The organism is Halomonas sp. MCCC 1A11062 (assembly GCF_021404355.1).
GTDB classification, from domain to species: Bacteria; Pseudomonadota; Gammaproteobacteria; order Pseudomonadales; family Halomonadaceae; genus Halomonas; species Halomonas aerodenitrificans.
In genome coordinates this window covers 56,636-168,606 of the sequence record NZ_JABFTW010000008.1, presented here as the reverse complement: position 1 = coordinate 168,606, position 111,971 = coordinate 56,636, and the positions used below count along the sequence as shown (strand labels likewise).

105 protein-coding genes and 5 tRNA genes (2 of these 110 running past the window's edge) are annotated in these 111,971 nt (G+C 64.2%); 55 read left to right on the top strand and 55 right to left on the bottom strand.

The genetic code is table 11. From position 1 onward, the window contains the following. Together HOP58_RS11135 and HOP58_RS11130 are read left to right on the top strand one after the other, a co-directional pair. Positions 1-182, top strand: the final stretch of a protein-coding gene (locus HOP58_RS11135; protein WP_010628469.1) for a TerB family tellurite resistance protein. It extends 274 nt beyond the left edge of the window; the window shows 182 of its 456 coding nt (coding positions 275-456); its start codon lies beyond the left edge, outside the window; its stop codon occupies positions 180-182. Between the two features lie 123 nt (positions 183-305). Beyond that, on the top strand, positions 306-1,550 hold the full coding sequence (locus tag HOP58_RS11130; RefSeq protein ID WP_010628470.1) for an FAD-binding oxidoreductase: 1,245 nt from the start codon (positions 306-308) through the stop codon (positions 1,548-1,550). A gap of 18 nt (positions 1,551-1,568) precedes the next feature. Here HOP58_RS11130 and HOP58_RS11125 read toward each other — a convergent pair whose 3' ends face one another. Continuing rightward, entirely contained in the window at positions 1,569-1,997 is a 429-nt protein-coding gene (locus HOP58_RS11125; RefSeq protein WP_010628471.1) for a hypothetical protein, read from the bottom strand. Positions 1,998-2,180: 183 nt separating this feature from the next. On the opposite strand from HOP58_RS11125, the gene pyrC reads away from it, so the two are divergent. From pyrC to HOP58_RS11110, 3 genes are all read left to right on the top strand, one after another. Next, positions 2,181-3,218, top strand: coding sequence for a dihydroorotase (pyrC, locus tag HOP58_RS11120; RefSeq protein WP_010628472.1), 1,038 nt, complete (start codon positions 2,181-2,183; stop codon positions 3,216-3,218). Positions 3,219-3,435: 217 nt separating this feature from the next. Next, a complete protein-coding gene (locus HOP58_RS11115; RefSeq protein WP_010628473.1) occupies positions 3,436-4,302 on the top strand; it encodes a polysaccharide pyruvyl transferase family protein in 867 nt (288 codons plus the stop codon). 5 nt (positions 4,303-4,307) lie between these two features. Continuing rightward, on the top strand, positions 4,308-5,285 hold the full coding sequence (locus tag HOP58_RS11110; protein WP_010628474.1) for a glycosyltransferase family A protein: 978 nt from the start codon (positions 4,308-4,310) through the stop codon (positions 5,283-5,285). A 109-nt stretch (positions 5,286-5,394) separates the two neighbouring features. On the opposite strand, the gene mtnN is transcribed toward HOP58_RS11110, so the two are convergent. Together mtnN and folD are read right to left on the bottom strand one after the other, a co-directional pair. After that, positions 5,395-6,135 carry a 5'-methylthioadenosine/S-adenosylhomocysteine nucleosidase gene (gene mtnN / locus HOP58_RS11105; protein WP_234260297.1) on the bottom strand — a complete coding sequence of 247 codons (741 nt, stop codon included), beginning with the start codon at positions 6,133-6,135 and terminating at the stop codon, positions 5,395-5,397. A gap of 148 nt (positions 6,136-6,283) precedes the next feature. Then, positions 6,284-7,162 carry a bifunctional methylenetetrahydrofolate dehydrogenase/methenyltetrahydrofolate cyclohydrolase FolD gene (gene folD / locus HOP58_RS11100; RefSeq protein ID WP_234260296.1) on the bottom strand — a complete coding sequence of 293 codons (879 nt, stop codon included), beginning with the start codon at positions 7,160-7,162 and terminating at the stop codon, positions 6,284-6,286. Positions 7,163-7,373: 211 nt separating this feature from the next. On the opposite strand from folD, the gene HOP58_RS11095 reads away from it, so the two are divergent. The 11 genes from HOP58_RS11095 to HOP58_RS11045 all read left to right on the top strand — a co-directional run bounded on the left by HOP58_RS11095 (position 7,374) and on the right by HOP58_RS11045 (position 17,903). Next, positions 7,374-7,450 (top strand) — tRNA-Pro (locus HOP58_RS11095). A gap of 67 nt (positions 7,451-7,517) precedes the next feature. After that, positions 7,518-7,594: transfer RNA gene (locus HOP58_RS11090), tRNA-Arg, on the top strand. Between the two features lie 76 nt (positions 7,595-7,670). Further along, a tRNA-His gene (locus tag HOP58_RS11085) sits at positions 7,671-7,745 on the top strand. A gap of 32 nt (positions 7,746-7,777) precedes the next feature. After that, a tRNA-His gene (locus HOP58_RS11080) sits at positions 7,778-7,852 on the top strand. Positions 7,853-8,211: 359 nt separating this feature from the next. Then, entirely contained in the window at positions 8,212-9,570 is a 1,359-nt protein-coding gene (tig, locus tag HOP58_RS11075; protein ID WP_010628477.1) for a trigger factor, read from the top strand. 91 nt (positions 9,571-9,661) lie between these two features. Further along, on the top strand, positions 9,662-10,282 hold the full coding sequence (gene clpP / locus HOP58_RS11070; protein ID WP_010628478.1) for an ATP-dependent Clp endopeptidase proteolytic subunit ClpP: 621 nt from the start codon (positions 9,662-9,664) through the stop codon (positions 10,280-10,282). A gap of 77 nt (positions 10,283-10,359) precedes the next feature. Beyond that, entirely contained in the window at positions 10,360-11,637 is a 1,278-nt protein-coding gene (clpX, locus tag HOP58_RS11065) for an ATP-dependent Clp protease ATP-binding subunit ClpX (protein ID WP_010628479.1), read from the top strand. Between the two features lie 151 nt (positions 11,638-11,788). Continuing rightward, positions 11,789-14,194, top strand: a complete 2,406-nt coding sequence (gene lon, locus HOP58_RS11060) for an endopeptidase La (protein ID WP_010628480.1) — start codon at positions 11,789-11,791, stop codon at positions 14,192-14,194. Positions 14,195-14,370: 176 nt separating this feature from the next. Next, positions 14,371-14,643 (top strand): nucleoid-associated protein HU-beta, encoded by a 273-nt coding sequence (gene hupB, locus HOP58_RS11055; protein ID WP_010628481.1) that lies wholly within the window; start codon positions 14,371-14,373, stop codon positions 14,641-14,643. 240 nt (positions 14,644-14,883) lie between these two features. Then, the gene (locus HOP58_RS11050; RefSeq protein WP_234253970.1) at positions 14,884-16,701 is read left to right on the top strand and encodes a SurA N-terminal domain-containing protein; all 1,818 of its coding nucleotides are present in this window, start codon (positions 14,884-14,886) and stop codon (positions 16,699-16,701) included. Positions 16,702-16,850: 149 nt separating this feature from the next. Next, a complete protein-coding gene (locus tag HOP58_RS11045; RefSeq protein ID WP_234260295.1) occupies positions 16,851-17,903 on the top strand; it encodes a GTP-binding protein in 1,053 nt (350 codons plus the stop codon). Positions 17,904-17,910: 7 nt separating this feature from the next. Here the strand turns inward: HOP58_RS11045 and HOP58_RS11040 are convergent, their stop codons facing one another. Further along, on the bottom strand, positions 17,911-18,672 hold the full coding sequence (locus HOP58_RS11040; RefSeq protein WP_234253972.1) for a UDP-2,3-diacylglucosamine diphosphatase: 762 nt from the start codon (positions 18,670-18,672) through the stop codon (positions 17,911-17,913). Between the two features lie 25 nt (positions 18,673-18,697). Then, positions 18,698-19,207 carry a peptidylprolyl isomerase gene (locus HOP58_RS11035; RefSeq protein ID WP_234253973.1) on the bottom strand — a complete coding sequence of 170 codons (510 nt, stop codon included), beginning with the start codon at positions 19,205-19,207 and terminating at the stop codon, positions 18,698-18,700. Positions 19,208-19,362: 155 nt separating this feature from the next. Here HOP58_RS11035 and HOP58_RS11030 point away from each other — a divergent pair, with 155 nt between their 5' ends. Both HOP58_RS11030 and cysS read left to right on the top strand, forming a co-directional pair. Then, entirely contained in the window at positions 19,363-21,042 is a 1,680-nt protein-coding gene (locus HOP58_RS11030; protein WP_010628486.1) for a glutamine--tRNA ligase/YqeY domain fusion protein, read from the top strand. A gap of 1 nt (position 21,043) precedes the next feature. Then, entirely contained in the window at positions 21,044-22,450 is a 1,407-nt protein-coding gene (gene cysS / locus HOP58_RS11025) for a cysteine--tRNA ligase (protein ID WP_234260294.1), read from the top strand. A gap of 54 nt (positions 22,451-22,504) precedes the next feature. Here cysS and HOP58_RS11020 read toward each other — a convergent pair whose 3' ends face one another. Beyond that, the gene (locus HOP58_RS11020) at positions 22,505-23,497 is read right to left on the bottom strand and encodes a DUF1853 family protein (RefSeq protein ID WP_234260293.1); all 993 of its coding nucleotides are present in this window, start codon (positions 23,495-23,497) and stop codon (positions 22,505-22,507) included. An 80-nt stretch (positions 23,498-23,577) separates the two neighbouring features. On the opposite strand from HOP58_RS11020, the gene HOP58_RS11015 reads away from it, so the two are divergent. The 8 genes from HOP58_RS11015 (at position 23,578) to HOP58_RS10980 (ending at position 33,461) form a co-directional block, all read left to right on the top strand. Beyond that, positions 23,578-24,492 carry an ABC transporter substrate-binding protein gene (locus HOP58_RS11015; RefSeq protein WP_234260292.1) on the top strand — a complete coding sequence of 305 codons (915 nt, stop codon included), beginning with the start codon at positions 23,578-23,580 and terminating at the stop codon, positions 24,490-24,492. Between the two features lie 48 nt (positions 24,493-24,540). Further along, positions 24,541-25,662 (top strand): ABC transporter permease, encoded by a 1,122-nt coding sequence (locus HOP58_RS11010; protein WP_234260291.1) that lies wholly within the window; start codon positions 24,541-24,543, stop codon positions 25,660-25,662. Beyond that, entirely contained in the window at positions 25,659-26,600 is a 942-nt protein-coding gene (locus HOP58_RS11005) for an ABC transporter ATP-binding protein (RefSeq protein WP_234253979.1), read from the top strand. The genes HOP58_RS11010 and HOP58_RS11005 overlap by 4 nt, the downstream gene beginning before the upstream one ends. Positions 26,601-26,614: 14 nt before the next feature. After that, positions 26,615-27,349: an ABC transporter permease gene (locus tag HOP58_RS11000; RefSeq protein ID WP_010628492.1), complete on the top strand. Its 735-nt coding sequence runs from the start codon at positions 26,615-26,617 to the stop codon at positions 27,347-27,349. 289 nt (positions 27,350-27,638) lie between these two features. Further along, positions 27,639-28,862: a thiamine pyrophosphate-dependent dehydrogenase E1 component subunit alpha gene (locus HOP58_RS10995; protein WP_234253980.1), complete on the top strand. Its 1,224-nt coding sequence runs from the start codon at positions 27,639-27,641 to the stop codon at positions 28,860-28,862. 1 nt (position 28,863) lies between these two features. Continuing rightward, positions 28,864-29,841: a transketolase C-terminal domain-containing protein gene (locus tag HOP58_RS10990; protein ID WP_234253981.1), complete on the top strand. Its 978-nt coding sequence runs from the start codon at positions 28,864-28,866 to the stop codon at positions 29,839-29,841. 27 nt (positions 29,842-29,868) lie between these two features. Further along, positions 29,869-31,566 (top strand): dihydrolipoyllysine-residue acetyltransferase, encoded by a 1,698-nt coding sequence (locus HOP58_RS10985; protein WP_234260290.1) that lies wholly within the window; start codon positions 29,869-29,871, stop codon positions 31,564-31,566. A 62-nt stretch (positions 31,567-31,628) separates the two neighbouring features. Next, entirely contained in the window at positions 31,629-33,461 is a 1,833-nt protein-coding gene (locus HOP58_RS10980; protein ID WP_234253983.1) for a protein kinase, read from the top strand. A 36-nt stretch (positions 33,462-33,497) separates the two neighbouring features. Here HOP58_RS10980 and HOP58_RS10975 read toward each other — a convergent pair whose 3' ends face one another. The 5 genes from HOP58_RS10975 to HOP58_RS10955 form a co-directional block, all read right to left on the bottom strand. Then, positions 33,498-34,802 (bottom strand): TRAP transporter large permease subunit, encoded by a 1,305-nt coding sequence (locus HOP58_RS10975; protein WP_234253984.1) that lies wholly within the window; start codon positions 34,800-34,802, stop codon positions 33,498-33,500. A 30-nt stretch (positions 34,803-34,832) separates the two neighbouring features. Next, positions 34,833-35,396: a TRAP transporter small permease gene (locus HOP58_RS10970; RefSeq protein WP_234253985.1), complete on the bottom strand. Its 564-nt coding sequence runs from the start codon at positions 35,394-35,396 to the stop codon at positions 34,833-34,835. Between the two features lie 64 nt (positions 35,397-35,460). Beyond that, positions 35,461-36,444, bottom strand: a complete 984-nt coding sequence (locus tag HOP58_RS10965) for a TRAP transporter substrate-binding protein (protein ID WP_234253986.1) — start codon at positions 36,442-36,444, stop codon at positions 35,461-35,463. Positions 36,445-36,487: 43 nt separating this feature from the next. Then, positions 36,488-37,456: a LysR family transcriptional regulator gene (locus HOP58_RS10960; RefSeq protein WP_234253987.1), complete on the bottom strand. Its 969-nt coding sequence runs from the start codon at positions 37,454-37,456 to the stop codon at positions 36,488-36,490. 13 nt (positions 37,457-37,469) lie between these two features. Continuing rightward, complete coding sequence (locus HOP58_RS10955; RefSeq protein ID WP_234253988.1) at positions 37,470-37,907, bottom strand: VOC family protein; 438 nt, start codon at positions 37,905-37,907, stop codon at positions 37,470-37,472. A gap of 360 nt (positions 37,908-38,267) precedes the next feature. Between HOP58_RS10955 and HOP58_RS10950 the strand changes: the two genes are divergently transcribed. From HOP58_RS10950 to HOP58_RS10940, 3 genes are read left to right on the top strand one after another with little or no spacing between them, the layout of a single operon-like run. After that, on the top strand, positions 38,268-39,020 hold the full coding sequence (locus tag HOP58_RS10950; protein WP_234260289.1) for a 5-oxoprolinase subunit PxpA: 753 nt from the start codon (positions 38,268-38,270) through the stop codon (positions 39,018-39,020). 2 nt (positions 39,021-39,022) lie between these two features. Continuing rightward, positions 39,023-39,727: a 5-oxoprolinase subunit PxpB gene (pxpB, locus tag HOP58_RS10945; RefSeq protein WP_234260288.1), complete on the top strand. Its 705-nt coding sequence runs from the start codon at positions 39,023-39,025 to the stop codon at positions 39,725-39,727. Beyond that, positions 39,724-40,662, top strand: a complete 939-nt coding sequence (locus tag HOP58_RS10940) for a biotin-dependent carboxyltransferase family protein (protein ID WP_234260287.1) — start codon at positions 39,724-39,726, stop codon at positions 40,660-40,662. The genes pxpB and HOP58_RS10940 overlap by 4 nt, the downstream gene beginning before the upstream one ends. A 21-nt stretch (positions 40,663-40,683) precedes the next feature. Here HOP58_RS10940 and HOP58_RS10935 read toward each other — a convergent pair whose 3' ends face one another. The 9 genes from HOP58_RS10935 to HOP58_RS10895 all read right to left on the bottom strand — a co-directional run bounded on the left by HOP58_RS10935 (position 40,684) and on the right by HOP58_RS10895 (position 49,311). Beyond that, complete coding sequence (locus HOP58_RS10935; RefSeq protein ID WP_010628512.1) at positions 40,684-40,905, bottom strand: hypothetical protein; 222 nt, start codon at positions 40,903-40,905, stop codon at positions 40,684-40,686. Positions 40,906-41,045: 140 nt separating this feature from the next. Then, on the bottom strand, positions 41,046-41,738 hold the full coding sequence (csiR, locus tag HOP58_RS10930) for a DNA-binding transcriptional regulator CsiR (RefSeq protein WP_010628513.1): 693 nt from the start codon (positions 41,736-41,738) through the stop codon (positions 41,046-41,048). A 114-nt stretch (positions 41,739-41,852) separates the two neighbouring features. Further along, the gene (locus tag HOP58_RS10925) at positions 41,853-42,473 is read right to left on the bottom strand and encodes an ABC-type transport auxiliary lipoprotein family protein (RefSeq protein WP_234260286.1); all 621 of its coding nucleotides are present in this window, start codon (positions 42,471-42,473) and stop codon (positions 41,853-41,855) included. Next, positions 42,470-43,408 (bottom strand): MlaD family protein, encoded by a 939-nt coding sequence (locus tag HOP58_RS10920; protein WP_010628515.1) that lies wholly within the window; start codon positions 43,406-43,408, stop codon positions 42,470-42,472. Before HOP58_RS10920 ends, HOP58_RS10925 begins: the two co-directional genes overlap by 4 nt. Further along, positions 43,408-44,211: an ATP-binding cassette domain-containing protein gene (locus HOP58_RS10915; protein ID WP_234260285.1), complete on the bottom strand. Its 804-nt coding sequence runs from the start codon at positions 44,209-44,211 to the stop codon at positions 43,408-43,410. The genes HOP58_RS10920 and HOP58_RS10915 overlap by 1 nt, the downstream gene beginning before the upstream one ends. Continuing rightward, on the bottom strand, positions 44,211-45,305 hold the full coding sequence (locus HOP58_RS10910; protein ID WP_234260324.1) for an ABC transporter permease: 1,095 nt from the start codon (positions 45,303-45,305) through the stop codon (positions 44,211-44,213). Before HOP58_RS10910 ends, HOP58_RS10915 begins: the two co-directional genes overlap by 1 nt. Before the next feature lie 361 nt (positions 45,306-45,666). After that, on the bottom strand, positions 45,667-46,476 hold the full coding sequence (locus HOP58_RS10905) for an IclR family transcriptional regulator (RefSeq protein WP_010628518.1): 810 nt from the start codon (positions 46,474-46,476) through the stop codon (positions 45,667-45,669). A 91-nt stretch (positions 46,477-46,567) separates the two neighbouring features. After that, a complete protein-coding gene (locus HOP58_RS10900; RefSeq protein WP_234260284.1) occupies positions 46,568-47,776 on the bottom strand; it encodes a 3-oxoadipyl-CoA thiolase in 1,209 nt (402 codons plus the stop codon). Between the two features lie 17 nt (positions 47,777-47,793). Next, on the bottom strand, positions 47,794-49,311 hold the full coding sequence (locus HOP58_RS10895) for a 3-hydroxyacyl-CoA dehydrogenase (RefSeq protein ID WP_234260283.1): 1,518 nt from the start codon (positions 49,309-49,311) through the stop codon (positions 47,794-47,796). A 213-nt stretch (positions 49,312-49,524) separates the two neighbouring features. On the opposite strand from HOP58_RS10895, the gene HOP58_RS10890 reads away from it, so the two are divergent. Together HOP58_RS10890 and HOP58_RS10885 are read left to right on the top strand one after the other, a co-directional pair. Next, a complete protein-coding gene (locus HOP58_RS10890) occupies positions 49,525-50,676 on the top strand; it encodes an acyl-CoA dehydrogenase family protein (RefSeq protein WP_234260282.1) in 1,152 nt (383 codons plus the stop codon). Continuing rightward, positions 50,676-52,271 carry a class I adenylate-forming enzyme family protein gene (locus HOP58_RS10885; protein ID WP_234260281.1) on the top strand — a complete coding sequence of 532 codons (1,596 nt, stop codon included), beginning with the start codon at positions 50,676-50,678 and terminating at the stop codon, positions 52,269-52,271. Before HOP58_RS10890 ends, HOP58_RS10885 begins: the two co-directional genes overlap by 1 nt. Before the next feature lie 94 nt (positions 52,272-52,365). Here the strand turns inward: HOP58_RS10885 and HOP58_RS10880 are convergent, their stop codons facing one another. The 4 genes from HOP58_RS10880 to sulP all read right to left on the bottom strand — a co-directional run bounded on the left by HOP58_RS10880 (position 52,366) and on the right by sulP (position 59,095). Further along, positions 52,366-53,793, bottom strand: coding sequence for an enoyl-CoA hydratase/isomerase family protein (locus HOP58_RS10880; RefSeq protein WP_234260280.1), 1,428 nt, complete (start codon positions 53,791-53,793; stop codon positions 52,366-52,368). A gap of 73 nt (positions 53,794-53,866) precedes the next feature. Further along, positions 53,867-55,891, bottom strand: a complete 2,025-nt coding sequence (locus tag HOP58_RS10875) for a TRAP transporter fused permease subunit (protein ID WP_234260279.1) — start codon at positions 55,889-55,891, stop codon at positions 53,867-53,869. Positions 55,892-55,955: 64 nt separating this feature from the next. Beyond that, entirely contained in the window at positions 55,956-57,116 is a 1,161-nt protein-coding gene (locus HOP58_RS10870; RefSeq protein ID WP_234260278.1) for a TAXI family TRAP transporter solute-binding subunit, read from the bottom strand. A gap of 266 nt (positions 57,117-57,382) precedes the next feature. Continuing rightward, positions 57,383-59,095, bottom strand: a complete 1,713-nt coding sequence (gene sulP / locus HOP58_RS10865; RefSeq protein ID WP_010628526.1) for a sulfate permease — start codon at positions 59,093-59,095, stop codon at positions 57,383-57,385. Between the two features lie 278 nt (positions 59,096-59,373). On the opposite strand from sulP, the gene HOP58_RS10860 reads away from it, so the two are divergent. Both HOP58_RS10860 and HOP58_RS10855 read left to right on the top strand, forming a co-directional pair. Then, on the top strand, positions 59,374-60,648 hold the full coding sequence (locus HOP58_RS10860) for an aminotransferase class I/II-fold pyridoxal phosphate-dependent enzyme (protein ID WP_234260277.1): 1,275 nt from the start codon (positions 59,374-59,376) through the stop codon (positions 60,646-60,648). 332 nt (positions 60,649-60,980) lie between these two features. Further along, positions 60,981-62,432 (top strand): methyl-accepting chemotaxis protein, encoded by a 1,452-nt coding sequence (locus tag HOP58_RS10855; protein WP_234260276.1) that lies wholly within the window; start codon positions 60,981-60,983, stop codon positions 62,430-62,432. Positions 62,433-62,461: 29 nt separating this feature from the next. On the opposite strand, the gene HOP58_RS10850 is transcribed toward HOP58_RS10855, so the two are convergent. Together HOP58_RS10850 and rarD are read right to left on the bottom strand one after the other, a co-directional pair. Beyond that, positions 62,462-63,607, bottom strand: coding sequence for an FAD-dependent oxidoreductase (locus tag HOP58_RS10850; RefSeq protein ID WP_234260275.1), 1,146 nt, complete (start codon positions 63,605-63,607; stop codon positions 62,462-62,464). A gap of 4 nt (positions 63,608-63,611) precedes the next feature. Beyond that, positions 63,612-64,556, bottom strand: coding sequence for an EamA family transporter RarD (gene rarD, locus HOP58_RS10845; RefSeq protein WP_010628530.1), 945 nt, complete (start codon positions 64,554-64,556; stop codon positions 63,612-63,614). A 203-nt stretch (positions 64,557-64,759) separates the two neighbouring features. Between rarD and HOP58_RS10840 the strand changes: the two genes are divergently transcribed. After that, positions 64,760-65,575 carry an amidohydrolase gene (locus tag HOP58_RS10840; protein ID WP_010628531.1) on the top strand — a complete coding sequence of 272 codons (816 nt, stop codon included), beginning with the start codon at positions 64,760-64,762 and terminating at the stop codon, positions 65,573-65,575. Continuing rightward, positions 65,575-66,276, top strand: a complete 702-nt coding sequence (locus HOP58_RS10835) for a pseudouridine synthase (RefSeq protein WP_010628532.1) — start codon at positions 65,575-65,577, stop codon at positions 66,274-66,276. Before HOP58_RS10840 ends, HOP58_RS10835 begins: the two co-directional genes overlap by 1 nt. On the opposite strand, the gene HOP58_RS10830 is transcribed toward HOP58_RS10835, so the two are convergent. The 7 genes from HOP58_RS10830 to gloB all read right to left on the bottom strand — a co-directional run bounded on the left by HOP58_RS10830 (position 66,277) and on the right by gloB (position 75,927). Beyond that, entirely contained in the window at positions 66,277-68,031 is a 1,755-nt protein-coding gene (locus HOP58_RS10830; protein WP_234254003.1) for a GGDEF domain-containing protein, read from the bottom strand. Positions 68,032-68,163: 132 nt separating this feature from the next. After that, entirely contained in the window at positions 68,164-69,756 is a 1,593-nt protein-coding gene (locus HOP58_RS10825; RefSeq protein WP_010628534.1) for a dipeptide ABC transporter ATP-binding protein, read from the bottom strand. Beyond that, a complete protein-coding gene (locus tag HOP58_RS10820; RefSeq protein ID WP_234260274.1) occupies positions 69,749-70,834 on the bottom strand; it encodes an ABC transporter permease in 1,086 nt (361 codons plus the stop codon). Before HOP58_RS10820 ends, HOP58_RS10825 begins: the two co-directional genes overlap by 8 nt. Before the next feature lie 4 nt (positions 70,835-70,838). Beyond that, the gene (locus HOP58_RS10815; RefSeq protein ID WP_010628536.1) at positions 70,839-71,912 is read right to left on the bottom strand and encodes a microcin C ABC transporter permease YejB; all 1,074 of its coding nucleotides are present in this window, start codon (positions 71,910-71,912) and stop codon (positions 70,839-70,841) included. A 44-nt stretch (positions 71,913-71,956) separates the two neighbouring features. Then, on the bottom strand, positions 71,957-73,789 hold the full coding sequence (locus tag HOP58_RS10810; RefSeq protein WP_010628537.1) for an extracellular solute-binding protein: 1,833 nt from the start codon (positions 73,787-73,789) through the stop codon (positions 71,957-71,959). A gap of 109 nt (positions 73,790-73,898) precedes the next feature. Beyond that, positions 73,899-75,065, bottom strand: coding sequence for a transglycosylase SLT domain-containing protein (locus tag HOP58_RS10805; protein ID WP_010628538.1), 1,167 nt, complete (start codon positions 75,063-75,065; stop codon positions 73,899-73,901). A 94-nt stretch (positions 75,066-75,159) separates the two neighbouring features. Beyond that, positions 75,160-75,927 carry a hydroxyacylglutathione hydrolase gene (gene gloB, locus HOP58_RS10800; RefSeq protein WP_010628539.1) on the bottom strand — a complete coding sequence of 256 codons (768 nt, stop codon included), beginning with the start codon at positions 75,925-75,927 and terminating at the stop codon, positions 75,160-75,162. A gap of 184 nt (positions 75,928-76,111) precedes the next feature. On the opposite strand from gloB, the gene HOP58_RS10795 reads away from it, so the two are divergent. From HOP58_RS10795 to nudC, 4 genes are read left to right on the top strand one after another with little or no spacing between them, the layout of a single operon-like run. Beyond that, complete coding sequence (locus tag HOP58_RS10795) at positions 76,112-76,897, top strand: methyltransferase domain-containing protein (RefSeq protein ID WP_010628540.1); 786 nt, start codon at positions 76,112-76,114, stop codon at positions 76,895-76,897. Then, complete coding sequence (gene rnhA, locus HOP58_RS10790; RefSeq protein ID WP_010628541.1) at positions 76,890-77,387, top strand: ribonuclease HI; 498 nt, start codon at positions 76,890-76,892, stop codon at positions 77,385-77,387. The genes HOP58_RS10795 and rnhA overlap by 8 nt, the downstream gene beginning before the upstream one ends. 2 nt (positions 77,388-77,389) lie before the next feature. After that, positions 77,390-78,154, top strand: a complete 765-nt coding sequence (gene dnaQ, locus HOP58_RS10785; protein ID WP_234254004.1) for a DNA polymerase III subunit epsilon — start codon at positions 77,390-77,392, stop codon at positions 78,152-78,154. Continuing rightward, positions 78,141-78,923: an NAD(+) diphosphatase gene (gene nudC, locus HOP58_RS10780; protein WP_234254005.1), complete on the top strand. Its 783-nt coding sequence runs from the start codon at positions 78,141-78,143 to the stop codon at positions 78,921-78,923. The genes dnaQ and nudC overlap by 14 nt, the downstream gene beginning before the upstream one ends. A gap of 72 nt (positions 78,924-78,995) precedes the next feature. On the opposite strand, the gene HOP58_RS10775 is transcribed toward nudC, so the two are convergent. Continuing rightward, a complete protein-coding gene (locus HOP58_RS10775; RefSeq protein WP_010628544.1) occupies positions 78,996-79,307 on the bottom strand; it encodes an SCP2 sterol-binding domain-containing protein in 312 nt (103 codons plus the stop codon). Positions 79,308-79,449: 142 nt separating this feature from the next. On the opposite strand from HOP58_RS10775, the gene sohB reads away from it, so the two are divergent. Then, positions 79,450-80,487 (top strand): protease SohB, encoded by a 1,038-nt coding sequence (gene sohB / locus HOP58_RS10770; protein WP_234260273.1) that lies wholly within the window; start codon positions 79,450-79,452, stop codon positions 80,485-80,487. 18 nt (positions 80,488-80,505) lie between these two features. Here sohB and HOP58_RS10765 read toward each other — a convergent pair whose 3' ends face one another. Next, the gene (locus tag HOP58_RS10765) at positions 80,506-80,826 is read right to left on the bottom strand and encodes a metalloregulator ArsR/SmtB family transcription factor (RefSeq protein WP_010628546.1); all 321 of its coding nucleotides are present in this window, start codon (positions 80,824-80,826) and stop codon (positions 80,506-80,508) included. A 381-nt stretch (positions 80,827-81,207) separates the two neighbouring features. Here HOP58_RS10765 and HOP58_RS10760 point away from each other — a divergent pair, with 381 nt between their 5' ends. From HOP58_RS10760 to HOP58_RS10750, 3 genes are all read left to right on the top strand, one after another. Then, complete coding sequence (locus HOP58_RS10760; protein WP_234260272.1) at positions 81,208-83,118, top strand: propionyl-CoA synthetase; 1,911 nt, start codon at positions 81,208-81,210, stop codon at positions 83,116-83,118. A gap of 209 nt (positions 83,119-83,327) precedes the next feature. Next, on the top strand, positions 83,328-83,999 hold the full coding sequence (locus HOP58_RS10755; protein ID WP_010628548.1) for a 7-cyano-7-deazaguanine/7-aminomethyl-7-deazaguanine transporter: 672 nt from the start codon (positions 83,328-83,330) through the stop codon (positions 83,997-83,999). Positions 84,000-84,052: 53 nt separating this feature from the next. After that, positions 84,053-84,835 carry an alpha/beta fold hydrolase gene (locus tag HOP58_RS10750; RefSeq protein WP_234254008.1) on the top strand — a complete coding sequence of 261 codons (783 nt, stop codon included), beginning with the start codon at positions 84,053-84,055 and terminating at the stop codon, positions 84,833-84,835. An 18-nt stretch (positions 84,836-84,853) separates the two neighbouring features. Here HOP58_RS10750 and HOP58_RS10745 read toward each other — a convergent pair whose 3' ends face one another. Further along, positions 84,854-86,143, bottom strand: a complete 1,290-nt coding sequence (locus tag HOP58_RS10745; RefSeq protein WP_234260271.1) for an ABC transporter substrate-binding protein — start codon at positions 86,141-86,143, stop codon at positions 84,854-84,856. Between the two features lie 134 nt (positions 86,144-86,277). On the opposite strand from HOP58_RS10745, the gene HOP58_RS10740 reads away from it, so the two are divergent. Both HOP58_RS10740 and HOP58_RS10735 read left to right on the top strand, forming a co-directional pair. Then, complete coding sequence (locus tag HOP58_RS10740) at positions 86,278-87,984, top strand: potassium/proton antiporter (protein WP_010628551.1); 1,707 nt, start codon at positions 86,278-86,280, stop codon at positions 87,982-87,984. 10 nt (positions 87,985-87,994) lie between these two features. Beyond that, entirely contained in the window at positions 87,995-88,177 is a 183-nt protein-coding gene (locus HOP58_RS10735) for a hypothetical protein (protein ID WP_141638609.1), read from the top strand. A gap of 61 nt (positions 88,178-88,238) precedes the next feature. Here the strand turns inward: HOP58_RS10735 and nhaD are convergent, their stop codons facing one another. Together nhaD and HOP58_RS10725 are read right to left on the bottom strand one after the other, a co-directional pair. After that, positions 88,239-89,657: a sodium:proton antiporter NhaD gene (gene nhaD / locus HOP58_RS10730; RefSeq protein ID WP_234260270.1), complete on the bottom strand. Its 1,419-nt coding sequence runs from the start codon at positions 89,655-89,657 to the stop codon at positions 88,239-88,241. Positions 89,658-89,959: 302 nt separating this feature from the next. Then, positions 89,960-90,049 (bottom strand) — tRNA-Ser (locus HOP58_RS10725). A gap of 75 nt (positions 90,050-90,124) precedes the next feature. On the opposite strand from HOP58_RS10725, the gene HOP58_RS10720 reads away from it, so the two are divergent. From HOP58_RS10720 to HOP58_RS10690, 7 genes are all read left to right on the top strand, one after another. Further along, positions 90,125-90,568: an NUDIX hydrolase gene (locus tag HOP58_RS10720; protein WP_234260269.1), complete on the top strand. Its 444-nt coding sequence runs from the start codon at positions 90,125-90,127 to the stop codon at positions 90,566-90,568. A gap of 109 nt (positions 90,569-90,677) precedes the next feature. Next, positions 90,678-91,346 carry a Bax inhibitor-1/YccA family protein gene (locus tag HOP58_RS10715; RefSeq protein ID WP_010628554.1) on the top strand — a complete coding sequence of 223 codons (669 nt, stop codon included), beginning with the start codon at positions 90,678-90,680 and terminating at the stop codon, positions 91,344-91,346. Positions 91,347-91,417: 71 nt separating this feature from the next. Next, positions 91,418-91,810: a sulfurtransferase complex subunit TusD gene (gene tusD / locus HOP58_RS10710; RefSeq protein WP_010628555.1), complete on the top strand. Its 393-nt coding sequence runs from the start codon at positions 91,418-91,420 to the stop codon at positions 91,808-91,810. A gap of 13 nt (positions 91,811-91,823) precedes the next feature. Further along, positions 91,824-92,201, top strand: a complete 378-nt coding sequence (tusC, locus tag HOP58_RS10705) for a sulfurtransferase complex subunit TusC (protein WP_234260268.1) — start codon at positions 91,824-91,826, stop codon at positions 92,199-92,201. A gap of 27 nt (positions 92,202-92,228) precedes the next feature. Continuing rightward, complete coding sequence (tusB, locus tag HOP58_RS10700) at positions 92,229-92,519, top strand: sulfurtransferase complex subunit TusB (RefSeq protein ID WP_010628557.1); 291 nt, start codon at positions 92,229-92,231, stop codon at positions 92,517-92,519. Then, entirely contained in the window at positions 92,519-92,872 is a 354-nt protein-coding gene (locus HOP58_RS10695) for a TusE/DsrC/DsvC family sulfur relay protein (RefSeq protein ID WP_010628558.1), read from the top strand. Before tusB ends, HOP58_RS10695 begins: the two co-directional genes overlap by 1 nt. 8 nt (positions 92,873-92,880) lie before the next feature. Next, on the top strand, positions 92,881-93,450 hold the full coding sequence (locus tag HOP58_RS10690; protein ID WP_234254013.1) for an ACP phosphodiesterase: 570 nt from the start codon (positions 92,881-92,883) through the stop codon (positions 93,448-93,450). Here HOP58_RS10690 and HOP58_RS10685 read toward each other — a convergent pair. The 6 genes from HOP58_RS10685 to HOP58_RS10660 form a co-directional block, all read right to left on the bottom strand. After that, positions 93,419-93,973, bottom strand: a complete 555-nt coding sequence (locus HOP58_RS10685; protein ID WP_234254014.1) for a TRAP transporter small permease subunit — start codon at positions 93,971-93,973, stop codon at positions 93,419-93,421. The two genes, HOP58_RS10690 and HOP58_RS10685, sit on opposite strands and share 32 nt — an antisense overlap. Before the next feature lie 85 nt (positions 93,974-94,058). Then, positions 94,059-95,042 (bottom strand): TRAP transporter substrate-binding protein, encoded by a 984-nt coding sequence (locus tag HOP58_RS10680; protein WP_234260267.1) that lies wholly within the window; start codon positions 95,040-95,042, stop codon positions 94,059-94,061. 28 nt (positions 95,043-95,070) lie between these two features. Next, on the bottom strand, positions 95,071-96,354 hold the full coding sequence (locus HOP58_RS10675) for a TRAP transporter large permease (protein WP_010628562.1): 1,284 nt from the start codon (positions 96,352-96,354) through the stop codon (positions 95,071-95,073). Between the two features lie 9 nt (positions 96,355-96,363). After that, positions 96,364-97,887, bottom strand: coding sequence for an amidase family protein (locus HOP58_RS10670; RefSeq protein ID WP_026038140.1), 1,524 nt, complete (start codon positions 97,885-97,887; stop codon positions 96,364-96,366). 142 nt (positions 97,888-98,029) lie between these two features. Then, the gene (locus HOP58_RS10665) at positions 98,030-98,986 is read right to left on the bottom strand and encodes a LysR family transcriptional regulator (RefSeq protein ID WP_234254018.1); all 957 of its coding nucleotides are present in this window, start codon (positions 98,984-98,986) and stop codon (positions 98,030-98,032) included. 35 nt (positions 98,987-99,021) lie between these two features. Continuing rightward, complete coding sequence (locus tag HOP58_RS10660) at positions 99,022-99,738, bottom strand: FadR/GntR family transcriptional regulator (RefSeq protein ID WP_010628565.1); 717 nt, start codon at positions 99,736-99,738, stop codon at positions 99,022-99,024. Between the two features lie 198 nt (positions 99,739-99,936). On the opposite strand from HOP58_RS10660, the gene HOP58_RS10655 reads away from it, so the two are divergent. Further along, the gene (locus tag HOP58_RS10655) at positions 99,937-101,313 is read left to right on the top strand and encodes an FAD-binding oxidoreductase (RefSeq protein ID WP_234260266.1); all 1,377 of its coding nucleotides are present in this window, start codon (positions 99,937-99,939) and stop codon (positions 101,311-101,313) included. Positions 101,314-101,350: 37 nt separating this feature from the next. Here the strand turns inward: HOP58_RS10655 and glp are convergent, their stop codons facing one another. The 5 genes from glp to HOP58_RS10630 form a co-directional block, all read right to left on the bottom strand. Next, positions 101,351-102,559: a gephyrin-like molybdotransferase Glp gene (gene glp / locus HOP58_RS10650; RefSeq protein ID WP_234254020.1), complete on the bottom strand. Its 1,209-nt coding sequence runs from the start codon at positions 102,557-102,559 to the stop codon at positions 101,351-101,353. Continuing rightward, positions 102,552-103,073 (bottom strand): molybdenum cofactor biosynthesis protein B, encoded by a 522-nt coding sequence (gene moaB, locus HOP58_RS10645; RefSeq protein WP_010628568.1) that lies wholly within the window; start codon positions 103,071-103,073, stop codon positions 102,552-102,554. The genes glp and moaB overlap by 8 nt, the downstream gene beginning before the upstream one ends. Then, positions 103,070-103,390, bottom strand: a complete 321-nt coding sequence (locus HOP58_RS10640; RefSeq protein ID WP_010628569.1) for a DUF1244 domain-containing protein — start codon at positions 103,388-103,390, stop codon at positions 103,070-103,072. The genes moaB and HOP58_RS10640 overlap by 4 nt, the downstream gene beginning before the upstream one ends. A gap of 55 nt (positions 103,391-103,445) precedes the next feature. After that, complete coding sequence (locus HOP58_RS10635) at positions 103,446-104,078, bottom strand: XRE family transcriptional regulator (RefSeq protein WP_010628570.1); 633 nt, start codon at positions 104,076-104,078, stop codon at positions 103,446-103,448. A 100-nt stretch (positions 104,079-104,178) separates the two neighbouring features. Further along, entirely contained in the window at positions 104,179-105,114 is a 936-nt protein-coding gene (locus tag HOP58_RS10630) for a histone deacetylase family protein (protein ID WP_234260265.1), read from the bottom strand. Between the two features lie 109 nt (positions 105,115-105,223). Here HOP58_RS10630 and HOP58_RS10625 point away from each other — a divergent pair, with 109 nt between their 5' ends. Beyond that, the gene (locus HOP58_RS10625) at positions 105,224-107,971 is read left to right on the top strand and encodes a bifunctional acetate--CoA ligase family protein/GNAT family N-acetyltransferase (protein ID WP_010628572.1); all 2,748 of its coding nucleotides are present in this window, start codon (positions 105,224-105,226) and stop codon (positions 107,969-107,971) included. 71 nt (positions 107,972-108,042) lie between these two features. Here the strand turns inward: HOP58_RS10625 and pdxH are convergent, their stop codons facing one another. From pdxH to HOP58_RS10600, 5 genes are all read right to left on the bottom strand, one after another. Next, positions 108,043-108,684, bottom strand: coding sequence for a pyridoxamine 5'-phosphate oxidase (pdxH, locus tag HOP58_RS10620; RefSeq protein WP_234254021.1), 642 nt, complete (start codon positions 108,682-108,684; stop codon positions 108,043-108,045). 116 nt (positions 108,685-108,800) lie between these two features. Next, entirely contained in the window at positions 108,801-109,202 is a 402-nt protein-coding gene (locus HOP58_RS10615; protein ID WP_010628574.1) for a DUF2069 domain-containing protein, read from the bottom strand. After that, the gene (gene wrbA / locus HOP58_RS10610) at positions 109,199-109,819 is read right to left on the bottom strand and encodes an NAD(P)H:quinone oxidoreductase (protein ID WP_010628575.1); all 621 of its coding nucleotides are present in this window, start codon (positions 109,817-109,819) and stop codon (positions 109,199-109,201) included. The genes HOP58_RS10615 and wrbA overlap by 4 nt, the downstream gene beginning before the upstream one ends. 26 nt (positions 109,820-109,845) lie before the next feature. Next, positions 109,846-110,202 carry an arsenate reductase (glutaredoxin) gene (arsC, locus tag HOP58_RS10605; RefSeq protein ID WP_234260264.1) on the bottom strand — a complete coding sequence of 119 codons (357 nt, stop codon included), beginning with the start codon at positions 110,200-110,202 and terminating at the stop codon, positions 109,846-109,848. A 91-nt stretch (positions 110,203-110,293) separates the two neighbouring features. After that, the gene (locus HOP58_RS10600) at positions 110,294-110,755 is read right to left on the bottom strand and encodes a gamma-glutamylcyclotransferase family protein (protein WP_234260263.1); all 462 of its coding nucleotides are present in this window, start codon (positions 110,753-110,755) and stop codon (positions 110,294-110,296) included. Positions 110,756-110,878: 123 nt separating this feature from the next. Between HOP58_RS10600 and smrA the strand changes: the two genes are divergently transcribed. Beyond that, entirely contained in the window at positions 110,879-111,472 is a 594-nt protein-coding gene (smrA, locus tag HOP58_RS10595; RefSeq protein WP_234260262.1) for a DNA endonuclease SmrA, read from the top strand. 109 nt (positions 111,473-111,581) lie between these two features. On the opposite strand, the gene HOP58_RS10590 is transcribed toward smrA, so the two are convergent. Continuing rightward, positions 111,582-111,971 carry the 3' portion of a DUF934 domain-containing protein gene (locus tag HOP58_RS10590; protein ID WP_234260261.1) on the bottom strand. The gene runs 147 nt beyond the window's last position, so 390 of the gene's 537 nt are visible here — the last part of the coding sequence; the start codon falls outside the window, past its right edge; it ends in the stop codon at positions 111,582-111,584.

Here is a 111,971-nt window from a genome sequence, read left to right as displayed (position 1 = left end):
AGCAGCACTACGACTACGACCAGCGTCGCGAGCTGGTGCGCATGATGTGGGTGCTGGCCAATGCCGACGCCAATCACAACGCTCTCGAGGAGCACCGTATCCGGCGTCTGGCCGATCTGCTTCACGTCAGCCATTCCGACTTCATCCGCACCAAATTGCAGGTTCAAGGCAAGGCGCAATAGCGACTTTCTTGATCCAGGCCGACAAGCGAGAGGTTGGCCCGCCATGCTCCGAGACGTACTGGTAGACTGGTGCGCTCGTTCCGGCAGGGGGCCGGTCGCGTCAGCGCATCGTGGAGGAGAGGCATGTCTCGTGAAACCGTCGTCCTGGGAGCCGGCATGGTCGGTGTTTCCATTGCCTGGCACCTGGCCCGTCGTGGGCGTTCGGTGCTGCTGGTGGATCGTCTCCCGCCCGGTCGCGAGACCTCCTATGGCAACGGCGGCCTGATCCAGCGCGAGGCGGTTCGCCCCTACACCTTTCCCCGCGAGCTGAGCAAGCTGCTGAGCTCGCTGCCCAACCGGCGGGTCGACATTCGCTATCGCTGGAGCGGGGTGCTGCAGTTCGCCGGGCCGCTGTTCGACTACTGGCGCTACTCGTCGCCTCGTCACTATGCACGCATCATCCCCGAGTACGCGTCGTTGATCGCGCTGTCGACCCAGGAGCATGCGCCGATGATCGAAGCCGCCGGCGCGAGGGAGCTGATCGGCAAGGAGGGCTGGCTCGAGGTGCACCGCAGCCAGACGGAGCTCGAGCGTCGGGCGCTCGAGGCCGAGGACTCTGCCCGGCGTTTCGGTGTGACTCACGATTTGCTCGATGGCCAGGGTCTGGCGCTGAAGGAGCCGGGCCTCGGCGGCGGGCTGGCCGGGGCGATTCACTGGACCAACTCCTGGAGCGTGGCCGATCCGGGTGAGCTGGTGGCCGCCTATGCCCGCAGCTTCGAGCAGTCGGGAGGAGAGTTTCTGCAGGCGGAAGTGAGGGGTGTGCGTCAGGCGGAGTCCGGCTGGCGCCTCGATACCGACCAGGGCGGTATCGATGCCCGTGATGTCGTGGTAGCCCTGGGCCCCTGGGCAGGCTCCTGGCTGAGAGATCTCGGCTACCACCTGCCGACCTTCGTCAAGCGCGGCTACCACATGCACTACGGTACGGCGGAAGGGCAGCGCATCGATCATTGGCTGGCCGATGCCGACATCGGCTACATCCTGGCGCCCATGCGGGCCGGTATCAGGCTGACCACCGGGGCCGAGCTGGCGCCGCTGGATGCGCCATCTTCCCACGATCAGCTGGCCGCGGCCGAGTGTAAGGCGCGGGAGCTCTTCCCCGGCTTGGGTGAGCGGCTGGAGGCACAGCCGTGGAAGGGTGCGCGCCCTTGTCTGCCGGACATGAAGCCGGTGATCGGGCCGGCACCGCGCCATGCGGGGCTGTGGTTCGCCTTCGGCCACGGGCACCAGGGCTTCACCATGGGACCGGCCACGGGGCGTGTACTGAGCGAAATGATGGAAGGTGAGCCGACGGCGGTGGATATGGCGCCGTTTCGCGCCGAGCGCTTTTGAGTGTCCTGGGCCAGGCGCCTACGGCTTGGCCCGATTGCGGCGACGGCGGAACAGATGGTGCACGAACTTGATCACCAGGGTCATGACGTAGACCACCCAGCCGGCGGTGGCGAGTACGTTGAACAGCAGCATCTTCTGTTCGCCGCTCATGGGCGCGAGCATGTTCTCGATGAAAACGCCGAAAAGCAATGCCAGGGCCATGGGCAAGGCCAGGATGTGCATCCACATCTCGGTGCGGCGCTTGCGCACGTGGTAGCGGCTCAGGTGGATCCGAAACGGTCGATGCACGGAGCTGACCAGAATCATGGCGCCGAGGGCGAGCAGGGCGGCAAGCGTCGGTTCGACACTCCCAATCTGCGCCGAGATACTGATCGACCAGAAGAACACGATCCACATCAGACCGGCCAGAATGGCGACGATATCGGCGTAGTGGCGAACCCGAGGCATTGGCGGCGACTCTCACGGCGAAAAACGGCGTCGATGATACGGCAAAACGGCGTCTGTTGCTGCCGCGAAAGCGATTTTCTCGATAGCTCCAGCGGGCGGGTGGTACGCGAGCGGTACGCCATTTTGGTCGGGCCTTCCGGTATACTCTGGCATCGACACTCATGTTGAACGACAGGACGCCCCGTGACCGCTATTACCCTGACCCGACCCGATGACTGGCATCTCCACCTGCGCGACGGCGAGGCGCTAGCAGCCGTGGTGCCCGCCACTGCGCGTCAGATGGGGCGGGCGATCATCATGCCCAATCTCAAGCCGCCGGTCACCACCACCGAGCAGGCGCAAGGCTATCGCGAGAGAATTCTGGCGGCTCGCCCCACGGGTTCCACCTTCGAGCCGCTAATGACGCTCTACCTCACCGACAATACCCCGGCGGAAGAGATCGAGCGGGCCGTGGCAAGCGGTCTGGTGCATGCAGTGAAGCTCTATCCCGCCGGAGCGACGACCAACTCCGACTCGGGCGTCACCGATCTGGCGCACTGCGATGCCGCCATCGGCGCCATGGCACGCCTCGGCTTGCCGCTGCTGGTGCATGGCGAAGTCACCGATGCCGAGATCGACATCTTCGACCGCGAAGCGGTGTTCATCGAGCGGGTGATGAAGCCGCTGCTCGAGCGTCATCCGGATCTCAATGTGGTATTCGAGCACATCACCACCGCCGATGCCGCCGAGTTCGTCGCTCAGGCTCCGGCCAACGTGGGTGCGACCATCACCGCTCACCACCTGCTGTTCAACCGCAACCACATGCTCGTGGGCGGCATTCGCCCGCACTACTACTGCTTGCCGATCCTCAAGCGCGAGCGCCATCGCGAGGCGTTGCTGGCGGCCGCCACCTCGGGCAGCGGCAAGTTCTTCCTCGGCACCGACAGCGCGCCCCACGCTCAGGGCGACAAGGAGTCGGCCTGCGGATGTGCCGGCGCCTATACCGCACCGGCGGCCATCGAGCTCTACGCAGCTGCCTTCGAGCAGGCCGGTGCTCTGGACCGGCTGGAGGGCTTCGCCAGCCACTTCGGGCCGGACTTCTACGGCCTGCCGCGCAACGCCGACACTATTACCCTGGTACGGGAGGAGTGGACGCTGCCCGACTCGCTGCCCTATGCCAACGGTCAGCGCATCGTGCCGCTCAAGGCGGGGGAAACGCTGATGTGGAAGCTGCGCGACTGACCGCTCGAGCGGAAGCGAGACGGCCGCCTTCGGGCGGCCGTTCTGCATTTGGTGATGGGTATCATGTTCGATGACATTCCTGCGGCGAAGCCGTGACGGCTAGTCTATCGTGTGAGTTGAGTACAGGGAGTACTCTCTCATCGCTACTTACGTTCCATCTGAGTGCCTGAGGCTTGGCCGCAGGGTGCCCGTAGGTATGCGTCGAGAACGATCCAGGATGACAAGGTCGACTCATAAGCAGGTTCGCAAGGGGCTTCGCAGCCTGCTCGAGTTTGCGTTGCTGCTGACCTTCGCCAGGGAGAGGATTCCGGTCGTATATTTCGACAAACGGCTGAACGTCGGAGATGCGATCACGCCTTACCTGGTACGGCGGCTCACCGGTAAGGATGCCTACCGCGTTCACTCGAACGTGGGCGCGCATCTGTTGGGTGTGGGAAGCATCCTTCACCAGGCGAAAAGTCGGAGTCTGGTGTGGGGTAGCGGTGTCATCGACCCGCGGTGGCTACCAGGACGAGAGGCTCTCGAGCATGCCCGCTTCCTGGCGCTCAGGGGTCGGCTTACCCAACAGCTGTTGGCTGCCAATGGCGCGGATGTCTCAAGAGCGATACTGGGCGATCCTGCTCTCCTCATGCCTCTGTTCTACCAGCCTGTGCGTTGCGATCGGCACTACCGTGTCGGGCTGGTGCCTCACTATATCGATCTGGATAACCCCGTGGTCCGCTATATGGCGGGTCTGCCCGACGTCAAGTTGATCGACGTGGGGCAGCAGCCTGAGCCGTTCATTGATGCCCTCGCCGAATGCGATGCGATCGTTTCTTCCTCGCTGCATGGGTTGATTCTTGCCGATTGCTACCGAATTCCCAATCGTTGGGTGCGGTTCTCCGATGCCCTGATCGGTGGCGAGTTCAAGTTTCGCGACTATTACAGTACGACGGACGCTCCCGATACCGTCGTCTTGACGCTAAGGGGGCGGGCTGAGGCCGACGATTGCATGGCGGCGTTGCCTGCACGGGGTGGGGTGGCGAAGTATCTGAATGAACCGGAGCGGTTGGTCGCCAGTTTTCCCTTCGACGAATTCAAGTGACGGTCATGGACATGCGCGAGCCGACCATCAGCATCATCGTCCCGGCCTACAACGTGGCCTCCTATATAGAGGCCGCGCTTGAGAGCCTGGCCAGCCAGACGTTACCGCCCCACGAGGTCATCATCGTTGACGATGGCAGCGAGGATGACACCTGGGAGCGTCTACGTGCATTTCCTCATCCCTATCGCGTCGAGCTGATAGCGACGGTCAACCAGGGGCAGGGTAGGGCCCGAAACCTTGGGATTGCCAGTGCGTCGGGCGATTACGTCTACTTCTTCGATGCCGATGACCTGCTGGAATCCGATTTCATCGAGCAGATGCATGCCCTCATCACATCCACCCACTACCCGGACATCATCTTCTTTTCGGGAGCTGCGTTCTTCGACGAAGGGGCGAAAGGGCTGGGTTTGGTGCGCTCCTACCGCCGCGGGTTCGAAGGCGAGTACACCAGTGCGGCTGACCTCCTGGCGGCGTTCGAACGGCATGGCGGCGGCTCCTGCAGCCCTTGTCTCTATCTGAGCAAGCGCATGCTGTGGGGGGATCGATTGGGCTTCAAGGCTTACTATCACGAGGATGAACAGGTCTTCTATCCCCTGATCTTTTCAGCCAGACGTCATGTGGTGACCGATCGTGTATTGTTCCGGCGCAGAATCCGTCATAACTCCACCATGACGATGGCCAAGTGCATGAAGCACGTGAAGGGCCTGCATGGCCTGCTCGGGTCGCTGTTGGAGCTTTATCGCGACCCCGCCTATCGCAGTTGCCGGCGTCATATCCGCAAGCGTGCTCTGCAGTATACCGGTCAGTACATGGGCGTATGCCGCAAGGTGCGGGCACCCTATGATCTCTCGCTTCTGCTGGCGCTGATGCTAGGATTCAGAAACCGCAGCATGTGCTTGAAAATCGTCTTTCATGCGCTCAGCGATTCGCTGCGTATCGCGATCAAGCGTCTGATGGGCCGGGGCAAGGTGTGTAGCCACTGAGGCAGGACGGCTTTGCTGGGGGCGCTGGGGAGCGGTGCGTTGGCAGGCAGGGAGCGGTCATGGTCTCGGCCATTGCCGCTCCCCTGTTTTTTCAGGCGAAGCCTGATGCCTAGCTGGCGGCGAGTTCGATGTCGGGTTGCGGCTCGGTCTTGCCCAGACGCAGGACCATGCGCTCCACCATGCGTGCCGAGTGCGCGGCAGCTTGCTCCAGGAACTGCTCGAACGAGAGGTGATTGTCGCCGCCGCCGGGGATGTCGGACAGCGCGCGGATGACCACGAACGGACAACTGTAGAGGTGGCAGGTCTGAGCGATGGCGGCGGCTTCCATCTCGGCCGCCAGCATGGTGGGGAAGCGTGTGCGGGTCTTGGTGACCAGCTCCGGGCAGGCCATGAAGACGTCGCCGGTAGCGATCAGGCCTTCCACCACCTTGACCTCGCCCAGCTCCTCGATGCACTCCCGGGCGAGCGTGACCAGACGGGCATCGGGCAGGTAGGCGGCGGGCATCTGCGGCACCTGGCCATGCTCGTAGCCGAACGCCACGGCATCCACATCGTGATGTCGCACCTCGCTGGATACCACGATGTCGCCGATCTCCAGCCCTTCACCGAAGCCGCCGGCCGAACCGGTGTTGATGATCGCTTCGGGCTGGTAGACGTCGAGCAGCAGGGTAGTACCGATGGCGGCATTGACCTTGCCGATGCCCGACTGCAGGATGACCACATCGACACCGTGCAGCTTGCCGTGATGGAAGGTGCAGCCCACATGGGTGCGGGTACGGCGGCCTTCCAGTTGCGAAGCCAGGTAGTCGACCTCCTGGGCCATGGCGCCGATGATACCGATGCGTTTCATCTCGAGTCGCTTGCTCCGCTAAGGCGGCCGGGCCGCCGTGTCGTGAGTAGGTATGTTCTGAGGAGGGGCGTATTCTAGCGGAGCGACGCTAGGTTGTCAGGTTCTGGCTGTCAGATCCTGATTGTCAGGTTCAGGCTGCCAAGTTCTATCAGAGCGTGGCGGATTCCTGTTCCATGGCATCGTGGCGCTCCGCGGCGTAGAGGGTGTTCTCCAGCAGCGAAGCGACGGTCATCGGGCCCACGCCACCCGGTACCGGCGTGATCCAGGCAGCGCGCTCGGCGGCCGAGGTGAATTCCACGTCGCCGACCAGTCTGCCGTCCTCCTCGCGGTTGATGCCCACATCGATGACGATGGCGCCGTCGCGTACCCACTCTCCCTTGACCAGGCCCGGCTTGCCGACCGCCACCACCAGCAGCTCAGCGCGACGCACATGCTCTTCGAGGTTGCGGGTGAAGCGGTGGCACACGGTAGTGGTGCAGCCGGCCAGCATGAGTTCCAGTGCCATGGGGCGGCCGACGATGTTGGAGGCACCGACCACGGTGGCGTCCATGCCGCGCACCTTGAGGCCGCTGGCCTGCAGCAAGGTCATGATGCCCTTGGGGGTGCAGGGGCGGAGTACCGGCAAACGCTGCGCCAGACGTCCCAGGTTGTAGGGGTGGAACCCATCGACGTCCTTGTGCGGCAGGATACGCTCGAGGATCGGGCGCGCGTCGAGGTGGGCCGGCAGAGGCAGCTGCAGCAGGATGCCGTCGATGCGCGGGTCGGCGTTGAGCTCGTCGATCAGCCGCTCGAGGCTCTGCTGGCTGGTATCGCTGGGCAGAGTGTGCCGAAAGGAGAGAATGCCGGCCTGCTCGCAGGCGCGGTGCTTGTTGCTGACGTAGACGTGGGAAGCCGGGTCTTCGCCCACCAGAACCACGGCGAGGCCCGGTATGCGCTTGCCCTCGGTGCGGCGCGTTTCGACCTGGCGTGCAACTTGCTCGCGGACCTGAGCGGCTATGGCCTTGCCGTCGATGAGTTGGGCGGTCATCGTTTCTCCCCTGTGGTGAATGAGTGAGCGGCGCTGCCAATGCCGACCGTAAGTTCTCGAAGGGGGCCGATTTTCGCATGCCGCGCCGTCCAGGCAAAGCGCAAAAGCCTCGCTGCTTCAGATAGCTATTGACCGCGAAGGATTCTCGCGTAGAATACGCAGCGCTCGACGAGGCCTGGTTGTTGGCTGTCGAGGGCCGTGCGAAGGCCGGCGGGGTGTAGCGCAGTCTGGTAGCGCGCCTGCTTTGGGAGCAGGATGTCGGGGGTTCGAATCCCTCCACCCCGACCACAACCTTTTGTTTACGCTGAGGAAATGGCGAATCAGGGTTGCGGTCAGACGCCATGGATCGTAGAATGCGCCCATAGCTCAACCGGATAGAGCAACGGCCTTCTAAGCCGTAGGTTGCAGGTTCGAGTCCTGCTGGGCGTGCCAATGCTGTTGCCCGCGGCGGGTCTCCGGTTCGAGTGGTGTGGTAGCGAGTGATGTAGTAGGTAGTAGTGTCGATATGGTGGATGTAGCTCAGTGGTAGAGCCCCGGATTGTGGCTCCGGTGGTCGTGGGTTCGATCCCCATCATCCACCCCAATCGACTCTTGTGACGCCTCATCTCTGCAATGGTGGATGTAGCTCAGTGGTAGAGCCCCGGATTGTGGCTCCGGTGGTCGTGGGTTCGATCCCCATCATCCACCCCATTGCACCTCTGTTATACTTTTCTGTACCTTTCCTTTCCTCTATCTTTTTTCGTTGCCGCGAGTCTTTCATTGCCGCTGGTGGCGCTGTCATCATGTTCGCTCTCTTGAGTGGATGCTCGTCGGGCACTGGTTGTCGAAGACCTGGTTGTCAAAGACAGGGTGGTCATGGCTTGCCGAGGCCGGGTTACAATGCCCGCATAATGAAGTGCCGGACGAAATGCCTTGCAAAACGCCCTTGTAAAGCGCCCGTCGCGCCCCAACCAATGGGTGTAATGCTTGCCAGCGTAGGGCGGGATTCTTAGAATCTCTCTTTTACATTCATGCTTCCCAAGAACGCCCCTAGTGGTAGAGGACCATTCATGCAAGTTTCCGTCGAAACGACCTCCCAGATCGAGCGCCGTGTCACGTTCCAGGTGCCGGCCGCCGAGGTCGACGAGGCCGTCGAGGCCCGCCTCAAGGACACGGCGAAGAACATTCGTCTCAATGGCTTCCGCAAGGGCCGGGTGCCCATGGCCGTGGTGCGTCAGCGTTACGGTCGCGGCGTGCGCGACGAGGTCGTGGGCGAGCTGATGCGTGAGCGCTATGTGCGTGCGATCACCGAGCAGAACCTCAACCCGGCGGGCTTCCCGAGCATCGAGCCCAAGGTCGACGAGACCGGCAAGGACCTGGAGTTCGTGGCCTCCCTCGAGGTCTACCCCGAAATCGAGCTGGCCTCGATCGAAGGTACCGAGGTCGAGCGTCCGCAGGTCGAAGTCAGCGATGCCGATCTCGAGGAGATGGTCGAGACTCTGCGCAAGCAGAATGCATCCTGGGAAGAGGTCGAGCGTGCCGCCGAGCAGGGCGATCAGGTCAAGATCGACTTCAAGGGCTTCCTGGGCGACGAGCCGTTCGAAGGCGGCAGCGCTGAAGGTCACGACCTGGTGCTGGGCTCCGGCAACTTCATTCCCGGCTTCGAGGACCAGCTCGTCGGCGCCAAGGCAGGTGAAGAGAAGGAGATCAAGGTCACCTTCCCCGAGGACTACCAGGCCGAGCATCTGGCCGGTCAGGAAGCCACCTTCAAGGTCAAGGTGCACGCGGTGAAGGGCCAGGCCCTGCCGGAAGTCGACGAAGAGTTCATCAAGCGCTTCGGCGTCGAGGATGGCAACGTCGAGAAGTTCCGTGAAGAGGTCAAGAAGAACATGGCGCGCGAGGCCAAGCAGGCCGTCGACAATCGCGTCAAGCAGCAGGTGCTCGGGGCGCTGAAGAAGGCCAACGACATTCCGGTGCCGCAGTCCCTGGTCCAGCAGGAAACTGATGCGCTCAAGCGCCAGGCGGCCCAGCAGTTCGGCCTGGGCGAAGACTTCGACGTGTCCCAGCTGCCCAACGAGCTGTTCTCCGAGCAGGCCAAGAGCCGCGTTCAGATCGGCCTGCTGCTGGCCGAGGTGATCAAGGCCAACGAGCTCGACGCCAGCGACGACGAAATTCGCGCCAAGGTCGAGGAGCTCGCTGAGCAGTACCAGGATCCGCAGCAGGTCGTTGACTACTACATGGGCAACGATCAACTCAAGACCCAGGTCAAGTCGGCTATCCTTGAGGAGAAAGCCGTCGACAAGCTGCTGGAGCAAGCGACCGTCAAGGACGTTGAGATGAGCTACCAGCAGGCTCTCGCAGCCGCTCAGCAGGGCGAGCAGGCCGAAGAGGGCGCAGATGAGGAAGGCGAGGAAGAGGCCAAGAGCTGATTCGGCGTCACGCCCCTCGACCTGCCGGCCGCGAGAGTGCGGCCGGCAGGTGCAGTCGCTTCCATTCATCGGATGCAAGGACATCACACTGATGAGCAACGAGTTCGAGACCCGGAACGCCGGCGGCCTGGTGCCGATGGTGGTTGAGCAGAGCGCACGCGGCGAGCGGGCCTACGACATCTACTCCAGGCTGTTGAAGGAGCGGGTGATCTTTCTGGTGGGGCCGGTGGAAGACCACATGGCCAACCTGATCGTGGCGCAGCTGCTGTTCCTCGAGTCCGAGAATCCGGACAAGGACATCCATCTCTACATCAACTCGCCGGGCGGCGCCGTGACGGCCGGGATGGCGATCTACGACACCATGCAGTTCATCAAGCCCGATGTCTCCACGGTCTGCATCGGTCAGGCAGCCAGTATGGGGGCGCTGCTGTTGGCTGGCGGCGCCTCAGGCAAGCGTTATTCACTGCCCCACTCGCGCATGATGATCCACCAGCCGCTGGGCGGTTATCAGGGGCAGGCGGCCGATATCGAGATCCATACCCGCGAGATCCTGGGCATCCGTGACAAGCTCAACCGTATCCTGGCGCATCACACCGGGCAGGATATCGAGACGATTGCCCGCGACACCGATCGTGACAACTTCATGAGCGGCACTCAGGCAACGGAGTACGGTCTCATAGATGCCGTACTGGATAAGCGGCCCACATCCTGATAGCGTGAATTCAGACACGCTTCATATACGTGATTAGCGGCGGCCGGTCGGGCCGCCGAAGTGACAGAGGTACGCGAATGGCCGACGGCAAAGGCAAGGACGAAGGCGGCAAGCTGCTTTACTGCTCGTTCTGTGGCAAGAATCAGAACGAGGTGCGCAAGCTGATTGCAGGCCCGTCCGTCTATATCTGCGACGAGTGTGTCGACCTGTGCAACGACATCATTCGCGAGGAAGTTCTCGATGCCGATGCCGAGAGCGATGAGGAGCGCCTGCCCGTTCCCCGCGAGATTCGTCGCACCCTGGACGAATACGTCATCGGTCAGGACCGCGCCAAGACGGTGCTGTCCGTGGCCGTGTACAACCACTACAAGCGTCTGCGCGCCGGCATCAAGGGCGACGACGTCGAGCTCGGCAAGTCCAATATCCTGCTGATCGGTCCTACCGGCAGCGGCAAGACGCTGCTGGCCGAGACCATGGCACGTCTGCTCAACGTGCCCTTCACCATCGCCGATGCCACCACCCTCACCGAGGCGGGCTATGTCGGCGAGGATGTCGAGAACATCATCCAGAAGCTGCTGCAGAAGTGCGACTACGATGTGGAGAAGGCCCAGCGCGGCATCGTCTACATCGACGAGATCGACAAGATCTCGCGCAAGTCGGACAACCCCTCGATCACCCGCGACGTGTCGGGCGAGGGCGTGCAGCAGGCGCTGCTGAAGCTGATCGAGGGTACCACGGCTTCCGTGCCGCCGCAGGGCGGGCGCAAGCATCCACAGCAGGAGTTCCTGCAGGTGGACACCGGCAACATACTGTTCATCGTGGGGGGCGCCTTTGCCGGCCTCGACAAGGTCATTCGAGACCGCGCCGAGAAGGGCGGCATCGGCTTCAGCGCGGTGGTGAAGAGCAAGGACGAGACCAAGGGCGTGGGCGACCTGCTCGCCGACGTCGAACCGGAGGATCTGGTCAAGTTCGGCCTGATCCCCGAGTTCGTCGGTCGTCTGCCGGTGATCGCCACGCTCACCGAGCTCAACGAAGACGCGCTGATTCAGATCCTGACCGAGCCCAAGAACTCCCTGGTCAAGCAGTACGCCCGCCTGTTCGACATGGAGGGCGTGGAGCTGGAGTTCCGCGAGGACGCGCTGCGTGCGGTGGCGGCCAAGGCCATGGCGCGCAAGACCGGGGCGCGTGGCTTGCGCTCCATCCTCGAGTCGGTTCTGCTCGACACCATGTACGAGATTCCCTCCATGGAGGGGGTGACCAAGGTGGTCATCGATGCTTCGGTCATCGCCGGGGACAGCGAGCCGCTGCTGATCTATTCTCAGCAGGACCAGCGGGTGGACGGCACCGACGGCTGAGGCCGTCCGGAAGTTGCCGTCACGCCCGTGACGAAAAGGGGTCGCTCGGGCGGCCCCTTTTTCATGCAGGTCGCCCGCGCCCCCTTGCAAAGGGGGTGTGCTGCCCCCACACCCCCTGTATTCACCGATTTCTGTTTGAGGAACGTCTGCGATGCAGCAGAACGCCGTTCAGACTCTCAGTCTGCCCCTTTTGCCACTGCGCGACGTGGTCGTCTATCCGCAGATGGTCATCCCTCTGTTCGTCGGCCGAGAGAAGTCGATCCAGGCGCTCGACGCCGCCATGGCTGCCGACAAGCGCGTACTGCTGGTAGCCCAGCGCGAAGCCGGCCAGGACGACCCCGGCACCGACGACCTCTTCACCATCGGCACCATTGCCGAGATCATGCAGCTGCTCAAGCTGCCGGATGGCACCGTCAAGGTATTGATCGAGGGTGTCTCGCGGGCCGACCTGCGCGAAGTCCACCATGCCGACGGCGGACACAGCATGGCGGATGCGGTGTTGCGCGACAGCGAGCCCTTGACGGAGCGTGAGCAGGAGGCGCTGGTGCGCGTGCTGCTCAATCAGTTCGAGCAGTACGTCAAGCTGTCCAAGAAGGTGCCCAACGAGGTTCTCAACTCGCTCTCGGGCATCGAGGACCCGAGCCGTCTGGTCGATACCATCTGCGCTCATCTCTCGCTCAAGATCCACGACAAGCAGCAGCTGCTGGAAATGGATCGCGTGCGTGACCGTATCGAGCATCTGATGGCGCTGATCGAGTCGGAAATCGACCTGCTCCAGGTGGAGAAACGCATCCGCTCGCGGGTCAAGGATCAGATGGAGAAGTCCCAGCGCGAGTACTATCTCAACGAGCAGATGAAGGCCATCCAGAAGGAGATGGGCGAGCTCGAGAACGTGCCCAACGAGGCCGAGAAGTACGAGGCTGCCATCGAAGAGTCAGGCATGCCCAAGGAGGCGCGGGAGAAGGCCCTGCAAGAGCTGGGCAAGCTCAAGATGATGTCGCCGAGCTCCGCGGAAGCCACGGTGGTACGCTCCTACCTCGACTGGATGGTGGGCGTGCCGTGGAAGAAGCGCACCCGGGTCAAGCATGACCTGCCGCACGCCCACAAGGTACTCGACGAGGATCACTACGGCCTCGACGAGGTCAAGGAGCGCATCCTCGAGTACCTGGCAGTGCAGAAGCGCGTCAAGAAGCTCAAGGGGCCCGTGCTGTGCCTGGTGGGGCCGCCCGGGGTGGGCAAGACCTCGCTCGGCCAGTCGATCGCACGAGCCACCAACCGCAAGTACGTGCGGCTGGCGCTCGGCGGCGTGCGTGACGAATCCGAGATTCGCGGCCATCGCCGCACCTACATCGGTTCGCTGCCCGGCAAGCTGATCCAACGCATGAGCAAGGCCGGGGTCAAGAACCCGCTGTTCCTGCTGGACGAGGTCGACAAGCTCGGCATGGATCACCGCGGCGACCCCGCCTCGGCGCTGCTGGAAGTCCTCGATCCGGAGCAGAACGACAAGTTCAACGATCACTACCTGGAGCTCGATTACGATCTCTCGGAAGTGATGTTCATCTGTACCGCCAACTCGATGAACATTCCCGGCCCGCTGCTCGACCGCATGGAAGTGATTCGCCTGCCGGGCTACACCGAGGACGAGAAGCTCGCCATTGCCCGGCGCTACCTAGTGCCGAAGCAGCTCCGGGCCACCGGCTTCAAGGAGGACGAACTCGCCTTCTCCGATGAGTCGCTGCTGGAGCTGATTCGTTACTACACTCGCGAAGCGGGCGTGCGCGAGCTTGAGCGCCAGATCGCCAAGGTGTGCCGCAAGGTGCTTCGCGAACGGCTCGAATACGAAGGCAAGGGGGCCCAGGCGCCGGTGTTACTCGCCGCAGCCGACATAGAGAAATATGCCGGGGTGCGTCGTTACAGCTACGGTCTGGCCGACAAGGAGGATCAGGTGGGTCGCGTGACCGGCTTGGCCTGGACGTCGGTTGGCGGGGAGCTGCTGAACATCGAGTCGGTGGTCACGCCCGGCAAGGGGCGCATCAACAAGACCGGCTCGCTGGGCGACGTGATGAAGGAGTCCGTTAGCGCGGCGCATACCGTGGTGCGTGCTCGCGCCGAGTCGCTGGGCATCGAGCCCGAGCGTTTCGAGAAGGAAGACCTGCACATTCATGTGCCGGAAGGTGCTACACCCAAGGACGGTCCCAGTGCCGGCATCGCCATGGTGACTGCCATGGTCTCTGCCTATACCGGGCGCCCCATTCGCTGCGACCTGGCCATGACCGGCGAGGTGAATCTGCGTGGTGAGGTGATGCCGATCGGCGGGTTGAAGGAGAAATTGCTGGCGGCACGGCGCGGTGGTATAAAGATCGTGCTAATTCCGGAAGAGAACCGCCGTGACCTCAAGGAGGTTCCGGATAACATCAAGGACGCGCTGGATATCCGGCCAGTCCGTTGGATCGATGAGGTGCTGGCGTCGGCGTTGGTTGCAAGTCCCGATACCAACGGGGAAGAATCCCGAACGGATGATTCGGCTTCTTCTTCAACGATGATCAGTACACATTAACGATAATTGCCGTGCCATTTCGGGAAGAAAAGCTCGCAATGGCGCGGTTTGGCGCCGCAGTTGCTTGACACCTCTTTTACAGCATTGCTATAAACTGCCAGCCGTGCTGTGATCGTGTTGCCGGGCGAAAGGCACGCCGATTAGAGCCATTTACTGAAACCGTCAAGGGGTGAAGTGTGAACAAATCCGAGCTGATCGAAGCCATCGCCGCGTCTGCCGATATTCCCAAGGCCGCTGCGTCTCGTGCACTGGATGCCATGGTCGATACCGTTACCGAGAGCCTCAAGAAAGGGGATAGCGTTTCACTCGTCGGGTTTGGTACTTTCTCGGTGAAGGAGCGTGCCGCCCGTACCGGCCGCAACCCGCAGACCGGCCAGCCGATCGAGATCAGTGCAGCCAAGGTGCCGTCCTTCAAGGCTGGCAAGGCACTGAAAGACTCCGTCAACTGAGACAACGGATTGTTTGCTCCGCCAGTCCGGTAGCGGGCTATTCAGCGTCGGAAGCAAACCATCAGGCGCACCGCTTCGGCGGTGCGCCTTATTTTTTGGCGGATACGTCTTATTTGGCGTCGTTGTCGGAAGCGGCTTCCACATCGATGACGAGCCGGGCGGTGCAGCCATGGTCCGCGAGGCCTGGTCGCCGTATAATATGGCCCCACTGCCAGCCAACAATCAGTTACCGAGGCCTGCATGCTGCAAAGTATTCGTGACCGCTCCAGAAGTTGGGGTGCCAAGATCATCGTGGGTGCCGTGGTCGTTACCATGGCGCTGTTCGGTGTCGAGTCCCTGGTGGGGCTGTTCGGTGGTGGCGGCGATGAAGTCGCCAAGGTCAATGGCCAGTCCATTACCCGCCAGGAGCTGGAGCAGGAGGTGCAGCGTGCCATTCGCTCAGGTCAGGTGCCGCCTGAGCAGGAGCGCGCCCTGCGTGGCCAGGTGCTCGACGAGATGATTGGCGAGCGCCTGCTGCTGGCTTTTGCTGAGGAGGGTGGCCTTCATCTCTCCGATGAGCAGCTCGATCAGGTCATCGTGACCTTGCCCGAGTTCCAAGACCAGAACGGCCGCTTCGATACCGACCTGTTCCGCAATCGACTGGCCAGTGCCGGCTTCACGCCGTCCTCCTTTCGTGCCGCATTGCGCGTCGACCTCAAGCGTCAGCAATTGCAGCAGGGTCTGGCGGTAAGCGACTTCGTGCTCGACAGCGAGCGTGAGACTCTGGCGGCGCTGCAGGCTCAGGTGCGCAGCTTTCGCTACCATGCGCTGGGTGCCGAAGCGCTCGACGAGCCGGTGGAGGTCAGCGAGGAGGAGCTGCTCGCCTATTACGAGGAGCATCGCGAGAACTACCAGCGGCCGGAACAGGTGCGTCTGGAGTACGTGATCGTCGATCGTCAGGAGATGGCCGGCGAGGTCGAGGTGGACGAGGAGGCGCTGCGTCAGGAGTGGCAGAATCGCGGTCGCGACGCCGATCGGAGAGTTTCCCACATCATGGCCACGCACGATGGCGAACGCACCCGTGAAGAAGCCGTGGAGCGACTGGAAGCCGTTCGTGAGCGGCTGGCCGAGGGCGATGACTTCGAGGCCCTGGCGCTCGAGTACTCCGACGATCCTGCCTCCGCCGAGCAGGGTGGCGATCTCGGCGTGATCAGTCGCGGCTTCTTCGGCGATGACTTCGACGACGCCGCCTTCTCGCTCGCTCCCGGGCAGGTCTCCGGCATCGTGGAGACCAGCAGCGGCCTGCATCTGATCAAGGTCACGGGGCTGGATCAACCGTCCTTCGAGGAGATGCGCGACGATATTGCCCGTGAAATGGCCCTCGGCCAGGTAACCAGCGACTTCAACCGCCGTGTTCAGTCCTTGATCGATGAGAGCTTCGCCGCCGATGACCTGGCCAGCGTGGCCGATGGGCTGGGGCTCGAACTGCACGAGAGCGACTGGGTGTCGCGTGAAGGCGGCGAGGGCATACTCTCCGAGCCGGGCGTGATGAGCGAAGCGTTCAGCGAGGATGTGCTGGTCGAGGGCTTCAACAGCGAAGTCATCGAGCTCGACAACGATCGCCGCATGGTGCTGCGGGTCGCCGAGCATCGTGAGGCCACCGTGCTGCCCCTCGAGGAGGTGCGCGAGCGCGTGGCGGCATCCGTGACCCGCATCAAGCAGCGTGAGATGCTGCTCGACGTGGCGCGTCAGCAGGTAGAGCGGCTGCGTGCCGGAGAGGAGCTGGATATTGACTGGCAGCAGGTCGAAGGGGCCACACGCCAGCGGGACAATGTGCCGCGCTCCGTGCTCCAGGCTGCCTTCCGGTTGCCGCATCCCGAGGCGGGCGAGGCCGTGTTCGGCCACACCAGCGATGGGGAGAGGGTGGTCCTGATCGCGCTTGACGAGGTGGCCACCGGTGAGCCGGACGAGCAGGTCGATGCCTTCGTGGCGCGAATGGCCGAGCAGCTGCGCGCTCAAGCGGCCGTGCAGGGCCTGCGCAGTCATCTGCGGGAGACATCCGAGATCACTCGTCGCTAAATGCGACAGCCTGCCATGCAGTACCGATAAGGGGGCACCGCCCCCTTATTCTCCATTCAGGTTTATACCGTTATCTTCTCTTTAGTTAAGCTTGCTGCTATGGCCGGCCTTTGTGTTACTCTATAACAATTGGTTTTGCAGGAGCGCTCATGGCTGCGACGCCGCTAAGATCGATACCCGTACATCTCTTCACCGGCTTTCTGGGCAGCGGCAAGAGCACGCTGATACGGCGTCTGATCGAGCAGAAGCCGGCAAACGAGCGCTGGGCGGTACTGATCAACGAGTTCGGCCAGGTCGGCATCGATCAGACGATGTTCGAGTCGCGGGACGATGTGATCGTGAAAGGGCTTCCCGGCGGCTGCATGTGCTGCCAGCTGGCTTTCGTGCTGCAGGCCACGCTGGTCAACCTGCTGCACCGTCATCGACCCGATCGACTGCTCATCGAGCCCTCGGGGCTCGGGCATCCCGCCGGTCTGCTCGACACGCTGCGCAGCGATGCCTTTGCCGAGGTGTTGGTGGTACAGGACATCGTGGCGCTGCTCGATCCGGCCCGGCTCGAGGATCCCCGCGCGCGCGAGCACGACACCTTCAACGACCAGTTGGCCATGGCCGACGCCGTTGCCTTGACCATGACCGACCGCGCCGGGTCGCAGGCGGTTGCTGCTGCCGAGGCCTTCGTGGAGCAGCTCTGGCCGCCCAAGAAGTGGGTGGCGCACGCTGCCCATGGCGAGCTGGATGTGAACGTGCTGATGGAAAGCGGCCGCCACACACCGGCGGCTGGGGGCGTGAGCGATCGACATGCGGCGCTGCGCGATCCTGGCGCTCGGATGCTGGTACTGGACGAGTTCGTTACGCAGGCGCCTCAGCCGGGCCGGCCGGTGGCGGCGCGCGGCCAGGCCTTGGGCTACCACACGCAGGGGTGGCGCTGGAGTCCCACCGAGGTGTTCGATCTCGACCGTCTGACCCTGGTGCTGGATCGCTTGCCGTCCGGGCTGCGCGTGAAGGGAGTGCTGCATACCGATGCGGGGTGGCGGCTCTACAACCGGGGCGAGGGGGCGGCGAGCCTGACTGTCAGTGCCTGGCGTCAGGACTCGCGCCTGGAGCTTATCGGCGAGGCGGCAGTGATGCCGCCGGCAGACGACCTTCTCGCCGCTATTCACGCCTGTCGTGTCAGGGGCGAAAAGGTCGATGCGCTGCCTTGAGCTGGCTTCAGAGGGCGATTTCCCGCAGGGTGGGGTCGCCATCGGGGCCGATTTCGATTTCCCAGCCTTTGCCGGGCTGCCAGTCTCCCAGCACGATGCGACGGGCCGGGAGGTCGCCCACCTCGAGTTCGTGCACGGCGGGGCGGTGGGTGTGGCCGTGGATCAGGGTCGTCACGCCGTAATCGCGCATGGTGCGCACGACTTCTTCCGGGGTGACATCCATGATGTCCTCGGCCTTGTTCGAGGTCGCTTCGCCGGACTGCTGACGCAGAGCGGCGGCCAGCTGCAGGCGGTCGGCCAGCGGCATGGCCAGCACCTGCTCCTGCCAGGCCTGGTTGCGGGCCTGTTCGCGAAAGGTCATGTAGGCCTCGTCGCGAGTGCACAGGCTGTCGCCGTGCATCAGCAATACCGGCTCGTCGGCGAAGCGCAGCACGGCCGGATCGGTGACCAGCTTGGCACCGCAGGCGGAAGCGAAGCGGTGGCCGAGCAGGAAGTCGCGGTTGCCGTGCATCAGGTAGATCTGGGTGCCTTCGTCGTTCAGGCGGCGCAGGGCGGCGGCCACACGCAGGGCCAGCTTGCCGGTGCCGCTGGGATCCTGGTCGGCGTGATCGAGCAGATCGTCGCCGATCCAGGCCTCGAAGAAGTCACCCAGGATGTAGAGTGCATCGACGCCCCGGGCTCTGCGCTCGAGCCAGCCGAGGAAGCCCTCGGTGACGTCGGGCGCACCGGGGTGCAGGTGCAGGTCGGAGATCAGCAGGGTGGAACTCATGAGCTATCCCGTGGTTGGCTGCGGCTCAGCTGTCGTCTGCTTCGTCCTTGACGTAGGCGCGCTCGATGGTCACGTCTTCGGCGGGCACGTCGGCATGCATGCCGCGGCGGGTGGTGTTCACGGCGGTGATGCGCTCGACCACGTCCATGCCGTCCACAACTTCGCCGAATACGCAGTAGCCCCAGCCCTGCAGCGATTTGCCGCTGTGGTTGAGGAAGTCGTTGTCGGCCACGTTGATGAAGAACTGGGCGGTGGCGGAGTGGGGGTCCTGGGTACGGGCCATGGCCAGGGTGCCGGTCAGGTTCTTCAGCCCGTTGTCGGCTTCGTTTTCGATCGGGTCGCGGGTCGGCTTCTGATTGAAGTCCTGATCGAAGCCGCCACCCTGAATCATGAAGCCGGGGATGACGCGATGAAACAAGGTGCCGTCGTAGTGGCCGTCGCGCACGTACTGCTCGAAATTGGCTGCGGTCTTGGGCGCCTGTTCGTGATTCAGGGTGATGGCGATGTCGCCGAAGCTGGTCTCGAGAATGATCATCGAAGTTTCCTGTACGATGGGAGCGCGCCTTGGCGCCGTGCATGGGCGTGGCGTTATAATAGCCGTTTTGCATCGATGCGCGAAGCGTGTCGGGTTCATCGACATTCGGGGCCCCACCCAGACTCGCGATCCAACCAGAGGTTTGCCGCAACAACATGACCACCGAAAACGCCAGTGCGCCGAATTTCATCCGCAACCAGATCCGCGACGAGATCGAGGCCGGTCGTGCCGACAAGGTCGTCACCCGCTTCCCGCCGGAGCCCAACGGTTTCCTGCACGTGGGGCACGCCAAGTCCATCTGTCTCAACTTCGGCCTGGCCGAGCAGTTCGGTGGGGACTGTCATCTGCGCTTCGACGACACCAACCCGGCCAAGGAAGAGCAAGCCTACATCGACGCCATCAAGGAGGACGTCAGCTGGCTCGGTTTCGAGTGGGCGGGTGCGGTGCGCTACGCCTCTGACTGCTTCGATCAGCTCTACGCCTGGGCGCAGCATCTGATTCGCGAGGACAAGGCCTACGTGGACGACCTCTCGCCCGACGAGATCCGCGAATACCGCGGCACGCTGACCGCGCCGGGCCGTCCGAGCCCCTGGCGCGAGCGCAGCGTCGAGGAGAACCTCGACCTGCTCGAGCGCATGCGGGCCGGCGAGTTCAACGAGGGCGAGAAGGTGCTGCGGGCCAAGATCGACATGGCCTCGCCCAACATCAACCTGCGCGACCCGATTCTCTACCGCATTCGTCACGCCCATCACCACCAGACCGGCGATACCTGGAAGATCTACCCCTCCTACGATTTCGCCCATGGTCAGACGGATGCCATCGAGGGGGTGACGCACTCCATCTGCACCCTCGAGTTCGAAGACCACCGCCCGCTCTACGAGTGGTTCCTCGACAACCTGCCGGTGCCGTGCAAGCCGCGCCAGATCGAGTTCGCGCGGCTCAACATGAACTACACCCTCACCTCCAAGCGCAAGCTCAAGTTGCTGGTGGACGAGGGCATCGTCGACGGCTGGGACGACCCGCGCATGCCGACCATCTCCGGTATGCGTCGGCGCGGCTACACCCCGGCGTCGATCCGCAAGTTCTGCGAGATGATCGGCGTAACCCGCGCCGACGGCGGCCTGGTCGACATTGCCATGCTCTACCATGCCATCCGCTCGGATCTGGAGGACAACGCCCCGCGCGCCATGTGCGTGCTGAACCCGCTCAAGGTGGTGTTGACCAACGTGCCGGAGTCCCACGAGGAGGTCTACGAGGTCCCGGGCCATCCGGCCCGTGAGGACATGGCGCTGCGCCGTGTGCCTTTCACCCGCGAGCTCTACATCGACCAGGACGACTTCATGGAGGAGCCGCCGAAGAAGTTCTTCCGTCTGGCGCCGGGCCAGGAGGTGCGTCTGCGCAACTCCTACGTGATCCGCTGCGACGAGGTGGTGAAGGACGCCAGCGACGAGATCGTGGAGCTGCGCTGCTCGGTTGATTTCGACACCCTGGGCAAGAACCCCGAAGGGCGCAAGGTCAAGGGCGTGATCCACTGGGTCAGCGCCAGCCATGCGGTACCGATGGAGGTGCGTCTCTACGACAACCTGTTCCTGGTCGAGCAGCCCGACAAGGACAAGGACGCCGACTTCCTCGAGCATCTCAACCCCGAGTCGTTGCAGGTCTGTCAGGCCATGGGCGAGCCGAGCCTGGCCGATGCCGCTCCCGAGTCGCGTTATCAGTTCGAGCGGGTGGGCTACTTCTGTGCCGATCGCCACGCCTGTCGCGACGGCAAGCTGGTGTTCAACCGCACCGTCGGGCTGAAGGACAGTTGGGCAAAGATACAGAAGAAGGGCTGACATGCAGATCTACAACACGCTGACCCGCCGCAAGGAGCCATTCACCCCGATCGAGCCGGGCAAGGTGCGCATGTACGTCTGCGGCATGACCGTGTACGACTACTGCCACCTGGGCCACGCCCGGGTGATGGTGGCGTTCGACGTGGTCACACGCTATCTGCGCTGGCGCGACTTCGACGTCACCTACGTGCGCAACATCACCGACATCGACGACAAGATCCTCAAGCGGGCCGACGAGAACGGCGAGACCATCGCCTCACTCACCGAGCGCATGATCGCCGCCATGCACGAGGACGAGGCGCGCCTCGGCGTGCTGCGACCGGACCGCGAGCCGCGGGCCACCGGCCACGTGAGCGAGATCATCGCCATGGTCGAGACCCTCATCGACAAGGGCTACGCCTATCCGGCCGGCAACGGCGACGTCTACTACCGGGTGCGCAAGTTCGAGGGCTACGGCAAGCTCAACAACCGCAATCTCGACGAGATGCGCGCTGGCGCCCGGGTCGATGTCGACGAGCACAAGGAGGACCCCCTCGACTTCGTGCTGTGGAAGGCCGCCAAGCCGGGCGAGGCGAGCTGGCCTTCGCCCTGGGGCGAGGGGCGGCCCGGCTGGCACATCGAGTGCTCGGCGATGTCTACCTGCTGCCTGGGGGATACCTTCGACATCCACGGCGGCGGCCCGGACCTGACCTTCCCGCACCACGAGAACGAGATCGCCCAGAGCGAGGCCGCCACCGGCAAGCCTTACGTGAACACCTGGATGCACGCCGGGGCGGTGCGGGTGAATCAGGAGAAGATGTCCAAGTCGCTGGGCAATTTCTTCACCATCCGCGAGGTGCTCGAGGTCCACGACCCGGAAGTGGTGCGCTACCTGCTGGTGGCCAGCCACTACCGCAGCCCGATCAACTACGCCCCCGAGTCGCTGGGTGAGGCGCGCAAGTCGCTGGAGCGCTTCTACACCGCGCTCGAGGGGATGGAGGCTCTCGGCGGCGCCGATGCGTCTGGCGTGAGCGATGGCCGCTTCGCCGAGCGTTTCACCGCCGCCATGGACGACGACTTCAACACCCCGGAAGCGCTGTCGGTGCTGTTCGAACTGGTGCGCGAGCTGAACCGTGCCAAGAAGGAATCGCCCGGAGAGGCGCCGGCACTGGCCGCCGAGCTGCGTCGCCTGGGTGGCGTGCTGGGGCTGTTCGAACAATCGCCGCAGGCCTTCCTCAAGGGCAACCAGGCGGCGCTGCCGCTGACCGAGGCGGAGATCGAGGCGCGTATCGCCCAGCGGGCCGCGGCCAAGCAGGCCAGAGACTTTGCTGCGGCCGATGCCATTCGCGACGAGCTCGCCACACTCGGCATCGTGCTCAAGGATTCCCGCGAGGGAACGAGCTGGGTCTTCGAGCGGCCCGACGAGTAGCGGGCCTCTCACCTGCGGTACCTAGCGCCCGGCCCTTGGCCGGGCGTTGTCGTTTCAGAGAGGCGTGCGCGGGTAGGGCGGCAGCGGTATCTGCAGTGGCCAGCTGTCGTCCACGACGAAGAGCCGGCGGTGCTTCAGCGCCGGGGGCGCCGGTTCCATCAGCGCAATCTGCATCGGCGAGGCGGGCCGTGAGAAGTGCTGCGCCAGGCGCGCCTCGACGTCGCGCAACGGCAGAAAGGCTTTATCTCGCGGCAGAGCCAGCCAGTGCGGCTTGACCAGCCAGGCGGCGCGGGTGTCTCCCCTCAGGCCGTCGCGCAGCCGCGGCCAGTCGCGCCAGTGGAGCCACTCTCCGCGCAGGTGTTCGGCCGTTGCCTCGTGCGGTGCCGGCAGCGACCGCTGCCAGGGGTAGAACAGCACTCCGGGCATCGCCAGTTGGCGTCTGATCGTCTCTGCCTGCGCGGGGCCGATGTCGCGAGGCTGGGTATGCTGCTGGATGGCCAGGCGGGCTTCGGCGTGCTCGGTCAGGCGCAATTGATGGCGGTCCAGATGCTCCCGCTTGGTGGCCAGGCTGTCGGCGCCGCCGGGGCCGATCCAGCGCGCCTGATCGTCGCTCGGCCCGGGCCCTTGCGGCAGGCCCAGGTAGAACTTGATGGCCACTTCGAGGTGGATGAAAGTGGGGTCGTGGCGGCGGCGATAGAGCAGGTCGAGCTCGCCCAGGGTGCGTTTGCCCTGGTGAATCCTAAGGTTGCTGGCGAGCAGGCGAGTGCCCGGTGCGGTGTCGAGCAGGAATTGCCACAGGCGCTCGTGATAGTGCCCCATGCGGCCGTCGACGGTACTGCCTGCCCGGCGCTCCAGCCCCTCGGGGTTGGCCTCCAGCTCGTCGAGGTAGGCCCACAGACGCTCATCCTGTTCGAGGCCGAAGTCGGCGCGGGTTGGACGTCCGGGCCAGGGCATGGCGATCAGGTCTGGCGCCAGGACGATCCAGGCCAGATCGCGTACCAGAGGGTGATGGCAACGGGCGAGTAGGGCGGTACCGTCGGCATCCATAGGGAGCTCCGCGTTGAGAACGGGTCTGACAGTCAAACTGTACACGCCTTATACTCTACCGACATACCCATAGGATGGTGATGATCATGAAACGCTACTTGTCTGTGGCGGCCGTGACGGCCGGCTCCCTGCTCTTCGCCGCTGGCGTACATGCCGGTGATCCAGTCACGGTATCTTCCAAGATCGATACCGAAGGCTCGGTGCTGGGGCAGCTGATCATTCAGCGCCTGGAGCAGGGCGGCGTCCCCACTGAGGACAGGCTGCAGCTCGGGGCCACCAGCATCGTCCGCCAGGCGTTGTTGAACGGTGAGATCGACCTCTACCCCGAGTACACCGGCAACGGGGCCTTCTTCTTCGACATGACCGACAGCGATGTCTGGCACGATGCCGGGAGCGCCTTCGAGACGGTGCGCGAACGCGACGCCGAGAACGGTCTGGTGTGGCTGACGCCGGCCCAGGCCAACAATACCTGGGCCATGAGTGTGCGCGGCGATCTGGCCCGGGAGCACGGCCTCGAGACGCTCGAGGATCTGGCCGAATATCTCGACGGCGGCGGTGAGTTCAAGTTCGCCGCCAGCGCCGAATTCGTCGAGTCCGAACAGGCGCTGCCGGCGTTTCAGCAGGCCTATGGCTTCGAGCTGAGCGGCGATCAGCTGCTGGTGCTCTCCGGCGGCAATACCGCCGCCACCATGCGTGCTGCCGCCCAGCAGACCAGCGGGGTGAATGCCGCCATGACCTACGGCACCGACGGCGGGCTCAATGCGCTCGACCTGGTGGTGCTGGAGGATACGCTCGGTGTTCAGCCGGTGTATCAGCCGGCGCCGGTGGTACGCGAAGAGGTGCTCGATGCCTATCCGCAGATCGCCGAGCTGCTCGAGCCGTTGTTCGAGTCACTCGATCTGGAAATCCTGCAGGAGCTCAATGCCAAGGTGGCGGTGGAGGGGCTCGACCCGCGCCAGGTCGCCGAGGAGTATCTGGCCGAGCTGCAGGACTGAGGCGTGGGCGAGGCCAGACAATCTCCCAACTGGGTTCTGGCGAGCCTGATGCTGGCTGCGACAGTGGCCTGGCTGACGCTGGACGCAGTTAGTGTCGCGCCCAACCGTATCGTGCCGGGCACTCCCTACGCCGCGCTGGAGGTCATGGGGGGCTGGCCGGCGATGCTGATGGCCGTGCCCATGCTCGCCGTGGTGGTATTGGCCTGGCGGCCTCACCGCAAGGGGCTGACGCTCTCTCTGGGCGTGGTGATGGCCCTGTTGGCGCTGCTGCCGCTGTGGCTCTCGGCGGCGACGGCGGTGCTGGTGGACCCGGAGATGCCCCAGGCGCGCGTGGGCATCGGCAGCGCGCTGTGGCTGCTGATCTTCCTGCTGCTGCTGGTGCTGATCGAGCTGCGCACCCGGCTCGGCATGTCGCGGGCGCTGGGCTGGATGCTGCTGGTACCGATGCTGCTCGGCTGGTGGCTGGCGCTCTCGCTGTGGCTGGAACCGCTGGCACTGCTGCGTGAATACCACGCCCGCAGCGACCAGTTCGCCAGCGCCGTTCGAATCCACCTCGTGCTGGTCGGGGCGGCGGTGGGGGCCAGCCTGGTGATGGCGTCTCTATTGGTGCTGGCCATGCGCCGTCACACCGGCGTGCGCCGTGTCGGCTTCGGCGTGCTCAATTTTCTCCAGACCATTCCCAGCCTGGCTCTGTTCGGCCTGCTGCTGGCCCCGCTTGCCTGGCTCGGCTCGCGTGTCGATTGGCTGGGTGGGCTGGGGGTCAGCGGAATCGGCTGGGCGCCGGCCTTCCTGGCGCTGCTGGGCTATAGCCTGCTGCCGATGGTGCGCAACATCTTCGTCGCCCTCGAAGAGGTGGACCCGGCGGTGATCGAGTCCGCCCGTGGCATGGGCATGGCCCGACGTCAGGTGTTCCTGCAGGTGCGCCTGCCGTTGGCGCTGCCGGTGGTGCTGGAGGGCATACGTATCACCACCGTCCAGGCCATCGGCCTGACGGCGGTGGCGGCGCTGATCGGTGCCGGCGGGCTCGGCACCTTCATTTTCCAGGGGCTGGGGCAGGCGGCCATGGACATGGTATTGCTCGGCGCCTTGCCCATCATCGGCCTGGCCCTGATCGCCGATGCCTTGCTCGGCGCCTTGAGTGAACGTCTTCGCCCGGGAGGGGCTGCATGATCGAGTTGTTCGACGTGACCAAGCGCTTCGGCGACGAGACCGCCGTGGATGCCATCTCGCTGCGTGTCGAGAGGGGTGAACTGTGTGCGCTGGTGGGTACCTCGGGTTGCGGCAAGTCGACCACCCTGCGCATGATCAACCGTCTGATCGAGCACGACGGCGGCGAAATTCATCTGGATGGCCAGCCGGTCCGCGCTTTCGACGAGGTCGTTCTGCGCCGTCGCATCGGCTATGTCATCCAGAGTACCGGGCTGTTTCCCCACTGGACGGTGGCGCGCAACATCGGTCTGGTGCCGCGCCTGCTGAAGTGGCCCAAGAGCAAGGTGCGCGACAGGGTGGAAGAGCTGATGCAGCTGCTGGGCCTGCCCGTGGCGGAGTTCGCCGACAAGTACCCCCGTCAGCTCTCCGGCGGCCAGGCGCAGCGTGTCGGCGTGGCCCGTGCCCTGGCCGCCGATCCGGACATCCTGCTGATGGACGAGCCCTTCGGCGCCCTGGACCCCATCACCCGGGCCACTCTGCAGGGCGAGATGCGCGAGCTGCAGGCGCGCCTGCACAAGACGGTGGTCTTCGTCACCCACGACATGGACGAGGCGCTGGCGCTGGCCGACAGGCTGGTGGTGATGCACCAGGGACGGATAGTGCAGCAGGGCTCACCCGTCGATCTGCTGCGCGAGCCGGCCAATCCCTTCGTCGAGTCGCTGCTGGGCGGCATGGACCGCGGCCTGAAGGAGGCGGCGCTGATCCAGGTCAGCGAACACATGTTGCCGCTGGGGCCGCGGCTGCTGGCCAGCGAGCGGATTCCCTACGGCGCTTCATTGAGCCAGGCGCTGTCGGTCATGCTTTGGCACCGGGTCGATCGGCTGACGGTGGTCGATGAAGAGGACATTCCCATCGGTGAGCTGTCGCTGCGCCGCCTGCTCGGAGCCAAGGTGCCATGAGGTCGGCTACGTCGATGGCGACGCAGGTCCCGGCTCTGCAGCGGTGGTTGTCGCCCATCGTGTGGCTGACCGTGCTGTTGGTGCTGACCCTGGGCATGGGGCAGCTCGAGTGGCTGTTTCGTCTGATCGAGCCCGACCTGCGTCAGGTGATCTATCGCCGCGCCGATTTTCTCACCCTGCTGGGACAGCACGTGCTGGTGGTGGGCATCGCCTCGTTGCTGGCGGTGATCGTTGGGGTCGCCGCCGCCGTGGCAGTCACCCGCGAGTTCGGCAGGGACTTCCTGCCGCTGGTGTCACAGCTTGCCTCCATCGGCCAGACCTTTCCCCCCGTGGCCGTCCTGGCGCTCGCGGTGCCTGCGCTGGGTTTCGGCACGCTACCCATCATCGTTGCGCTGCTGCTGTATGGGTTGCTACCCATCGTGCGCAACACCCTGGCCGGAATCGACAGCGTCGACCCGCAGGTGCATGAAGCGGCCCGCGCCATGGGCATGACTCCGTGGCAGGTGCTGCGCCAGGTGGAGCTACCGTTGGCCGCGCCCTTCATACTTGCCGGTATCCGCACTTCGGTGACCATCAATATCGCCACCGCGGCGCTGGGAACCACCGTCGGGGCGAGCAATCTGGGCGACCCGATCATCTCCGGCATCGTCAACGGCAATACCGCTTACATCGTCCAGGGGGCGGTGCTGATCGGTCTGTTGGCGCTGGCCGTGGACAGTCTGTTCGAGCGTTTGCAGCGGCGTGCCTAGAGAGCAGCTGATACACGTTAGGCACGGGCCTCTGCGCTCAGGCCGATATCTTGGCCGCCGGCGTACTCACGGAGTGTTCGGCTATGACGGGCTATTGCGATAGTGCATTCGTCGTAGAGAGGCGGCTTGTATAGCAAAATAGGTGCGTTTAGATTCATCTTACGTTAACGTCAACTTTTCCAGCGTTGGCGATCTGCTGGAGAGACCCTCTGGCAGACGGCTACATTAGAGTCAACACTGCCCTCACGAGGGGCGGCACTCCTCCTGCCATTACCCAAGGACCAGGAAGATGACAACAACATACGATGTCCACACGCCGAGCTTCATGACCGGCGACGAATTCCACATCCCCACCTTTCGACTGCTGCAGCAGGACGGCTCCCTGTGCGAAGGCGCCGAGGCGCCGCAGCTGGAGCGAGAAAAGGCGCTCAAGATCTATCGCGCCATGCTCGTCACCCGCGTGCTCGACGAGCGCATGATGGCGGCGCAGCGCCAGGGCCGGCTCTCCTTCTACATGCAGTGCACCGGGGAGGAGGCGGCGGTGATCGGCGCCACCGCAGCGCTCGACGATGCCGACATGATCATGGCCCAGTACCGCGAGCAGGGCGCACTGGTCTATCGCGGTTTCAGCTACGACGAGTTCATGAACCAGCTGTTCGGCAACGAGCTCGACTACGGCAAGGGCCGGCAGATGCCGATCCACTACGGCTCACGCAAGCTGCACTACATGACGATCTCGTCGCCGCTGGCCACCCAGATTCCTCAGGCCACCGGCTACGCCTACGGTCAGAAGCTGGCCGGCGAGGGCCACTGCACGATCACTTTCTTTGGCGAAGGAGCGGCCTCGGAGGGGGATTTCCACGCCGCGCTGAACATGGCTTCGGTGCACAAGGTGCCCGTGATCTTCTTCTGCCGTAACAACGGCTACGCCATCTCGACGCCGGCCAGCGAGCAGTTTGCCGCCGACGGTATCGCGCCGCGGGCCTTCGGTTACCGCATGCACGTGATTCGTGTCGACGGCAACGACGTGCTGGCGGTGTACCGCGCCACCCAGGAGGCGCGCAAGATCGCCGTGGAGCAGAATCAGCCGGTGCTGATCGAGGCCATGACCTACCGTCTGGCGGCTCATTCCTCATCCGACGACCCTTCGGGCTATCGTTCACGCAAGGAGGAGGAGGCCTGGCGCGAGAAGGATCCCATCCTGCGCATGCAGCGCTGGTTGATCGACTGCGGCTGGTGGAGCGAAGAGGAGGAAAAGGAGCATCAGGAGAGCCTGCGTCGCGAGGTGCTCGAAACCATGAAGCGTGCCGAGAAGCGTCCGCCGCCGCCGCTTGAAAGTCTGGTGACCGACGTCTACGCCGACGTCACGCCGGCGCTGCAGCGTCAGCTCGATGCCCTCAAGACGCACATCCGCAAGCACCCCGAGGCCTACCCCAAGGGCGCCCGCTCGCTCGACCCCGACGTCAGGCCGGGTGGCGACCACAAAACCGGCGACGAGCAGGGAGGAGCCTGAGATGCCCAGAATGAACATGCTTCAGGCGATCAACAACGCGCTGGACATCGCCATGGCCGAAGACGAGAAGGTGCTCTGCTTCGGCGAGGACGTGGGCGTATTCGGCGGGGTCTTTCGCGCTACCAGCAACCTGCAGGAGAAATACGGCCGCGCCCGCTGCTTCAACACGCCGCTGGTAGAGCAGGGCATCATCGGCTTCGCCAACGGCCTGGCGGCCCAGGGTTCGGTGCCGGTGGCCGAGATCCAGTTCGCCGACTACATCTTTCCGGCCTTCGACCAGATCGTCAACGAGACTGCCAAGTTTCGCTTCCGCTCGGGCGATCTGTTCAACGTCGGCGGCCTGACCATCCGCACGCCATACGGCGGTGGCATTTCCGGCGGTCTCTACCATTCGCAGTCGCCGGAAGCCTATTTCGCCCATACTCCCGGCCTCAAGGTCGTGGTGCCGCGCAATCCCTATCAGGCCAAGGGGCTGCTGCTCTCGGCCATTCGCGACCCGGACCCGGTGATCTTCTTCGAACCCAAGCGTCTCTACCGTGCCGCGGTGGGCGAGGTGCCAGAGGAGGATTACCAACTGCCCATCGGCGAGGCCGAAGTGACCAAGGAGGGCAGCGACATCACCGTGCTTGGCTGGGGCGCGCAGATGGAGGTGATCGACCGCGCCGTGGAGCTGGCCGAGAAGGAGGGCATCTCCTGCGAGGTTATCGACCTGCGCAGCATCCTGCCCTGGGACGAGGACACCGTGGTGGAGTCGGTGCTCAAGACCGGCCGGCTGGTGATTACCCACGAGGCACCGCGCACCGGTGGCTTTGCCGGCGAGATCGCCGCCACCATCCAGGAGCGCTGCTTCCTGTACCTGGAGTCGCCCATCGAACGGGTGACGGGCCTGGACACGCCTTTCCCGCTGACGCTGGAGAAGGAGTACCTGCCCGATCACCTCAAGATCTTCGAAGCGATCAAGGCATCCGTGGCGTTCTGACGCCCGATATCAGGACAGGAGAGAACGATGAGCGATTTCATGCTGCCCGATATCGGCGAAGGTATCGTGGAGTGCGAAGTGGTCGAATGGCGGGTGAACGAGGGCGACGAGATCGCCGAGGACCAGCCGGTGGTCGAGGTAATGACCGACAAGGCGCTGGTCGAGATCACCGCTCCCGAGGCGGGTCGCGTGACCCGGCTGTACGTGGCCAAGGGCGACATCGCCAAGGTGCACGCTCCGCTGTTCGCCTATGAGGCCACGGGGGAAGTGGAGTTCGAGACACCGCCGCGACCTGCCGCACGGGAAGAGGACGAAGTGGCAAGCCCGGCGGCGGAAGCGCCACCGCCTGCACTTTCCACCGCACCTTCCGCTGCACATGCCGGCGCTGCCAGTGTCGCCGCCAAGGATTTCATTCTGCCCGACATCGGCGAGGGCATCGTCGAGTGCGAAGTGGTGGAGTGGCGGGTGAGCGAGGGCGAGGAGATCGCCGAGGATCAACCGTTGGTCGACGTGATGACCGACAAGGCGCTGGTGGAGATCACCGCTCCCGAAGCCGGCACGGTGACCAAGCTCCACGTGACCAAGGGCGACATCGCCAAGGTGCATGCGCCGTTGTACGCCTACGTACCGGCGCATGCCGAGCCGGGCGAAGCGAGGCCCGACGTCAGCCAGTCGTCGCCCACCGCGCCCCAGGAGGCGCAGAATAGGGTGTCGCAGAACAGGGTCGCGCCGGTGGCAAGCGGCGGTCGCGGCCCCTACGGGCGCATTCCGGCGAGCCCCGCGGTGCGACGTCTGGTACGCGAACACGGCCTGGATCTCGAAGCCGTTGCCGGTTCGGGCAAGGACGGCCGCGTGTTGAAGGAAGACGTGCTGCGCTTTCTCGAGCAGGGTTCTCAACAGCAGAGCTCTCAACAGCAGGGCCCGCAGCAGCAGGGAGAGGACCCTGCCGCTGGAGCGGCCAGCCCCGCGCCGCAGGCCGAAACGGCGTCTAGCGCCCAACCGTCACGGCGTGACGCCGGCGAGGTTCGCGTCGAGCCGATTCGCGGCGTGCGCGCGGTGATGGCGCGGCGTATGGTCGAGTCGGCCAGCACCGTTCCGCATTTCCACTACGGCGAGGAGATCGACGTCACCGAACTGCTGGCCCTGCGCGAGCGGCTCAAGCCCGTGGCCGAGGCGCAGCAGGTGCGCCTGACGCTGATGCCTTTCTTCATGAAGGCGTTGGCGCTGGCGGTACGTGAGGAGCCGATCCTCAATGCGCGGCTCAACCCCGAGGTCAGCGAGATCCACTACCTGCCGGAGGTGAACGTGGGCATGGCGGTGGACAGCAAGGCGGGGCTGATCGTACCCAACGTCAAGCGGGTGGAGCAGCGCAGCGTGCTCGAAGTGGCGCAAGAGATCCAGCGGCTGACCGCAGCGGCCCGGGAAGGGCGCGTGGCCCAGGAGGATCTCAAGGGCGGCACCATCAGCATCTCCAATATCGGCGCCTTCGGTGGCACCTACGCGGCACCGATCATCAACGTGCCGGAGCTGGCCATCGTCGCCATCGGCAAGAGCCAGTGGCTGCCGCGTTTCGATGAGCGCGGCGAGGTGGTGAAACGGGCGATCATGACCGTCACCTGGGCGGGGGATCACCGGGTGATCGACGGCGGCACCATCGCGCGCTTCTGCAATGCCTGGAGAGGCTACCTCGAAAGCCCGGAAACCATGCTGCTGCATCTCGGCTAGCCGGACGCGAGCCGTCTCGGAATGGATCATCCGGTGACGGCTCCCAGCACAGGCGGACACCCATGTCTCAGGCAGCGCTGCAGCAGTTCTACATCCCGGAAGAGCAGTCGATCTATCTGCTCAGCCACGACGATGCGCGCAAGCTCAAGGCGTGGGTGGCGCTGTGTCAGGCCCAGCTCGAACAGCTGGGCTACCGTGACATCGCGCTGATCGGCAAGGGCGCCTACGGCTTCGTCTTCGCCGGTATCACGGCCCACGGCGAGGAGTACGTGTTCAAGTTCACCCGGGTCAACCTGCCCCAGCAGGTGCAGGATCGCCTCGAGGAAGAGGCGTTCATGCTGGAGCAGGTCGATCATCCCCGGGTGCCTCGGCTGATCGCCTTTCAGCGCGTGCGCAACCAGTCGATCCTGGTGATGCAGCGCGCTCCCGGGCTCAACCTGGAGGAGGTGTCGCTGCGTCAGGGGCGTCTTTCGCCGCGCCTGGTGGTGCGCATTGCCGATCAGCTCGCCGACATCCTGCGCAGCCTGCGGCGTGAAACCGGCCCGGCGGGGCGCCCCCTGGTGCACGGCGACATCAAGCCCTCCAACCTGGTCTTCGATGCCCGCCGTGAGGAGGTCGCGCTGATCGATTGGGGCTCGTCGGTGTTCGCCCAGCTCGATGCCAACCAGCAGTTCGTGGCGGCCAACGTCATGGAGCTGATGTCGGACAACCTGCAGCAGACCAACGCGCGGCTGGGCGACGTCTACTTCATCGGCGAAGAGCAGCTCAACGGCGCGCTGTCGTCGCCGCGCTTCGACGAGCAGGGCACGGCCGGCACCCTCTATGCGCTGGCCTCGGCGCAGTCGTGTCGCTTCGGCCATCGCGCCATTCCCGCGACCTCGCTGGGGCTGCCCATGGAGTTCGCTCGCATGCTCGATGGCATGCTCGATCCGGATCCACGGGTCCGTCTGCGCGCGGGCGATCACTTCATCCGCGAAATGCCGCGCCTGGCCCGGGTGGTGATGATCGACCTGCCCGGGGCGCCCGAAGCCCCGCTGGTGCCGACCTGGGTGCGACCCATGACGCGGGAGATCGACACCGTGGTCTACAGCTCGCGCAAGGCGTTCCTGCGCGAGGAGGGCGGGGCGGAAACGCTCAACGACGTCAACGACGTCCAGCTCGACCGTTACTACAAGAACTTCATGCAGGGCATGGGCGAGACCGAAAAGGCCTTTCTCGCCGCGGTGAGCCGGCTGGGCAAGTATCCGGTGGTGGGCGGGCTGGCCGTGCGCTGGGAAGCCGATGGCGTCTACATCGATACCTCGCTCAACCTGCACGACTCCTCGCTCAAGCCGGCCTTCGTGGCGGCGGTGAACAACATGGTCAATCTGGCTCGTGCCATCTACCGCCAGGGCATCTTCAAGAGCTGCCTGTTCAACGCCCGCGATACCCTGCACCTCGACCGCGCGAGCCCGTCGCATCCTTTCGTCATCGAGCCCGGCATGCAGCTGCGCTACGAGGTCAGCGCCGTGCCCGAGCTGGAAGACCGCAGCCGACTGCATAGCTACTTCGAGGATGGGCCCGATCCCGAGGAGTTTCTGGTGCTGCCGGAGCCAATCATCACCTCGCTGGAAGCGCTCAACGACATCCACCACACCGGCATGATCATCTTCGAAGCGCTGCCGCAGCATCTCAAGATCCACAGCTACTACCGCCTGCTCGATCCATCCCGTGAGGAGGAGTTTCGCGAGCGCCTCGAAGACATTCTCGATGCGGTGGGGCTGATCGAGGGGCTGGGGGTGTCGGGTTTCATGAAGATGCCCTACAAGGACACGCGATTCTTCGCCCACGTGGAGCGTCAGCCGGAGCGCTACTATCCGCGCAATCCACGTGAGGAAGGCGCCCGGCACCCATAGGACCGGGCGCTTCTCCTAAATAGCGCCGGGCGCTCCTTAGCGGCTCATGCTCTGTGGCAGGTAGAGGGCGATTTCCGGGAACAGATGCATCAGGGCGATGGACAGCATCATCAGCAGGAAGAACGGCAGCGTAGCCTTGGTGATGGTGAGGATGTCCTTGCCCGTGAGGCCCTGGATCACGAACAGGTTGAAGCCCACCGGCGGTGTGATCTGCGACATCTCCACCACGATCACCAGGTAGATGCCGAACCAGATCAGATCGAAACCGGCGGCGCTCACCAGCGGCATGATGATGGCGGTCACCAGCAGGATCAGCGAGATGCCGTCGAGGAAGCAGCCCATCACCAGCAGCAGCAGCGTCAGAGCCACCAGCAGCATGGTCGGTGAAAGGCCCATTTCGCCGATGGTGCGCGCCAACTGCATCGGCACCTGGGTGAAGCCCATGGCCGAGGTCAGGAACGAGGCGCCGGCGATGATGAAGGCGATCATGCAGGCGGTGCGAATGGCGGCGAACAGCGAGTCGCTGAAGATCCTGACGTTGAAGCTGCCGTTCCAGCGCGCGATGACCATCGACAGCACTACGCCGACGGCCGCGGCCTCGGTGGGCGAGGCGAGTCCGCCGTAGATCGACACGATGATGCCACCGATCAGCAGCAGGATGGGCAGCAGCTCAAGGGTCTGACGCAGCTTCTGGCCCAGCGGCATGGACGACTCGTCGGCGCCGGTGAGCCCCTTGCGATTGCCGCTCACCAGTGACCATATGATCAGGTAGGTCATGAACAGGGCGAGGATCATCAGGCCCGGGCCGATACCGGCCATAAAAAGTCGCGAGATCGACTGCTCGGTGACCACGCCATAGACGATCAGCACGATGGAGGGAGGAATCAGCAGCCCCAGCGTCGAGGCGCTGGCCAGGGTGCCAATGGCCATGTTGCTGTCGTAGCCGCGGCGCTCCAGCTCCGGCAGGGTCATCTTGCCCACCGTGGCGCAGGTGGCCGCCGAGGAGCCGCAGACGGCGGCGAACATGCCGCTACCTATGATGTTGGTATGCAGCAGACGGCCGGGCATGCGGTTGAGCCAGGGGGAGAGGCCGCGGAACATGTTGTCGGCAAGGCCGGAGCGAAACAGTATCTCGCCCATCCAGATGAACATCGGCAGGGCGGTCAGGTCCCAGCCGTAGCTGGCGCCCCAGAAATCGGAGGCGAGAATTGGACCCGGTGCGAAGGGGCTGAAGAAGGCCAGCGCAACCCAGGCGGTGCCGATCAGGGCAAAGGCGATCCACACCCCGCTGCCGAGCAGGACGGCCAGCGTCATTATCGTAGCCAGGCTGAGTATCAGCACGTGACGTGTCTCCGTGTGGTTGAGTGCGGCTCAGTGAATTTCACTGTCGTCGGTGGCTGTCGCTTCGCGGAAGCGACTCGGCTCGCGAATGGCGATACGTAGGGTCGTCACCAACGCCTCTGCCAGGGCCAGGCAGAGCAGTGCCACGCCGGTGGCCAGCACCGTCTGGGGAATCCACAGCGGAATCGACAGGAAGCCGGAGGAGACGTCGTTGAACATTCGGCTCTCCCGGGCAAGCTCCACCAGGCCGTAGCCGAGCAGCAGGCTGATGGCCAGCGCGACCAGCAGACAGAAGACCTCGAACCAGGCCCTGATAGCCGATGGCAGCCGTGAAATCAGCAGCGTGACGCGGATATGAGCGTGATGCACGAAGGTGTAGGCGAGGCCCAGGAAGGTCGCCCCCACGAGCAGATAGGAGGCGATCTCCGAGACGCCGGTGATGCTGAGCCCCAGACGCCGCATGCCGATCAGCACGAGCAGGGCGTCGATCAGACGAAACGAGACCTGCAGCGCGATCAGGGCGCAGATGGTCACCATGCAGGCGGCCGCGCCCCAGGCGCCCAGACGGTAGAGGGCATTGAACTTGAAGGTCATGACGCTAACCTCGAGGCGAGCTTGAAGGGGGCGTGGCGGCAAGCCGCCACGCCTGGGGTCGGGCTCAATCCTGGCGCTGCTGCTGGTACTCCTCGAGTACCTGCTGGGCCTGCTCGCCGGCGCGATTCTCCCAGGCTGAGAAGAGCTGGTTGCCGGCCGCCTGCAGAGCTTCCGCTACCTCCTCGTTCGGCTCGGAGACGGTGATGCCGTTCTCCTGCAACGCCTCGAGGCTGGCCTGGTTGTCGTCACGGCTCATCTGCCAGCCGCGCTCCTCGGCCCGTGCCGCCGCTTCGAGCAGCGCTTCCTGAGTGGCTTCATCCAGGCGGTCGAAGGCGCGCTGATTGATGAACACGATGTTCTTCGGCAGCCACAGGTTGGCGTCGGTGTAGTGGGAGACGTAATCCCAGGCGGTCATCGAGTTGCCGGTGGAGCTCGAAGTGATCATGGCGTCCACCCGGCCGGTGCTGAAGGCCGTGGGAATGTCCGACTCCTCGGTTTCGGTGGGGTTGCCGCCCAGGTAGTCGACGAAGCGCTGGGTGTTGATGTTGGGGGCACGGACCCGCAGACCCTCGAACTGCTCGGCATCGTTGAGTTCGAAGTCGGTATAGATGCCCTGGGCCGGCCAGGATACGGCGTAGAGCGGCATCATGCCCTGATTGGCGAACAGTTCGGTGATCAGCGGCTTGGTGGCCTGCCACAGTTCGTAGGCTTCCTCGTAGCTTCCGGCCACCCCCGGCAGGGTATCGACCTCGAAGATGGGATCCTCATTGGAGAGGGTGGAGAGAAAGATCTCCCCGGCCTCGATGGTGCCGCGGCGTACCGAAGGCTTGATCTCACCGTGGGCCACCAGCGAGCCGCCGCTGTGGACGTTGATGGTCAGTTCGCCACCGGTGGCTTCCGCCACGTCCTCGGCGAACTGCTTCACGTTCTTGGTATGGAAGCTGGCATCGCCGTAGGGAGTGGCCATGGTCCATTGCGCGGCGTTAGCCGCGGTGGAGAGGCCGCAGGCAGCGGCAATCAGCACGGAGCGGGACAGGATCTTGTTCATTTTGGTCTCTCTAGTTGGAGTTGTGTGGGTGGCGTCAGAGCGCCTATGGGTGAGTTGCGGGTCGTATCGGCCTCACCCAGCGGCCGGAGAAATCGCTCGTTGTCATGTCGGTGTCGCGTGACTCCGCATAGCGCTTGGCACATTGCTGTGCCAGCAGCCCCACGCTGCGGCAGAACCGGGGATGGCTGCCCATCCGCCAGATCACGTCGTAATGCATGTCCGGCAGGGCCTGCGGCAGCTCGACCCGATAGAGCTGACCCTGGCGCCATTCGTCGAGCACGGTGGCGACGGGGAGCGCGCCGATGCCGAGCCCTTCCGTGGTCATGCGCACGATGGTCATCAGCGTGCTCACGCTGTGGATACGGGGCTCCGCCACGCCCTGGCGGTCCAGGTACTCCACCAGCTCCTCATAGGGTCTAGCTCGTTTGCCGAAGGAGATGAAGGGCAGGCAGCCAAGCCACTCGCTACCGTGTGCCGCGATCGTCTCGACATGGTCGGGTGAGACGAACATGCCCATCTCGTAAGGGCTCAGCGGCACCTGGTCGATGCGCTCCGGCTCCAGGTAGCCGTTCATCGCCAGCAGGATGTCCAGGTCGTTCTTGGCCAGCCGGCGGTTGAGCGCCGGCGAGTAATCGACGCTCAGCTCGATGGTCAGCTGCGGGTAGCGCTGTGTCAGGCAGCGCATGAAGTCCGGCAGCCAGCTGTGCGCGATGGTCTCGATGGCGCCGAGGCGCAGAGGGGCGGAATAGTTCTCCTCGTCCTCGAACAGCTTCATCGCCTCGTCACGCTGCTGCAGAAGACGCTCGGCGTGAACGAAGAACTCGCGCCCGCGCATGGTGGGCTGGATCGGTCTGGCCGAACGTTCCAGCAGCACCTCGCCCACGCTGCTTTCCAGACGCGAGATACGCTCGGAAATCGACGGCTGGGTCAGATGCAGGCGCATTGCCGCCTTGCGGAAGGAGCCTAGCCTCACCGCCCAGACGAACGCCTCCAGCTCCTTGAAATCGAGCATCGTCGAATCCGGCTCAGGACTTCTTGAACAGCTGTTCTTCGCGATTCTTGAACGCCTTGAACTCCAAGGCATTGCCGGAAGGGTCGTAGAAGAACATGGTGGCCTGTTCCCCCGGCTCGCCCTTGAAGCGGATGTAGGGTTCGATCTCGAATGCCACGCCATGCTCGCGCAGCTTCTGCGCCAGGGCTTCCCAGGCATCCATCTCCAGTACCACGCCGAAGTGGGGAACCGGCACCCCATGCCCGTCTACCGGATTCTTGTGGCTGGAGACCGGGTTCTCCTTCAGGGCCGGGTTGAGATGACAGACGAACTGGTGACCATAGAGGTCGAAATCGACCCAGCTCTCTGACGAGCGGCCCTCAGGGCAGCCGAGGAAGTCGCCGTAGAAGCGTCGAGCCTCTTCGATGTCATGTACCTGTATGGCCAGATGGAAGGGGTCTTTTACTGACATCGGATTACTCCTTAAGGAAACACTGTACAAATGCCTGCGCGAGCGAATCGCTGCGTTGCGCGGTGCTCGGAATCCTCACCTATACCCCATAGGCTCCGGTTCCTGTGCTCCGTGCGCCTTGCGTTTCATCCCGCTCGTCGATTTGTTCAGCGCTCCCTTTATTGGCGTTATATTGGCTTGCTTCGTTTCATTGATAATCGCGAAGCGACATGGCGTCAACCATTTTTCCACAGAATAACAATATGATAGGAGACGCCGATATTGAGTATCGTGAAAAACGATTGGCATTGAAAAAGTGCGCTTCATATAGTGTCGATCATCACAAGAACAGTTCAATACAGCGCAAAACAGGAGTCGCCAATGGCCGTGCCACTGCTCAATTGCGATATGGGAGAGAGCTTCGGTAACTACACGCTGGGGCTGGACGGCGAGGTCATGCCCTATGTGGACTGCGCCAATATCGCCTGCGGCTTCCACGCCTCTGACCCCCATGTGATGCGCCATACGGTGCGGCTGGCGGTGGAGCATGGCGTCAGGGTCGGCGCTCATCCGGCCTATCCCGACCTGATGGGGTTCGGGCGCCGCTCCATGACCTGTTCTCCTGCCGAAGTCGAGGATCTGGTGCTGTATCAGATCGGTGCGCTGGCCGGCATCTGTCAGGCGGAGGGGACGACCATTCGCTACGTCAAGCCGCACGGTGCGCTGTACAACGACATGGCACGGGACCCCGAGCTGCTGAGGGCCGTGATGCGCGCCGTGACCAGCTACGATCCCAGCCTACCGCTGATGTTGATGGCGACCGCCGATCCGGAGCCCAGCCGGCGCTTGGCGGCGGAGATGGGGATCACCATCTGGTTCGAGACCTTTGCCGATCGCGCCTACGATGCCGGCGGGCATCTCGTCTCACGCCGTTTGCCGGGGGCGGTGCACCATGACCAGGCAACCATCGTTGCCCAGGCCGTGCGCCTGGCTCGTGGCGAGCCGTTGGCGGCCATCGACGGTACGCCTCTGCAGCTGCCTTGCGATACGCTCTGCGTGCATGGCGACAATCCTGAGTCGGTAGCCGCCGTTCGAGCGATACGCGAGTCCTTCCACGAGCTGGAACGGGCGTGACGATGTCCGTGCAGATCGAGTTGACGGCCATGGACGTGCTCATGGTGCGTCTGTTCGACACCATCGACGAGGCCAACATGGGCTGGATCGTGGCGGCCGATCGCGCCCTGCGCGATGCCTTCGGCGCCGAGCTCATCGACCTGGTACCCTCCTACACCACGCTCATGCTGCACTACGATGCACTGCGGGTATCCCATGACGAGGCCATCGGGCGAATTCGGCGCGTGCTCGAACGCCTGGAGCCGGCCGACGCCGAGCTGGGCCAATGTCATGAAGTGCCGGTCTGGTACGACCTCAGCGTCGGACCTGAGCTCCCCCGGGTGGCCGAACGAGCCGGCATCGCGGTGGACGAGGTGGTACGCCGCCACTGCGGTCGTGACTACTACGTCTTTGCCCTGGGCTTCGCCCCCGGCTACAGCTTCATGGGGCTGGTGGAAGAGGCGCTGGCCACGCCGCGGCTGAAAACGCCCAGGCGTCGAGTGGCCGCGGGCAGTGTGGGCATCGCCGACCGCCAGACCGCGATCTACCCGCTGGCCTCGCCCGGCGGATGGAACATTCTCGGGCGTACCGCTTTCCCGCTTTTCGAACACGCCCGTCGCGGCGAGCCCCTGCTAAGGCCGGGTGACCGGGTCCGCTTCAAGTCCATCAGCCGCGAGGAGTTCGTGCGGCAGGGTGGCGATACGACAGCGCTGGAGAGCGCGTCATGAGTTCCGTCAGTCAAGGTTCGTTACGTGTCGTACAGGCCGGTCCGCTGGCACTGCTGGTGGACGACGGTCGCTTCGGGGTGCGCCATCTGGGGGTCACTCAGGGCGGGGCTGCCGATTGGTTCTCGTTCCGCTGGGCCAACTGGCTGTTGGGCAATGCGCTGGATGCCGCAGCGCTGGAAATCGTCATCGGTGGCGGTCTCGAGCTGGAAGCGGTGGCGGACTCGACGCTGGCGCTGATGGGGGCCGATCTCGATACCCACCTCGATGACCGTGCCCTGAAGCCTGGCGCCACGTTCACCATACGGGCCGGCCAACGCCTGGTCTTCCGTCAGCCGCGCAATGGTTTGCGGGCCTACCTGGCCGTGCCCGGCGGTCTCGAAGCCCCTCTGGTGCTGGGAAGTCGCAGCGCCACGCCCCGGGAGCAACTGGGCGGGCTGCACGGCGATGGGCGTACGCTGCAGGTCGGCGACAAGCTGGCGTGGAACGGCCGTGCCGTCACCGGCCGTCGGCTGCCGTTCGACCCGACAATCAACATGGTGCTTTCGGGAAACTGGCTGGCGCTGGTACCCGGCGCCCAGATCGGCCATTTCAGCGGTGCCAGCCTCTCTCAGGCCTTCAATCTGCCCTGGCGGGTCGACGATCGTGCCGATCGTATGGGGGTCAGGTTGGTGGGGCCGAAACTGCATTGCCAACTGGGCGGCATGATTTCCGAGGGCATACCGCTGGGCGCGGTACAGGTGCCGCCCGACGGCCAGCCGATCGTGCTGCTCAACGATCGTCAGACCATTGGTGGATATCCGCGTCTCGGTGCGCTGACGCCGCTTGCCGCGGCGCGGCTGGCCCAGTGCTTGCCGGGACAAGAAGTCAGGCTGGTGGCCACCGCTCGCGAGCATGCGCTGCACACGCATCGTCGCTGTCTGGCGGCCTTCCGCTGAGCGGAGAAGGGCCAGTGGAAATCAGGCACCCAGGCCGCTTTCGCGCAGCAGCTGATCGAGAGAGGGTCTGGCGGCGCCGGAAGGAGCGCTGATGGCTTCTTCCAGCAGCAGTTGGGATTCCATGTCGTGCATGCCCACGGCCAGGCAGCGTTCGATCAAGGCTCCCTTACTCTGGCCGGTGTTCTGGGAGAGTCGCTCCAGGCGAAGTTCGATGTCACGTGAGAACCGCAGAAGGTGAGGCATGGTGCGCTCCATCGGGCCTTGGCAGCCGAGGCTGGGTCCGGCCGTGCTTGGATGGTATGTCCTTAACATAAACCGCCGGCGGCGGCCTGTCACCTGCGATTCTCGCGCAACGACATGACAGGGCAATGACCGAGCCGGTATCAGGCCAGGCCCCGTCGGGCCATGACCTGGGTGATGATGGGTACCGGGGTCATCAGGTGTTCGCGCATCATCTCGGCGGCGCGCGTGGCCTCGCGGGCCAGGATCACCTCGACCAGGGCGGCGTGCTCCTGACGCTTGCGCTCCAGCGCCTGCTCCGAGAAGACCGTTTCCTGCAGCCACAGATGGCGGTAGCGCTCCACCTGGTCGAACAGGCTCTCGCGCACCTGCAGCAGATGCGGCGAACGGCAGCCGCTGGCGATGGCGGTGTGGAATGCCTTGTGTCGTGCATCCCATACGTCCAACATTTCGTCGGGGCTGTTGACTTCCATGACCTTGGCCAGCGTATGCGCCTTGGCCAGGATGTCCGCCTCCCAGGCGTCGTCGCCGCGCTCGATGGCCAGAGTCAGAATCAACCCTTCCAACTGGGCACGAGCGTCGTAGATGTCGGCGAGCTCGGCCAGCGACATGGGCGCGACCCGGTAGCCGCGCTGGCTGATTGCGACCACCAAGCGCTCGGCGACCAGCTGCGACAGCGCTTCGCGCAGGGGACCGATACCCAACTGATAGCGCTCCTTGAGCCGGCTCATCAGCAGCTTTTCGCCGGGCTGGAAGACGCCTCGTGTGATGTCGCGTTTGAGCCAGCTGTAGGCGCTGATCCCGAGGTTCTGGCGTGGCGAGCTATCCATCGTCATTGTCGCTGTTTCCTTGCTTTTTCGCCCATGATAACCAAAGGCCACCGTTGGCGGTAACCACGCGACATTCATACCAAGTGTCTACATTTCATGCGACGGCTTTCTTCATGCGGGTCAGCGCTCACGCATTTCCATCACGCTCCAGTCGACGAGCTCCTGAGCCAAGCGGTCCGCGGCCGTGCCGAAGGCATCGACAACATGGTCGATGGATTCACTGTCGGCCCGCTGGTAATGGAGAAAGCGCTGGCTGGCCAGCAGGTGTTGCGTGCGGGCATCGATCAACCTTACGTCGAGGCGAATGACCGCTTCGGGATGACCGCTGCGGTACTCGCTGTGAAAGTTGCGCAAGTCGCTGTGCAGTTCCACGTCGGCGGTGGCGCCGCTGTCCTCGTGCACCACACCGGGCAGGCGGCCATCGTCATGAAAGGCGTCGAGCAGCCGGTCGCGCAGCATTAACGGCATGGTATCGGCCCAGCGTGCGCCGGCATACACCTGAGGGCGGTTGGGCTGCGGCACGACGAGAATTCGCGTGCCATCGAGCAGCCCGGTGGCGCGCGGCGTGGCCAGGCGCAGGGTGGCGTCCACCGGGGCGGCCGAGGAAGGCGAGTTTGTCAGTGGCTGGGCCGGCAGATCGTAGAAGGCGACCGGCGTGCGTTCCGGCACGAATTGGCAGCCGCCGAGCGCCAGGGCCGCTGCCAACCAGACGAGCCAGGACAAACGCGGGCGATACCTCATGGGCTGAACTCCTCGACGCGGTCGCGTCCCAGCAGGAAGTTACGAGGATTCTCCTCCAGGCGGCGTACGATGCGGTTGAGAGAGGAGAGGGTGTTGCGTAGCTCGATGGTGGCCGGCCCCAGGCCCTGCACGCCGCGTATGCCGCTTTCGAGCGCCCCCTGGTTGTCGGCTAACAGCTCCTCGAGACTCTGGGCCGTGCGGGACAGGCTGGCCGTGAGCTGGCGGGTATCGATCAGGATGCCTTCGGCCTGACCCTGCATCATGCCGCCGGTGCGGCTGGCCAAGGAGCGGAATTCGGCCAGGGCGCGGGCGGCTTCCCGAGAGACCTCCTCCATGCTCTCGGCGAGCCGAACCGGGGCGTCGCCGATGGCGGCAAGCTGGGAGGTGGTACGCTCGAGGTTGGCCAGGATTCGCTCCACGCTTTCCACATTGTCTTCCGACAGCACCGCCTCCAGCCGTGACAGCACGCGATTGACGTTGCCCAGCAGCTCTTCGCTGTCGCTGAGCAGGGCGCCCAGCGGCGATTGATCGGCAACGATACGCGCCGGTCGCTCGCCGCGGGCGATCAGCAGCGGGCTCTCGGGCGTGCCGCCGTGCAGTTGGATCGACATGCTGCCGGTAATGTTGGCCAGCGCCAGGCGCGCCCGGGTGTCCTGGCGAATCGGCACCTGGCTCTCGACGCGAATGAGGGCCATGACGTTGCGCGGGTCGGCCGGGTCGAGGCGCAGTTCCACGACGTCACCGACCCTGACGCCGCTGTATTCCACGGCGTTGCCCTCCGACAGGCCGCTGACACCATGGTTGAACAGCACTTCGTAATGGGTAAAAGCCTGGGCGCGAGTACTCTGGTTGAGCCACAGGGCGAACAGCACGCCGCCGACGATTGTCAGCACGACGAACAGGCCGATCACGACATGGTGCGCGCGGGTTTCCATCAGCGTCGTTCCCCCTCTGATAATGTGGATTGCTGCGCCGCCTTGTTTGCCGCGCGGCCTCGCGGACCGTGAAAATAATCGCGTATCCAGGGATCGTCGGTGGCTTCCACCACCGACAGTGTATCGGCCACCAGCACGCGCTTTTGGGCGATGACGGCGACCCGGTCGCAGCTCGAGTACAGCGTATCGAGATCGTGGGTGACCAGAAAGACGCTGAAGCCCAGGGCATCGCGCAGGGTCACCAGCAGGCGGTCGAAGGCGGCGGCGCCGATAGGGTCGAGGCCGGCGGTGGGCTCGTCGAGGAACAGCACTTCCGGATCGAGGGCCAGAGCGCGAGCCAGTGCGGCGCGCTTGATCATGCCGCCGGAGAGCGCCGCGGGGTCGAGTCGGGCAGCATCGGCAGGCAGCCCTGCCAGGGCCAGCTTGACCCGCGCCAGGCGTTCGGCATCAACGCGCGACAGGCCGGCATGCTCGATCAGCGGCAGGGCGACGTTCTCCTGAAGGTTGAGCGAGGAGAACAGGGCGCCGCGCTGGAACAGCACACCAAAGCGACGTTCGATGCTGGCACGGCGGCTGGAAGGCAGACGCTGCAGCTCCTCGCCGAAGACACGGATGGAGCCGCCATCGGGTCGCTTGAGGCCGACGATGCTGCGCAGCAGTACCGACTTGCCGGTGCCGGAGCCACCCACCACGCCAAGTATCTCGCCGCGCCGTATGTCCAGATCGAGGCCATCGTGCACTACATGCCGGCCGAAGCGGTTGACCAGGCCGCGAATCTCGACGATGGGTTCCGAACCGCGCATCACCAGCCCATCTCCATGAAGAACAGCGCGGCCAGGGCATCGAGCAGGATCACCATGAAGATCGATTGCACCACGCTCGAGGTGGTGTGCTCGCCCACCGACTGGGCGCTGGCCTCGGCCTTGAACCCTTCCAGACAGCCGATCACGGCGATCACGAAGGCGAACAGCGGTGCCTTGGCGATTCCCACTAGGAAGTGACCCAGGGGAATGTCGCGCTGCACGATGGCGAGGAATTGGGCAAAGGAGATGTCGAGCGCCATGGCACACACCAGCGCGCCGCCGAACATGCCACAGAGCATGCCGATCAGGGTCAGGATCGGCAGGCTGATGGTCATGGCGAGTACCCGAGGCAGCACCAGCAACTCCATGGGGTCGAGCCCCTGGGCGCGCAGAGCGTCGAGCTCTTCGTTGGCCTTCATCGAACCGATCTGGGCGGTGAAGGCGCTGGCGGTACGGCCGGCCAGCAGGATGGCGGCGAGCAGCACGCCGAATTCTCGCAGAAAGGCATAAGCGACCAGGTTCACCGTGTAGATGGTGGCACCGAAGTCGCGCAGTACCGTGGCGCCCAGAAAAGCCACCACTGCGCCCACCAGAAAGGTGAGCAGGGCGACGATGGGGATGGCGTTGAGTCCGGTTTGCTGTACGTGCGCCACCAGCGAGGTGAGGCGCCAGCGCCAGGGGGTGAGTAGCGTGGTCAGCAGCGTGCTCAGGGTCAGGCCGATGAAAGCGATCAACTGAAGCTGCTGGCGGGCGAGCTGCTCGACTATCTGCCCCAGGCTGGCCAAGGCCGCCAATGGGGCAGGCCGGGGCGCAGGCGGTGGCACCGGGCTGGTGCGGGAGGCTTCGGCCACTGCCTCGAGCAGTGCCTGGCGCTCCGGGGGCAGGCCGGGTGCCCACTGAGCGACCTCCAGCACGGCGTCGGGGCCCAGCAGGTCGACCAGCAGCGAAGCGCCTGAGGTATCCAGCTCGCCGAGCTTGGTCAGGTCGACCGAGTCGGCCTCATGAACCCGCGCCACGGCGTCCCTGAGCCTGGCATAGTGCGGCAGGGTCCAGTCGCCCACGGCGCTGAGGCGGTGGGCCTGCTGTTCCAGCATGCCGGGACGGGAAGCGGTGTCGGGCATGGTGAGTGGTGCTTCTCTCCCTGAAATGGTGGCTTAGAAACACTGCATAAATGCCTGCGCGAGCGTATCGCTGCGTTGCGCGGTGCCGAAGCGTCGGACCGTCGGAATCCTCACCTATACCCCATAGGCTCCGGTTGACGCGAAGCCTGCGGCTTCTCGCCCCTTCGGGGCCAGCCTACGGCTGTTTGTCGCTTCGCTCGGTACTGTGCTCCGTGCGCTACATCTCGCTCGCCAATTTCTTCAGCGCTTCCATAGATAATTTCACCATCACTATATCGTCATACGCCGTTGGGCGACAGCGGCCCGGGCTTGCCTGGCGCGAGTTCGCGCTGGGTCAGCCGGTGCCGTGCTCGAGCTCGCCGAGAATGCGGCGTGCCACTTCCTTCAGCCGCGGCCCCAGGTTGTCGATCATGATCGAATGACTCAGCCGATGGGCGGCTCCGCCGCAGTTGATTGCCATCACCTCGGCACCATCCTCGAGCACCAGAGGAGTGGCAACGGCACTGATCTGCGACTGCCAGTCGCCTTCGGAGAGACAGAAGCCGTAGCGGGCGTAGTCCTCCTGGCTGCGCCTGATGCCCTTTTCCAGCGCTGGCCAGTCGGCGCCGTGGGCCCTGGCCAGGTCTGCCATGACCGCTTCACGACGGGACTCGGAAAGACCGCAGAGCCAGGCGCGCCCGATGGCGGTGGTCGCCATCGGCAAGCGCGAACCGACGTCGAGCCGCACGATCAGCGGGCCGCTGCCGTGGCAGCTCTCGATATACACCATCTCGGTCTTGTCGGCCGCTCCCAGGCTGACGTTGCAGTCGGTGGCCTCGGCGAACTGCTGCATGAAGGGGCGGGCGATCTCGCGGATGCCCTGACTGGCCAGGAAGCGGTAGCCCAGGGCCAGGATGCCGGGCCCCAGGCGGTATTTCTCCAGCCGCGTGTTGTGGCGTAGATAACCGAGCTGGGTCAGCGTATAGGTCAGCCGCGACACCGTGGGCCGGGGAATTCCGGTACGACTGGAAAGTTCGGCATTGCCGAGATATTCCTCACCGGGGGCAAAGGCGCGCAGCAGTTCGAGACCGCGGGCCAGGGCAGTGACGAAGTTGCGGTCCTTGGTCGATGGGGCGTCGTCTTCCAGCGGGGCGGGCTTGTTCATGGCGGTTCCCTGTCGCGAAATCGTTTGGCGGAGTATCGCATAATGCTCCGGGCGGGTGCGTTGGAGGCGCCGGCCCGGGGCGGTGTGACGATCAGCCGTTCATTCTTTCGATGATGCAGGCGATGCCTTGCCCGACGCCGATGCACATGGTGACCAGCGCGTAGCGGCCACCGCCGTCTTCGAGCTGACGCAGGGCGGTGAGGACCAGGCGAGCCCCGGAAGCTCCCAGCGGGTGACCGATGGCAATGGCCCCGCCGTTGGCATTGAGCCGGCTGTCGTCGGGGTCGAGTCCGAGCTGCTGGGCGCATCCCAGCACCTGCACGGCGAAGGCCTCGTTGATCTCTATCACGTCCATCTGCGCGAGGGTCAGGCCGGCACGTTCCAGCGCCTTGCGGCTGGCCGGTACCGGCCCCAGCCCCATCACCCGAGGAGGTACCCCGGCCACGGCGCTGGCCACGATACGTGCCCGCGGAGCCATGCCCGCCCGCTCGCCGGCGGTCAGACTGCCGACGATCAGCGCCGCGGCGCCGTCGTTGAGACCGGAGGCGTTGCCGGCAGTGACCACGCCGCCTTCGAACAGTGAGCCGAGCCGGGCCAGCTTGTCGACGTTGGTACCCGGGCGTGGGTGCTCGTCGCGGTTCACTGTCAGTGGCGGCTGCTTGCGCCCCTGGGGCACCTCGACGGCCAGCAACTCGTCGTCATAGAAGCCGCGGGCCAGGGCTTCGGCGTAGCGCGCCTGGGAGCGGGCGGCGAAGAGATCGCTCGCCTCGCGGCCGATGCCCAGGTCGTGAGCCACGTTGTCGGCGGTCTCGGGCATGCTGTGGCTGCCGTACTCGCGGGCCAGCCAGGGGTTGGGGAAGCGCGAGCCGATCACGGTGTCGTACAGCGGCTGGTTGCGGGCGAAGGGCGACTCCGCCTTGCCCAGCACGTAAGGCGCCCGCGACATCGACTCCACGCCACCGGCCAGGAACAGCTCGCCCTCGCCGAGTCGGGTCGCCCGAGCGGCATCGATCACCGCAGCCAGGCCGCTGCCGCACAGGCGATTGAGCGTCTGGGCCGCCACCTCGACCGGCAGGCCGGCCAGTAGCCCCGCGTGACGGGCCACGTTGCGCGAGTCCTCGCCGGCCTGGTTGGTGCAGCCTGCCAGCACTTCTTCGTAGGCGACGGCTGCAAAGCCGTTGCGCTCGACCAGCGCCTTCAGCACATGCCCCAGCAGGTCGTCGGGACGCACCGCAGCCAGGCTACCGCCGTGGCGGCCGAAAGGTGTACGCAGCCCGTCATAGATATAAGCGTCTTGCATGGTGGCTCCTTGGGGCATCAGGCGGCTGTCAGCGGCATGTCGAGGGTCGCACGGCGGCGCAGCCAGGGGCTGGCGCGATAGCGGGGATCGCCGGTGGCGGCCAGCATGTTGTCGAGAATGGTGAGGATCCGACGGCTGCCGTAGTGGTCGCCCATGGCTAGCGGCCCGTGGGGATAGCCCAGCCCCAGCTCCACGGCGCGGTCGATGGTGTTCGGCGCGGCCACGCCCTGCTGGGCGATCTCGCAGCCGACGTTGACGATGCAGGCCACCACCCGCTGCAGCACGAAGCCATGGCTGTCGTCGAGCACGCTGACCGGCGTGCCGTCGTGGCCCAGCAGGGCCATCGCGGCATCGCGATAGTCCGCCTGGGTGGCCGGCGTGGTCATCAGGCTGCGGCGTCGTTCGAGGCCGGCCAGCAGGTCCACGGCCACGCAGCGCCCAGCGGGCAGCCCCAATCGCAGGGCACAGGCGGTGGCATCCTCACCCAGCGGCGCGACCAGGCAGAGCGCCTCGGCCGAGGGCGCCTCACCGCTCTCTACTGACCAACCCGCAACGCGTACCAGTTCGGTGAGCTGGCGGCGGGCCCCGTCATCCTCTGCGCCGATCCAGACCGGGCGCGGTTCGGCCGGGGGCGGCGGCGTCTCGTCGGGCACCTGTGTCTTGCCTTCCACATAGCGGTAGAAGCCTTCGCCCGTCTTGCGTCCGAGCAGGCCGGCCGTGAGGCGCTGACGAGTGAGCGGTGAGGGGCGAAAGCGCGGCTCCTCGTAGTACTGCTGGTAGATCGACTCCATTACAGCATGGGAAACGTCGAGCCCGGTGAGATCGAGCAGGGCGAAGGGCCCCATGCGGAAGCCGCCCTGATCGACCAGGATGCGGTCGATGGTGACATGATCGGCGACACGCTCGCCGAGAATACGCAGCGCTTCGGTGCCGAAAGCACGCCCGGCGTGGTTGACCAGGAAGCCCGGGGTGTCGGTAGTACGCGCAGTGAAGTGACCCATGGCCTGGCCCAGTGCTTCGACCCGGTCGGTGACGTCGCTTGCGGTGCGCAGCCCCGGAATCACCTCGACGATCTTCATCAACGGTACCGGGTTGAAGAAGTGAAAGCCGATCACGCGCTGCGGACGACGACAGTTGGAGGCAATCGCCGTCACTGAAAGCGACGAGGTATTGGTGGCGAGTACCGCCTGGTCGTCGAGAATCTCCTCGAGCTGCTCGAACAGCGCCTGTTTGGCTTCGAGCTTCTCGACGATGGCTTCGATGACCATATCGCACCCGGCAAGATCGCCGAGGGTGGCGGCTTCCTTCAGGCTGGCGCGACAGCGCTCGGCCTCGCTCAGGCGCTGCTTCTCTACGGCGCGCTGCCACATGCCGCCAACGAACTCCTGCGCCTCGGTTACGGCACCTTCGCGCAGGTCGTGAAGCATCACGGTCAATCCGGCCTGGGCGGCGATCTGAGCGATACCGCGGCCCATGGCACCGGTCCCGACGATACCCAGCGTCTTGAAGGGCGGGGTCGCTGTTGAGTTCGACATGGAGAGCTCCTCTGGGTATTTATGTTCCGCTTTGCGGAACGTAATTTCGTTATATTGACTGCCATCCTAGGCTATGCCACATTGCCTGACAATCAAATGCGGTCTTTGATTCTGCCTGGCGGAATCTGCTTAGAGAAATAAGGACAGATACGCTCACCAGTTTCAAGAGTGTCTCGTCCCGATCAGCCGCCTTTTCCTGCGTGAGGACACGTCATGATTCGCGACCCCGAACTGCTCGATCAGCTCATCGATACCATTTCCCGCTTCGTACGCGAGCGCCTGATCCCCAACGAAGCTCGGCTGGCTGAGGAGGACGCCGTGCCGGCGGAGCTGCTCGAGGAGATGAAGGAGATGGGGCTGTTCGGCCTGTCGATCCCGGAGGAGTACGGCGGCCTGGGGCTGACCCTGGAGGAGGAGGCGCTGGTGGCGATGGAGCTCGGCAAGACCTCACCGGCCTTCCGTTCGGTCTTCGGCACCAACAACGGCATCGGCGCCCAGGGCATCCTGATCGACGGCACCCCGGAGCAGAAGGCCAAGTACGTGCCGCGCCTCGCCACCGGCGAGTTGCTCAGCTCCTTCTGTCTCACCGAGCCCGACGCCGGCTCGGACGCTGCCAGCCTGCGCACCACCGCGGTCCGCGATGGCGATCACTACGTGCTCAACGGCACCAAGCGTTTCATCACCAACGGCCCCGAGGCCGATGTGTTCACCGTCATGGCGCGTACCGATCCGAGCAACAAGGGCGCCGGCGGCATCACCGCCTTCATCGTCGATGGCGACACCCCGGGGCTGAAGCGCGGCCCGGCGGACAACAAGATGGGTCAGAAGGGCGCCCATACCTGCGACATCATCTTCGAGGACTGTCGGGTACCGGCCGAGAACATCATCGGCGGTGTAGAAGGTAAGGGGTTCAAGACCGCCATGAAAGTGCTCGACCGCGGCCGGCTGCACATCTCGGCGGTGTGTGTGGGTGTGGCCGAGCGGCTGGTCGAGGAATCGCTCAACTACGCCATCGAACGCAAGCAGTTCGGCGTGCCGCTGGCCGAGCATCAGCTGGTCCAGGCGATGCTCGCCGACAGCAAGACCGAAGCCTACGCCGGCCGCGCCATGGTGCTCGACGCCGCACGACGCAAGGACGCCGGCGAAAACGTCTCGACGCTGGCCTCCTGTTGCAAGCTGTTCTGCGCCGAGATGGTGGGCCGCGTGGCCGACCGGGCGGTGCAGGTACACGGCGGTGCCGGCTACATGGCCGAATACGCGGTGGAGCGTTTCTATCGCGACGTTCGACTGTTCCGCATCTACGAGGGCACGACCCAGATCCAGCAGGTGGTGATCGCGCGCAACATGGTGCGGGAGGTGAGCTGATGGCTTCGCTGTCCCGCCAGGCGCCCGACGAACTCATCTTCGGCCGCATGGCGAGCGAGCTGGTAGCCGAACTTCCTGAGCGAATCAGTACCCGGGTGCTGGAGAACGCCGAGCGCCTGGGCGCCGAGCCGGCGCTGGTCGATGGCGAGATTCGCTGGAGCTACGCCGAGCTGGGCCGTGAGATTCGTGCCGCCGCCGACTGGCTCGACTCGCTGAGCATTCGCCCGGGTGACCGCATCATGGCCGTGAGCGAGAACGGACGGGCGCTGGTCACGCTGCTGCTGGCAGCCAGCGAGCGAGACGCCTGGGTGGCCATCGTCAACTCGCGCCTCTCGGCCCGGGAGGTCGATGCGATCCGCGACAACTGCCAGCCGCGACGGGTGTTCTACACCAGCGAAGCCTCGCCGGACGCCGAGGCCCACGGTGAACGTCACGGCGCTGCCGTCCACGCATCCCCATCTCTGGGACGCTTGAGAATATCACCGCTGGCAGAAGTCGAGCCGGAGCCGGTCGAGGCCGGCGCCAATCAGGTGGCGGCGATGATCTACACCTCGGGCACCACCGGCACGCCCAAGGGGGTGATGCTGACCCACGGTGGCATCCTCTATATCGCCTCGCTCTCGGGGGGCATGCGTCACTTGTGCCAGGGCGAACGGGTCTACGGCGTACTGCCGATGTCCCACGTGTTCGGCCTGTCATCGGTGTGCATGGGTTCGCTCTACAACGGCGCCTGCCTCTACAGCGTGCCACGCTTCGATGCTCCCGCCATGCTGGCGGCATTGGAGCATGAGCGCATCACCGTTCTGCAGGGCGTACCGGCGATGTTCGCCCGTACGCTGGAGTTTCTGCGTCGCGAAGAACGAGCGCTGGTGGCCCCCGCGCTGCGCTATATCTCCGCCGGCGGTTCGCCCCTCGACGGCGACCTCAAGGGGCGCGTCCAGGCGCTGTTCGGCCTCACGCTGCACAACGGCTACGGGCTCACCGAGGCGAGCCCGACCATTAGCCAGACCCGCATCGAGGATCGCTTCGACAGCAATACCGTGGGGCGGGTGCTGCCGCTGCTGGAGTACCGCCTCGTGCCGCTGGGTGAGAGCGGCGAGGACGAGCCCGATCACGCCGGTGCGGGTGAGCTGTGGGTACGCGGCCCCAACGTGATGAAAGGCTACTTCCGACAACCCACGGCCACTCGGGCCTGCCTCACCGAGGATGGCTGGCTCAACACCGGTGACATCGCCTGGCTCGACGAGGATGGCCAGCTCTACATCGTCGGTCGCAGCAAGGAGTTGATCATCCGCTCCGGCTTCAACATCTATCCCCCCGACGTGGAGGCGGTGATCAACGAACATCCGGACGTCACCCTGTCGGCCGTGGTCGGGCGCCAGGTGGAAGGTGACGAGGAGGTGGTCGCCTTCGTCCAGTGCGAGCCCGGTGCCACGCTCAGCGAAACCGAGCTGCGCGAGTTCATCGCCCCGCGGCTGGCGCCTTACAAGCGGCCCACGCGTCTGATCCTGATGGAGTCGCTGCCGGCCACCGCCAGCGGCAAGATCCTCAAGGGACGACTGCGCGACATGGTCGGTCGGGAGGGCATGGCATGAACAAGGCCGAACAGGCGCCGCTGATGGGTTATCACTGCCAGAAAGTCCCGTAGTTCGCAGCGAAATGCCTGCTCCTCTGGGGTGAAGTCGAGGTTCATGAGACACGCTCCCCGCCAACGGCCTGGCTGGCCTGACGGTGGGGGCCGCCCAGGTGGCGAGGGTAGCCGAGCGCCTCGATGGCGAGCAGGTCGATGTCGCTTTCGCGATAGGCCCAGCCGCGCTCGGCCAGTATCAGGCTCGCGGCCTCCATGGCCGCCCGGGGATTGGCGGCATCGTCACCTGCCGCCTTGGCCAGTGACGCCAGTAGGCTGCCCTGACAGCTGACCACCACGGGCAGGCGCAGCGCCTTGAGTGCATTCGCCACGGCCTGCTGCTGCTCGGCGCTGGCTCTCAGCGCCACCAGTTCCGCCATGCTGCTATCGGCCAGGACCAGGGCCAGATCGGCGGCCGCGGTATCGAGCTCCTGTGCTGCCTCGGGAGTCAGCACAGCGATCTTCAAGCAAGCCTCGGGGCAAGCCGAGTCGGCGCCAGGGGTGACCAGGCAGGCCTGGGTATTGGCATCCGGGGCCGCCGTGAGTTCGATGCCGGCTCGCTCGGCCTTGCTGCGCAGGCGCTCGAACAGCGGGTGCGTACCGAGCAGGGCGAGGCGGGTCAGTGCTGCTGCCTCGCCGGCGTCGGGCACCTTGTGCGGTGCGCGTGCGGCGAAGAAGGCGTGGATCAGCCCGGCACGCTGAGGCGAATCCATGCAGGCGAAGAACAGCTCACGCTCGCGGCGCAGGCCATCGACCAGACTGCCTTCACTGCTCAAGGCAATCGCTTCGACGCAGCGGAAGGGGGAGTAGAGCTCCGGCACCTCGCTTTTCAGCTGGGTCCGGTAGCGCTCGATGGCCGCCGGATCGGCAGAGGGGGGCGGCAACTCACCGGTGACCCGTGGCGTAAGTTTGCCGGCCAGAACATCACGCGCTACCGCCAGGCCCACCTCGAGCGGGTCGTCAGCGTCCACCACGGCGTCGACGATGCCCAGGGCAAGTGCCTCTTCGGCACCGGCAAAGCGACCGCTGGTGATCAGATCGAGGGCCGCCTCGACGCCGGTCAGGCGTGGAAGCCGCTGGGTGCCGCCGGCGCCGGGCAGCAACCCCAGCTTGACCTCGGGCAGGCCCACCTTGGTGCCGGGCAAGGCTATGCGCAGCTGACAGCCCAGCGCCACCTCGAGGCCGCCTCCCAGCGCGGTGCCGTGCAGTACGGCAACGATGGGTTTGCCGCTGGCTTCGAAGGTAGCGATCACCTCCGGCAGAATCGGCGCCTGGGGCGGCTTGCCGAACTCGCGAATGTCGGCGCCGGCAATGAAGGTACGGCCGCGCGCGACGAGTACCAGCACCCGGGCCTCGCTATCCTCGCTGCCCCGGATGACGGCCTCCATCAGGCCCTGGCGAACGGCCTGGCCCAGGGCGTTGACCGGCGGGTTGTCGATGGCGATCACGCCGATGTCTGCATGGCGCTGGTAGCTGACCGGAGTCGTCATGGGGCGTGGCTCCCATTGGCTGGGCTTGGGTGAATTGGGTTGGTTGAGTTGGGTGAATAACGCATACGGTAGCTCATCGATCGACAGGATGGGGCAGCGTCGTTGCCCGTGGCCGTGCCTGGCGCCGGCTCCAGCGCGCCAGCAGTACGGCAGGCATCAGGGCGGCGAGGGCGTAGGCGAACAGCTCGAGCTGGCTGAGCGGTACCATGCCGCCACCGGGCAGGGCGAACAGCAGGCCGGCCATCAGCACCAGGCCGCGAGAGACGATTTCGCTCACGGCGCCGATACCGAGTCGGCCGACACCGATCAGATAACCCTGCATGGCGGAGGCGAACAGCACGATGCCGATCAGCGCCTGGACGAAGACCAGGCCGATCTGCAGCGGCTCGCCCTGCATGATCAACGCCGGATTGAGCACGAACAGGAAGGGGATGAAGTAGATCACGCTGCCCAGACGCATGGCCTGCAGCCCGGTGGCCATGGGCCGCGCGCCGGCCACGGTGGCGGCGGCGAAGGCGCCGAGTGCCACCGGCGGGGTGATGAAGCTGAGCATGCCCCAGTAGAGGATGAACATGTGCACCGCCATGGGGTCGAGGCCGCCGCCCTGGATCAGCGCCGGGGCCAGGGCCACGGCGAGGAAGATGTAGGCCGCGGTAACCGTCATGCCGATGCCCAGCACGAAGCTGGTCAGTGCCCCCATGATCAACAGCAGCGGTACGCTGCCGCCGGCGATATGTATGAAGTCGTTGGCGATGGTGCCGGAGAGGCCGGTCATCGACAGCGCGCCCACCAGCATGCCGACGCCGGCAAGAATGGCGATCAGCTCGGCGAACAGCTTGGCTGCCGAGGAGAGCGCCTCGCCAAGCTCGCGCCAGCCCCAGCGGTTGCGGCGTGAAAACTGATTGAGCACCAGGAGCAGCGCGGTAGCGTAGAAGGGCGCCACCGCCTCGCGCTGCATCACCAGCAGCATCCACACCAGCAGGGCGAAGACGAAGATGAAGTACCAGCCCTGCTTGAGGGTCTGTACCAGTGAAGGCAACTCGACGGCCGGCAGTCCCTTGATGTCGTGACGCGCGGCGTAGGCGTCGATCTGGATGAACAGACCGAGGAAATAGAGAATCGAGGGGATGACGGCGGCCAGCGCCACGGCGGAATAGGGCACGTCGAGGAACATCGCCATGACGAAGGCAGTGGCGCCCATTACCGGCGGCATCAATACCCCGCCGGTGGAGGCGCAGGCTTCCACGCCGCCGGAGAACGAGCGGCCCATGCCGATGCGGCGCATGGCGGGAATCGACAGCACGCCGGTGGTCAGCACGTTGCTGATCACGCTGCCGCTCATCGATCCCATCAAACCGCTGGAGAAGATCGAGACCTTGGCCGGCCCGCCGCGCACGTGCCCCAGCAGGGAAAAGGCCAGGTCGATGAAGAACTTGCCGCCGCCGCTCTTCTGCAGCACCACGCCGAACACGAGAAAGCCGATCACCAGGCCGGCGAAGGCCTGCAGCGGTACGCCCATGATGCTCTCGGTGCTCATGGTGTGGTACATGGCGGTCTCCTCCAGGGTGGAGGGGAACGCCTGGATGGGCCCAGGGACGATGTCGGCCACCAGCGGATAGAGCGAGAAGGCGGCGACGATCACGGCGATGGGCCAGCCACCGGCGCGCCGGGCCGCCTCGACGATCAGCAGCCACCAGGCGTAGCTGGCCATGATGGCGGTATCCGGCGCGGCGAAGGCCCAACCGCGTTCGAGAATCGATTCGGCGTGGTAGACGAAGTAGCCGCCGACGATCAGCGTGGCCAGACTCAGCGCGTAGTCGTACCAGGGAATCGGACGCTGCTGCAGCGCCGGCGTGATCGGCCACAGCAGATAGACCAGCGGTAGCAGCAGTGCCACCACGGCATAGTAGAACTGGGTTTCCAGCCCGGTGACGAAGCGCAGCCAGCCGAGATTGAACAGGTAGTCCAGCGTCATCGCCATCAGTACCACGGTCACCGCGCCGGGAATCCAGCGCAGCGCGACCGGCAGCGTGCGGATGTGGGTGACCTTCTCCTTCAGCTGGCGCGTCGATTCGTTAGGGGCGTTAGGTGTGGTCATGGCGGCGTCCGTGAATCGGGAAAGGGGCGGCAGGGCCGCCCCGAGATCGGGCTGAGGCCCCGGCTCACTCGAAGACCGGGTCGAGGCCGGCCTCGCGCAGCGCTTCGGCGCGAGCCTGCATCCAGGCCGTCTCGAACTCCTCTTCGTCGTCGGGGGCGTCGCCGAGGAAGTCGTTCCAGGTGGCGAGCAGCAGCTCCTGGCGTTCCACCAGCGCCTCCTGATGCGCCTGCATCTCATCGGTCCAGACACCGATCTCCTCGTAGTACGCCACTACCGCATCGTGGAACGGCACGACCCACTGCAGATCCTGGTATTCGAAGGCGTACCCAACGGCACCGGGGGCGGCATCCTTGTAGTCGTCGTAGTTGTCCTGCAGTGCCTTGATCAGGCCGTAGGCGACGTTGTCGTCGAGATCCTGATTGGCCACCACGATCGGATAAGGGTAGCTGGCGCTGGGCACCGGGTTGTCGGCGCTAACGTTGCCGGCCCCGGCGGTGACCTCATGGGGGCGGAAATAGGGCGCCACCGCCATCATGCGCTCCCAGCCCTCGGCGTCGTCGGGATCGAGCACCGGCCAACTGATGCCGCGCGGGCTACTGGCGAGCTGCTGCGCCGGCGGTGTGACGGTGGTGGTGAAGGAGGCGTCCGCGTTGCCGGCGATGATGCCGTCGAAGGAGCGGGCGTAACCGGGGAAGTCGATGCGCTCGACGTCGTCCCAGGTCAGGCCGCCGAAAGCCAGATAGGCTTCGGTGCCCTTGTTCAAGGCGTCGTCACCGCGGATGTAGGCGATACGCTTGCCGGCCAGGTCGGCCGGAGTCTCGACACCGAGGTCGCCGGCAACGGCCAGCGAGAGACCGAACGAGGCGGTGGAGGTGGTGATCACCCGGATCGGCTGGGGACCCCAGTCGCGGTTGGCGAACATCATGACGCCTTCGGCGCCGTAGTAGCTGGCGATGCCGCAGGCGCACAGATCGACACGCCCCTGCTTGAGCGGGGTCATGCGTGAGACGTCGTTGTCACCGGGCAGAATGCGTACCGAGGTGCCGTAGTGATTCTGCAGCATGTTGCCGATGGCCACGGCCTGGGCATAGCCGCTGGAGTTGGTGCCATAGGCGGTCCAGGCCATGGTGCGGGGGAGTTCGACCTCGCCGGCCTGGGCCACCGTAGCAGCGAGCAACGAGAGCGGAAGTGCCGCAAGGACGAGTGAGCGGGACAGCTGACGCATAGGAGACTCCTGTAGGATGGATGATTGTTGTTTTGCTATGCGGTATTTGATTCCGAAACTGAAACCGATACTAGAAAGACGCCTGGGCGGTGTCAACGAATGCGCGAGCGTCGCGTGCCGGCGAGCTTCCGCCACGCGGAACCGCCCTGTGGATGACTTCCAAAAGGCCGTTGAATTAACGAGTTGGCAGCGATCGAATGGCGCCAGGAGAAGAGGGTGTTAGACCAAGGTTCAATGCCCGGAGGAGCGATCTCCGGGCGTCTGGTTTACTGCGAGGGACGTGAGAGTTCGCGCCAGGCGGCGAACGTGCTGAGGAAGACCCGCCCCGTCATGTCGTCGAGAAAATCGCTGCACTTGAGGCGATCCATGACCGGGCCTTTCACTTCGGCCAGGTGCAGGGTGACGCGGGAGTCCTTGAGCCGCGCGTTGATGGCATCGAGGCTCTCCAGCGCCGAGGCATCGATCAGGTTGACGGCCGAGCAGATCAGTACCACGTGCTCGAGCTCCGGGCGAGTGGCCACCAGGTCGTAGACGGTGTCTTCCAGGTAGCGTGCATTGGCGAAATAGAGGCTTTCGTCGATGCGCAGCAGCGCCACGTGGCTGGCGGTCTCGGTCTCGTGACGCTCGACGTTGCGGAAATGCTCGGTGCCGGGAATACGACCGACCAGGGCGCTGTGAGGGCGGCTGGTGCGGTAGAGAAACAGGCCGATCGAGATGGCGACCCCGCTGATGATTCCGGTCTCGACGCCCTCCACCAGGGTCAACAGGATGGTTACCGCCATGGCGAAGAAGTCGCTGCGCGAATAGCGCCAGGTCTGACGGATCAGGGGAATGTCGATCAAGGTCAGGATCGAGACCGTGATCGTCGCCGCCAGGGTGGCGATGGGCAGGTAGGCCAGGGCCGGCGTGAGAAACAGCGTCACGGCGCCGATGCCGAGGGCCGCGAACATGCCTGCCAGCGGCGTCTGGGCGCCGGCGTCGTAATTGATCACCGTTCGCGTCAGGCCGCCGCTGACCGGCATTCCCGAGGTGAAGGCAGCGGCGAGGTTGGCCCCGCCCAGCCCGACCAGCTCCTGATTGGGCGAGATGCGCTCGCGGCGTCGGGCGGCCAGCATCTGCCCCATGGAAACCGATTCGACGAAGCCCACCACGCTGATCAGCAGGGCAGGAACCAGCAGCGCCTGCCACAGTGAGATATCGAAGCCCGGTATGCTCAACGGCGGCAAACCCTGGGGAATGTCGCCGATCACGGCGACCCCGATGGCATCGAGTTCGAATTGCCAGGTCACGAGCGTCGTCACGATCACGGCGAAGACGGGGCCCGAGCGGGTGATCAGATCGGCCAGCGGGCGGGAGAGACCAAGGCCGCGCAGCGTGGAGCGACCGTACTGGCGCAGCAGCAGCAGGAACAGCAGGCTGCCTGCGCCGATGGCCAGAGTCGGCAGATGAATGGCAGGCAGGCCGCGGACGAGTTCGACCAGTCGTGGCAGCAGGTCGCGAGCGGTAAGCTTCACGCCGAGCAGATGGCCGATCTGGCTGGCGGCGATGAGCAGGCCCGAGGCAGCGAGAAAGCCGGCGATGACGGGATGGCTGAGGAAGTTGGCCACGAAGCCCATGCGCAGCAGCCCCATGAGCAACAGCATGAGGCCAGACAGAAGAGAGAGAATCAGGGCCGCCTGCAGATACTCGGGGGTGCCTGGCGTGGCGACACCGGACAGTGCCGCGCCGGTCATCAACGCGACGATGGCCACCGGCCCCACGGCCAGGGTGCGGCTGGTGCCCAGCACGACGTAGGCCAGCGCCGGCAGCAGGCTGGCATAGAGGCCCACTACCGCCGGCAGCCCCGCCAGTACGGCATAAGCCAGCGACTGAGGTATGACCATCACGGTGACGATCAGGCCCGCCAGCAGATCGGCACCGCCCAGGCGGCGGTTGTAGTGGGGGAGCCATGTCAGGATCGGCAGGTAGCGTCTGAGCATCCCGTCTCTTGTTCGTCAGGGGAATGGGGCTAACCAGACTAAACGATATTGGTGGTAGGGTTGAGTCTTGGTTAGCATCAGGTGAAACAACGTACTCGGCAAGACCACTCATACTAACTCAGGAAATGCTGAGCAAATCGACGAGCGAAATGAAGCGGCTAGGTTCGTTCCCGACGAACCAACGCACTTCCCACATCCCTGTGGGTCGCAAGGCGCGCCGTGCAGCGCAGTGATTCGTTCGCGCATCTGTGCAGCGTTTCCCACAATCAGGACACGCCATGAAGCCCGAAACCATCGCCCTACATCACGGTTACGCTCCCGACGACCAGCACGCCGTGGCGGTGCCGATCCATCAGACGACCTCGTTCTCCTTCGACAGCGCCCAGCACGCCGCCGACCTGTTCGATCTCAAGGTCGAGGGCAACATCTACTCGCGCATCATGAACCCCACCTGCGCGGTGCTGGAGCAGCGGGTTGCCGCACTGGAAGGCGGCATTGCCGGTCTGGCCGTGGCTTCCGGCATGGCGGCGATTACCTATGCGATCCAGACCATAGCCGAAGCGGGCGACAATATCGTCTCCATCAGCGAACTCTACGGCGGCACCTACAACCTGTTCGCCCATACCTTGCCGCGTCAGGGAATCGAGGTGCGTTTTGCCGACAAGGACGACATCGCCGGGATCGAGTCGCTGATCGATGCGCGCACCAAGGCGGTGTTCTGCGAGAGTGTCGGCAACCCGTCCGGCAGCGTGGTCGACATGGCCAGGCTGGCCGAGGTCGCCCATCGACACGGCGTGCCGGTGATCGTCGACAACACCGTGCCGACACCTTTCCTGTGGCGGCCCATCGAGCATGGCGCCGACATCGTGATTCACTCGGCCACCAAGTATATCGGCGGTCACGGCACCACGGTGGGCGGCGTCATCGTCGATTCAGGCAAGTTTCCCTGGGCCGAGCATGCGCAGCGTTTCCCGCTGCTCAACGAGCCGGACGTCTCCTACCACGGTGTGTGCTACACCCGCGACGTCGGTGAGGCCGCCTTCATCGCCCGGGCCCGGGTCGTGCCGCTGCGCAACATGGGGGCCGCGCTCTCGGCCCAGGCGGCCTGGAACCTGCTGCAGGGGCTGGAGACACTTGCGCTGCGCATCGAGCGTATCTGCGACAATGCGCTCAAAGTGGCCGAGTATCTGGAAGCGCACGATGCGGTGACCTGGGTGCAGTATGCCGGCTTGCCCGGCCACAAGGATCACGAGCTGGCTCAGCGTTACATGGGCGGTAGGGCCTCGGGTATCTTGAGCTTCGGCATTCAGGGCGGCCGCGAGGCGGGGGCACGCTTCTACGACGCTCTGGGCATGATCCTGCGTCTGGTCAACATTGGCGATGCCAAGACCTGCTCGTCGATCCCGGCGTCGACCACCCATCGGCAATTGAGCGATGAGGAGATGGCCGCGGCCGGGGTGACGCCGGACATGGTGCGGCTCTCCATCGGTATCGAGCACGTCGACGATATCATCGCCGACCTGGAGCAGGCGCTGGCTGCCAGCCAGCGCTGATGGCACGGGCCGCCTTGCGCGGGCGGCCCGCTTCATATCGGCTCGTTGCACAGTCCAATTTCCAGGTCATCGGCCGCAGGGTCAGCGACTTGAGTCGTGCTTTGGTATGTCAGGCCAAAGTGGTGATGCGCATACTGCTTACATGGCGTTAATCTCGAACGACCTCTCCAATAACAAAGAGATCTGACACCATGCGGACCCTGTTGCTTCTATTGGCCGCAGCTACACTGGCCGGTGGATTCTTCCTTGTGTACTTGAACGGTTCAGGTTGGCATGCCTATGCCGGTCTTGGGTTCGGTTTGGTGTCAGGGGCCGTATGGGCTCTGAGCGGCATGGCGGCAGTCTATAGGGCTGATGCCAATACGCTTGCCGAGGGGCATTTCCACACCTGGCTGCCGTTTACCCGTGACTACCTCTCGCTGCGCCGCATGGCCCATGGCCTGATCCGCCAGGCCAGCGCCACGGCCATCGCCTCGGCCGAAGTGTCCCACCATGCCGACCGCATGGACCACCGGCTCGAGCGCCAGGAGCAGACGGTCCGGGAAGCCTCATCGAGCATGGCGGCCATCACGTCGGCCATCGAGCAGGTGGCTGCCAGTGCCGCCAACGTGGCCACACTGGCCAGCCGTTCGCGGGATGCCAGCCACGTCAGCCGCGAGTCGCTGAGCCAGGTCATCGAAGAGATGCAGGCCCTCGCCGAGCGTTCCGAGGAAGCCCTGGAACTGCTCAACGTGCTGAGTCAGAAAGCCGACAGCGTGCGCCATGTCACCTCCCTGATCGAAGAGATCGCCGAGCAGACCAATCTGTTGTCTCTCAATGCTTCCATCGAAGCCGCCCGGGCCGGTGAGCATGGTCGCGGATTCGCTGTGGTTGCCGGCGAGGTCCGTCAACTTGCCGGCCGCACGGCGGACGCGACCCGCAATGTCGAGGCCCTGGTGGGCGACATCGGCGACAGCAGTCATCGAGTGGTCGATACCATCGGCCACCTGATGCAGCGGGTGGGAGAGCGGGCTAAGGAGATGAGCAAGGTGGGCGAGCAGCTCACCGAGATGACCGGGCACTTCGATCAGGTCGAGGGCGAGATTCGCTCCATCGCCGTGGCGATGGAAGATACCAACAAGCATTCGCAGCGCGTGGCCGGCACCCTGAGCACGCTGCAGGAAGATGCCGAGCAAGGCAACCGCGACATGCATGGGTTGGCCAGCCAGGCCCGGGCGCTCATGGCCGGTGCCGAGGGGGTCGACGCGGCGCTGGCACAACAGCGCCTGGAAGGACGCCATCAGCAGGTGTTCGAGGCGGCCCGGGAAACGGCAGTCAAACTTGGCAAGTTGCTCGAATCCGCCATCAAGAAGGGGGAGCTCGACGAGCATACATTGTTCCACGCGACCTACACCCCCGTTCCCGGCACCAACCCGCAGCAGTACGTAACCGGTTTCGTCGATTACACCGATGAGCACTTCCCGCCCATCCAAGAACCGCTGCTCGAGCGCCTGGGCGTTGCCTACGCCATCGGCATTGATCGGCGTGGCTATATTCCCACTCATAACGTCGCGTCCAGCCGACCGCCCACCGGCGACTACGAGCACGATCTCAAGTTCTGCCGCAATCGGCGCATCTACGAGGATGCGACGGGTCAGCGTTGCGGTAGCCATGAACAGACGCTACTGCTGCAAACCTACAAGCGCGATACCGGCGAAGTCATGCACGACCTCTCCGTGCCGATCTACGTCGAAGGCAAACACTGGGGTGGGTTCCGCGTAGGCTACAAACCGGAAGTTGCCTAATGCGGTCGGTTCGGACCGAGGTCGGTCAGTCAATAACGGTGGCGGGCCATGAAACGCTCGTCCAGCCAGCGCTTCCAGAGCAGGCTGCTGCGGCCGGCCCACCACAGCCGGCCACGGATGGCCAAGCCCTGGTCGTGCCCTAGATTGAGGATGGTCAGCGCCTGGGCCTGGGGTCGGTAACGCTGCAATGGTCGGCCGTGAAGCCGGGCCTCGAGATTCGCCAGCAGTACCGGGGCCTGACGCACGCCGTAGACCCCCAGCCGGGGCAAGACGTATTCCACCAGGGCGGCACAGTCGCCGGCAGCGAACACGTCCGGGTCGTCCACGCTCTGCAGGGTGTCGTGCACGGCCAAGCCCCTGCTGCCAAGCGTCAATCCCAGACCGCCAAGCGCGCCCGGCGGGGCCAGGCCGCCGGCATGAATGACGTGATCGCACTCCAGCAGGCGCATGGCGTCCTGGCCCCTGGTCACGCCCTCCTCTGCAATCAGCAGGCCGCCCCGGTGGTGCGAGACGGCACGCATTCCAACTCGCACCTCCACGCCGATGCGGCGCAGATAGCCTGCGAGCCAACGTCGTGCACCGGATGGCGCCGTTGGAATCAGCTTGCGCGAGCTGGAAACCAGGGTAATGGCGGCGGGCGCCGCGTACCTGACCGCTAGGGAATGCAGGTTGCAGGCCAGCTCCACGCCGCTGGCGCCTCCGCCCACCACCACCAGCGCAGGGTGCTCTCCCCGCTCGTAGGCGCTTGTCAGCTGATGGCGAAGAGCGATGAGTTGTGCGATGGGCTTGACCGCCCAAACTCTGGGGCCCTCGGAGAGGGCAGTGAGCGTTGGGGCGCTAGAGCCCAGATTGAGGGAAATCAGGTCATAGTCGAGCGTGCGGCCATCCGTCAGCTGAGCCTTGTGCTCGCTCCGATCCAGTCCCGAGAGACGACCGCGAATACTTTCGAGCCCATACCGGCGGGCAAGCCGGACTGGATCGATGCGAACCTCGGCGGGGGCATGCGTGCCGCCGAGTACGCCGGCGGCCATGCCTGAATACCAGAAGGCGCCAGGATCGACGATGGTCATGTCTGCAGCGGCCAACCGACGGCGATGCCGCATCAGATAGAGGTGGGCATGGCCGGCACCGATCAGGACGATGTGCGGCCGGCCACCTCCTCGCAGCGCCGACATGGAGTCAAAGCCTCTCGCTTTTGCTTTGCTGCGGTGCGCCGGCCGGAGCGAGTGGAGAGCGGGACCTGTCGTTCCAGGCCGACCATGAGTAGAGGGCCAGGCTGGCCCAGATCAGCCCGAAGGTGCCCAACTGCACCATCGACAGAGGCTCGCGGAACACCAGCAGGGCGATGAAGAACTGAATGGTGGGGTTCAGGTACATCAAGAAGCCCAACGTAGCGAGGCGCAGGCGTCGCGCCGCGCCGGCGAAGGCCAGCAGAGGGAGGGCGGTAATTACGCCGCTGGCGATCAACAACAGCGTGAGCCGTGGCCCGTCCATGAAGTGAGAGAGTTCGGCGGTACTGAGCCAGGCCAGGGCCATCAGCCCCAATGGGAGCAGCAGCAGGGTTTCGACGAAAAGCCCGGACAGCCCGTCCAACGGGACCTGCTTGCGCAGCAGGCCGTAGGTGCCGAATGTCAACGCCAGTGTCAGGCTGATCCATGGCAGCTCACCCAGCAGCAGGAGCTGGATGACGATGGCCGTGCCCGCCAGCAGCACCGCGATGCGCTGCAGTCCCGCCATGGCCTCGCGCAGTACCAGCAGACCCAGCGCCACGTTGACCAGCGGCGTGAGAAAGTAGCCGAGACTGGCCTGAAACACTTGGCGGGTCTCGACGGCATAGATGTACAGTCCCCAGTTGATGGCGATGAGCACGGCGCAGCCAAGCACCCGGCCCAGGCGGCGTGGCTCCGCCAATGCCCGGCGAATCGGCCCCCAACGCTTTAGCAGCGTCACCAGCCCGACCAGGAACAGGCAAGACCAGATGATGCGATGGATCAGCACTTCAAAAGCAGGAACGCCCTCGAACAGGGCGAAGAAAAGAGGAAAGCAGCCCCACATGACATAGGCGAGCAGGCCGAAGCCGACACCTCTGGCGGCTTCGCGATCCGTGAGGGGCAACACTGACATTTTCGACTCTCTAGTAGTGTGGAAAGCTGTGGTTTGGAAAGCTGTAGCGTGGAAAGGCTTAAACTTAGCAGGCTACGGTATTGATCACCATGCTCTTATGCAGCCGCATGCGAAACGGCATCCGGGCTGACGCACGGCGACGCCTGGGGTAGGCTGAAAGCAAGTAACCATTCTTGGGCAAGACACACAGCAAGGGAACCAACATGAGCGATTTGCGTACCACCCTGGTGCAGTGCGACCTGCGCTGGGAGGACCCCGATGCAAACTGCCGCCTGCTCGACGAACTGCTGGGTGAACTCGGCGGCGAAGAGACCGATCTCATCGTGCTGCCGGAGATGTTCTCGACCGGTTTCACCATGAACTCCCGGGAAATGGCCGAATCCATGGCCGAAAGTCGCGCCGTGGCTTGGTTGAGCGAGCAGGCCCGCAAGCGCAACTGCGTCGTCACCGGCAGCGTGGCGATCGTCGAGGACGGCCAGTACTACAACCGCCTGGTTTGGGCACGGCCGGACGGCAGTCTTGTCACCTACGACAAACGGCATCTGTTCCGCATGGCCGGCGAGCATGAGCGGTACTCCATGGGGCACGACAGGGTCATCGTCACGCTCAAGGGGTTTCGCATCCTGCTCAGCGTCTGCTACGACCTGCGCTTCCCGGTGTGGCTGCGTCAGAGCCCCGAGCCCGGCGAGCATTTCGAATACGATGCGCTGCTGTGCGTGGCCAACTGGCCGGCGCCACGGCGGCACCCGTGGCGAATCCTGCTGCAGGCCCGCGCCATCGAGAATCTGTGTCCGGTCATCGGGGTCAACCGGGTCGGCGAGGATGCCAACGGCATGCAGTACGCCGGCGACTCGATGCTGGTGGACTTCAAGGGCGAGGCGCTCATCGATGAGCCTCACGGCACCACCTTCATCAAGACCGCCACGCTCTCGCATGCCGATCTCGAGGCCTTCCGCGAGAAGTTTCCCGCCTGGCGCGATGCCGACCACTTCACGCTGGCCGATGGGGTCGGGTTCTGATGCGTCTGGATCGATTTCTCGCGGAAACTACCGAGCTGACTCGAAGCCTGGCCAAGAAGGCGCTGCACCGTGGTGAAGTCACCCTGAACGGCGCCGTGGTAAAGCAGGCCGCGACGAAGGTGGGCGAGGATGACAGGGTGGAGTGGGACGGCAAGCCCCTTGCGCTGGTTGGATTGCGCTATGTGATGTTGCACAAGCCCACCGACGTGGAGTGCAGCGCGCGGCGCGGGCTCTATCCACGCGCTGTGGATCTGATCGAGCTGCCCAAGGCCGAACGACTGCAGACGGTAGGGCGACTCGACGTCGACACGACCGGACTCGTGCTGCTGACGGACGATGGTCAGTGGGCGCATCGTGTCACATCGCCGCGACGGCGCTGCGCCAAGGTGTATCGTGCCACCCTGGCCGAACCGCTGGTGGGGGATGGGCTAAAGGTAGCCATCGCGCGCTTCGAGGAAGGTCTTCTGCTCGATGGGGAGGAGAAGCCGACACTACCGGCGGATCTCGTCATGCGCAGCGACCATGAAGCCGAGCTGACGCTGTACGAAGGGCGCTACCATCAGGTCAAGCGCATGTTCGCTGCCATCGGGAATCACGTCACCGCACTGCACCGGGAGAGCGTTGGGGCGCTGACGTTGGGCTCGCTAGGCCAGGGAGAGTGGCGCGAACTGACTGCTGACGAAGTGGAATCCTTCGACTGATCAAGTGATGGCGGATGCATACGTCTCGCAGCGATCGCGTCCGCTGCGTTTGGCATGATAGAGGGCCGTATCAGCCAGTTGGAGCAGGGCGCAGGGATCGTCGGTATGGGTCGGATAGCTGGCGATCCCGCAGGACAGACCGACGCTGCCGAGAGCGCTGTCGCCATGCTCGAAACGGTGCCTGCGGACCGTATCGAGCAGGCGCTCGATGGCCTCTCTGGCCTGTCCTTCGGACGTCGAGGGCATGAGAATGACGAACTCCTCACCGCCAAGGCGGCAGACGACATCCGCCTCGCGGAAATGCTCACCGATCAGCCGTGCCGTGGTAATCAGCACGCAATCCCCGGCTTCATGACCGTGCAGGTCGTTGAAGAGCTTGAAATGGTCGATATCGAGCATGGCCAAGGTCAGGGGCGCGCCGCGTTTGGCAATGGCGGCCTCGCGGGCAAAGATCTCATTGAAGTAGCGGCGGTTCTTGAGCCCGGTCAGAGGGTCCTGGTAAGAGAAGATGCGGAAGCGTTCGACCAGTTGCTGCAGCTCCTTGGTGCGCTCCGCCACCTCCTTTTCCAGCCGTTGGTTGAGTACGACCAGTTCGCGCTGGGTACGGGCGTAGTGGCGCAGCGAAATGGCCACGATGACGAGGCTGAACAGGAGCGCACCCAGGCTGACCGGAATGCGCTGCCAGGCCAGCAGGCCATGAGCGACCGACATGTCCAGCAGGAGCAACAGGCCGAACACGCCGTAGGCGGCGATGATCAGGCGCTGCTCCCCATCAAGCCGCTTGAGACTGCCGATGAGCAGGGCGAACAGCAGCGGCAGGCTGATTGCCAGCAGGGCGTCGAACACAGGAAAGGTGCTGGACAGATTGACGATGCCAGCAAGGGCCAGGCCGATAGCCAGCAACCAGTAAGTCAGGTGGAATTGCCAAAGGTAGCGAATCCAGCGTTTGTGCCGCCCGGTAAACCAGGTTTCCAGTAGCAGCCCGATTCCCACCGGCAGGGCATAGTAGCCACCCGCAGCCATATAGTCCCACGCCAGCGGTTTGGCCAGCAGGAACTGGCTGGCCTGGGTTTCGGCCAGGATCATGATGCCGGAGGCGAAGGAGAACAGCGCAATGCCCAGGTAGTTTCGGCGTCGCTGCTGCACCAGGGCGAAGCCGGCGGCGAGCAGAGCAAGCAGCAGGCAGAAAGCGCTGACGGCCAGATCGGTCGCCGAGCGCTGGAGTATCATGGCGAACAGGTCGGGGCGATCCATCAGACGAACTTCGCCCCACAGGCCGATATCGGTGTAGTTGGAATAGATCCGGAAGGAAAGCTGGCGGCCGGCGAAATCTTCCGGAAGGCTGATCATGTGCCACGGCCAGCCCACGAACGGCCCCTCGCCGCGCTCGTCGAAGCTGCCATGCTGGTAGATCAATACGTCGTCCAGGAAGGCCTGGGCAATGAGATCGATGCTGTAGACGTACAGCACCGGATCGCGCCATTCGCCTGCCGGCAGGCTGATCCTGAACCAGGCGTGCCGTTGACCATCTCGTCCCGGCGGGTTGGAAGGGAAGTCGATGCTGTGCCAGGCGCCCTCCGATGAGGTTTCGACCAGCCACGCTGGCGTGCCGTCTGCCAGATAAGGTGAGTCTCCCCAGCGATACTCCCAGCCCTCGTCGAGATCCAGCGCCGATGCCGAGGCAATGGCTGGCCACAGAAGCAGCACCAGTGACAACGTTAGGCAGGGCCACAGTAGCGGGGCAAGGCGGCGCATGAGTGACGTTCCCGGTCAGTAGGATTCACATTATGTCACGGTGTGCGTTGAAATCGCGTGGTGATGTTCTAGCTGCTAGTTTTATACCGTTATCTTTTATGGTTTTCTTCCGTATACGAAAAGTCGGAAACATCAATCATAAGCAGACAAGCCCGCAGCCTTGACCAAGGCCCGAGTGTAAGCGCTGGTAGGTTCAGCCAACAGCGGCAGACATTCCCCCTGTTCCACCAGCTCACCGTCCTTGAGTACCAGAACGCGATGCGCCATGGCACGAACCACCGCGAGGTCGTGGCTGATGAACAAGAAGCTCAAACCACGCCGAGCCTGCAGGTCACGTAACAGCTCCACGAGCTGCTTCTGTACCGTGCGGTCGAGGGCCGACGTGGGCTCGTCGAGAACGACCAGCGCGGGTTCCAGAATCAGCGCCCTGGCCACGGCAATGCGCTGGCGTTGACCACCCGAGAACTCGTGGGGATAGCGCGCGGCACAATCACTCGGCAGCCCGACCTCCTTGATGGCGGCCGTCACCCGCGCGGCGACTTCCTCTTCGGAAAGCTCGGGATAATGGAAACGCAGCCCCTCGCTGATGATGTCCGAGACGGGCATGCGCGGCGACAGCGAGCCATAGGGGTCCTGAAACACGACCTGGATACGGCGGCGCCGCTTGCGCAGGGCATTGCCGGTCAGTCGGTCCAACCGTTCTCCATCGAGTTCGATCTCCCCGCGCGACTCCACCAGGCGCAGCAGGGCCATGGCCAACGTGGTCTTGCCGGAACCGGATTCGCCGACGATGCCCAAGGTTTCACCGGGGGCCAGGTGCAGGTCGATCGGCTTCACCGCCTCGAAAGCGGGCGGGCGCTTGGCGAACAAGCGCTTGGAGCGCTGAAAGCTGACCGAGACGCCACGTGCTTCGAGCAGGCGGGCCGTCGAGGTGACCGGGGCGGGGCGTCCCGTCGGCTCCGCATCCAGCAGGGTACGGGTGTAGGCGCTGCGGGGCGAGGAGAAGACGTCGTCGACCGGGCCGGTTTCCTGCTCCTGGCCGTTGTAGAGCACGCAGACGCGATCGGCATGGCGCCGCACCAGATTGAGGTCGTGGGTGATGAAGAGCATGCCCATGCCATGTCGCTCGCGCAGCTCGGCAAGCAGGGCGAGGATGTCCTGCTGCACGGTCACGTCGAGTGCCGTGGTAGGCTCGTCGGCAATCAGCAGTTCAGGATCGTTGGCGATGGCCATGGCGATCATCACGCGCTGACGCTGGCCGCCGGAGAGCTGGTGCGGCCAGGCGTCGAGCAGCTCATCGGGCCGCGGCAGCTTGACCTGCTCGAGCAACTTGCGGCTGCGCTCACGTGCCGCGCGGCCTGACAGCCCCTGATGCAAGCGCAGGGTCTCGCCGATCTGCTTGGCGATGGTGTGCAGCGGATTGAGCGAGGTCATCGGCTCCTGGAACACGAAGCCCACCCGTCTACCCAGCAGCGACTGCCATTGGCGCTTCTTCAACGCGGCAAGATCCGTCTCGCCCAGCCAGCGACCGCCGCTGACCTGGGCGTTGTCCGGCAGCAGGTTCATGGCACCGAGCGCTGAGACCGACTTGCCGGAGCCGGACTCGCCGACCAGTGCCAGGGTTTCACCACGATGAACCTCCAGCGAGAGCTCCTGGAGTACCGGCTTGTCGCCGAAGGCAATCGACAGCTTGTCGAGGCGAAGCAAGGGCTGCGAATCAGGCATTGGGCTGAGTCCTGGTCAACGGGGTGGCGCTGAGTGCGTGCTGAATATGGCGAGGATCGAAGGCATCTCGCAGCCCCTCGCCGATGAAAACCAGCAGCGAGAGCATCAGCGACAGACTGACGAAGGCGGTGATGCCCAGCCACGGAGCATGCAGATTGTTCTTGCCCTGGGCCACCAGTTCGCCCAGGGAGGGCGAGCCTGGCGGCAGGCCGAAGCCGAGGAAGTCGAGAGCCGTCAGGGTGGTGATAGCGCCGGTGAACAGGAACGGAATGAAGGTCAGCGTGGCGACCATGGCATTGGGCAGTACATGACGCCACATGATCAGCCTCGACGGCAGGCCCATCGCCTTGGCCGCGCGGACGTACTCCAGGTTGCGCGCGCGGAGGAATTCGGCGCGCACCACGTCCACCAGGCCGAGCCAGGAGAACAACAGCATGATACCCAGCAGCCACCAGAAGCCGGGCTGTACCAGGCTGGCCAGAATGATCAGCAGGAACAGCACCGGCAGCCCCGACCATATCTCTGTGAGCCGCTGGCCGATCAGGTCGGTCTTGCCGCCGAAGTAGCCCTGTATGCCGCCGATGATCACCCCCATCACCAGCGAGCCGGCGGTAAGCACCAAAGCGAAGAAGACCGACAGGCGAAAGCCGTAGATGACCCGGGCCAGCACATCGCGCCCCTGATCGTCGGTGCCCAGCCAGTGGCGGGCGTCGGGCGGCGATGGTGAAGGCCGCATCATCTGCATGTCCAGCGTCTGGTAGGAGAAAGGAATCAGCGGCCAGAGCGCCCAGCCGTTCTCCTCGATCTGCTGCTGGATGAACGGGTCGTGATAGTCCGCCCGGGTAGGCAGGAAACCACCGAACTCGGTTTCGGGATAGTCCACCAGCAGCGGCACGTACCACTGCCCGTCGTACTGCATGACGATGGGCTTGTCATTAGCGATCAGCTCCGCCGCCAGACTCACCACGAACAGGGCGAGGAAGATCCACAGCGAGATCCGGGCACGCCGGTTGCTGCGAAAGACATCGATACGACGGCGCGCAATGGGGGAGAGCTTGGAGGTGAAGGCAATGGGCATCGTCTCAGGACTCCCGGGTCTCGAAATCTATGCGCGGGTCCACCCAGACATAGGTGAGATCGGAGATCAGCTTCAGAATCAGACCGATCAGGGTATACAGGAACAGGGTGCCGAAGATTACCGGGTAGTCGCGCTGCATCACCGCCTCGAAACCGAGCAGGCCAAGCCCTTCGAGGGAGAAGATCACCTCGATCAGCAGCGATCCGGTGAAGAAGATCGTGACCAGCGCCCCGGGCAGGCCGGCGATGATGATCAGCATGGCATTGCGGAACACGTGGCCATACAGCGTACGCCGGTCACTGGCGCCCTTGGCTCGCGCCGTCAGCACGTATTGCTTGTGGATCTCGTCCAGGAAGCTGTTCTTGGTCAGCATGGTCAGGGTGGCGAAACTGCCGATGGTCATGGCCGTGACCGGCAGGGTGATGTGCCAGAAGTAATCCTTGATCTTGCCCCAGGTGGAGAGCTCCTCGAAGTCCGGCGAGGTCAATCCGCGCAGCGGAAACAGGTCCCAGTAGCTGCCTCCGGCGAACAGCACGATCAGCAGAATGGCGAACAGGAAGCCGGGAATGGCATAGCCGACGATCACCAGCCCCGAGGTCCAGACGTCGAAGCGTGAGCCGTGATGCAGCGCCTTGCGTATCCCCAGCGGGATCGAGATCAGATAAACCAGCAGCGTGGTCCACAGGCCCAGCGAGATCGACACCGGCAGGCGTTCGATCATCAACTCCACCACTGGCCTATCGCGGAAAAAACTGTTGCCGAAGTCGAAGGTGGCGTAGTCGCGCATCATGGTCAGGAAGCGGATGTGAGCCGGCTGGTCGAAGCCGAACTGCTGCTCGAGCTGCTCGATGAAGCGCGGATCGACGCCGCGAGCGCCGCGCGACTCATCCTGTACCACCACGTCGCCGCCGCCGGCATCCAGACGGGTACTGGCCATGGCGTCCATGCCCTCGAAGCGGGCCAGCATCTGGTCGATGGGCCCGCCCGGGGCGGCCTGCACGATGATGAAGTTGAGCAGCATGATGCCGATCAGGGTCGGGATCATCAGCAGCAGGCGGCGCAGGATGTAGCGACTCACGATAGATCATCCTCGTAGAAGCTTGGGTAGCAAACGGTGACTGCCTATCTGCGTCGCAGACGGCGGTTCAACTCGGCTTCGCGGGCGGTGTCCACCCACCAGGCCGAGAGGTCCAAGCCATACTTGGGAAACGGCTCCGGATAGCCGAACTTGTCCCATACCGCTATGCGGGTTTCGCCGGAATGGTACTGGGGAACGGTGATGAAACTCCACAGTAGTACCCGGTCCAGCGCACGCGTGGCGGTGTTGAGCTCCTCCCGGCTGTCGGCGCGAATGATGCGTTCCACCAGCTCGTCCACCGCCGGGCTCTCGAGCCCCATCAGGTTGCGGCTCTGGGGCGAGTGGGCGAACTCGCTGGTCCAGTATTCGCGCTGCTCGTTGCCGGGGTTGTTCGACTGCGGGAACTGGCCGACGACGATGTCGAAATCGAAGCTGCGCAGACGGTTGAGGAACTGGTTGATGTCCACGATGCGCAGCCGGCCCTGCACGCCAAGGCGCGACATGTTGCGCAGCATCGGCTGCACCACGCGCTCCATGCCGCTGTCGAACAGCATCACCTCGACGGTGAGAGGGCGTCCACGCTCATCGACCAATCTGCCGTCCCGTACCTCGTAGCCGGCTTCGAGCAGCAGATCGTAGGCAAGCCGCAGGCGTTCGCGAAGATCCTCGGGATGATCGATGGGTACCGGACTGTCGAATACACGCGCGGGGAGTTCATCGCGATGGGGTTCGAGCAGTTCGAGCTCCGCTTCGCTCGGCAAGCCCTCGGCGGCCATCTCGGAGTTCTGGAAATAGCTCTCGGTGGGGTGATAGGAGTCGTAGAACAGGTTGGCGTTGAGCCAGGGGAAGTCGAAGGTCAGGTTCAGCGCCTCACGAACGCGGGGATCCTGGAACTTGTCGCGGCGCAGGTTGAACACGAACGACTGCATGCGCGAAGGCTGACCGTCCGGCACGGTGATGCGCTTGACCAGGCCGTCGCGATAGGCGGGAAAATCGTAGCCGATGGCCCAGGTGGCCGCGCGGGCGTCGATGCGGTAGTCCATCACACCCGCCTTGAAGGCTTCCCAAGCGATGTCGCGATCGCGGTAGTAGTCGTAGATCAGGCGGTCGATGTTGTGCCGGCCGACGTTGACCGGCAGGTCGCGCCCCCAGTAGTCGTCGTCGCGCCGATAGACGATGCGCCGACCGGGCTCGACGCTGGCGATTCGGTACGGTCCTGAACCGGGATGGCGTGCCAGCGTCGGAGCGCTGAAGTCGCGTTCTTCCCAGTAGTGCTTGGGCAGGATTGGCAGTTGACCGACGATCAGCGGCAGTTCACGCGAGTGGTTGGTGGAGAACTCGAAGCGCACGATATGAGGATCCAGCGCCACGACCCGTTCGACGTCGGCGTAATAGCCGCGATAGAACGGATTGCCCTCCTCGATCAGCAGGTTGAAGCTGAACACCACGTCTTCGGCCGTTACCGGCTCGCCGTCGTGAAAGCGGGCCTCAGGGCGCAGGTCGAACTCGATCCAGTAGCGCTCCGGATCGAGCCGTATGCCTTCGGCCAGCAAGCCGTAGACGCTGAACGGCTCGTCGGCGTTCTCGGTGAGCAGCGTATCGTAGATCTGGCCGATGCCGATGGCCGGCGTGCCGCGGATGATGAAAGGGTTGGTCGAATCGAAGCTGCTGCCTACCGCCGCCTGCGTCATGGTGCCACCCTTGGGAGCATCGGGCTCCACATAGGGAAAGTGGCTGAAATCTTCGGGCAGGGCAGGCTCATCGTAGAGAGCCAGGCCGTGGACGGTAGGAACGGTATCGGCACCGGCCGCGAGCGGAGAGGCCCACCCGCCGATCAACAGGCAGCAGCACAGCGTGGAGCGCAAGACGAACCGCATCTAAGACATCCTTGGTAGGGGCTATCCCGGAAAATCGAGCATTACCGCCATAAGGTGTCAGGCCACCCGTCGCTTGTAAACCTCGGTTTGTGCTGCGTTGCTGCCTATTTTACCGTGCGGCCAGGCTGCGATGAGGAATCTCGAGCGTCTGGCCCACCTGAATGGTGTCGCCACGCAGGCCGTTATGCTGGCGTAGCTCGGCCACGCTGATGCTATGACGAGCCGCAATGGCAGAGAGACTGTCGCCTCGTTGCACCAGATATTGGCTGTCGCCAGCCGGCGCTGGTGCTGTTTGCGGTGCCGGAGCGCTCAGCTCGGCCAGTATCAGCTCTTCCTGTTCGACCGGCACCAGCACCACCTCGACCGTGGACGGGTTGGCGCTACCGTTGGTAAGGCCGGGATTGAGCGAGGTGAGTTCCGAGGCGGCAACGCCAGTCGCCCTGGCCAGTTGGGAAAGCTCGATGGGCCGATTGACCGGCACCTTGGCAAAGGCAGGCGCATCGTCGATCTCGGGCAGGGCGACACCATAGGCATCGGGATCTTCGATGATCGCTGCGATGGCGTTCAGCTTGGGCAGGTATTGCATGGTTTCGTTGGGCAACTGCAACTGCCAGTAATCACCGGCTTCGCCGCGAGCTTGAGCGCCATGCCGCGCGCGGTTGACCGTACCGGCGCCGGCGTTGTACGCCGCCAGCGAAAGCTCGATGTCGCCTTCATACCACTGCTCGGCCTGCAGCTCGATGTAGTCCAGCGCGGCGTGAGTGGCAGCAACCACATCGAGACGCCCATCGTAGCCGCCATGCCGGCGCAGCCCCAGGGCATCGGCGGTCCCGGGCATGAACTGCCAGAGCCCGGCTGCGCCCCGGTTGCTGCGGGCATGGGGGTCGTAGGAGCTTTCGACGAAGGGGATCAGGCTCACTTCGCCGGGCAGCCCGCGCAGTTCCACCTGCTCGGTGATCCAGGCCATCCAGGGGCGGGCGCGCTCGATGATCTCGACCACGTTGTGGGGGTTGGCGCGGTAATGCTCGATCCAGTGCTGCACCCGGGCGTCATGGCGACGATCCTGCCACGCCAGATTGTCGCGCAACCGCTCCCAGGCATCTCCCGGCATGGCCTCGAGATTCAGGTCGTCCCAGAAATGGTGAGTGGGCAAGGCAGGTGAGGCGCCCGGATGAGGTGATGCCAACAGCGCCGGGCTGGTCGCCGACAGCGCGCCAATCATGGCGATACCCCCGGCAAGTGCCAGCGTCCACTGCCTCGTCGTTCGATAAGTCATGCGTTCTCCTTCTGGGCATTCGTCGTCGCGTTGCCCATGGGATTCGTCGATTCTTGAAAAGCCGTGTCTTGAAAACGTGTCTTTAAAATCGATGTCAGAAACCGTCTTTCCAGGCACGCAGGGTCGCGAAGGTGCTCTGGTCGGTTTCGGTATTGCCATGCTGAGAAGCGGTGGCGCGTACGTCCGGGTCTGCACAGCGCAAGAAGGGATTGATGCGCTTCTCGCGTGCAATCTGGCTGGGCAGAGTGGGGCGGTCGTGCTCGCGGGCACGCCGAGTTTCCGCCAGGGCATCGGCAACGTCCCGGTTGTGCGGGTCCGCCGCCTGAGCAAATTTCAGGTTGGCCAGGGTGTACTCGTGAGCCGCGAAAACCAGAGTGTCGTCCGGCAGCGCGGCCAGGGTCTGTAGAGAGCGGTACATCTGCTCCGGGCTGCCTTCGAACAGCCGGCCGCAGCCCCCCGCAAACAGCGTGTCGCCGCAGAACAGCAGTGGGGGGATGCCAGCCGTGAAGAAGGCGATATGATCGAGGGTATGGCCGGGCACCTCGTGGACGTCGAAGCGACGTCCCATGACGCGGCAGGAGTCGCCTTGACCGACTCGCTGCGTCAGGCCCGAGATAGCCGGGTTGTCGGGGCCGATGACCTCGGGTGAATAGCGTTCGATGAGCTCCGGCAGGCCACCCGTGTGGTCGTGATGATGATGGGTGACGAGAATGGTGCCGAGGGCGAGGCCTTCCTGCTCCAGCGTCTGGATGACCGGCGCCGCATCGCCTGGATCCACGACACAGGCTTCCGGGCTCGTATCCTGGCGCAGTAGCCAGATATAGTTGTCGCTAAAAGCGGGAATCGGTGTCACGCTCAGCATAGGCGGTCTGTCCTTGTTGCGTCGTCAACCGAATTGTCAACCGAAATGAATGCAGCTCGCCGGTGTTTCCCATTGCGTCCGGCGTCACTTGGGGTCGCCAGCATGCGAAACATGGCGACGAAATAGCGGCCAATTAGCCAAAAATTGCCTGCAAAACCGGTGATCATGGAGGTAATGGTCGGAAATGTCAAATCCGCACGGAGCGGCCACCTTGGCTCAGCTGTATCGAGAGGGGCATCGCTACTGGTCCAGCGAGAACGGACAGGCGCATTGGCGTGCCGAACGGGCCTGCCTGGGTCCCGTATGTGAAAGCCTGCACGGCGGCCACAGTCTTGAACTGGGAATGGGGCCTTCGCTGACCGACATGTCACCCATCCGCCATAACATTCGCTGGGCTCCCACCGCCGAGCTCTCCGAGTCTGCGTCGAGCCTGGTCTGTCCGCTGGACGCGCTCCCTCTGCCGGATGAATGTCTGCATCTGGTCATCGTGCACCACTTGCTCGAACTCGTGGAAGAACCGCACCGGCTACTGCAGGAAGCAGCTCGGGTCACGGCGGACGATGGCTGTCTGATCGTACTGGGCTGGATGCCGCTGGGCATTACCGGCCTGGCACGGCTCTCGCCCAGGCGGCGTAACCGCTTGCCCTGGCGTGGTCACTGGAGAACCCCGGCAAAGCTCGGAGACTGGCTGGCGTTTGTCGACTTTCGCATCGAGCGGGTAGACTATTGCGGCTTTCATCTTCCTGGCAGCCTACCTAACAATGCCACGCTCGAAACTCTCGGGCGGCGGCATAACGTGCCGCTGGGCGATAGCTACATCATTCGTGCCAGACGCCGAGCGCGCCTCGTTCAGAGTCAGCGACCCAAGCTGCGCATTCAGAGCAGCCTGGGCGGCGGAGCCCTGGGTCATGCGACGCGTGTCGGAAGTACCGCGCCGGAACCAAGTAGAAGGACCACCGAAGTTGAGTGACAGTGAGCGCGATCAGCCCCTCCCCAGCGTGACGATACACACCGATGGTGCCTGCCGCGGTAACCCGGGCCCGGGGGGGTGGGGGGCCGTACTGGAAAGCGGCAGTCACGAGAAGACCCTCAATGGCTTCGAGGCGAACACCACCAACAATCGCATGGAGTTGATGGCCGCCATCATGGCGTTGCGCACGCTCAAGCGCCCCTGCGAGGTGGAGCTCTGGACCGACTCCGAATACCTGCGGCTCGGCATCACCGAATGGATCCACGGCTGGATGAAGCGCAATTGGAAGACGGCCAATCGTCAACCCGTCAAGAATGCGGAGCTTTGGCGCGAGCTGCTCGAGGAGACTCGGCGCCATCGGATTCATTGGCATTGGGTCAAGGGGCACAGCGGCCATCCCGGCAACGAGCGCGCCGATGCGCTGGCCAACGCCGCCATCGATGCCCACCGGACCAGCTCCAAGCCCACCATCACTCAACCTGAGTCCTAGCCATGCGTCAGATCGTGCTGGATACCGAAACCACCGGTATCGACCCCCGGGAAGGCCACCGCCTGATCGAGATCGGTGCCCTTGAGCTCGTGAACCGCCGATTCACGGGACGCACCTACCATCAGTACATCAATCCCGAGCGCGAGGTCGAGGCCGAGGCCATCGGGGTGCACGGCATCACCAACGAGTTTCTCGAGGACAAACCGGTCTTTTCCGCGGTCGCCGATGAGTTCTGGGCATTCGTGCGCGGTGCCGAACTTGTGATCCACAACGCCGCGTTCGACGTCGGCTTCATCGACCACGAGTTCAACCTGCTTCTGTCGGCTCGCGGTGAGCCACGCCTGGGGCCGGTGGCCGAGCACTGTCGAATCCTGGATACGCTGAAACTGGCACGCGAGCGCCACCCCGGCCAGCGCAACAACCTGGATGCCTTGTGCAAACGCTACGAGATCGACAACGGTCATCGTGTGCTGCACGGCGCCTTGCTCGATGCAGAGATCCTGGCCGAAGTCTATCTGGCCATGACCGGTGGTCAGACGGCGCTGTCGCTGGATGCGGAGGAGAGCAGCAGTAGCGACGCCATGGCCAGCGGCCTGTCCATCAGGCGCCTTGCCTTGCCTGCCGGCACTCTGCGCGTGGTGCAGCCCGGCGCCGAGGAACTGGCTGCCCACCAGGCCAAACTCGACCAGATTCGTCAGGCATCGGGCAGCTGCCACTGGGACGCGCTGCTAGGCCAGACGCACGAGGCCAGCGATGCTGCGCCGTGAGCTACCGCTCGGCTGTAGCTACGGCCGCCTGATTCGTGTGGCCGATGGACGCATTGCCATCGGCCCGGATGGTAGCCCGCTGCAGCCGGAGCAACCCTGGCCCCAGAGCGTGCAGCCACTGGCCTTCTGGCATGACGAGCCGATCGCGCTGTCGGTGGAAGAGCATGCCGACGAGAGTTGGCCCGACGGACGGCAGTGGCTGGCACGGCTACCGGAATCCTGGTTTCCGCTGATCTCCACCGCGCTGCAGGTGGCAGCCTGGATACGCGATCATCGCTTCTGCGGGCGCTGCGGAGCGCCCTCGGCGCGGCTCGATGCCGAATTCGCCATGCACTGTGAGCAGTGCGGGCATCGTAACTATCCGCGCATCTCGCCCTGCATCATCACCCTTGTCACTCATGGCGAAGCCATGCTGTTGGCTCGCAGTCCGCGCTTTCCGCCGGGACGCTACTCCACGCTGGCCGGCTTCATCGAGCCGGGCGAATCGGCCGAGGAGGCGGTTCACCGCGAGGTGCACGAGGAAGTGGGCGTCAGCGTAGGGCGCATACGCTACTACCGCAGCCAGGCTTGGCCCTTTCCCCACGCCCTGATGCTGGGCTTCTTCGCCGAAGCCGCCAGCCGGCGCATTCGCATCGACGGCATCGAGATCGCCGACGCCGCCTGGTTCACGCCCGGCCGGCTGCCCCAACTTCCGCCGACATACTCCATATCCCGGGCGCTGATCGAAACCCACCTGGCCGAGGTCGCGGGCGGGGTCGCGCGTAAATGACAGGCGGTGGCTTGCAGTAATGAAAAGGGCCGCCTGTTGGCGGCCCTTCGACGCTGTGTCGACGCGGGTCGATCAGCGATTAGGGAACAGGCTGGTGAGCTTGGTGGCCAGCATCACGTTACCGGTGGCCTTGAGCTTGCCTGTCATGAAGGCCGTCATGCCATTGACGTCTCCAGTCATGATGCCTTTCAGGGTATCGGTGCTCATGGAGAGCGAGACGGAAGGGTCGTCATGCTCGCCCTCCTCGATTGCCAGGGTGCCATCCTTGACGACCAGATAATGGCTGCCGTTGTCGCTGAAGTGGAACTGGAAGACATCGTCCATGCCCTTGGCGGCCTGGGGATCGAAGCGCTCTTGCAGTTTATCGAGGGTCGAGATGGACATGGTATTTCCTATGGGTATTGAGCCGGGGACTTGAGAACCTGTTTGTCAAAGGTTATTTCAAACGATCGTTTCAATCAAGTCCGTTGTCAATGTCCTCGGTCGAGGTCACGATTGGCAATCAACCAACGGAGGGAGTGGCAACGTGAATGAATGGCTGATGGATATCGGGCGCTTCATCGTACAGATGTCGGTACTCACGCTGCTGGTCGTCGTGGCGGTGGTGGTCATTGCCCGGATCAAGGGCGAGGGCCGCGAGCGCACACGGCTGAAAATCGAGGAGTTGAACGACCGGCTGGAGTATCGCCGGCGACGCCTGACCCTGGCCGCCACCGAGCCCAGTGCGCGCAAGCGCCTGGTCAAGGCCTTTCGGCGCGACGACAAGAGCCGTTCCCGCAGCCGCAAGTCGCCGTCCGAGCCGCGCCCCACGGTATGGGTGCTGGATTTCCGCGGTGACATCAAGGCCTCGGGCGTGGGGCGCTTCGCCGAGGAGATCTCCAGCGTGATCGCCGCGGCCGAAACGGGGGACGAGGTCGTCGTGCGTCTCGAGTCCGCCGGTGGTCTGGTGCACTCCTACGGGCTCGCCGCCGCCCAGATGGATCGCCTGCGCGAGGCCGGGCTGAAGACTACCGTCTGCGTGGACAAGGTTGCTGCCAGCGGCGGCTACCTCATGGCATGCGCCGCCGACCAGTTGCGCGCCGCACCGTTTGCCGTACTGGGCTCGATCGGCGTTGTCGCTCAGCTGCCCAACGTTCATCGCCTGCTGAAACGCCACGACGTCGATGTCGAATTGCTCACGGCCGGCGAGTACAAGCGGACGCTGACCGTCTTCGGTGAGAACACCGAAGAGGGGCGTGAAAAGTTCCAGTCCGATCTCGACAACATTCATGCTCTGTTCAAGCGTCACGTGGCCGAGCGGCGCCCTGATCTCGATATCGAAGCGGTGGCCACGGGCGAGGTGTGGTACGGGCGGGAGGCCCTGGACAAGGGGCTGATCGATGAGCTCGGTACCAGTGAGGCTTATCTGGTATCGCGTATGGAAGAGGCACGTATCATCGGCGTTCGTCTCGAGACCCGCCACCCGATGGGCGAACGGCTGGGAATGGCAACCAGCAAGGCCGTCGAGGGAGCCATCATGCGTGTGCTCGAGCGCCTCGACGCCAGCCGCTGGGAAAAACGCTGAGTGCGGCGTCGCAGCCGCTCACGCCTCCTGCAAACGCACCAGGGCGTCGATCATGCGACGCGCCTGTTCGCCCTGCAGCGAGTAGTAGATGGTCTGCGATGCCCGGCGCGTCGACACGAGCCCTTCACGACGCAGGATCGCCAAGTGCTGCGAGAGGGCGGATTGGCTCAGCGAAAGCCGCTGGTTGAGTTCGGTCACCGAAAGCTCGGCACCGTCCAGCAGACACAGGATACGTAAGCGATTGTCGTTGGCCAGTGCCTTCAGCAGGGCAGTGGCGTTGTCGATGGCCGGGTTGCCAGCTTGGAGAAGCCGGCTTGCAGCGCTGTGCGAGGTGCTCATGATGTTCTCCCCATATTGCCCGAGCCACAGTGGCTTGACTCAGGGCTTGGCGGCTTCAGGCATCTACCTCGGTCCGGGACAAGACAGCGCAAACGACATGTCACAGCCGTTGCTGTTCGGCAGCGCCCAATCTTGGTCATGGCATTGCTGATTTAGTCATCATTGATAGTGACTTCCTCCCTGTCAAACGGAGAATCAACCAAAGTCGCTATTTCCTCCTTGCTGCTCCTCTCTTTTGCTTCTCATTGTCAACAACCCGGTGGCGCCTGACGACAATGTGCCGGCTTTTTTCTCGATATTAGCCGATGGTATGAAGGAAAAACCGAAGAAAATCTCTAAAGTGTCAACAATCAAGTTCTCTTCGATGTCGGACAGATGCCCATGCCAGCCTACAAGAACGAATACCAACGCTCGATCGAACAGCCGCAATCCTTCTGGGCCGACCAAGCGAGCCGGATCCCTTGGTTCACGTCGCCCAAGACCGTCCTCGATTACGACGAGCAGGGGCACGCTCGCTGGTACACGGACGGCGAACTCAACCTGTGCCACGCCGCCCTGGATCATCATGTCGACCAGGGGCGAGGCGACCAGCCGGCCATCTATTGGGACTCGCCCGTCACCGGGGGGAAACGCACGCTGACCTACCGCGAGATGCGCGACGAGGTGGCACTGTTCGCCGGCGCGCTCAAGGGGCTCGGGGTGGAGAAGGGCGATCGCATCGTCATCTACATGCCGATGGTGCCGGAGGCGCTGGTGGCGATGTACGCCTGCGCGCGCTTGGGCGCCGTGCACTCGGTGGTATTCGGCGGTTTCGCCCCTCACGAGCTCGCCGTTCGCATCGACGACGCCAAGCCCAAGGTCGTTGTGGCGGCCTCCTGCGGCGTCGAAATCGACCGGGTCATTGCCTATCAGCCGAACATCGCTGCAGCGATCGAGCTGAGCGAGCACAAGCCCGATGCTTGCATCTACCTGCAGCGTCAGCATCAGTTGGCCGAACTCGGTCCGCGCGACCTCGATTGGGCCGAGCTGCTCGAGAACGCCGAGCCGGCCGACTGCGTGCCGGTGAAGGGGAGCGATCCTCTTTACGTTCTCTACACTTCCGGGACGACCGGCAAGCCCAAGGGCGTGGTACGCGACACGGCGGGATACGCCGTAGCACTGCATTACTCGATGGAAACCATCTACGACGTGGCCCCGGGCGACGTGTTCTTCTCGGCCTCGGACGTGGGCTGGGTAGTGGGCCACTCCTATATCGTCTATGCCCCGCTGCTGCGTGGCTGCACCACCGTGGTCTACGAAGGAAAGCCCGTCAAGACGCCTGATGCCGGCGCCTTCTGGCGGCTGATCAGCCAGTATCGGGTCAAGAGCTTCTTCACTGCGCCGACGGCCTTCCGCGCCATCAAGAAAGAGGACCCTGACGGCATCCTGCTGCAGCAGTACGATATCTCCTGCCTCAAGGCGCTCTATCTGGCGGGTGAGCGCCTCGATCCGCCGACGTTCCACTGGCTGGACGACCTGCTCGACGTGCCGGTCATCGACCACTGGTGGCAGACCGAGACCGGCTGGCCGATAGCAGCCAATCTGCAGGGGCTCGAACCGATGCCGACCAAGGCCGGCAGTGCCACCGTGCCGGTGCCCGGTTTCAACGTGCAGATCCTCAACCGGGAAGGGGAGCAGGCCGCGCCGATGGAACAGGGCAGCGTGGTCATCAAGCAGCCCATGCCGCCGGGCTGTCTGGTCGGCGTATGGGGCGATCCCCAGCGGTTCCACAGTGCCTACATGGCCGCCTTTCCCGGCTATTACCTGACCGGCGACGGCGGCTACTTCGACGAACAGGGTTATCTCTTCATCATGGGCCGCACCGACGACGTCATCAACGTGGCCGGACACAGGCTCTCCACCGGCGAGATGGAAGAGGTGGTCGGCGCCCACCGGGCCGTGGCCGAATGCGCAGTGATCGGCATTCACGATGCCCTGAAGGGGCAGATACCGGTCGGCCTGGTCATCCCCAAGGACGGTTTCGATGGCGACGAGGTCACCCTGGAAAACGAGCTGATCGCGCTGGTGCGGGAGAAGATCGGCCCGATCGCCTGCTTCAAGCAGGTGCTGGTGGTCAACCGCCTGCCCAAGACCCGCTCGGGCAAGATCCTGCGCAAACTGCTGCGCAACATCGCCGACGGCAAGGAGTACGGCGTTCCCTCGACCATCGACGACCCGGCAAGCCTGCAGGACGTGCACGAAGCCATGAAGGCGCGTGACGTGGGTTCGGCGCACGAGGCACGCCAGGTCTGATCCTCGAGCGCTGAGCCGCCACCCGGCGGCTCAGCGCTCCATCCTCGCTTCGTCTTCTCCTGTCTGCGGACGGGCATTGGCCAGTGCCAGCGGGCCACGTATAATCCCTGCCTCATTCCGGCACCCGACGATACGGGCGCCGGCGAGGGTTCCCTCACCCCTCGTCATCGACTTGGCCGCCGTGGCGGCCGTCAAAAAAGGATTCACTCATGTTCGTCTTGTCCGAAGCGCAGCAGCGACGCTGCCTACTGCTGCTGGTGTCGTTTCACATCCTGGTCATTGCCGCCAGCAATTATCTCGTCCAGCTGCCGTTCACGCTGTTCGGTTTCCATACCACCTGGGGGGCGTTCAGCTTTCCTTTCATCTTTCTCGCCACCGACCTCACCGTGAGGCTGTTCGGCAAGGAGCCGGCCCGCGCCATCATCATGCGCGTGATGCTGCCTGCGCTGCTGATCTCCTACGTCGTCTCGGTCGTCTTCCCCCGTGGCAGCTTCGCCGGCCTGGAAGCGCTGGGCGAGTGGAACCTCTTCGTGGCGCGCATCGCCTTGGCAAGCTTTGCCGCCTACGTGCTCGGCCAACTGCTCGATGTACAGGTCTTCGATCGCTTGCGCAGCCTGCGAGCCTGGTGGGTCGCCCCGGCCGTTTCCACCGTGCTGGGCAATCTCGCCGATACCGCCGCGTTCTTTGCCATGGCCTTCTATCGCAGCCCTGATCCCTTCATGGCAGCCAACTGGGTCGAGATCGCCACCGTGGACTATGTCATCAAGCTGGGCATCAGCCTGTTGTTCTTCCTGCCGCTCTATGGCGTGTTGCTGAGCTCGCTGAGCCGCAGGCTGGTGCAAATCACCGGGCAGCAGGATCTGGCACCGCAGCGGCTCTGAACGATGCTCAGACCAAAATGCCCGGGCCCACACGCTCATGTAAGGGAGGAAGGATGACCGTCGAACTCAATTTCCAGGATAGCGGTGGAGAGGGTACCCCGCTCATCGTCGTCCATGGCCTGCTGGGCAGCGCCGACAACTGGCGCTCCCACGTCAAGCAGTGGCAGGAGCAGCGCCGGGTAATCGCGGTCGACCTGCGCAATCACGGTCGCTCGCCCCACGCCGATGGCATGAGCTATGGCGAAATGGCCGAGGATCTGCTGGCCCTGATGGATCGCCTGGGAATCGACCGGGCACATCTGCTGGGGCATTCCATGGGTGGCAAGGTGGTCATCAGTCTGGCCCGCATGACGCCACAGCGAGTGGCGTCGCTGATCGTGGCCGACATCGCACCGCAGAAGTACGGCCATGGCCACGACGCGGTCTTTGCCGGCCTGCGCAATCTGCAGCGCGGCAGGCCGGAAAACCGACGCGAGGCGGATGCACTACTGGCCGAACATGTCGAAGAACGTGGCACGCGCCTGTTTCTCGCCACCAACCTGGAGCGCGATGCCGAGGGCATGCTGGCATTGCGCGTGGGGCTCGACCAGATCGAGACAGGCTACGAGGAGATCATGCAGGCGCCTGCCGGTGAGGGCGCTTTCGATGGGCCGGTGCTGGTGCTGCGTGGTGGCCGTTCGCACTATGTCCCGGATTCGGCGCTGCCGGCGCTGCGTGAGGTATTGCCGACGGCCGAAGTGGTGACCCTGCAGGACGCCGGCCACTGGTTGCATGCCGAGCAGCCCGAAGCCTTTCAGGCCAAGGTCAACGCTTTTCTCTCAGCCTTGTCAGCCTGATTTCCACATACGCATCGGCTAGGGAGTGGCCGTACCCAGGTCTATCGCGAGCCGCTCCAGGGGTGTTGGCACCTCGATGATGCCGGCCTCCAGCAGGTACTGCTCGAGGCGCAGATAGCGCCCCTTGTCCACGGCCGCCGGTTGCAGCGAGAAGCGCGGGGCGATGCCGGCCCAGGCTTCCCGATTGATCGGGTCGGCCAGGGCGGGTTCGGCCTTTTCCAGTAACTCCCACGCCTCCCGGGGATGGTTGACGATCCACAGCGCCGCTTCCTCCAGTGCCGAGACGAAGCGGCGCAGTGCATCGCGCTTGCCATTGAGCTGATCGCGGTTGGCCATCAGGATCAAGCCATCATGCAGCGGCAGGCCGAACTCCTCGATCGGCAGGGTGTGGGTAAATATGCCTTCGTCGGCCAGTTGGCGCGGCAGCAGATAGCGATGATGCATCATCATGCCGTCGACGTCCTGGGCGCGCATGGCATCGAGCATCGCGTAGTTGGTGTCCTTCAACTCCACCAGATCCAATCCGTTGACCGTTCCCAGCAGTTCGCTCAGCACGCTCTGCAGCATGGCATCGCGACCATCGGCATCGGTATAGCCGATGCGCATGCCTTCCACGGCCAAGTCCTGTTTCTCCGAATCGGCATTGGCACGCAGCATCAGCCCCGAGACGGGGGCCGCTATCAGGGTGGCGATACGCACCAGCGGCATGCCGCTATCGACCAGCAGATGCAGTTGGGTCTGGCGCCCCAACGCAAGGTCGGTTCGTCCTGCAGCCAACAGCTTGGCGGGTACGTTGGGATCGGCCGGCACCACCAGCGCCACGTCCAGTCCGCGACGCAGGAACATACCCTTTTCACGTGCTATCAGCAGGGTGGCGTGCTGGGGATTGAGGTACCAGTCCAGCGTCACGCTCAGTTGGGTGGTGGGTGGCGGTACAATCGGATCGGCCGGGGCAGTGACCACCGTTGGCACGTCCGGCGCGGGCTCGCTCGAGCTTTCCTCGTGCTCGTCGAGCGCGCCCGGTGCCTCTGGCAGAAGGTGCCCGATGACCCCGGTCCCCTCGACGACGGGGGGCGCCTCGACCAGCGGCACGGCGCCATCCGGCGCCATGGCCTCGCTGATGACCAGGGTGGGAAATACCGTGACCTCAGTGTCGAGTTCGAGTTCGACTTCCAGCGGCGGCGCGGGCAGGGGCTCCGCCTCTTCCGCAGCCGGCTCGGCCTGCAGCAACAGCGGCAGCAACAGCAGGGCAGTCGTCAACGCCACTGCCAGGATGCGAATCATGGTGCTGCGATCAGGCTTGGCCATGGCGCTCCAAAGCATGTGTAATCTTCAGTAAGCGACCAGTTTATCGTTGTCATGACAGGCATGGCTAGCTGAGACCGCCCTGCGAGAGTATGGGCGGCATGGCATAATGGAGCCATTCCGGCTCGAGGTCATGCATGGACACCATCAATACGCTGTTTCTGTTATCCGGCTTTCTCATCGCTTTGAGCGTCGTGGCCAGCCGTATCTCTTCGATGGTGGGCTTGCCGCTGCTGCTGATCTTCCTCGGGCTGGGTATGCTGGCTGGCGAAGACGGTATTCTGGGAATTCAGTTCGACGATTATTCATTGGCTTTCCTGATCGGTCACCTCGCGCTGGCCATGATCCTTCTCGATGGCGGGCTGCGCACCCGCCTCAAGACGTTCCGTGTCGGTTTTCGACCGGCGCTCTCCCTCGCCACGCTCGGCGTTTTCGTTACCAGCGCCATCGTCGGCCTGTTCGCCATGTGGATCTTCGACCTGACGCTCGTCCAGGGCCTACTGGTCGGCGCCATCGTCGGTTCCACCGATGCCGCGGCGGTTTTCTCGATGCTCAGCGGTCGCGGCGTGCATCTCAATGAGCGCGTCAGCGCAACGCTCGAGATCGAGTCCGGCACCAACGATCCCATGGCCATCTTCCTGACCGTGCTGCTCGTCGAACTACTGGTAGGCGACATCCGCGGGCTGGGTTCGACGGCAACGTTCATGGCGCTGCAGTTCGGCCTGGCCCTGGTGATCGGGGTGGGCGGCGGCTGGCTGAGCGCCAAACTGCTGCGCTGGCTGGATCTCGCCCCTGGGCTCTACTCACTGCTGGCACTGGGGCTTGGGTTCTGCGTTTTCGGTGCCACCAGCTTCCTCGGCGGCAGCGGCTTCCTGGCGATCTATCTCACCGGGTTGATGATCGGCAACCAGCCGGGGCGCCATCTCAACTTCATTCTGCCCGTGCATGATGGCCTGGCCTGGTTGAGCCAGATCGGGCTGTTCCTGATCCTGGGTCTGTTGGTCAGCCCATCGGGGCTGCTCGAGTTCGCCTTGCCGGCTGCCCTGGTGGCGCTGGTGCTGATCTTCATCGCCCGCCCGCTGGCGGTATTGGTGACGGTCAAGCCGTTCTTTCGCTTCCGCTGGCGGGAAATCGGCTTCATCTCCTGGGTCGGCCTGAGAGGAGCGGTCCCCATCGTATTGGCCATTTTCCCGGTGATCGGCGGGGTGGAGAATTCCGCGCTCTATTTCAACGTCGCCTTTGCCGTGGTTCTGCTCTCGCTGCTGATTCAGGGCGGCACGCTACCCCTGATGGCACGCTGGACCAAGGTGGAGGTGCCCGTTGGCGTGACCCCCAACAATCGCGGCCCGCTCGGTATCCTGCCGGAAAACGATTACGAGATGTTCGTCTACAAGGTGGACAATCAGGATCTCGACGACGTCCCCATTCGCCTGTTGCGCTTTCCCTCGGGCGCGGTGATTTCCGCACTGTTTCGCCAACACGCCATGCTGCACCCCAAGGGCAGCACGCGCCTGAAGCTTGGCGACGTGATTTGCGTCATCGGGCGCAGCGAGGATCTGCCGGCGCTCAACCGGCTGTTCAGCGGCGATGCCAAGTTGAAGCGGGAGCGTGCCTTCTTCGGCACTTTCACCTTCGATGGCGATGCCTTGATGCGGGATATCGCCAGCGTTTACGGCCTGACCCTGAGCCCCGGAGAGAGTGAGATGACCTTGGCCGAGTTCGTGTCCTTGCGGGTGGGCGGCCATCCCGTCGTGGGTGACGACGTCGACTGGCACGGCATTCACTGGGTGGTCAGCGAGATGGACGGCAATCGGGTAACCCGGGTCGGCTTGCGCCTCTATTGACCCCCAAGCCATGACCGCTTCGCTTGCAGCACTGGAAGGCGGCTTCTATCTTCTCGTAACCACAATCGGCATCGACAAGGAGACGTCACATGCTCAAATTTCTGGCAAGTACCGCCGGGATCATCTTTCTCATTGGCCTGCTGGTGGTCATCGGCCTGCTGATGCTCATCTTCTGACACTCATTTCTCTATGACAGCGACAGATACGAGACGGGGCAGCCAAGCTGCCCCGTCTTGCGTCTTACCAGCGACTACTCAGCCGATGGCAAAGCTGGCCGCATTGAGCCATAGGTGAACCGCGATGCTGGCCACATAGCCCAACAGGATCACCGGCGCCCAGCGCAAGTGGCCCATGAAGGTATAGTTGCCACGCGCCTGGCCCATGAGTGCGACACCCGCAGCGGAGCCGATCGACAGCACGCTGCCACCCACACCGGCCGTCAGGGTGATCAGCAGCCACTGCCCATGGGACATGTCAGGCTGCATGGTCAACACGGCGAACATCACGGGAATGTTGTCGACCACCGCCGAGACCAGCCCCAGCACGATGTTGGCCCAGGTCGGGTTCCAGCCCAGGTAGAGCGCCTCGGAAAGCAGGCCCAGATAACCCATGAAGCCCAGGCCGCCCACGCACATCACGACGCCGTAGAAGAACAGCAGAGTATCCCACTCGGCCCGTGCCACGCGATTGAACACGTCGAAGGGCACCACGCTGCCCAACTGCGCCAATTTGCGCTCATCGCCACGGGCGGTGTAGCGAGCACGCTTGCGCTCCAGCGAGCGCGGCAGGCTGCGGCGCAGGTAATAGCCGAAGAACTGCAGGTATCCAAGGCCCGTCATCATGCCCAGCACGGGCGGCAAGTGGAGCAGGGTGTGACAGGCGACCGCCGTGGCCACGGTGAGCAGGAACAGGGCGATGATGCGGCGCGCACCGCGCTTGAGCCAGACGTCCTCGTACACGCCTTCCGGTTTGCGGTTGTTGATGAAGAAGCTCATCACCACCGCGGGAATGAGGAAATTGACGATGGAAGGAATCAGCAGCGTGAAGAACTCATAGAACTGCACGATGCCGGCCTGCCATACCATCAGCGTGGTGATGTCGCCGAACGGGCTGAATGCACCACCGGCGTTGGCGGCCACCACGATGTTGATGCAGCACAGGTTGATGAAGCGCTTGTCACCCTCGGCCACTTTGGTCACCACCGCACACATCAGCATGGCCGTGGTCAGGTTGTCGGCGATAGGCGAGATCATGAAGGCCAGCACGCCCGTCAGCCAGAAGAGCTGCCGGTAGCTGAAGCCCTTGCGTACCATCCATGAGCGTAGGGCATCGAAAACGCGGCGCTCGTCCATGGCGTTGATGTAGGTCATCGCCACCAGCAGGAAGAGCATGAGCTCGGTGAACTCGAGCAGGGTTTCGCGGAAGGCGTGCTCGGCCTGGTCGGGCATGCCGGCCTGCACGTAGACCCAGCCGATCATCGTCCAGATCAAGCCGGCGGCAACCAGCACCGGCTTCGACTTGCGCATGTGCAGCTTCTCTTCGGCCATGACCAGGGAGTAGGCCAGCACGAAGATCAGGACTGCCAGGAAACCGACCATCGAGCCGGTCATCGGGATACTCCCGGTGACGGCAAGCGCGGCCGGGCTGAAGGACATAGCGAGAAGAGCGAGCATAGCGATGCCTGACCACCGGGAGAGGCCCCGGAGTCTGGCGAGGGAACAAAAGCCGATAGGCATGGATTGAGTTCCTGGATGGAGTAGTAGGGGAGGGATGAAAAACGCCATTATTCTAACACCTCATATTGCACCGCAATAGAGGTGGCGAGCGTCCGAATTCGGCTTCGCCAGCACATCGAACTGGTGGCTGGGCGAAGATAGGCGGCATGCAGTGAGCATGTCGCCTATCTGCTTGATGTTGGGCGGGATGGCGGGCAAACGAAAAAAGCGCCCGCAGGCGCTTGATTCTAAAGACTAGGTGGCGGAGGGACAGGGATTCGAACCCTGGAAAGGCTTTCACCTTTGCCGGTTTTCAAGACCGGTGCATTCAACCGCTCTGCCATCCCTCCGGCTCACGGGGGCGAATATTACCAGTTATGCTCATAAGGTCAAGAGCATCGCTGCGTTACCGCCGAGGAGTCGTCATGTCAGCCCCGCGCGAAACACAAACTGGCCCCATCGTCGCCGTCGCAGCGGCGGCGATCGAGCAGGGCAGGGTATTGGTAGTGCGACGCACCAAGCCGCCCAACGCCAATCGGCTGGCACTGCCGGGCGGCCGCGTGGAACCGGGTGAGTCGCTGTTCGAGGCTGCCGTGCGCGAACTGCGCGAGGAAACCGGGGTCGAGGCCGAGGCGGAGCGTGTTATGACAGCCGTCGAGGAGATCCAGCATGATGCCCAGAGACGCTTGCTGTACCACTACGTGATCGTCGTGGTGAGCTGCCGGTGGCTCGGCGGAGAGGCGGTCGCCGGCGACGATGCCAGTGAAATTCGCTGGCTCGACCGCAGGCAGATAGCGCAAGAACCGGAGCTGTGCGAAAACACCCGGTGGGTGGCCGCTGCGCTGTATGAAGAACTATACTCGCGATGAAGATGCGTTGAGCGTTGTAGAACTAAGGACTTGCGTCGGGAACCAACCGACGGCATCCTTGGTCCACTGCTGAGATCAACCAAGATCAACTACAGGGAGCTCTCGATCAATGGCCTATCACGACACACATGTGGCCCAGCACTCGTCCCAGGCCGTCAGCGCCAACAAGGTTCTTCGCAACACCTACGCGCTGCTGGCGATGACTCTGCTGTTCTCCGCCGTCACAGCGGGTGCCGCTATGGCCATGGGCGTCGAGCGGATGAACATCTTCGTGTTCTTCATCGGCGCATACGGCTTGATGTTCCTGGTCCACAAGACCGCCAACTCGGCTACCGGCCTGCTGGCCACCTTCGCCTTCACCGGCTTCATGGGCTTTACCCTCGGCCCGATTCTCAGTGCCTACCTGGCCCTGCCCAACGGCGCCGCGCTGATCATGAACGCACTGGCCATGACCGGTCTGACCTTCATCGGTCTCTCCGCCGTGGCACTGGTTTCCAAGAAGGACTTCAGCTTCCTGGCCAACTTCCTGATGGCAGGCGCCATCGTGCTGATCCTGGCCATGGTCGCAGGCCTGATCTTCCAGATCCCCACCCTGATGCTGATGGTATCTGCCGGCTTCGTGCTGTTCGCCTCGGCCGCCATCCTCTATCAGACCAGCGAGATCGTGCACCGCGCCGGCGAGACCAACTACATCCTCGCCACCATCACGCTGTACGTCTCGATCTACAACCTCTTCGTCAGCCTGCTGGCGCTGCTCGGCATCATGAGCAACGACTGATCGCCGATCACGAGGGTATCGCCGGGCCCCGCTGATGCGGGGCCTGCGCGTTTGAGCAGACAGGTACCGCCATGCGCTACGCTCTACTCGTCCAGGGAGCGCCCTACAGCAGCCAGGCGTCCCATTCCGCGCTGCGCTTTGCCTCGGCGCTGCTGACCCGCGGCCACCGCCTGGAGTGCGTCTTCTTCTATCATGAAGGGGTATACAACGCCGCCCGCCTGGCCGCACCGCCTCAGGACGAACCGCACCTCTACGATGCCTGGTGCGCACTCAATGCCGAACATGGCACGCAGTTGCAGGTGTGCATTGCCGCCGCCCTGCGCCGCGGCATGCTCGACGAGCGCGAGGCCAACCGCCATGGCAAGCACGGCCATAGCGTCGAGCCCCCCTTCGAACTGACGGGGCTCGGTCAGTTGATCGACCTGGGGCAGAGCGTCGACCGCCTGGTGACCTTCGCCCCCTGAGGAGAACGAACGGATGTCGTCACACGCCCCTGCCACCGGAGACCTGCTGGTCATCCTGCGCCACGCACCACATGGCAGCAGCTGGCTGCGCGAAGGTCTGGATGCGGCCTTGGTGGCCGCGGCTTTCGGTCAGTCGGTGACGCTACTGTTCCAGAGCGATGGCGTACTGGCCCTGGCCCGTGGCCAGCAGACCGGACCGCTGGGCCAGAAGAGCACTGCGCCCACCCTGGACATGCTGGCCATGTACGACATCGAGTCGCTGTACTTCGTCGAGGATGCCCTGGCGAGCTTCGGCCTGACCCAGCAGGATCTGCAACTCCCGGCCTCGGGAATCCCCGCCGCAGTGATTCCCGAGCTACTTGCCGGCCACAAGCAGATCCTGACTTTCTGATAGGCTTCGATGCCACTGTGAGGCTTCATGATCCTGCATATTCTCAACCGACCGCCCAGTTCGAGCCTGGTGTATCGCGAAACGCTCGCCGCCATGAGCGACACGGACCGCCTGCTGCTGGTCGAAGATGGCGTGCTGGGTGCACTGACGTCCCAGGTACGTCATTTCCAACAGGTTGAGGGGCGTCTGTTCGCGCTGCGCGAGGACCTGCACGCACGCGGGCTCGAGGGCCAGTGCGACGCCGTCGTTCAGGTCGTCGATGTGGATGGCTTCGTCACCCTGACCGAAGAAGCCGACAAGACGGTGAGCTGGTTCTGATGGCTTCCACCGAAGTTGCACGCTACCTGAACGTCGGCGACAGACGCATCGCCCTGGACCCGGAAGGCTACCTCGTCGAGCTCAGCGACTGGACGCCGGCCGTGGCCGAGGCCCTGGCCGCCGAGGAGGGACGCGATCTCGGCGAGGAGCACTGGGAGGTGATCGAGGTGATCCGAGATTTCTATGCCCGCTATCAGGCCTCACCGGCCATGCGCCCGCTGGTCAAGGCGGTGGGCCTGGCTCTGGGGCCGGAGAAGGGTCGCTCGCTGCACCTGATGCGCCTGTTCCCCGACAGCCCCGCCAAGGTAACGGCTCGCCTTGCCGGGCTGCCGAAACCTGCCAACTGCCTCTGACGGCCCACATGAACTTCCTGGCCCACGCCTGGCTTGCCCGCGGCGGCAGCGATGAGTTTCTCTACGGTAATCTGATCGCCGATGGGGTCAAGGGCAGCGACCTTTCCGGCTGGCCTGCCGAGGTGGCGCTGGGGATTCGCCATCATCGCCGGGTCGATGCCTTCGTCGATGCTCACCCGATCGTACTGTCGGCGCGCAGGCGCGCGCCTGCCGAGTATCGGCGCTATGCCGGCATCGCGCTGGACCTGCTATGGGATCATTTCGTGGCCCGTGAACTCGAGCTCGAGACTCAGGAGTCGCGTCTGGTGCTGCGCAGCTATCGGGTGCTGAGTCACCGTCCCGCACCGACACGCCTGGAGCGGATGATACCGGCCCTGGTCGCCCAGGACTGGCTGCACCGCTACGCCGATTTCAGCTTCACCTGCGATGCGGTGCGGGGGATCGGCAACCGCCTGTCGGGCCCCAATCGGCTGGCTGCCCTGGTGCCCTGGCTCGAGACGGACTACGGCAACCTGCAGCGCGACTTCGACCGGCTGTGGCCGGCGGTCACCGAGGCCCTCGAGGTTCCTGCCCACTGATTCGGCTCATACGGGTCGACTCCGCCATTTTCAGCTCGCAGGCTCGCGCCAGCAGATGAACCAGGATGATCGCGGCGCAGATCGGCACTGCCATTGCTACCCAGGACATCGGAAACCCGAGCGTATCTGCGCTGAGCCGGGCCTGTCGTGCAATGAATCCGCGTGTCGTATCCATCCCCGGGCCGAAGATGCTGAAATAGATGATCGGCACCAGAAAAATAAGCACTGCCGTGCCGCGCACGAGTGCCGTGAGCTGCCACCAAGGGCTCCCCTTGTCGTGACAGGGATCCTTGAAGAGTGCCGGATCGTCTTTCGACTTGAAGGAGAGAGTGGCACCAAGCAGCCCACTCCAGACCATCATGTAGCGGGCCATTTCTTCAGTCCAGGATGGTGGTGCGCTGAAGGCATAACGCGCAATGACTTGTATGGCCACGAACACCAGCATGGCCGTCAGACACAGCACCGCCAGGCGCCGTGTCAGCCAGTCCAGCCAGTCACTGAAAATGACGATTGAGCGATACATATTCGGCACACCCTGTCAGGAACACGACGATTACCCAGCCCCGGTGCCAGTTTGAGCCTGGTACCGGGGAGCCTACCCGCTGAAATCAGCGGGTACGTTGGGCCAGCTCCGACCAGGTTTCCACCTGCTCCGCTGTCAGCGTCGTGTCATGATAGACAGGCTGTGACAGTTCACGGAATCTCTCTCTCGCCGCATCCGACAACACCATGACCTCTACGCCGGCAGCTTCCAGTTCCGCCAGCGCTTTGGGCGTGACCTCCTCCAGCCAGTCGCGGTTGGCCTGGTTGGCAACCTCGACGGACTCATCGACGATGCCTCTCTCCTCATCGCTCAGGCCCCGGTACCAGTCATCCGACACCAGGACGGCGCGCAACGCATTCATGACATTGGCATCGGTGTAATAGCGCACGATGTCAGTTTGGCCAAACATGATGGGTACGAGCGGCGTATTGATGTAGCCGTCGACGATTCCTGTCTGCAGGGCAGCCGGGACCTCCCCCCAGGAGACGATGGTGCCATTGGACCCCCAGGCCCTGTAGAGGGCGATCTGAGCATCGTCGAGGGCGCGCATCCTCAGACCGGACATGTCATCGGGCGTGGTGACGGCCTTGCGTGTCGTGATAATGCCCGAGGGCGGCCCGAGCGGCACGATCGCCAGCAATCGAACGCTGGCATGGGCAATGTCGTCATTGATGCGATTCAACACCTCGCCTTCGACCAAGGCCCGGTCCATATGGGCCACGCCATCGAACAGATAAGGCAGTCGCACGCCGAAGATGAAGGGGTCGATTCGCGCGACGGAATTCACATCCGACAGCGATACTTCCAACAGCCCCATTGCGATCTGATCGAGCTTTTCCGCCTCACCTCCGACGGCGTCACGTGGCAACTCCCTGGCCCTCAGGCCCCGTTGATTGAGCGCTTCGGTAAAATGGTGCGCCCACACATAGGAGCCTGACTTCTCTAGGTCCGGCGGGCTGTCGAGGGCAACCTTGATCTCACTGCTCCAGGCTGCCGTGGTCAGAGCAAGCAGGGCACCGGCCAAAGCCAGCTTTTGCAACAGTTTCATGGCATGTCTCCTCTTGTGGTTATTATGGTCAATCCACTTTGAAGCCGAATATCCGAGGCAGTGACAGACTGATCTCAGGAAAGAATGCAATCATCAACAGGGTGACGATCTGCACGGCGATGAACGGCAGGGTTGCCAGGGCAAGCCGCCAATAGTCGAGTTTGGCGATAGCCGCCACCACGATGAGGCACTTGCCCAGGGGCGGCGTTATCAAGCCGATGCAGAGGTTGAAACACACCACGATGCCCAGGTGTACCGGACTTATCCCCTGAAGCAGGGCCGTAGGTGCGAGCAGTGGCACCAGAAGGGTGAGCGCCACCGGGGTGTCCATGAACATCCCGGCAATCAACAGCACCCCGATCAGCAGGATGAGATAGCGAGTCCCGGTGAGTCCCGCCGACTCCACCCATCCCGACAGCAACTGCGGCCAGCCGAGCAGCCCTGCCAGATAGCTCAGTACCGCAATGGCACACAGAATGATGAATATCGCGCCCGTCAAACGGGCCGTTGCCTCTGCCGCTTCATAGAAGAGCTTGGGCGTCATGGCGCCCAGCAGCCTGCCGACAAGAATGGCAGCCACGACTGCCAGTGCGGCACCCTCGGTCGGCGTGGTCAGGCCGAAAACGATGCTGCCCAGGATGATGACCGGGATGGCCAGGGCAGGGGCGGCCTTCAGGAAGCTGGCTCGAAGAGGCGGTACTTCGATGGTGTCTCCACCAGGGTGATTCTCTCGGCGAGCAAGCCAGCCGTTCATGCCGAACAGCATGCAGGCCAGCAGCAGACCGGGAAGGATGCCGGCAACGAATAGCGCTGCCACCGAAGTGCCGGTCAACCCGCCATAAATGATCATGATGATGCTGGGTGGAATGATCGGTCCGATCATGGAGGAGGCCGCCGTGATGGCGCCGGCGTAATAGGGCGAGTAGCCACGCTCCCGCATGGCAGGGATCAAGGTATTCGACACCGCCGCTGCATCGGCCACGGCGGAGCCCGATATACCCGAGAAAAAGAGACTGGTCATGATGTTGACGTGTCCCAGCCCACCCTTGAGACGTCCCAGCAGGGCCATCGCCAGATCGATCAAGGCTCGCGTTACCCCGGTGCGGTTCATCAGCTCGCCAGTGAGGATGAACAGCGGCATTGCCATGAAGGCGAATACATCCAACTGGGAGAAGATACGTTGGGGAACGATGGCCAGATACTGGGGATAGCCCGCCGCAATGAAAGCAAGGATCGCGGTTGCCCCCATCAGATAGGCAAACGCTGTCCCGGTGGTGAGGAATACCATAAAGGCTGCAATGACGTAGGCCATGACTGACTCCTAGACGGGAACGGATGCCGACGTCGCGGAGTGGCCATCGTCCGAACCGGGCGGCGACGTGACGATGGACTTCAACTCCGGTGTGGGCTCGGAAAGCCTGGCGAGATCCGGCTTCGGACGCCGTGTCGCCTGTAGCGATTCGAAGGCTTGCTCGATGGCTCGGGCAGCCTGCAGCAATTGGGCGTCTCCCCTGAACTGGCCGATCACCTGCATGCCGAATGGCATGCCGGCATGGTCGAGCCCGCACGGCATCGACAGGGCCGGGTTGTTGGCCAATGTGACCACATAGGTGAGTGCCAGCCAGCGATAGTACGTGGCGAGCGGAATGCCGTCGATGCGCTCGGCATAGGCCTGCTGCCAGCTGAAGGGAGTCACTGGGGTTACCGGGGCAAGCACCACATCCACATCGGCCAACGTCCGTTGGAAGCTGCGAAAGATGCGTGTCTGTTCAGCATGCGCCCAGGCCCGGTCCGCCAGGGACATGGATGCGCCGAGCTCGTAGTTGGCCTTGACGGCCGGGGCCAGAAGTTCCGGGTTTCGCCTGTAATCGTCATGGAAAGCGGCAACGAAGCTTTCGGCACGCACGACGTCGAAGCATTGATCAGCCTCACCCAAGTCGAAATCGAGCGGACGACACTCGCCAAACAGAGGAGCAATCGCTGCCATGCGCTCGCGAAACACCTTGCGGATATCGTTATCGACGGCACAGACGCCGAAGTCTTCGGTGTAGCCGACACGCAGCGAACGCAATTGCGGCGGATCGAATGTACCGAAGGGGGCGGAATCGTTGCTCGTCGAGAGCGGGTCGCGAGAGTCGTACCCGATCATGGCGCGAAGCAGAAGGCAGAGATCGTCAACGTTGCGGGCCATGGGGCCGAGCAACGATATCGAGGACCAGCCCAGGGGGCGAGTCGCGTGCGGGACCAAATTCGGAGAGGGGCGAAAGCCCACGATGCCACACAGTGCGGCCGGAATACGCAGTGACCCGCCGGTGTCCGACCCGGTGCAGAGGGGAAGCATGTCAAGCGCGAGCGCTACCGCCGAACCGCCTGACGAGCCTCCGGCATTCAGCATGGGATTGAAGGGATTGCCGGTGGCCCCCCATACCGGGTTTCGGGTATTGGCACCGGCGCCCATCTCCGGCACGTTGGTCTTGCCGACCACGATTGCCCCGGCGCGGCGCAGCGAGGCCACCAAGGGGTGGTCGGCGGAAGGAACATGGTCCCGAAAGCGGGGAGAGCCATAGGTCGTGAGCAGGCCCTGCGTTTCCTGGAGATCCTTGATGCCGATAGGCAAGCCGTGCAGGGGACCGACGTTGTCGCCACGACGCAGCCGATGCTCCGCTTCGCGCGCCTCTGCACGGGCCCGTTCGTAGCAGGTGGCAGTGACGGCATTGACGGCCGGATTCAGGCGTTCGATCCGCTCGATACAGGAGGCCAGGAGCTCGATGGGAGACACCTCTCCCAGTCCCATCAAACGCATCAGTTCGCTGGCTGACGCGGACGTCAGGTTATCTGAAGACATGCAATACGCCCCACCTGAGCCGAGAGTCTTTTTTTTGTCATGACTCGAGCGTACGCAGCGGAGCGGGGGCAAACCAATGAAATCTTGCCGGCAGCGCATTACCAAATGGTAATGCCATGAAACGATAGCTCGCGCGCCACCGTTACAGAGGAGCGAAACGCGCCTGGCGGCTGGCCTGCTCCAGACACTCGCGAAAGAGATTGGACGTCGCGTTGGCGGACTCCTTCCTCCAGTAGCAACGGGCCTCGGAGAGCACGCCTTCCATTTGTAGTGGCAGAATGGTCAGGTCGCCCTTTCCCGCATGGTGCCGTGCCAGCCATTGGGGCATGAGACTGATGAAGGGGGAGATCCGCATGAGCTCGATATTGAGCGGGAGCGATGTGGATTCCACATGACCGGATGGAAATGCGAGCCCCGACTTGGCCAGGAAAGCATCGATGGCCTGTCGTGCCAGCGATCCCGCGGCCGGACTGATCCATGGCCAGGCGACCGCATCCTTCCATTCGATCTCCTGACGCCCGGCCAATGGATGCTGCACGCCGGCCACCAGCAGAACGGGTTCGCGTAGCAGGGTGGCCTGCTCGATACCCTCGCGGAACACAGGCTCCCATACTCGGGCGATCAACAAATCCAGCCCGCCGCTTTCCAGCATCGGCAGCAACTGATTGAAATGGCCCTCCACGACCGAGACGACGGCAGGCGGAGCGGTGATTTTCAACAACCGTATCGCCTCCGGCAGCAGGGTAGGGGCAATCGAGGTGACGACACCGACGACGACACGGCCACCGAGCCCGCGATGCACGGCATCGACATCGAATTCGGCCCGTTCGATCTGCTGCACGATCTCCCTGGCGTGAGTCGCCAGCCTCTCGCCGACAGGCGTCAAGACGATGCGATTGCCCTGTCGCTGCACGATGGGAATCTTCAGCGCTCGCTCGATCTCGCCAATCTGCTTGGAAACGGCAGGCTGAGTGACGTTCAACTCCTGAGCGACCCGGCTCACCTGTCCCATCTCGGCCAGCAGCGCAATCGTACGCAGATGTCTGAGCTTCAGGGTCTGTTTGAAGAAGCGCTTGATGTCCTGGTTGGTTTCCGGCATCTCGGTGCTCTCGACTTGGGTCACTCATCCAACGACTAATTGAAGCCAGCGAGGATCAGGCCTTGCGAGGCGACTTCGAAGTGCTTCTCCAGGGCCGCGCGAGCCGCATCGGGATCGCGTTCCATTATCGCCTGCGCGATGGCTCCATGCAGAGCCACGACCTCTTCGCGCGCGGTGCTTGACGTGCGATAGCGCCAAACGATGGTGTTGGTGTCATGCATGGCCGTGGTCAGGGACGATACCAGTACCGGAAACAGAGGATTGCGTGTCGCCTGCGCCACCGCAACATGAAAGGCAATGTCGGCCTCGGTCATGGCCTCGACTTCGTTATACGACGTCCGCATCCGCTCGACCAGGGAGAGCAGTTCTCTCGCCTCGGCCTCGCTGCGTCGACCCGCGGCCAATTCCACGGTGCGCAGCTCAATGGCGCGTCGCGCATCCAGCAGTTGTTGAGGATTGAGCTGCTCGGTGCGCAGGGCGTGAGACAAGGTGAGGGCAATGGCAGTGTCGTCGAATGCTGCCACGCGTGTACGGCGACCGGCACTCATCTCGAGGATTCGCATGGCGGCCAGCGATTTGAACGCTTCACGCACTACGGTACGGCTGACGCCAAGGGCCTCGATGAAGTAGGCCTCGCTCTGCAGCGGATCGCCTGCCATCAACCCTTGTCGATGAATGTGATCGAGAATGCTGCGCATCGCTTTATCGACCATCGTCTCGGGAGCCTCTTCGCTTCCGCGCTTCACTGTCATTCGCCATCCTCTGACTGTCGTCATGCCGGGCAGGTCGGCCGTGTTGCGATTATGATGCCACACCGCTGGGCTCCCGTCTGGTTGCATCCCTCCAACACCTGGCATATGTTAGGCACAACCTATCATATAGGTTTTCGCCATCCATGCGACGTTAGCGCTGACGTTAATTGCTCGAATGACTCTGGGAGCCTAAATACAATGAAACCCGTGATTGAAGCTCTGATCGATGCTCTAGGCGAGCAGGCCGTGTTGCATGGCGCTCGGGTCGCCGAGCGTGCCACGAGCTACTGGGACGCATCCCCGACCCAGGCACTAGCAGTGGTCAAGCCGCGTACCACCGGGGAGGTCAGCAAGGCGCTCGAGATTTGCCATCGCCACGACCAACCGGTCGTGACCCAGGGCGGACTGACGGGGTGCGTACAAGGCGCGGTTGCCTCGAACGAAGAGGTCATCGTCTCGCTGGAGCGCATGAACGCCATCGAGTCCATCGACCCGGTCGGTGGTAGTGCGACGGTCCAGGCGGGCGTCACCTTGCAGGCCCTTCAGGAGGCGGCACGGAAGCACGACTGTCTGTTCGCACTGGACCTGGGGGCACGCGGCAGCTGCACCATTGGCGGCAACGTCGCGACCAATGCCGGCGGCATCAGCGTGATGCGCTACGGCATGATGCGCAGCCAGATCCTCGGCCTGGAAGCGGTACTCGCCGACGGCACGGTGATGTCGAGCATGGACGAAGTGCTCAAGAACAATGCCGGCTACGATCTCAAGCACCTGATGATCGGCACTGAAGGTACGCTGGGGATCGTGACCCGAGTGGTAGTGCGTCTTCATCCCTTGCCGAAGAGTTGCAATACGGCTCTCGCCGCCCTGACCTCCTTCGAGGCGGTAACGCAGCTGCTGACGGATATGCAGAGAGACCTGGCTGGCACACTCAGCGCTTATGAGGTGATGTGGAACAGCTACTACCATGCGGCTACCGAGCCGGGTGGGCACCCGTCTCCACTGGGCCGGGAGTATCCGTTCTATGTTCTGCTGCAGGCAGAAGGTGCCGATGTCGAAAGAGATTCGCTGCATTTCGAACAGTTGCTCGAACGGTCTCTCGAATCTGGCGTGATCGTCGATGCCGTGATTCCAAAATCCGAGAGCGAGCGGCACGCCTTATGGGAAATCCGGGAAAACTTCGAGGCCATGCTCGCGGGGCGAACCACCTTTCTTTACGACGTGAGCCTGCCGATCAGGGCGATGGCAGGCTACGCGGAAGCCGTCAGGCAGCGGATCGTCGCGCGCTGGCCCGATGCGCGCTGCATCCAGTTCGGCCACATCGCCGACGGTAACCTGCACCTCTTCATACAGCCCGAGAGCCAGGATGCCGATCACCTGGCAAGCGACGAGGCAGTATATGCACCCTTGCTCGACGTGGGAGGATCGGTCTCGGCCGAGCACGGCATCGGCATGGAGAAGAAGGCCTGGCTTGCCCGCAGCCGGAGCGATACCGAGGTCGAACTCATGCGAAGCCTCAAGCGTGCCTGGGACCCCAAGAATCTGCTCAACCCCGGTAGAGTTTTCTCGCTGTAGTGCCTGATGTAGTGCCTGAGTTAGTTAGCGCCTGAACTCAATCGACCCGCAGCCATAGACAGTCGAGCCTGTCGCCTGGGTTGATCTGGGCATCGGCCGGCACCACCGCCAGCGCATCGGCCTTCACGCAGGAGGAGAGCACACCGGAGCCCTGATCGGGAAAGGCGTGCGCGGTGAGCTCGCCCTGCGTCATGTTCAGCGCCACCCGCATGTAGTGCCGCCGCGGTCCGGTACGGGTGGAGAAGTCGGCCCGCGCGCTCAGGGTGGGCAGCGTGGCCAGGGCGGGGCAGGCGAGCAGGGCGCCCATCAGCGGCCGCAGGAACAGCCAGGCGGCAACGAAACTGGAGACCGGGTTGCCGGGCAGGCCGACGAAGCGAACCTCACGCCCGTCACTGGCGTCGAGCCGGCCCAGCGCCAGCGGCTTGCCGGGCTTGAGCGCCAGGCGCCACAGATCGAGCCGGCCGATGTCTTCGATGGCGTTCTTGACGTGGTCTTCCTCACCGACGCTGACGCCACCGGTGGTGACGACCACTTCGGCCTGGTCCGCGGCCAGCGCCAGCATGGCCCGGGTGCCTTCGGCGTCGTCGGGCATCGAGGCGATGAAGGTGACCTCGGCGCCGAAGCGCTCCAGTAGCTCCTTCAACATGGGCCGATTGGTGTTGTAGATCTGGCCGGCTGCCAAAGGCTGGCCAGGCTCGACGATCTCGTCGCCACTGTTGAGCAGCGCGACCCGCGGCCGTCGCCGCACCGCCACCTCGACCACGCCCTGGCTGGCCAGATGCCCAAGCGCGGCGGCATCCAGCCGATGGCCGGCCTCGAGCAGCACCGCACCGGCTGCCACGTCGCTGCCGCGGTGGCGCACGTTATTGTCGGCAGGCACCTGAGCCGGGATGTCGGCGGCGTCGCCGACGACCTCGACCTGCTCCTGCATCACCACGCAGTCGGCGCCTTGCGGCAGCTCGGCCCCGGTGAAGATGCGCGCGCAGGTGCCCCGCATGAGCGGCTGCGGCGAGACACCGGCGGCAATCCGCTGGACGATCGGCAAGCGCTGACCGGCATCTGCATGGTGCAGGGCATAGCCGTCCATGGCGCTGTTGTGAAACGGGGGCACGTCGAGCCGGGCGACGACCTCGTCGGCCAGCACCCGACGGCTGGCCTGGGCACAGTCGACGATTTCCGCATCGACGGCGACGACACCCTCGAGCAGGGCAGCCAGGGCCGCCTCGACGGATTGCAGTTCAGACATGCTGGCCTCGTTCGGGAATGACCAGATTGGCGAAATTGCACGGCTTGTGGCGGCTGTCGAGCTGCTCGGCGAGCAACCCGTCCCAGGCAGTGCGACAAGCCCCGCTGGAGCCTGGCAGGCAGAAGATCACCGTGGCATTGGCCAGGCCACCGAGACAGCGGCTCTGGATGGTCGAGCTGCCGACCTCCTGCCAGGAGAGCTGACGAAACTGCTCGCCGAACCCCTCGATACGCTTGTCCAGCAGCACCGATACCGCCTCGGGGGTGGAGTCGCGGCCGGTAAAGCCGGTGCCCCCGGTGGTCAGGATCACCTGAACTTCGGGGTCGGCGATCCACTCCGATACCACCGCGCGGATGCGGTAGACGTCATCGATGACGATGCGGCGCTCGGCCAGCCGGTGCCCGGCTTCGGTCAAACGCTCGGCGAGCAGGGCGCCGCTGCGGTCGCTGTTGAAGTCGCGGGTATCGGAAATGGTCAGTACCGCTACGTTGAGCGGGATCATCGCCTCACTCATGCCTGCGACTCCTGCTTGCGGGCCTGGCGCTCTTCGAAGGCGGCCAGCTGTTCCGGCGTGGCCTTGAGCTGATACTTGGCCTTCCACTCCTCGTAGGGCATGCCATAGACGTAGTCGCGGGCCGTTTCGTAGTCGAGCTCGGCCCCTTGTTCGTCGGCGGCGGCCACCAGCCACTTCGACAGGCAGTTGCGGCAGAAGTCGGCGAGAATCATCAGATCGATGTTCTGCACGTCCTTGTTGGCGTCCAGATGCCGGAGCAGGCGGCGGAAAGCGGCGGCCTCGAGCTGAGTGCGGGTGGCGTCGTCGAGATGCTGCATACGTTAGCTCCTGTTGAAATCGCCTCAGGATAGCAAAACTGCTGCGCCGGTGGGCTCAAACGGCATCACCGCGGGTGCAGACCGACAGCACTACGGCATCCTCTTCACTCACCGAGACCAGGGCGTGGCCCATGTCGCTGTCGAAATAGATGCTGTCGCCGCGGGAGAGCTGCAGCGGCTCGTAGAATTCGGTATAGAGGAGAATCTCGCCCTCCAGCACCATCAGGAACTCCTCCCCGTCGTGACGCACCCACTCGCTGAACTCTTCGAAGCTGCGTGCCCGCACGATGGTCTTGAAGGGGATCATGCGCTTCTGGGCCAGCTCGCAGCTGAGCAGCTCATGCTCGTAGGTGGGGGTCGGGTGGCGCTCGCCTTCGCCCTGACGGGTCAGGTCGCGGCGTCCCATGGTGCGTGTCTGCACCTTGGGTGGGGTAAGCAGCTGGGGAAGATCGATGCCCAGACCGTTGATGAGTTTCTGTACCGCGGTGAACGTCGGCGAGATCTGGTTGTTCTCGATCTTGGAAAGGGTGGAGCGGGCCAGCCCCGTGCGCTGACTGACATCCTCCAGCGTCCACTGGTTGGACAGGCGAATTTCCTTGAGTCGTTCACCCAGGCGCAGGGGCTCGACGAACGGCTTGCGTCCCGAGGCGATGCGCAGTGCAGCCTGCTGATCGGTATTGGCGGGCATGGATCGGTTCACTATTGGAAACAGAGTTTCTCAAAGCGTACCACAGAAGGGACGGCGTGCCTCGCACCAACACGCCCCTGGTTTGCCTGGCGCCGACGCCTCACTGCTCGAAGGGAAGCCCCAGCAGCGCCTTGACGTGCGCCTCTACGCTGCGCCCCAGAGAATCCAGATCGTAGCCGCCCTCGAGCACCGAGACCAGGCGGTTGTCGGCGTACAGCGCGGCGATGTCCAGCGCCAGCCGGGTGATCCAGTAGTAGTCCTCGTCTTCCAGGCAGAGCTCGGCCAGGGGGTCTTCGCGATGCGCGTCGAAGCCGGCCGAGACGAGTACCAGCTCGGGCTTGAAGGCATGCAGCGCCGGCAGCCAATCGTCCTCGATCGCCTTGCGGAAGGCCGCACTGTCGGTACCGGCCTCGAGGGGGGTGTTGACCACGTTCTGCCACTCGCTACGCAGGTAGCGCCAGGGATAGAAGGGGTACTGGAAACTGGTGCAGATCAGGATGTCGGGGTCATCCTTGAAGATGTCGATGGTGCCGTTGCACTGGTGCACGTCGAAATCGAGTATCGCGATACGGCGTACGCCGTGGCGAGCACGCGCATGGGCGGCGCCGACCGCGACGTTGTTGTAGAAGCAGAAGCCCATGGCGTCGGTGGCCTCGGCATGGTGGCCGGGCGGGCGGACGGCGCAGAAGACGTTGTCGGCCTGGCCGCGATAGACCTGATCGACCCCGCGGATCACCGCCCCAGCGGCCACCCGGGCGGCGCTCAGGCTGTCGGGGTTCATCAGAGTATCGCTGTCCAGCGTGACGATACCCGTTTCGGGAACGCACTTGTCCAGGGCGCGAAGGTGGCGCAGCGGATGGACCCTGGCCAGCTCCTCTTCGCTGGCCGGGCGCGCTTCCGACTGCATGGTCTGCTGCAACAGGCCGCTGAGGGCGAGGCGGGCGCGAATGGCCTCGAGACGCAGGGGGCTTTCGGGGTGCTCCGGGCCCATATGGTGAAGGTCGCAGTCGGGATGCGAAATGAACGACGTGATCATATGAACTCCAGAGTGACTGAAGTCACCTTAATGCGCCCAAGCCCTTGCACAACAGTGTCAATAAGTCGTACACAGGGAAGCATCTTTCCGTTCTGGTGGAGGCGACGTCTTGAGTACCCGGTTCCTGCGCCACTTCTTCGAACCTCGCACCATTGCGGTGATCGGCGCTTCGGAAAAGCCTCATTCGATCGGCGGCATCGTGATCCGGAACCTGCAGGAAGCGGGCTTTCCCGGCACGCTGTGGGCGGTCAACCGCAGGGGCTATGAGTCGGTCTTCGGCCAGCCCTGCGTTTCACGCATCGCCGAGCTGCCCGAAACGCCGGATCTGGCAGTGGTCTGCACGCCGGCCGACACTCTGCCCAAGGTGATATCGCGGCTGGGCCGGATCGGCGTCAAGGCGGCGCTGGTGCTGTCGGGCGGGGCCCATCTGGACGAAACCGAAGGGGACAAGGGCTCGATTCGCGAGCGCATGCTCACGGCGGCGCGCGAATCGGGTATCCGTGTGCTCGGCCCTGAGTGCATGGGGCTGATCGTGCCGGGTCGCCGTATCAACGCCTCCTATGCCAGTCAGCCGGTCAAGGCTGGCAAGGTCGCCTATCTCGGGCAGTCGGGCATGCTCGGCAACGCCATGATCGATTGGGCGGCAGGGCGTGGCATCGGCTTCTCGCACCTGATCACGGTGGGCGACAGCGTCGACGTCATGCTTCCCGACCTGATCGACTACATCAACCAGTTCGCCCCGACCCAGGCCATCCTGCTGCACCTCGAGCGCATCCAGGACTCGCAGCACTTCATGACCGCCCTGCGCGATGCCTCACGCAATCGCCTGGTGCTGGCGATCAAGAGCGGACGCACGCCCCAGTCCGACCTTTCCGGCATGCCGCCCACGCCGGGCATCGCCAACCGCGACGTGGTATTCGATGCCGCCTTGGCGCGCGCCGGGGTGGTGCGGGTCAACGACTCCGACGAGCTGTTCGATGCGCTGATGACGCTGTCGCAGATGCGGCCGCTCAAGGGCGACCGCCTGGCCATCGTCTCCAACGGCCTGGGGCCCGCCATGCTCGCCATCGACAAGCTGATCAGCGCCGGTGGCACCCTGGCCAGCTTCAGCCAGGAGACCCGCACGGCGCTGCGCAAGGGCGACTTCGACATGAGCAAACCCGGCGAGAATCCGGTGGATCTGGGCGGCAACGCCACGCCGGAACGCTTCGTCGACGCCCTGGAGATCGTCGCCGCCGACCCAGGGGTCGATGCGGTGCTGGTGGTGCATGCCCCCACTCGCCTGGCGCCGTCGAAGGTCACTGCCCAGGCGCTGATCGCCAATCGCAAGCGCTTCAAGCGCAACCTGCTGACCAGTTGGATGGGACTCGAAGGCGCCCTCTATGCACGCCACGAGTGCAGCCTGGCGGGCATACCGACCTACGTCTCGCCGGAGAAAGCGGTCAAGGCCTTCATGCACATGGTCGACTACCAGCGTGTGCAGGCGCTGCTGCAGGAAACCCCACCCAGCCTGCCGTTCAGCACCACGCCCGACATTCGTGCCCGCTGCCGCACCCTGATCGAACAGGCCAGGTCAGAGGGGCGCGAGATGCTGTCTCACTCCGAAACCGCCCAGGTACTGGAGGCCTACGGTATCCCCGTGGCCTCGAGCCGCTACGTGCACACGCCCGAGGAAGCCGCAGCCGCGGCTCGGGATCTCGAAGGGCCTTGGGCGCTCAAGGTAGTACACGACGGCAACTGCCGGCCGTTTCGCTATCGCAAGCATCCCCACCGCATCTCGGCGGGACTGCTGCAGGATCTCGACGACCCGCAGCAGGTGGCCGAGGGCCTCACCCGGCTGGGACACAAGGTGCACGAGAAATTCCCCCCGGTGAAGATTCGCGAGTACTGCCTGCAGTCCATGCAGCGGGGCAAGCAGTCGATGCAGATCTGTGCCGGCATCACCCGCGACCCGGTGTTCGGTCCGCTCATCGTGTTCGGCATCGGCGGCTACAAGGTCAACATCCTGGCCGACCGGCAGGTAGCACTGCCACCGCTGAACATGACGCTGGCGGCGGACGTGGTCGGACGCACCCATGCCGCGCGCCTGATCCGCGAGCACTCCAGCGAACCCGAACGCGATCTTCAGCGGCTATGCCAGCTACTGGTCAAGCTATCGCAGATGGCCTCGGACCTGCTCGAACTGCGTGGGCTCGAGCTCAACCCGCTGCTGCTCAACCGCGATGGGGTGGTGGCGGTGGATTTCGCCCTCGATCTCGGCTCACCGGCACGCTTCGCGATCATGCCTTACCCGGAAGAGCTGCGGGAATGGGTGACGCTGAACAACGGCATGCGGGTCGAGGTGCGCCCCATTCGCGCCGAGGATGCACCCCTGATCACCAGCTTCCACAGTCAGCTCTCCGAGGAGAGCATTCGCTTTCGCTACTTTCACAACAAGTCCGATCTCAGCCAGCGCGACCTGTCGATCCTGTCGCACATCAACTACGACCGTCAGATGGCGTTCATTGCCGAACATCAGAAGGAGGACGGCAGCAAGGAGATGCTGGGGGTGGTCCGGGTGTGGAACGACCCGGACAACATTCGCACCGAGTTCTCGATCATCGTGCGCGACGACATGGCCGGGCAGGGGCTCGGCAGCCTGCTGATGCGCAAGATGATCGGCTACTGCAAGAGCGTCGGCACGCTGGAGATGATCGGCAAGATAATGGTCGACAATCACCCCATGCGAGCCCTGATGAAGTACCTGGGCTTCCGCTGCCGTTACAACATGGAGGAACAGGTGGTGGACGCCGTGCTGCGGCTCAACGAGCCGGAGAGCGAATGGCAGAGGCTGCGTCTGGAAAGCCTGCCCGACTAAGGCGCTGCCTGAACCTGCCTACCTGAAAACGGAAAGCCCTGACATGAAATCAGGGCTTCCTGGCGGTCAGCTCACGGGGCGAGACGGAAGGAGCGCCAGCTCTCGTCGCGGTACTCGTAGCGGATGCGGTCGTGCAGCCGGCTCGGCTGCCCCTGCCAGAATTCAATCATGTCCGGCACCACGCGGTAACCGCCCCAGTGCACCGGGCGCGGAATGTCCTGACCTTCGTAGGCCTGCTCGAAACGGTGCTGACGCTCTTCGATCCAGTGCCGGTCGGGAATCACCACGCTCTGGGTGGCGACCCAGGCACCCAGCTGACTGGCGCGCGGCCTGCTGTTGAAGTAGGCATCCGACTCATCCTCGGCTACCAGTTCCACCCGGCCCTCGACGCGAATTTGCCGGCCCAGCGAGGGCCACCAGAACACCAGTGCGGCATGCGGCACGTTGGCCAGCTCGCTACCCTTGTGGCTGTGATAGTTGGTGTAGAAGACCAGACCGCGCTCATCGGAGCCCTTCAGCAGCACGATGCGCGCATGGGGCAGGCCCTGGCTGTCCACGGTGGCCAGGGTCATCACGTTGCCGTCCTCGCCTTCGCTGTCGAGCGCCAGCGTCAGCCACTCGTCGAACAGCACCATGGGCTCGGCGGGCACCATGCTTTCCTCGAGCCTGCCGCCCTCGTAATCGCGCCGGATATCGGCAATGTTGCGTGTCATGGCGTACTCCTCGTCCTTTTTCTCAATGGTGGCCGCTGTGCGAGAGCAGCACAACACCTGCGCTTTGACCGTCGTCACGGATTCCATTCACTGCAGCGGAGCAGCATAGGCGAAGGTCACTCACCGCGCTGCGCTTTCATCTGCCGGCTGCGAAAGCGGGCGTAGAACATGCAGCCGGTGAACAGCCCCAGCGCCGCGAGTGCTTCGGCGATACCCAGCAGCCCCTGACCGGGAAGCGTGGCCACCATGACCCCCTGAACGAAGTAGAGCAGGCTGACGAAGGCGAGCCAGACATGCCCACGGGGGCGCTTGGCGACGATCGAAGGCAGGAACAGGATCAGCGGTAGGCCGCGGATCAGGATGGGCGTCAGCGGGTTGGCGCCGGCTTCCATGGCCAGGCCGCTCCAGGCCAGCAGCGCCAGGAGAACGACATAGCTGACGAGCACCGCCTGACGGCTGCGCTCGGTGAGGAAGTCCAGCCCATGACGCGCCTCGAGCCCCTCGACCCAGCGCCTCATGAGCCTTCCCTCAGGCCATCGAGCGCCAGCGCCAAACGAGCCAGCCGCTTGCCCTGAGCGCGCACCAGCCGGCGCTCGGCATCCGTCAGAGGCTGATCGCTGCGCTGCCCGGCCACATGGCTGGCCCCGTAGGGTGTGCCGCCCGCGGTGGTGGTCATCAGGTCGGTCTCGCTGTAGGGCAGGCCGGCATAGACCATGCCGTGGTGCAGCAAGGGCAGCAGCATGGAGACCAGCGTGGTTTCCTGGCCGCCGTGCAGGCTTGAGGTAGAGGTGAAGGCAGTGGCCGGCTTGTCCACCAGGGCACCGTTGAGCCACAGCGCACTGGTCGAGTCGATGAAATGCTTGAGCGGCGCGGCCATGTTGCCGAAGCGGGTCGGGCTGCCCAGCGCCAGGCCGGCGCAATGACGCAGGTCGTCCAGTTCGGCATAGATGGCACCCTCGGCGGGAATCTCCGGGTCGACTGCCTCACAGGTGGGCGAAACCGGCGGCACGGTGCGCAGCCGGGCCTCGATGCCGGAGCAGGACTCCACGCCGGCGGCCAGTTGCTCGGCCATGCTGCGCGTGGCGCCGTGGCGGGAATAATAGAGAATCAGCACATAGGGCAGGGAGTCGCGCATCGTGGCTCCAGAAGCAGAGGAAAAGGTCAATCGCGGGTGTGAAGCAGGGCCAGCACGTCTTCGGGCGGGCGGCCGATGACGGCACGCTTGCCGTCGTCGGCAATCGGCCGTTCCAACAGCCTGGGAAAGCGCACCAGCGCGCTTATCACCTGCTCCTGATCCTGCAGGTCGGTATCTTCGACTTCCTTCCACTCCGCTTCCTTGGTGCGCACCAGAGCCTCGCCGTCGGCGTCCAGGCGCGACATGAGGTCACGCAGCTCCTCTTCGCTGAGCGGCTCGTCGAGGTAGCGACGCACCCTGACCTCGGCGCCGCGCTCCTCGAGCAGCGCCAGCGCCTGTCGCGACTTGGAGCAGCGGGGGTTGTGGTAGAGCGTAATGGCCATGCGAGACTCCTCGATCCATGAAAGCTGGTCCGTATTGTAGAAGGGGCGTCGTGTCGTCCACAACCGTGATGCTCGGGAATCTCCGCGCCGATCAGTCGGTTGCATTGGCCTCGCGGGCTTGTGAAGGGGGTCGTGACGCCTCGTCGAGGCGACGATAGACCCATGCCATGCGGCCATCCGCAAGACGCATGGGGACGCGCTGATAGCGAATGCCCAGCCGCTCGTAGCGGTCCAAGCGCTCCAGCTCGTCCTCATCGACCACTACCAGTTCCCCCAGCACCCGCTCGTCGTGCGCTTCGACCAGATCGAGGCGCTCGCGGCGAAAGCCTTCGAGCACGGCCGTCTCGGTCTCTCCCGCGCGGCCCATGACCACCCAGCGCAGCGGGGCAAAACGCAGCGTACCGTAGACGAACACGGCGTGCTCGCCGGCCTCGATCTCAGGCAGATGAGCGGGGCGATCGTAGGTGTAAGGACTCAACATAGTGAGCCATAGCCAGCCGGCCAGGGCGAGCAGGCCCAACAGCATGGCGAGAACGTAATGACGCAGGCGCATGTCGTCTCCCTATGACATGTGAAAACACATCCTGCCACGACGAGAGGGCGGTTGTCCGGTTCTCCGCCGCCAGTGGGCTCTGTTAGGATGCAAGTCGAGGCTCGATCACAGCGGAGGTTGCCCATGACGCACTCAGCACACGAGGATCAGGACTTCAGGGCACTGGTGGGGGATGTGAAGCCACTGCGCAGGAGCGCCAATCGAGCCGATCCGGGCCCACGCCGCAGCCGGCCCAGCGAGGCACAGCTGGCTCGCCGCGAGAGCGCCCAGGCAGAGCTCGGGGAGAACAATTTCCTGTCGGACGACTTCGTCGAGCTGGTGCCGCCGTTCGATCCCCTGGCCTTTCGCCGCGACGGCATCCAGCAGGGCGTCGTGGATCGTCTGCGACACGGCGGCTATCCCGCCCAGTCACGCCTGCATCTGCTGCGCCGCCCGCTGGCGGAGTGCCGCCGGATGCTGCCGCCCTTCATTCGCGAAGCCTATGCCCACGATCTACGCTCGCTGCTGATCGTGCATGGCCGTGGGCAGGAGATCGACAGCCCTGCCAACGTGCTGCGTTCCTACCTGGCCAAGTGGCTGGTGCAGTTCGACGAGGTGCAGGCATTCGCTTCCGCCCAGCAGGCCGACGGCGGCCTGGGAGCGACCTGGGTGATGCTGCGCAAGAGCGAGCGGGCGAGGGCGGACAACCGCGAGCGTCAGCAGAAGCGCCGCGGCTGATCGCAAGGTCGATTTCTCATTTACCAACGACGACGAAAGCCGGCTCAAGGCCGGCTTTCGTTCTGGATGGCGCGATAGGGCTTTGCGTTAGGGGGATCCGTGCGCGGGGCTAGGCCAGCGCCGGCTCCGCCCGCTTGACGACTTCGCGCATGCGCTGGCGGAACAGCGGCTCGCTCACGTCGACGGCCGGCTGATAGGCACGGCTGAAGGTGTTCAACGCGTTCAGCGCGTCTTCCAGCCACTGATCTTCACGCAGCGACAGCGCGTTGAAACCGCAGCGGGTGAGGAAGAAGGCCTGATCGACCAGCACGTCGCCAATGGCGCGAATCTCGCCATCGAAGCCGTAGCGCTCGCGCAGCAGGCGCGCCAGGCTGTAGCCGCGGCCATCGGTGAACTTGGGGAAGTCGATGGCAATCAGCGGGGCGGCTGCCAGCTGTTCGGCCAGCTCCGGCGTCAGCTCGGTGTCGCTGGACAACCACGGCGCCAGCTCACGGCTGCC

What these genes read in the sequence shown, in the direction of transcription:
- HOP58_RS11130 (WP_010628470.1), top strand. Translation starts at nt 306, where the DNA reads ATGTCTCGTGAAACCGTCGTCCTGGGAGCCGGCATGGTCGGTGTTTCC.
- HOP58_RS11125 (WP_010628471.1), bottom strand. Translation starts at nt 1,997, where the DNA reads ATGCCTCGGGTTCGCCACTACGCCGATATCGTCGCCATTCTGGCCGGT.
- HOP58_RS11115 (WP_010628473.1), top strand. Translation starts at nt 3,436, where the DNA reads ATGACAAGGTCGACTCATAAGCAGGTTCGCAAGGGGCTTCGCAGCCTG.
- HOP58_RS11110 (WP_010628474.1), top strand. Translation starts at nt 4,308, where the DNA reads ATGGACATGCGCGAGCCGACCATCAGCATCATCGTCCCGGCCTACAAC.
- mtnN (WP_234260297.1), bottom strand. Translation starts at nt 6,135, where the DNA reads ATGAAACGCATCGGTATCATCGGCGCCATGGCCCAGGAGGTCGACTAC.
- folD (WP_234260296.1), bottom strand. Translation starts at nt 7,162, where the DNA reads ATGACCGCCCAACTCATCGACGGCAAGGCCATAGCCGCTCAGGTCCGC.
- tig (WP_010628477.1), top strand. Translation starts at nt 8,212, where the DNA reads ATGCAAGTTTCCGTCGAAACGACCTCCCAGATCGAGCGCCGTGTCACG.
- clpP (WP_010628478.1), top strand. Translation starts at nt 9,662, where the DNA reads ATGAGCAACGAGTTCGAGACCCGGAACGCCGGCGGCCTGGTGCCGATG.
- clpX (WP_010628479.1), top strand. Translation starts at nt 10,360, where the DNA reads ATGGCCGACGGCAAAGGCAAGGACGAAGGCGGCAAGCTGCTTTACTGC.
- lon (WP_010628480.1), top strand. Translation starts at nt 11,789, where the DNA reads ATGCAGCAGAACGCCGTTCAGACTCTCAGTCTGCCCCTTTTGCCACTG.
- HOP58_RS11050 (WP_234253970.1), top strand. Translation starts at nt 14,884, where the DNA reads ATGCTGCAAAGTATTCGTGACCGCTCCAGAAGTTGGGGTGCCAAGATC.
- HOP58_RS11045 (WP_234260295.1), top strand. Translation starts at nt 16,851, where the DNA reads ATGGCTGCGACGCCGCTAAGATCGATACCCGTACATCTCTTCACCGGC.
- HOP58_RS11040 (WP_234253972.1), bottom strand. Translation starts at nt 18,672, where the DNA reads ATGAGTTCCACCCTGCTGATCTCCGACCTGCACCTGCACCCCGGTGCG.
- HOP58_RS11035 (WP_234253973.1), bottom strand. Translation starts at nt 19,207, where the DNA reads ATGATCATTCTCGAGACCAGCTTCGGCGACATCGCCATCACCCTGAAT.
- HOP58_RS11030 (WP_010628486.1), top strand. Translation starts at nt 19,363, where the DNA reads ATGACCACCGAAAACGCCAGTGCGCCGAATTTCATCCGCAACCAGATC.
- cysS (WP_234260294.1), top strand. Translation starts at nt 21,044, where the DNA reads ATGCAGATCTACAACACGCTGACCCGCCGCAAGGAGCCATTCACCCCG.
- HOP58_RS11020 (WP_234260293.1), bottom strand. Translation starts at nt 23,497, where the DNA reads ATGGATGCCGACGGTACCGCCCTACTCGCCCGTTGCCATCACCCTCTG.
- HOP58_RS11015 (WP_234260292.1), top strand. Translation starts at nt 23,578, where the DNA reads ATGATCATGAAACGCTACTTGTCTGTGGCGGCCGTGACGGCCGGCTCC.
- HOP58_RS11010 (WP_234260291.1), top strand. Translation starts at nt 24,541, where the DNA reads ATGCTGGCTGCGACAGTGGCCTGGCTGACGCTGGACGCAGTTAGTGTC.
- HOP58_RS11005 (WP_234253979.1), top strand. Translation starts at nt 25,659, where the DNA reads ATGATCGAGTTGTTCGACGTGACCAAGCGCTTCGGCGACGAGACCGCC.
- HOP58_RS11000 (WP_010628492.1), top strand. Translation starts at nt 26,615, where the DNA reads ATGGCGACGCAGGTCCCGGCTCTGCAGCGGTGGTTGTCGCCCATCGTG.
- HOP58_RS10995 (WP_234253980.1), top strand. Translation starts at nt 27,639, where the DNA reads ATGACAACAACATACGATGTCCACACGCCGAGCTTCATGACCGGCGAC.
- HOP58_RS10990 (WP_234253981.1), top strand. Translation starts at nt 28,864, where the DNA reads ATGCCCAGAATGAACATGCTTCAGGCGATCAACAACGCGCTGGACATC.
- HOP58_RS10985 (WP_234260290.1), top strand. Translation starts at nt 29,869, where the DNA reads ATGAGCGATTTCATGCTGCCCGATATCGGCGAAGGTATCGTGGAGTGC.
- HOP58_RS10980 (WP_234253983.1), top strand. Translation starts at nt 31,629, where the DNA reads ATGTCTCAGGCAGCGCTGCAGCAGTTCTACATCCCGGAAGAGCAGTCG.
- HOP58_RS10970 (WP_234253985.1), bottom strand. Translation starts at nt 35,396, where the DNA reads ATGACCTTCAAGTTCAATGCCCTCTACCGTCTGGGCGCCTGGGGCGCG.
- HOP58_RS10965 (WP_234253986.1), bottom strand. Translation starts at nt 36,444, where the DNA reads ATGAACAAGATCCTGTCCCGCTCCGTGCTGATTGCCGCTGCCTGCGGC.
- HOP58_RS10960 (WP_234253987.1), bottom strand. Translation starts at nt 37,456, where the DNA reads ATGCTCGATTTCAAGGAGCTGGAGGCGTTCGTCTGGGCGGTGAGGCTA.
- HOP58_RS10955 (WP_234253988.1), bottom strand. Translation starts at nt 37,907, where the DNA reads ATGTCAGTAAAAGACCCCTTCCATCTGGCCATACAGGTACATGACATC.
- HOP58_RS10950 (WP_234260289.1), top strand. Translation starts at nt 38,268, where the DNA reads ATGGCCGTGCCACTGCTCAATTGCGATATGGGAGAGAGCTTCGGTAAC.
- pxpB (WP_234260288.1), top strand. Translation starts at nt 39,023, where the DNA reads ATGTCCGTGCAGATCGAGTTGACGGCCATGGACGTGCTCATGGTGCGT.
- HOP58_RS10940 (WP_234260287.1), top strand. Translation starts at nt 39,724, where the DNA reads ATGAGTTCCGTCAGTCAAGGTTCGTTACGTGTCGTACAGGCCGGTCCG.
- HOP58_RS10935 (WP_010628512.1), bottom strand. Translation starts at nt 40,905, where the DNA reads ATGCCTCACCTTCTGCGGTTCTCACGTGACATCGAACTTCGCCTGGAG.
- csiR (WP_010628513.1), bottom strand. Translation starts at nt 41,738, where the DNA reads ATGACGATGGATAGCTCGCCACGCCAGAACCTCGGGATCAGCGCCTAC.
- HOP58_RS10925 (WP_234260286.1), bottom strand. Translation starts at nt 42,473, where the DNA reads ATGAGGTATCGCCCGCGTTTGTCCTGGCTCGTCTGGTTGGCAGCGGCC.
- HOP58_RS10920 (WP_010628515.1), bottom strand. Translation starts at nt 43,408, where the DNA reads ATGGAAACCCGCGCGCACCATGTCGTGATCGGCCTGTTCGTCGTGCTG.
- HOP58_RS10915 (WP_234260285.1), bottom strand. Translation starts at nt 44,211, where the DNA reads ATGCGCGGTTCGGAACCCATCGTCGAGATTCGCGGCCTGGTCAACCGC.
- HOP58_RS10910 (WP_234260324.1), bottom strand. Translation starts at nt 45,305, where the DNA reads ATGCTGGAACAGCAGGCCCACCGCCTCAGCGCCGTGGGCGACTGGACC.
- HOP58_RS10905 (WP_010628518.1), bottom strand. Translation starts at nt 46,476, where the DNA reads ATGAACAAGCCCGCCCCGCTGGAAGACGACGCCCCATCGACCAAGGAC.
- HOP58_RS10900 (WP_234260284.1), bottom strand. Translation starts at nt 47,776, where the DNA reads ATGCAAGACGCTTATATCTATGACGGGCTGCGTACACCTTTCGGCCGC.
- HOP58_RS10895 (WP_234260283.1), bottom strand. Translation starts at nt 49,311, where the DNA reads ATGTCGAACTCAACAGCGACCCCGCCCTTCAAGACGCTGGGTATCGTC.
- HOP58_RS10890 (WP_234260282.1), top strand. Translation starts at nt 49,525, where the DNA reads ATGATTCGCGACCCCGAACTGCTCGATCAGCTCATCGATACCATTTCC.
- HOP58_RS10885 (WP_234260281.1), top strand. Translation starts at nt 50,676, where the DNA reads ATGGCTTCGCTGTCCCGCCAGGCGCCCGACGAACTCATCTTCGGCCGC.
- HOP58_RS10880 (WP_234260280.1), bottom strand. Translation starts at nt 53,793, where the DNA reads ATGACGACTCCGGTCAGCTACCAGCGCCATGCAGACATCGGCGTGATC.
- HOP58_RS10875 (WP_234260279.1), bottom strand. Translation starts at nt 55,891, where the DNA reads ATGACCACACCTAACGCCCCTAACGAATCGACGCGCCAGCTGAAGGAG.
- HOP58_RS10870 (WP_234260278.1), bottom strand. Translation starts at nt 57,116, where the DNA reads ATGCGTCAGCTGTCCCGCTCACTCGTCCTTGCGGCACTTCCGCTCTCG.
- sulP (WP_010628526.1), bottom strand. Translation starts at nt 59,095, where the DNA reads ATGCTCAGACGCTACCTGCCGATCCTGACATGGCTCCCCCACTACAAC.
- HOP58_RS10860 (WP_234260277.1), top strand. Translation starts at nt 59,374, where the DNA reads ATGAAGCCCGAAACCATCGCCCTACATCACGGTTACGCTCCCGACGAC.
- HOP58_RS10855 (WP_234260276.1), top strand. Translation starts at nt 60,981, where the DNA reads ATGGCGGCAGTCTATAGGGCTGATGCCAATACGCTTGCCGAGGGGCAT.
- HOP58_RS10850 (WP_234260275.1), bottom strand. Translation starts at nt 63,607, where the DNA reads ATGTCGGCGCTGCGAGGAGGTGGCCGGCCGCACATCGTCCTGATCGGT.
- rarD (WP_010628530.1), bottom strand. Translation starts at nt 64,556, where the DNA reads ATGTCAGTGTTGCCCCTCACGGATCGCGAAGCCGCCAGAGGTGTCGGC.
- HOP58_RS10840 (WP_010628531.1), top strand. Translation starts at nt 64,760, where the DNA reads ATGAGCGATTTGCGTACCACCCTGGTGCAGTGCGACCTGCGCTGGGAG.
- HOP58_RS10835 (WP_010628532.1), top strand. Translation starts at nt 65,575, where the DNA reads ATGCGTCTGGATCGATTTCTCGCGGAAACTACCGAGCTGACTCGAAGC.
- HOP58_RS10830 (WP_234254003.1), bottom strand. Translation starts at nt 68,031, where the DNA reads ATGCGCCGCCTTGCCCCGCTACTGTGGCCCTGCCTAACGTTGTCACTG.
- HOP58_RS10825 (WP_010628534.1), bottom strand. Translation starts at nt 69,756, where the DNA reads ATGCCTGATTCGCAGCCCTTGCTTCGCCTCGACAAGCTGTCGATTGCC.
- HOP58_RS10820 (WP_234260274.1), bottom strand. Translation starts at nt 70,834, where the DNA reads ATGCCCATTGCCTTCACCTCCAAGCTCTCCCCCATTGCGCGCCGTCGT.
- HOP58_RS10810 (WP_010628537.1), bottom strand. Translation starts at nt 73,789, where the DNA reads ATGCGGTTCGTCTTGCGCTCCACGCTGTGCTGCTGCCTGTTGATCGGC.
- HOP58_RS10805 (WP_010628538.1), bottom strand. Translation starts at nt 75,065, where the DNA reads ATGACTTATCGAACGACGAGGCAGTGGACGCTGGCACTTGCCGGGGGT.
- gloB (WP_010628539.1), bottom strand. Translation starts at nt 75,927, where the DNA reads ATGCTGAGCGTGACACCGATTCCCGCTTTTAGCGACAACTATATCTGG.
- HOP58_RS10795 (WP_010628540.1), top strand. Translation starts at nt 76,112, where the DNA reads ATGTCAAATCCGCACGGAGCGGCCACCTTGGCTCAGCTGTATCGAGAG.
- dnaQ (WP_234254004.1), top strand. Translation starts at nt 77,390, where the DNA reads ATGCGTCAGATCGTGCTGGATACCGAAACCACCGGTATCGACCCCCGG.
- nudC (WP_234254005.1), top strand. Translation starts at nt 78,141, where the DNA reads ATGCTGCGCCGTGAGCTACCGCTCGGCTGTAGCTACGGCCGCCTGATT.
- HOP58_RS10775 (WP_010628544.1), bottom strand. Translation starts at nt 79,307, where the DNA reads ATGTCCATCTCGACCCTCGATAAACTGCAAGAGCGCTTCGATCCCCAG.
- HOP58_RS10765 (WP_010628546.1), bottom strand. Translation starts at nt 80,826, where the DNA reads ATGAGCACCTCGCACAGCGCTGCAAGCCGGCTTCTCCAAGCTGGCAAC.
- HOP58_RS10760 (WP_234260272.1), top strand. Translation starts at nt 81,208, where the DNA reads ATGCCAGCCTACAAGAACGAATACCAACGCTCGATCGAACAGCCGCAA.
- HOP58_RS10755 (WP_010628548.1), top strand. Translation starts at nt 83,328, where the DNA reads ATGTTCGTCTTGTCCGAAGCGCAGCAGCGACGCTGCCTACTGCTGCTG.
- HOP58_RS10750 (WP_234254008.1), top strand. Translation starts at nt 84,053, where the DNA reads ATGACCGTCGAACTCAATTTCCAGGATAGCGGTGGAGAGGGTACCCCG.
- HOP58_RS10745 (WP_234260271.1), bottom strand. Translation starts at nt 86,143, where the DNA reads ATGGCCAAGCCTGATCGCAGCACCATGATTCGCATCCTGGCAGTGGCG.
- HOP58_RS10740 (WP_010628551.1), top strand. Translation starts at nt 86,278, where the DNA reads ATGGACACCATCAATACGCTGTTTCTGTTATCCGGCTTTCTCATCGCT.
- HOP58_RS10735 (WP_141638609.1), top strand. Translation starts at nt 87,995, where the DNA reads ATGACCGCTTCGCTTGCAGCACTGGAAGGCGGCTTCTATCTTCTCGTA.
- nhaD (WP_234260270.1), bottom strand. Translation starts at nt 89,657, where the DNA reads ATGCTCGCTCTTCTCGCTATGTCCTTCAGCCCGGCCGCGCTTGCCGTC.
- HOP58_RS10720 (WP_234260269.1), top strand. Translation starts at nt 90,125, where the DNA reads ATGTCAGCCCCGCGCGAAACACAAACTGGCCCCATCGTCGCCGTCGCA.
- HOP58_RS10715 (WP_010628554.1), top strand. Translation starts at nt 90,678, where the DNA reads ATGGCCTATCACGACACACATGTGGCCCAGCACTCGTCCCAGGCCGTC.
- tusD (WP_010628555.1), top strand. Translation starts at nt 91,418, where the DNA reads ATGCGCTACGCTCTACTCGTCCAGGGAGCGCCCTACAGCAGCCAGGCG.
- tusC (WP_234260268.1), top strand. Translation starts at nt 91,824, where the DNA reads ATGTCGTCACACGCCCCTGCCACCGGAGACCTGCTGGTCATCCTGCGC.
- tusB (WP_010628557.1), top strand. Translation starts at nt 92,229, where the DNA reads ATGATCCTGCATATTCTCAACCGACCGCCCAGTTCGAGCCTGGTGTAT.
- HOP58_RS10695 (WP_010628558.1), top strand. Translation starts at nt 92,519, where the DNA reads ATGGCTTCCACCGAAGTTGCACGCTACCTGAACGTCGGCGACAGACGC.
- HOP58_RS10690 (WP_234254013.1), top strand. Translation starts at nt 92,881, where the DNA reads ATGAACTTCCTGGCCCACGCCTGGCTTGCCCGCGGCGGCAGCGATGAG.
- HOP58_RS10685 (WP_234254014.1), bottom strand. Translation starts at nt 93,973, where the DNA reads ATGTATCGCTCAATCGTCATTTTCAGTGACTGGCTGGACTGGCTGACA.
- HOP58_RS10680 (WP_234260267.1), bottom strand. Translation starts at nt 95,042, where the DNA reads ATGAAACTGTTGCAAAAGCTGGCTTTGGCCGGTGCCCTGCTTGCTCTG.
- HOP58_RS10675 (WP_010628562.1), bottom strand. Translation starts at nt 96,354, where the DNA reads ATGGCCTACGTCATTGCAGCCTTTATGGTATTCCTCACCACCGGGACA.
- HOP58_RS10670 (WP_026038140.1), bottom strand. Translation starts at nt 97,887, where the DNA reads ATGTCTTCAGATAACCTGACGTCCGCGTCAGCCAGCGAACTGATGCGT.
- HOP58_RS10665 (WP_234254018.1), bottom strand. Translation starts at nt 98,986, where the DNA reads ATGCCGGAAACCAACCAGGACATCAAGCGCTTCTTCAAACAGACCCTG.
- HOP58_RS10660 (WP_010628565.1), bottom strand. Translation starts at nt 99,738, where the DNA reads ATGACAGTGAAGCGCGGAAGCGAAGAGGCTCCCGAGACGATGGTCGAT.
- HOP58_RS10655 (WP_234260266.1), top strand. Translation starts at nt 99,937, where the DNA reads ATGAAACCCGTGATTGAAGCTCTGATCGATGCTCTAGGCGAGCAGGCC.
- glp (WP_234254020.1), bottom strand. Translation starts at nt 102,559, where the DNA reads ATGTCTGAACTGCAATCCGTCGAGGCGGCCCTGGCTGCCCTGCTCGAG.
- moaB (WP_010628568.1), bottom strand. Translation starts at nt 103,073, where the DNA reads ATGAGTGAGGCGATGATCCCGCTCAACGTAGCGGTACTGACCATTTCC.
- HOP58_RS10640 (WP_010628569.1), bottom strand. Translation starts at nt 103,390, where the DNA reads ATGCAGCATCTCGACGACGCCACCCGCACTCAGCTCGAGGCCGCCGCT.
- HOP58_RS10635 (WP_010628570.1), bottom strand. Translation starts at nt 104,078, where the DNA reads ATGCCCGCCAATACCGATCAGCAGGCTGCACTGCGCATCGCCTCGGGA.
- HOP58_RS10630 (WP_234260265.1), bottom strand. Translation starts at nt 105,114, where the DNA reads ATGATCACGTCGTTCATTTCGCATCCCGACTGCGACCTTCACCATATG.
- pdxH (WP_234254021.1), bottom strand. Translation starts at nt 108,684, where the DNA reads ATGACACGCAACATTGCCGATATCCGGCGCGATTACGAGGGCGGCAGG.
- HOP58_RS10615 (WP_010628574.1), bottom strand. Translation starts at nt 109,202, where the DNA reads ATGAGGCGCTGGGTCGAGGGGCTCGAGGCGCGTCATGGGCTGGACTTC.
- wrbA (WP_010628575.1), bottom strand. Translation starts at nt 109,819, where the DNA reads ATGCGCGACTCCCTGCCCTATGTGCTGATTCTCTATTATTCCCGCCAC.
- arsC (WP_234260264.1), bottom strand. Translation starts at nt 110,202, where the DNA reads ATGGCCATTACGCTCTACCACAACCCCCGCTGCTCCAAGTCGCGACAG.
- HOP58_RS10600 (WP_234260263.1), bottom strand. Translation starts at nt 110,755, where the DNA reads ATGCGCCTGCGTCATTACGTTCTCGCCATGCTGTTGGGCCTGCTCGCC.
- smrA (WP_234260262.1), top strand. Translation starts at nt 110,879, where the DNA reads ATGACGCACTCAGCACACGAGGATCAGGACTTCAGGGCACTGGTGGGG.